General features: G+C 68.8%; 107 protein-coding genes and 10 pseudogenes (1 of these 117 running past the window's edge). 59 read left to right on the top strand and 58 right to left on the bottom strand.

Features of this window, described 5'->3' with window-relative positions:
- The 4 genes and pseudogenes from ACTWQA_RS33510 to ACTWQA_RS33495 all read left to right on the top strand — a co-directional run.
- A pseudogene (locus tag ACTWQA_RS33510) lies at window positions 1-454 on the top strand (hypothetical protein) (its annotated part extends 11 nt beyond the left edge of the window); the annotation flags it as partial.
- A 119-nt stretch (window positions 455-573) separates the two neighbouring features.
- On the top strand, window positions 574-1,299 hold the full coding sequence (locus ACTWQA_RS33505; protein ID WP_443162991.1) for an alpha/beta hydrolase: 726 nt from the start codon (window positions 574-576) through the stop codon (window positions 1,297-1,299).
- 989 nt (window positions 1,300-2,288) lie between these two features.
- Window positions 2,289-2,618 (top strand): STAS domain-containing protein, encoded by a 330-nt coding sequence (locus ACTWQA_RS33500; protein ID WP_443162990.1) that lies wholly within the window; start codon window positions 2,289-2,291, stop codon window positions 2,616-2,618.
- A 652-nt stretch (window positions 2,619-3,270) separates the two neighbouring features.
- Window positions 3,271-3,462, top strand: coding sequence for a hypothetical protein (locus ACTWQA_RS33495; RefSeq protein WP_443162989.1), 192 nt, complete (start codon window positions 3,271-3,273; stop codon window positions 3,460-3,462).
- 123 nt (window positions 3,463-3,585) lie between these two features.
- Here ACTWQA_RS33495 and ACTWQA_RS33490 read toward each other — a convergent pair whose 3' ends face one another.
- The 4 genes from ACTWQA_RS33490 to ACTWQA_RS33475 form a co-directional block, all read right to left on the bottom strand.
- Window positions 3,586-3,843 carry a hypothetical protein gene (locus ACTWQA_RS33490; RefSeq protein ID WP_443162988.1) on the bottom strand — a complete coding sequence of 86 codons (258 nt, stop codon included), beginning with the start codon at window positions 3,841-3,843 and terminating at the stop codon, window positions 3,586-3,588.
- Between the two features lie 122 nt (window positions 3,844-3,965).
- Window positions 3,966-5,276 (bottom strand): FAD-binding protein, encoded by a 1,311-nt coding sequence (locus ACTWQA_RS33485; protein ID WP_443162987.1) that lies wholly within the window; start codon window positions 5,274-5,276, stop codon window positions 3,966-3,968.
- A 38-nt stretch (window positions 5,277-5,314) separates the two neighbouring features.
- Window positions 5,315-5,719 carry a DUF4267 domain-containing protein gene (locus tag ACTWQA_RS33480; protein ID WP_443162986.1) on the bottom strand — a complete coding sequence of 135 codons (405 nt, stop codon included), beginning with the start codon at window positions 5,717-5,719 and terminating at the stop codon, window positions 5,315-5,317.
- Window positions 5,720-5,753: 34 nt separating this feature from the next.
- Window positions 5,754-6,392 (bottom strand): hemerythrin domain-containing protein, encoded by a 639-nt coding sequence (locus ACTWQA_RS33475; RefSeq protein WP_443162985.1) that lies wholly within the window; start codon window positions 6,390-6,392, stop codon window positions 5,754-5,756.
- Window positions 6,393-6,494: 102 nt separating this feature from the next.
- On the opposite strand from ACTWQA_RS33475, the gene ACTWQA_RS33470 reads away from it, so the two are divergent.
- Entirely contained in the window at window positions 6,495-9,722 is a 3,228-nt protein-coding gene (locus ACTWQA_RS33470; RefSeq protein ID WP_443162984.1) for a BTAD domain-containing putative transcriptional regulator, read from the top strand.
- Window positions 9,723-9,771: 49 nt separating this feature from the next.
- Here the strand turns inward: ACTWQA_RS33470 and ACTWQA_RS33465 are convergent, their stop codons facing one another.
- Entirely contained in the window at window positions 9,772-10,524 is a 753-nt protein-coding gene (locus ACTWQA_RS33465; RefSeq protein WP_443162983.1) for a TetR/AcrR family transcriptional regulator, read from the bottom strand.
- A 132-nt stretch (window positions 10,525-10,656) separates the two neighbouring features.
- Between ACTWQA_RS33465 and ACTWQA_RS33460 the strand changes: the two genes are divergently transcribed.
- Complete coding sequence (locus ACTWQA_RS33460; RefSeq protein ID WP_443162982.1) at window positions 10,657-11,415, top strand: SDR family NAD(P)-dependent oxidoreductase; 759 nt, start codon at window positions 10,657-10,659, stop codon at window positions 11,413-11,415.
- 1,035 nt (window positions 11,416-12,450) lie between these two features.
- The gene (locus tag ACTWQA_RS33455; RefSeq protein WP_443162981.1) at window positions 12,451-12,759 is read left to right on the top strand and encodes a hypothetical protein; all 309 of its coding nucleotides are present in this window, start codon (window positions 12,451-12,453) and stop codon (window positions 12,757-12,759) included.
- A gap of 30 nt (window positions 12,760-12,789) precedes the next feature.
- Here the strand turns inward: ACTWQA_RS33455 and ACTWQA_RS33450 are convergent, their stop codons facing one another.
- The 4 genes from ACTWQA_RS33450 to ACTWQA_RS33435 form a co-directional block, all read right to left on the bottom strand.
- On the bottom strand, window positions 12,790-13,767 hold the full coding sequence (locus ACTWQA_RS33450; protein ID WP_443162980.1) for a tyrosine-type recombinase/integrase: 978 nt from the start codon (window positions 13,765-13,767) through the stop codon (window positions 12,790-12,792).
- A 131-nt stretch (window positions 13,768-13,898) separates the two neighbouring features.
- A complete protein-coding gene (locus tag ACTWQA_RS33445) occupies window positions 13,899-14,993 on the bottom strand; it encodes a HAMP domain-containing sensor histidine kinase (protein WP_443162979.1) in 1,095 nt (364 codons plus the stop codon).
- Window positions 14,990-15,643 (bottom strand): response regulator transcription factor, encoded by a 654-nt coding sequence (locus tag ACTWQA_RS33440; RefSeq protein WP_443162978.1) that lies wholly within the window; start codon window positions 15,641-15,643, stop codon window positions 14,990-14,992. The genes ACTWQA_RS33445 and ACTWQA_RS33440 overlap by 4 nt, the downstream gene beginning before the upstream one ends.
- 68 nt (window positions 15,644-15,711) lie before the next feature.
- A complete protein-coding gene (locus ACTWQA_RS33435; RefSeq protein WP_443162977.1) occupies window positions 15,712-15,888 on the bottom strand; it encodes a hypothetical protein in 177 nt (58 codons plus the stop codon).
- Between ACTWQA_RS33435 and ACTWQA_RS33430 the strand changes: the two genes are divergently transcribed.
- The 4 genes and pseudogenes from ACTWQA_RS33430 to ACTWQA_RS33415 all read left to right on the top strand — a co-directional run.
- Window positions 15,881-17,071, top strand: a complete 1,191-nt coding sequence (locus ACTWQA_RS33430; protein WP_443162976.1) for a S41 family peptidase — start codon at window positions 15,881-15,883, stop codon at window positions 17,069-17,071. The genes ACTWQA_RS33435 and ACTWQA_RS33430 overlap by 8 nt on opposite strands.
- Before the next feature lie 183 nt (window positions 17,072-17,254).
- Complete coding sequence (locus ACTWQA_RS33425; RefSeq protein ID WP_443163004.1) at window positions 17,255-18,001, top strand: ABC transporter ATP-binding protein; 747 nt, start codon at window positions 17,255-17,257, stop codon at window positions 17,999-18,001.
- Window positions 18,002-18,006: 5 nt separating this feature from the next.
- Complete coding sequence (locus ACTWQA_RS33420; protein ID WP_443162975.1) at window positions 18,007-19,830, top strand: FtsX-like permease family protein; 1,824 nt, start codon at window positions 18,007-18,009, stop codon at window positions 19,828-19,830.
- 68 nt (window positions 19,831-19,898) lie between these two features.
- Window positions 19,899-20,156, top strand: a pseudogene (locus ACTWQA_RS33415) (M55 family metallopeptidase); the annotation flags it as partial.
- An 83-nt stretch (window positions 20,157-20,239) separates the two neighbouring features.
- Here the strand turns inward: ACTWQA_RS33415 and ACTWQA_RS33410 are convergent.
- On the bottom strand, window positions 20,240-21,880 hold the full coding sequence (locus ACTWQA_RS33410) for a Tn3 family transposase (RefSeq protein WP_443162974.1): 1,641 nt from the start codon (window positions 21,878-21,880) through the stop codon (window positions 20,240-20,242).
- A 77-nt stretch (window positions 21,881-21,957) separates the two neighbouring features.
- Between ACTWQA_RS33410 and ACTWQA_RS33405 the strand changes: the two are divergent.
- The 5 genes and pseudogenes from ACTWQA_RS33405 to ACTWQA_RS33385 form a co-directional block, all read left to right on the top strand.
- Window positions 21,958-22,898: pseudogene (locus ACTWQA_RS33405) on the top strand (IS3 family transposase); the annotation flags it as partial.
- A gap of 50 nt (window positions 22,899-22,948) precedes the next feature.
- On the top strand, window positions 22,949-24,349 hold the full coding sequence (locus ACTWQA_RS33400) for an IS30 family transposase (protein WP_443162973.1): 1,401 nt from the start codon (window positions 22,949-22,951) through the stop codon (window positions 24,347-24,349).
- 7 nt (window positions 24,350-24,356) lie between these two features.
- A pseudogene (locus ACTWQA_RS33395) lies at window positions 24,357-24,644 on the top strand (integrase core domain-containing protein); the annotation flags it as partial.
- Between the two features lie 35 nt (window positions 24,645-24,679).
- Window positions 24,680-26,041: pseudogene (locus tag ACTWQA_RS33390) on the top strand (transposase); the annotation flags it as partial.
- A gap of 264 nt (window positions 26,042-26,305) precedes the next feature.
- Window positions 26,306-27,169: an NAD(P)H-binding protein gene (locus ACTWQA_RS33385; protein ID WP_443162972.1), complete on the top strand. Its 864-nt coding sequence runs from the start codon at window positions 26,306-26,308 to the stop codon at window positions 27,167-27,169.
- A 107-nt stretch (window positions 27,170-27,276) separates the two neighbouring features.
- Here ACTWQA_RS33385 and ACTWQA_RS33380 read toward each other — a convergent pair whose 3' ends face one another.
- Window positions 27,277-27,825, bottom strand: coding sequence for a MarR family winged helix-turn-helix transcriptional regulator (locus ACTWQA_RS33380; protein ID WP_443162971.1), 549 nt, complete (start codon window positions 27,823-27,825; stop codon window positions 27,277-27,279).
- A gap of 147 nt (window positions 27,826-27,972) precedes the next feature.
- Between ACTWQA_RS33380 and ACTWQA_RS33375 the strand changes: the two genes are divergently transcribed.
- From ACTWQA_RS33375 to ACTWQA_RS33365, 3 genes and pseudogenes are all read left to right on the top strand, one after another.
- Window positions 27,973-29,466: a carotenoid oxygenase family protein gene (locus ACTWQA_RS33375; protein ID WP_443162970.1), complete on the top strand. Its 1,494-nt coding sequence runs from the start codon at window positions 27,973-27,975 to the stop codon at window positions 29,464-29,466.
- Window positions 29,467-29,483: 17 nt separating this feature from the next.
- Window positions 29,484-30,944, top strand: coding sequence for an aldehyde dehydrogenase family protein (locus tag ACTWQA_RS33370; protein ID WP_443162969.1), 1,461 nt, complete (start codon window positions 29,484-29,486; stop codon window positions 30,942-30,944).
- A gap of 440 nt (window positions 30,945-31,384) precedes the next feature.
- Window positions 31,385-31,543: pseudogene (locus tag ACTWQA_RS33365) on the top strand (IS5/IS1182 family transposase); the annotation flags it as partial.
- A gap of 139 nt (window positions 31,544-31,682) precedes the next feature.
- Here ACTWQA_RS33365 and ACTWQA_RS33360 read toward each other — a convergent pair.
- The 4 genes from ACTWQA_RS33360 to ACTWQA_RS33345 all read right to left on the bottom strand — a co-directional run bounded on the left by ACTWQA_RS33360 (window position 31,683) and on the right by ACTWQA_RS33345 (window position 36,580).
- On the bottom strand, window positions 31,683-32,939 hold the full coding sequence (locus tag ACTWQA_RS33360; protein ID WP_443162968.1) for an alpha-hydroxy acid oxidase: 1,257 nt from the start codon (window positions 32,937-32,939) through the stop codon (window positions 31,683-31,685).
- A 52-nt stretch (window positions 32,940-32,991) separates the two neighbouring features.
- Window positions 32,992-33,825 (bottom strand): SDR family NAD(P)-dependent oxidoreductase, encoded by an 834-nt coding sequence (locus ACTWQA_RS33355; protein ID WP_443162967.1) that lies wholly within the window; start codon window positions 33,823-33,825, stop codon window positions 32,992-32,994.
- A 46-nt stretch (window positions 33,826-33,871) separates the two neighbouring features.
- Complete coding sequence (locus ACTWQA_RS33350; protein ID WP_443162966.1) at window positions 33,872-35,065, bottom strand: cytochrome P450; 1,194 nt, start codon at window positions 35,063-35,065, stop codon at window positions 33,872-33,874.
- 267 nt (window positions 35,066-35,332) lie between these two features.
- Window positions 35,333-36,580, bottom strand: coding sequence for an MFS transporter (locus ACTWQA_RS33345; protein ID WP_443162965.1), 1,248 nt, complete (start codon window positions 36,578-36,580; stop codon window positions 35,333-35,335).
- A gap of 222 nt (window positions 36,581-36,802) precedes the next feature.
- Between ACTWQA_RS33345 and ACTWQA_RS33340 the strand changes: the two genes are divergently transcribed.
- The 7 genes from ACTWQA_RS33340 to ACTWQA_RS33310 all read left to right on the top strand — a co-directional run bounded on the left by ACTWQA_RS33340 (window position 36,803) and on the right by ACTWQA_RS33310 (window position 43,798).
- Window positions 36,803-37,459 carry a TetR/AcrR family transcriptional regulator gene (locus ACTWQA_RS33340; RefSeq protein WP_443162964.1) on the top strand — a complete coding sequence of 219 codons (657 nt, stop codon included), beginning with the start codon at window positions 36,803-36,805 and terminating at the stop codon, window positions 37,457-37,459.
- Window positions 37,460-37,573: 114 nt separating this feature from the next.
- Window positions 37,574-39,148, top strand: a complete 1,575-nt coding sequence (mhpA, locus tag ACTWQA_RS33335) for a bifunctional 3-(3-hydroxy-phenyl)propionate/3-hydroxycinnamic acid hydroxylase MhpA (RefSeq protein ID WP_443162963.1) — start codon at window positions 37,574-37,576, stop codon at window positions 39,146-39,148.
- Window positions 39,145-40,227, top strand: a complete 1,083-nt coding sequence (locus ACTWQA_RS33330; RefSeq protein WP_443162962.1) for an alpha/beta hydrolase family protein — start codon at window positions 39,145-39,147, stop codon at window positions 40,225-40,227. The genes mhpA and ACTWQA_RS33330 overlap by 4 nt, the downstream gene beginning before the upstream one ends.
- Before the next feature lie 220 nt (window positions 40,228-40,447).
- Entirely contained in the window at window positions 40,448-40,642 is a 195-nt protein-coding gene (locus ACTWQA_RS33325) for a ferredoxin (RefSeq protein WP_443162961.1), read from the top strand.
- The gene (locus tag ACTWQA_RS33320) at window positions 40,639-41,817 is read left to right on the top strand and encodes an NAD(P)/FAD-dependent oxidoreductase (protein WP_443162960.1); all 1,179 of its coding nucleotides are present in this window, start codon (window positions 40,639-40,641) and stop codon (window positions 41,815-41,817) included. The genes ACTWQA_RS33325 and ACTWQA_RS33320 overlap by 4 nt, the downstream gene beginning before the upstream one ends.
- Window positions 41,817-42,674, top strand: coding sequence for a dioxygenase family protein (locus ACTWQA_RS33315; protein ID WP_443163003.1), 858 nt, complete (start codon window positions 41,817-41,819; stop codon window positions 42,672-42,674). Before ACTWQA_RS33320 ends, ACTWQA_RS33315 begins: the two co-directional genes overlap by 1 nt.
- The gene (locus ACTWQA_RS33310) at window positions 42,671-43,798 is read left to right on the top strand and encodes a maleylacetate reductase (RefSeq protein WP_443162959.1); all 1,128 of its coding nucleotides are present in this window, start codon (window positions 42,671-42,673) and stop codon (window positions 43,796-43,798) included. Before ACTWQA_RS33315 ends, ACTWQA_RS33310 begins: the two co-directional genes overlap by 4 nt.
- 324 nt (window positions 43,799-44,122) lie before the next feature.
- Here ACTWQA_RS33310 and ACTWQA_RS33305 read toward each other — a convergent pair whose 3' ends face one another.
- The 4 genes from ACTWQA_RS33305 to ACTWQA_RS33290 form a co-directional block, all read right to left on the bottom strand.
- A complete protein-coding gene (locus ACTWQA_RS33305) occupies window positions 44,123-44,899 on the bottom strand; it encodes a hypothetical protein (RefSeq protein ID WP_443162958.1) in 777 nt (258 codons plus the stop codon).
- Window positions 44,892-46,193, bottom strand: coding sequence for an MFS transporter (locus ACTWQA_RS33300; RefSeq protein ID WP_443162957.1), 1,302 nt, complete (start codon window positions 46,191-46,193; stop codon window positions 44,892-44,894). The genes ACTWQA_RS33305 and ACTWQA_RS33300 overlap by 8 nt, the downstream gene beginning before the upstream one ends.
- Window positions 46,194-46,317: 124 nt before the next feature.
- Window positions 46,318-47,244 carry a PDR/VanB family oxidoreductase gene (locus ACTWQA_RS33295; protein WP_443162956.1) on the bottom strand — a complete coding sequence of 309 codons (927 nt, stop codon included), beginning with the start codon at window positions 47,242-47,244 and terminating at the stop codon, window positions 46,318-46,320.
- Between the two features lie 14 nt (window positions 47,245-47,258).
- Window positions 47,259-47,828, bottom strand: coding sequence for an MOSC domain-containing protein (locus tag ACTWQA_RS33290; protein ID WP_443163002.1), 570 nt, complete (start codon window positions 47,826-47,828; stop codon window positions 47,259-47,261).
- A 133-nt stretch (window positions 47,829-47,961) separates the two neighbouring features.
- Here ACTWQA_RS33290 and ACTWQA_RS33285 point away from each other — a divergent pair, with 133 nt between their 5' ends.
- Entirely contained in the window at window positions 47,962-48,540 is a 579-nt protein-coding gene (locus ACTWQA_RS33285; RefSeq protein WP_443162955.1) for a helix-turn-helix domain-containing protein, read from the top strand.
- Window positions 48,541-48,826: 286 nt separating this feature from the next.
- Here the strand turns inward: ACTWQA_RS33285 and ACTWQA_RS33280 are convergent, their stop codons facing one another.
- Window positions 48,827-49,156 (bottom strand): alpha/beta fold hydrolase, encoded by a 330-nt coding sequence (locus ACTWQA_RS33280; RefSeq protein ID WP_443162954.1) that lies wholly within the window; start codon window positions 49,154-49,156, stop codon window positions 48,827-48,829.
- A 224-nt stretch (window positions 49,157-49,380) separates the two neighbouring features.
- Entirely contained in the window at window positions 49,381-50,448 is a 1,068-nt protein-coding gene (locus ACTWQA_RS33275; RefSeq protein WP_443162953.1) for a GlxA family transcriptional regulator, read from the bottom strand.
- 693 nt (window positions 50,449-51,141) lie between these two features.
- Here ACTWQA_RS33275 and ACTWQA_RS33270 point away from each other — a divergent pair.
- The 8 genes from ACTWQA_RS33270 (at window position 51,142) to ACTWQA_RS33235 (ending at window position 55,881) form a co-directional block, all read left to right on the top strand.
- A complete protein-coding gene (locus tag ACTWQA_RS33270; RefSeq protein ID WP_443162952.1) occupies window positions 51,142-51,660 on the top strand; it encodes a DUF1097 domain-containing protein in 519 nt (172 codons plus the stop codon).
- The gene (gene nthB, locus ACTWQA_RS33265) at window positions 51,657-52,409 is read left to right on the top strand and encodes a nitrile hydratase subunit beta (RefSeq protein ID WP_443162951.1); all 753 of its coding nucleotides are present in this window, start codon (window positions 51,657-51,659) and stop codon (window positions 52,407-52,409) included. The genes ACTWQA_RS33270 and nthB overlap by 4 nt, the downstream gene beginning before the upstream one ends.
- Window positions 52,406-53,029, top strand: a complete 624-nt coding sequence (nthA, locus tag ACTWQA_RS33260) for a nitrile hydratase subunit alpha (RefSeq protein ID WP_443162950.1) — start codon at window positions 52,406-52,408, stop codon at window positions 53,027-53,029. Before nthB ends, nthA begins: the two co-directional genes overlap by 4 nt.
- A gap of 32 nt (window positions 53,030-53,061) precedes the next feature.
- Window positions 53,062-53,370, top strand: a complete 309-nt coding sequence (locus ACTWQA_RS33255; protein ID WP_443162949.1) for a nitrile hydratase accessory protein — start codon at window positions 53,062-53,064, stop codon at window positions 53,368-53,370.
- Window positions 53,371-53,524: 154 nt separating this feature from the next.
- The gene (locus ACTWQA_RS33250) at window positions 53,525-54,622 is read left to right on the top strand and encodes a HoxN/HupN/NixA family nickel/cobalt transporter (RefSeq protein WP_443162948.1); all 1,098 of its coding nucleotides are present in this window, start codon (window positions 53,525-53,527) and stop codon (window positions 54,620-54,622) included.
- A 58-nt stretch (window positions 54,623-54,680) separates the two neighbouring features.
- Window positions 54,681-54,812, top strand: coding sequence for a hypothetical protein (locus tag ACTWQA_RS33245; RefSeq protein WP_443162947.1), 132 nt, complete (start codon window positions 54,681-54,683; stop codon window positions 54,810-54,812).
- A 38-nt stretch (window positions 54,813-54,850) separates the two neighbouring features.
- On the top strand, window positions 54,851-55,018 hold the full coding sequence (locus ACTWQA_RS33240; protein WP_443162946.1) for a hypothetical protein: 168 nt from the start codon (window positions 54,851-54,853) through the stop codon (window positions 55,016-55,018).
- Window positions 55,019-55,290: 272 nt separating this feature from the next.
- A complete protein-coding gene (locus ACTWQA_RS33235) occupies window positions 55,291-55,881 on the top strand; it encodes a recombinase family protein (RefSeq protein ID WP_443162945.1) in 591 nt (196 codons plus the stop codon).
- A gap of 79 nt (window positions 55,882-55,960) precedes the next feature.
- Here the strand turns inward: ACTWQA_RS33235 and ACTWQA_RS33230 are convergent, their stop codons facing one another.
- The gene (locus tag ACTWQA_RS33230; RefSeq protein WP_443162944.1) at window positions 55,961-56,566 is read right to left on the bottom strand and encodes a MerR family DNA-binding transcriptional regulator; all 606 of its coding nucleotides are present in this window, start codon (window positions 56,564-56,566) and stop codon (window positions 55,961-55,963) included.
- Here ACTWQA_RS33230 and ACTWQA_RS33225 point away from each other — a divergent pair.
- Genes ACTWQA_RS33225 through ACTWQA_RS33215 form a run of 3 tightly spaced genes read left to right on the top strand, consistent with a single transcriptional unit; the run spans window position 56,538 to window position 58,630 of the window.
- Window positions 56,538-57,053, top strand: a complete 516-nt coding sequence (locus ACTWQA_RS33225) for an NADPH-dependent FMN reductase (protein ID WP_443162943.1) — start codon at window positions 56,538-56,540, stop codon at window positions 57,051-57,053. The genes ACTWQA_RS33230 and ACTWQA_RS33225 overlap by 29 nt on opposite strands.
- A gap of 12 nt (window positions 57,054-57,065) precedes the next feature.
- Entirely contained in the window at window positions 57,066-58,130 is a 1,065-nt protein-coding gene (locus ACTWQA_RS33220) for a DHA2 family efflux MFS transporter permease subunit (protein ID WP_443162942.1), read from the top strand.
- Window positions 58,124-58,630: a hypothetical protein gene (locus ACTWQA_RS33215; RefSeq protein ID WP_443162941.1), complete on the top strand. Its 507-nt coding sequence runs from the start codon at window positions 58,124-58,126 to the stop codon at window positions 58,628-58,630. Before ACTWQA_RS33220 ends, ACTWQA_RS33215 begins: the two co-directional genes overlap by 7 nt.
- A gap of 293 nt (window positions 58,631-58,923) precedes the next feature.
- Here ACTWQA_RS33215 and ACTWQA_RS33210 read toward each other — a convergent pair.
- The 3 genes and pseudogenes from ACTWQA_RS33210 to ACTWQA_RS33200 form a co-directional block, all read right to left on the bottom strand.
- Window positions 58,924-59,865: pseudogene (locus tag ACTWQA_RS33210) on the bottom strand (Tn3 family transposase); the annotation flags it as partial.
- 58 nt (window positions 59,866-59,923) lie between these two features.
- Window positions 59,924-60,550 (bottom strand): hypothetical protein, encoded by a 627-nt coding sequence (locus ACTWQA_RS33205; protein WP_443162940.1) that lies wholly within the window; start codon window positions 60,548-60,550, stop codon window positions 59,924-59,926.
- 102 nt (window positions 60,551-60,652) lie between these two features.
- Window positions 60,653-61,195, bottom strand: coding sequence for a hypothetical protein (locus ACTWQA_RS33200; protein ID WP_443162939.1), 543 nt, complete (start codon window positions 61,193-61,195; stop codon window positions 60,653-60,655).
- Between the two features lie 298 nt (window positions 61,196-61,493).
- Here ACTWQA_RS33200 and ACTWQA_RS33195 point away from each other — a divergent pair, with 298 nt between their 5' ends.
- Complete coding sequence (locus ACTWQA_RS33195) at window positions 61,494-61,730, top strand: cupin domain-containing protein (protein ID WP_443162938.1); 237 nt, start codon at window positions 61,494-61,496, stop codon at window positions 61,728-61,730.
- Window positions 61,731-61,935: 205 nt separating this feature from the next.
- Here ACTWQA_RS33195 and ACTWQA_RS33190 read toward each other — a convergent pair whose 3' ends face one another.
- The 4 genes from ACTWQA_RS33190 to ACTWQA_RS33175 all read right to left on the bottom strand — a co-directional run bounded on the left by ACTWQA_RS33190 (window position 61,936) and on the right by ACTWQA_RS33175 (window position 65,565).
- On the bottom strand, window positions 61,936-62,883 hold the full coding sequence (locus ACTWQA_RS33190) for an NADP-dependent oxidoreductase (protein WP_443162937.1): 948 nt from the start codon (window positions 62,881-62,883) through the stop codon (window positions 61,936-61,938).
- Entirely contained in the window at window positions 62,880-63,629 is a 750-nt protein-coding gene (locus tag ACTWQA_RS33185) for a RibD family protein (RefSeq protein ID WP_443162936.1), read from the bottom strand. The genes ACTWQA_RS33190 and ACTWQA_RS33185 overlap by 4 nt, the downstream gene beginning before the upstream one ends.
- A 22-nt stretch (window positions 63,630-63,651) precedes the next feature.
- On the bottom strand, window positions 63,652-64,290 hold the full coding sequence (locus ACTWQA_RS33180; RefSeq protein ID WP_443162935.1) for a GTP cyclohydrolase II: 639 nt from the start codon (window positions 64,288-64,290) through the stop codon (window positions 63,652-63,654).
- Between the two features lie 123 nt (window positions 64,291-64,413).
- Window positions 64,414-65,565: an ABC transporter substrate-binding protein gene (locus ACTWQA_RS33175; RefSeq protein ID WP_443162934.1), complete on the bottom strand. Its 1,152-nt coding sequence runs from the start codon at window positions 65,563-65,565 to the stop codon at window positions 64,414-64,416.
- A 653-nt stretch (window positions 65,566-66,218) separates the two neighbouring features.
- On the opposite strand from ACTWQA_RS33175, the gene ACTWQA_RS33170 reads away from it, so the two are divergent.
- On the top strand, window positions 66,219-66,725 hold the full coding sequence (locus ACTWQA_RS33170) for a MarR family winged helix-turn-helix transcriptional regulator (protein WP_443162933.1): 507 nt from the start codon (window positions 66,219-66,221) through the stop codon (window positions 66,723-66,725).
- A gap of 213 nt (window positions 66,726-66,938) precedes the next feature.
- Here ACTWQA_RS33170 and ACTWQA_RS33165 read toward each other — a convergent pair whose 3' ends face one another.
- Window positions 66,939-67,160, bottom strand: a complete 222-nt coding sequence (locus ACTWQA_RS33165) for a hypothetical protein (protein ID WP_443163006.1) — start codon at window positions 67,158-67,160, stop codon at window positions 66,939-66,941.
- Between ACTWQA_RS33165 and ACTWQA_RS33160 the strand changes: the two genes are divergently transcribed.
- The gene (locus ACTWQA_RS33160) at window positions 67,059-67,661 is read left to right on the top strand and encodes a HoxN/HupN/NixA family nickel/cobalt transporter (protein WP_443163001.1); all 603 of its coding nucleotides are present in this window, start codon (window positions 67,059-67,061) and stop codon (window positions 67,659-67,661) included. The genes ACTWQA_RS33165 and ACTWQA_RS33160 overlap by 102 nt on opposite strands.
- 131 nt (window positions 67,662-67,792) lie before the next feature.
- Entirely contained in the window at window positions 67,793-67,948 is a 156-nt protein-coding gene (locus ACTWQA_RS33155) for a hypothetical protein (RefSeq protein WP_443162932.1), read from the top strand.
- A gap of 29 nt (window positions 67,949-67,977) precedes the next feature.
- Here ACTWQA_RS33155 and ACTWQA_RS33150 read toward each other — a convergent pair whose 3' ends face one another.
- The gene (locus ACTWQA_RS33150; protein ID WP_443162931.1) at window positions 67,978-68,628 is read right to left on the bottom strand and encodes a TetR/AcrR family transcriptional regulator; all 651 of its coding nucleotides are present in this window, start codon (window positions 68,626-68,628) and stop codon (window positions 67,978-67,980) included.
- Between the two features lie 101 nt (window positions 68,629-68,729).
- Between ACTWQA_RS33150 and ACTWQA_RS33145 the strand changes: the two genes are divergently transcribed.
- From ACTWQA_RS33145 to ACTWQA_RS33135, 3 genes are read left to right on the top strand one after another with little or no spacing between them, the layout of a single operon-like run.
- Window positions 68,730-69,257: a 2Fe-2S iron-sulfur cluster-binding protein gene (locus tag ACTWQA_RS33145; RefSeq protein WP_443162930.1), complete on the top strand. Its 528-nt coding sequence runs from the start codon at window positions 68,730-68,732 to the stop codon at window positions 69,255-69,257.
- Window positions 69,254-70,249 (top strand): FAD binding domain-containing protein, encoded by a 996-nt coding sequence (locus ACTWQA_RS33140; protein ID WP_443162929.1) that lies wholly within the window; start codon window positions 69,254-69,256, stop codon window positions 70,247-70,249. Before ACTWQA_RS33145 ends, ACTWQA_RS33140 begins: the two co-directional genes overlap by 4 nt.
- Entirely contained in the window at window positions 70,246-72,510 is a 2,265-nt protein-coding gene (locus ACTWQA_RS33135) for a xanthine dehydrogenase family protein molybdopterin-binding subunit (RefSeq protein ID WP_443162928.1), read from the top strand. Before ACTWQA_RS33140 ends, ACTWQA_RS33135 begins: the two co-directional genes overlap by 4 nt.
- Here the strand turns inward: ACTWQA_RS33135 and ACTWQA_RS33130 are convergent.
- Window positions 72,474-73,079, bottom strand: a complete 606-nt coding sequence (locus tag ACTWQA_RS33130; RefSeq protein WP_443162927.1) for a hypothetical protein — start codon at window positions 73,077-73,079, stop codon at window positions 72,474-72,476. The genes ACTWQA_RS33135 and ACTWQA_RS33130 overlap by 37 nt on opposite strands.
- Before the next feature lie 220 nt (window positions 73,080-73,299).
- Window positions 73,300-73,893, bottom strand: coding sequence for a TetR/AcrR family transcriptional regulator (locus ACTWQA_RS33125; RefSeq protein ID WP_443162926.1), 594 nt, complete (start codon window positions 73,891-73,893; stop codon window positions 73,300-73,302).
- A 51-nt stretch (window positions 73,894-73,944) separates the two neighbouring features.
- Here ACTWQA_RS33125 and ACTWQA_RS33120 point away from each other — a divergent pair, with 51 nt between their 5' ends.
- From ACTWQA_RS33120 to ACTWQA_RS33110, 3 genes are read left to right on the top strand one after another with little or no spacing between them, the layout of a single operon-like run.
- Window positions 73,945-75,129 carry a family 1 glycosylhydrolase gene (locus ACTWQA_RS33120; RefSeq protein ID WP_443162925.1) on the top strand — a complete coding sequence of 395 codons (1,185 nt, stop codon included), beginning with the start codon at window positions 73,945-73,947 and terminating at the stop codon, window positions 75,127-75,129.
- Window positions 75,129-76,865, top strand: a complete 1,737-nt coding sequence (uidA, locus tag ACTWQA_RS33115; protein ID WP_443162924.1) for a beta-glucuronidase — start codon at window positions 75,129-75,131, stop codon at window positions 76,863-76,865. Before ACTWQA_RS33120 ends, uidA begins: the two co-directional genes overlap by 1 nt.
- The gene (locus ACTWQA_RS33110) at window positions 76,862-77,653 is read left to right on the top strand and encodes a sugar phosphate isomerase/epimerase family protein (RefSeq protein ID WP_443162923.1); all 792 of its coding nucleotides are present in this window, start codon (window positions 76,862-76,864) and stop codon (window positions 77,651-77,653) included. The genes uidA and ACTWQA_RS33110 overlap by 4 nt, the downstream gene beginning before the upstream one ends.
- Before the next feature lie 4 nt (window positions 77,654-77,657).
- Here ACTWQA_RS33110 and ACTWQA_RS33105 read toward each other — a convergent pair whose 3' ends face one another.
- Genes ACTWQA_RS33105 through ACTWQA_RS33095 form a run of 3 tightly spaced genes read right to left on the bottom strand, consistent with a single transcriptional unit; the run spans window position 77,658 to window position 82,194 of the window.
- Entirely contained in the window at window positions 77,658-78,419 is a 762-nt protein-coding gene (locus ACTWQA_RS33105) for an SDR family NAD(P)-dependent oxidoreductase (RefSeq protein ID WP_443162922.1), read from the bottom strand.
- Entirely contained in the window at window positions 78,416-80,932 is a 2,517-nt protein-coding gene (locus tag ACTWQA_RS33100; RefSeq protein WP_443162921.1) for a family 78 glycoside hydrolase catalytic domain, read from the bottom strand. The genes ACTWQA_RS33105 and ACTWQA_RS33100 overlap by 4 nt, the downstream gene beginning before the upstream one ends.
- Window positions 80,929-82,194, bottom strand: coding sequence for an MFS transporter (locus ACTWQA_RS33095; RefSeq protein ID WP_443162920.1), 1,266 nt, complete (start codon window positions 82,192-82,194; stop codon window positions 80,929-80,931). Before ACTWQA_RS33095 ends, ACTWQA_RS33100 begins: the two co-directional genes overlap by 4 nt.
- 121 nt (window positions 82,195-82,315) lie before the next feature.
- Between ACTWQA_RS33095 and ACTWQA_RS33090 the strand changes: the two genes are divergently transcribed.
- Window positions 82,316-83,305, top strand: coding sequence for a LacI family DNA-binding transcriptional regulator (locus ACTWQA_RS33090; protein ID WP_443162919.1), 990 nt, complete (start codon window positions 82,316-82,318; stop codon window positions 83,303-83,305).
- Here the strand turns inward: ACTWQA_RS33090 and ACTWQA_RS33085 are convergent.
- Entirely contained in the window at window positions 83,275-83,895 is a 621-nt protein-coding gene (locus tag ACTWQA_RS33085) for a TetR-like C-terminal domain-containing protein (RefSeq protein ID WP_443162918.1), read from the bottom strand. The genes ACTWQA_RS33090 and ACTWQA_RS33085 overlap by 31 nt on opposite strands.
- Between ACTWQA_RS33085 and ACTWQA_RS33080 the strand changes: the two are divergent.
- Window positions 83,864-84,188: pseudogene (locus tag ACTWQA_RS33080) on the top strand (cytochrome P450); the annotation flags it as partial. The gene ACTWQA_RS33085 and the pseudogene ACTWQA_RS33080 sit on opposite strands and share 32 nt — an antisense overlap.
- A gap of 142 nt (window positions 84,189-84,330) precedes the next feature.
- On the opposite strand, the gene ACTWQA_RS33075 reads toward ACTWQA_RS33080, so the two are convergent.
- The 4 genes from ACTWQA_RS33075 to ACTWQA_RS33060 all read right to left on the bottom strand — a co-directional run bounded on the left by ACTWQA_RS33075 (window position 84,331) and on the right by ACTWQA_RS33060 (window position 88,006).
- Entirely contained in the window at window positions 84,331-85,566 is a 1,236-nt protein-coding gene (locus ACTWQA_RS33075) for a trans-sulfuration enzyme family protein (RefSeq protein ID WP_443162917.1), read from the bottom strand.
- Window positions 85,567-85,718: 152 nt separating this feature from the next.
- Window positions 85,719-86,426 carry a B3/B4 domain-containing protein gene (locus ACTWQA_RS33070; RefSeq protein ID WP_443162916.1) on the bottom strand — a complete coding sequence of 236 codons (708 nt, stop codon included), beginning with the start codon at window positions 86,424-86,426 and terminating at the stop codon, window positions 85,719-85,721.
- A gap of 45 nt (window positions 86,427-86,471) precedes the next feature.
- Window positions 86,472-87,119, bottom strand: coding sequence for an FMN-binding negative transcriptional regulator (locus tag ACTWQA_RS33065; protein WP_443162915.1), 648 nt, complete (start codon window positions 87,117-87,119; stop codon window positions 86,472-86,474).
- A gap of 47 nt (window positions 87,120-87,166) precedes the next feature.
- A complete protein-coding gene (locus tag ACTWQA_RS33060) occupies window positions 87,167-88,006 on the bottom strand; it encodes an EamA family transporter (protein WP_443162914.1) in 840 nt (279 codons plus the stop codon).
- A gap of 112 nt (window positions 88,007-88,118) precedes the next feature.
- Between ACTWQA_RS33060 and ACTWQA_RS33055 the strand changes: the two genes are divergently transcribed.
- Window positions 88,119-88,658 (top strand): helix-turn-helix domain-containing protein, encoded by a 540-nt coding sequence (locus ACTWQA_RS33055; RefSeq protein ID WP_443162913.1) that lies wholly within the window; start codon window positions 88,119-88,121, stop codon window positions 88,656-88,658.
- Here ACTWQA_RS33055 and ACTWQA_RS33050 read toward each other — a convergent pair whose 3' ends face one another.
- Complete coding sequence (locus ACTWQA_RS33050) at window positions 88,659-89,051, bottom strand: family 1 glycosylhydrolase (RefSeq protein WP_443162912.1); 393 nt, start codon at window positions 89,049-89,051, stop codon at window positions 88,659-88,661. It abuts the gene before it with no gap.
- Between the two features lie 51 nt (window positions 89,052-89,102).
- Entirely contained in the window at window positions 89,103-89,339 is a 237-nt protein-coding gene (locus ACTWQA_RS33045) for a hypothetical protein (RefSeq protein WP_443162911.1), read from the bottom strand.
- A 142-nt stretch (window positions 89,340-89,481) separates the two neighbouring features.
- Here ACTWQA_RS33045 and ACTWQA_RS33040 point away from each other — a divergent pair, with 142 nt between their 5' ends.
- A complete protein-coding gene (locus tag ACTWQA_RS33040) occupies window positions 89,482-90,084 on the top strand; it encodes a transposase (protein ID WP_443162910.1) in 603 nt (200 codons plus the stop codon).
- Between the two features lie 138 nt (window positions 90,085-90,222).
- Here the strand turns inward: ACTWQA_RS33040 and ACTWQA_RS33035 are convergent, their stop codons facing one another.
- Complete coding sequence (locus ACTWQA_RS33035) at window positions 90,223-91,320, bottom strand: hypothetical protein (protein ID WP_443162909.1); 1,098 nt, start codon at window positions 91,318-91,320, stop codon at window positions 90,223-90,225.
- Window positions 91,321-91,470: 150 nt separating this feature from the next.
- Between ACTWQA_RS33035 and ACTWQA_RS33030 the strand changes: the two genes are divergently transcribed.
- Together ACTWQA_RS33030 and ACTWQA_RS33025 are read left to right on the top strand one after the other, a co-directional pair.
- Window positions 91,471-92,508 carry a tyrosine-type recombinase/integrase gene (locus tag ACTWQA_RS33030; RefSeq protein ID WP_443162908.1) on the top strand — a complete coding sequence of 346 codons (1,038 nt, stop codon included), beginning with the start codon at window positions 91,471-91,473 and terminating at the stop codon, window positions 92,506-92,508.
- 227 nt (window positions 92,509-92,735) lie between these two features.
- Window positions 92,736-93,086: a DUF6247 family protein gene (locus tag ACTWQA_RS33025; protein ID WP_443162907.1), complete on the top strand. Its 351-nt coding sequence runs from the start codon at window positions 92,736-92,738 to the stop codon at window positions 93,084-93,086.
- 234 nt (window positions 93,087-93,320) lie between these two features.
- Here the strand turns inward: ACTWQA_RS33025 and ACTWQA_RS33020 are convergent, their stop codons facing one another.
- The gene (locus tag ACTWQA_RS33020; RefSeq protein ID WP_443162906.1) at window positions 93,321-93,572 is read right to left on the bottom strand and encodes a hypothetical protein; all 252 of its coding nucleotides are present in this window, start codon (window positions 93,570-93,572) and stop codon (window positions 93,321-93,323) included.
- A gap of 1,378 nt (window positions 93,573-94,950) precedes the next feature.
- Here ACTWQA_RS33020 and ACTWQA_RS33015 point away from each other — a divergent pair.
- The gene (locus ACTWQA_RS33015) at window positions 94,951-96,150 is read left to right on the top strand and encodes a hypothetical protein (RefSeq protein ID WP_443162905.1); all 1,200 of its coding nucleotides are present in this window, start codon (window positions 94,951-94,953) and stop codon (window positions 96,148-96,150) included.
- A 781-nt stretch (window positions 96,151-96,931) separates the two neighbouring features.
- Here the strand turns inward: ACTWQA_RS33015 and ACTWQA_RS33010 are convergent.
- The 6 genes and pseudogenes from ACTWQA_RS33010 to ACTWQA_RS32985 form a co-directional block, all read right to left on the bottom strand.
- Window positions 96,932-97,624, bottom strand: a complete 693-nt coding sequence (locus ACTWQA_RS33010) for a type 1 glutamine amidotransferase domain-containing protein (RefSeq protein WP_443162904.1) — start codon at window positions 97,622-97,624, stop codon at window positions 96,932-96,934.
- A gap of 108 nt (window positions 97,625-97,732) precedes the next feature.
- A pseudogene (locus ACTWQA_RS33005) lies at window positions 97,733-99,007 on the bottom strand (transposase); the annotation flags it as partial.
- Window positions 99,008-99,019: 12 nt separating this feature from the next.
- Window positions 99,020-99,334 (bottom strand): annotated as a pseudogene (locus tag ACTWQA_RS33000) (DUF4158 domain-containing protein); the annotation flags it as partial.
- 188 nt (window positions 99,335-99,522) lie between these two features.
- Window positions 99,523-100,107, bottom strand: coding sequence for a DUF1697 domain-containing protein (locus ACTWQA_RS32995; protein WP_305923818.1), 585 nt, complete (start codon window positions 100,105-100,107; stop codon window positions 99,523-99,525).
- Between the two features lie 61 nt (window positions 100,108-100,168).
- Window positions 100,169-101,236: an epoxide hydrolase family protein gene (locus ACTWQA_RS32990; protein WP_443162903.1), complete on the bottom strand. Its 1,068-nt coding sequence runs from the start codon at window positions 101,234-101,236 to the stop codon at window positions 100,169-100,171.
- Complete coding sequence (locus ACTWQA_RS32985) at window positions 101,233-101,931, bottom strand: alpha/beta fold hydrolase (protein ID WP_443162902.1); 699 nt, start codon at window positions 101,929-101,931, stop codon at window positions 101,233-101,235. Before ACTWQA_RS32985 ends, ACTWQA_RS32990 begins: the two co-directional genes overlap by 4 nt.
- Before the next feature lie 86 nt (window positions 101,932-102,017).
- Here ACTWQA_RS32985 and ACTWQA_RS32980 point away from each other — a divergent pair, with 86 nt between their 5' ends.
- The 3 genes from ACTWQA_RS32980 (at window position 102,018) to ACTWQA_RS32970 (ending at window position 103,738) form a co-directional block, all read left to right on the top strand.
- Window positions 102,018-102,965 (top strand): helix-turn-helix transcriptional regulator, encoded by a 948-nt coding sequence (locus ACTWQA_RS32980; RefSeq protein ID WP_443162901.1) that lies wholly within the window; start codon window positions 102,018-102,020, stop codon window positions 102,963-102,965.
- Window positions 102,966-103,101: 136 nt separating this feature from the next.
- Window positions 103,102-103,212: a zinc-binding dehydrogenase gene (locus ACTWQA_RS32975; protein ID WP_443162900.1), complete on the top strand. Its 111-nt coding sequence runs from the start codon at window positions 103,102-103,104 to the stop codon at window positions 103,210-103,212.
- A gap of 142 nt (window positions 103,213-103,354) precedes the next feature.
- Entirely contained in the window at window positions 103,355-103,738 is a 384-nt protein-coding gene (locus tag ACTWQA_RS32970; RefSeq protein ID WP_443162899.1) for a DUF2809 domain-containing protein, read from the top strand.
- Between the two features lie 105 nt (window positions 103,739-103,843).
- On the opposite strand, the gene ACTWQA_RS32965 is transcribed toward ACTWQA_RS32970, so the two are convergent.
- The 6 genes from ACTWQA_RS32965 to ACTWQA_RS32940 all read right to left on the bottom strand — a co-directional run bounded on the left by ACTWQA_RS32965 (window position 103,844) and on the right by ACTWQA_RS32940 (window position 109,210).
- Window positions 103,844-104,269: a hypothetical protein gene (locus ACTWQA_RS32965; RefSeq protein WP_443162898.1), complete on the bottom strand. Its 426-nt coding sequence runs from the start codon at window positions 104,267-104,269 to the stop codon at window positions 103,844-103,846.
- Window positions 104,270-104,509: 240 nt separating this feature from the next.
- A complete protein-coding gene (locus ACTWQA_RS32960; RefSeq protein WP_443162897.1) occupies window positions 104,510-105,316 on the bottom strand; it encodes an SDR family NAD(P)-dependent oxidoreductase in 807 nt (268 codons plus the stop codon).
- On the bottom strand, window positions 105,316-106,659 hold the full coding sequence (locus tag ACTWQA_RS32955) for an FAD-binding oxidoreductase (protein ID WP_443162896.1): 1,344 nt from the start codon (window positions 106,657-106,659) through the stop codon (window positions 105,316-105,318). The genes ACTWQA_RS32960 and ACTWQA_RS32955 overlap by 1 nt, the downstream gene beginning before the upstream one ends.
- A 405-nt stretch (window positions 106,660-107,064) precedes the next feature.
- Window positions 107,065-107,412: a DUF6069 family protein gene (locus ACTWQA_RS32950; protein WP_443163000.1), complete on the bottom strand. Its 348-nt coding sequence runs from the start codon at window positions 107,410-107,412 to the stop codon at window positions 107,065-107,067.
- 38 nt (window positions 107,413-107,450) lie between these two features.
- Complete coding sequence (locus ACTWQA_RS32945; RefSeq protein ID WP_443162895.1) at window positions 107,451-108,269, bottom strand: ABC transporter permease; 819 nt, start codon at window positions 108,267-108,269, stop codon at window positions 107,451-107,453.
- Window positions 108,266-109,210, bottom strand: coding sequence for an ATP-binding cassette domain-containing protein (locus tag ACTWQA_RS32940; RefSeq protein WP_443162894.1), 945 nt, complete (start codon window positions 109,208-109,210; stop codon window positions 108,266-108,268). The genes ACTWQA_RS32945 and ACTWQA_RS32940 overlap by 4 nt, the downstream gene beginning before the upstream one ends.
- A gap of 87 nt (window positions 109,211-109,297) precedes the next feature.
- On the opposite strand from ACTWQA_RS32940, the gene ACTWQA_RS32935 reads away from it, so the two are divergent.
- The gene (locus ACTWQA_RS32935; protein ID WP_443162893.1) at window positions 109,298-110,116 is read left to right on the top strand and encodes a TetR/AcrR family transcriptional regulator; all 819 of its coding nucleotides are present in this window, start codon (window positions 109,298-109,300) and stop codon (window positions 110,114-110,116) included.
- Window positions 110,117-111,074: 958 nt separating this feature from the next.
- On the opposite strand, the gene ACTWQA_RS32930 is transcribed toward ACTWQA_RS32935, so the two are convergent.
- A complete protein-coding gene (locus ACTWQA_RS32930; RefSeq protein ID WP_443162892.1) occupies window positions 111,075-111,524 on the bottom strand; it encodes a VOC family protein in 450 nt (149 codons plus the stop codon).
- Window positions 111,525-111,845: the final 321 nt, after the last annotated feature.

Raw genomic sequence — 111,845 nt, 5'->3', positions numbered from 1 at the left:
GGACATGCACGTCGACGGATCAGCCATCACCATCTCGGCGGTCGCGGTCCGCGCAGGCGTCCACCGCTCGTTCATCCACCGCCACCCAGACCTGCACGCCGCCGTACTCCAGGCATCCGCCACAGCGCTCACGCAGCCATCCCCGGCGGCCACCACCATCAGCCACCGCTCAGTCCTGGCCGAGAACGCCAACCTCCACCAGCACAACCGCAGGCTCGCCCAGCACATCAGCGATCTCGAAGAGCGGCTGGCCGAACTCCTTGGCCAGCAGGCCTTCGACCGCAGCGGCCTGGGCGCCGCCACCAGCACCGCCGCCCTCCAAGACGAGCTGGAGACCCAGAAACAGGCCGTCCTGGATCTACGGCGACGGCTGGAAGAGCGAGAGGAGGAACTCGCCGCCGCCCGCGAAACCAACCGGCGGCTGATGAGCCAGCTCAACCGGACCGGCCCCTGAACAGCGGATGCTCCGACGCCCCGTTTCGGCTTCCGGCTCGCCTGAAGGAGCCACTGACCCGCAGGCGGTGCCCGAAAAGGGCTGTACTGCAACGGCGTTGCCGCCTTACGATCCCGATCATGGACTTCGACGTCGCGCCACTTCTGACGCCATATCCCTGTCCCGGCGGCGACCCGGCTCCCGGCGTCGTCGTTCTCCCCGGCGGGGGGTACACCCACCTCGCCGGGCACGAGGGCAAACCGGTCGCCGAGTGGCTCAACTCCCTCGGCTACGCCGCCTTCGTCCTCGAGTATCCGGTGGGCCCGGACGATATCCACCCGCTTCCGCTCAACACGGCCCGCGCCGCGCTGCGCCACCTGCGCGCCAATGCCGCGCACAACCGCATCGACCCCAGGCGCCTCGGCGTCCTCGGCTTCTCCGCGGGCGGACACCTCGCCGCGCACGTGGCCACGGCTCCGGAGACCTCCCCCGACGCGCGGCCGGACTTCGCGGTCCTGGTCTATCCCGCCTCGTCCTGGGGCTCGATCGAGCCTTTCGGGCCAGGCACGCCACCGCGTGACACGCTGCTCGGTCCTGAACCGACCCGCGCGCAGCGCGATGCCGTCTCCATTGAACTGATAGCCACCGAGGACACCCCGCCCGTGTTGGCCATCCATGCCGCGGACGACTTCGTCATTCCCGTCCGCCACTCCCTGCTCCTGACAGAAACGCTGGCTCGCCTCCGCGTGCCTGTCGAGTTGCATGTCCTGTCGCGCGGCGGCCACGGTTTCGGCCTGGGCGAGGACGACCCGGAGGTCCATCGATGGACGGCCTTGTGCGCAGACTGGCTCCGTCGCTACACCTGACAACTGGTCCCGTCGCCGGATGCCGTAGATTCCCGACAAGAACGCACGGGGCTCATGGCTGGCACCACGAGCGAACTCACCGACCCTCACGCTCGTCTGCGACACCCGTCGTGCACTACTTGGGACGCGATGACGGCCGCTGAGCTGCGAAGACGGAGCGCTCAAGATCATCACCCCGCCGGAATGCTCCAGCACACAGAACACGTACGCGTTGCGATCGGCCAGGCCGTCTTTGCGCGCGGGCTGGCCGAAGACCAGCCTCCGCCACACCCCGGTCACCCCCCGGCGTTGATCAACCGGACCGGCAGCAGGCCAATCCTGCATGGATCCTGCTCAACCTCAACATCGCGCGCTCTGCTGATCCGGATCCCGGTGAGCAGTTACTTGTTCCTGAGGCGGCAGAAGTAGACCAGGAGCGGTGGTGGGCAGTCCGAACGAGGCAGGATCCACGCCGGAGGCGGCTCGCAGATCTACCTCGCCGCCTTCGAACCGTGCGCCTTCGAAGGTGACTTCGCTGCCGTTGAATAGCGCTGTGCCGAAATAGGCCCGAGGTGTGGGCCTGTGCCGGGGACGACATCTGTGGGGGGAATGTCGTCCCCGCACGGCGGGGACTGTCCGCCTCTTCTGCCCGATTCCATGATCATCCCTGCGGGGGTTCCGCCCGGCGTGCCGGGGACGGGCTCTGCCCCGAACGCCGTTCCCGGCCGTGGCGACGCCTCGGGCCAGGTGGCCGAGGCCCCAGCGGGAGATGAGTAGCCGGTCCCGCCGGGGCGGCCCCCCGGTTGTGCCCCTCGGAAAGTCGCGGGGCCATCATGCGGGTGCCGCTGATCGATGTGGAGTACCCCGGGCGGGATCGCGGATGAAGCTTGCCCATTTTTGACCTCGGGGGCGGCTTCCTTTGGGCCCAGGCAGAGTGAACGTGTGGTGTCCTCGCAGGTCACGCCGTAGCGTGGGGAGAGGGTAAGGATTGTGTACCTGCCCGGGTGAGGATGATGACTCTGTTGACGCTGGTGACGCGGCAGCCCGATTGCATGATCGTGGCTCTGCAGGGGGAGCTGGACATATACTCGGCTCCCTGCCTGCGGGCCGCTATCAGCGAGGCGCTGGCAGAGGGGCAGCGCAACCTGCTGGTGGACGCGGCCGGATTGACCTTCTGCGACTCTGAGGGGCTGCAGGCACTGCTGAAGGCACAGGGCGAGGTCACCGGTGCGGGCGGCAGCATGGAACTGGCTCACGTGCACGGCAGGGTCCGTCACGTCCTGGAAATCTCGGGGCTGACCTGTGCGTTCACGATCAGGCCGGAACGCCGTTTCGAGTAGGAAAGGCCGCGCCGGGAACGGGATCCTCATTGCCGTCCCCGGCTACCGCTTTCCTCGGGCCACGTGCCCAGGACCCGCCGAGTGCTCCGGATCGTGCCGGGACGGCCTCCCAGTGGATGAGCGTCCCGAAGTAGGAGGCCGCAAGAGCCACCATGCGGGGCGGGATGGTCGATGTGGAGCATCCTGGGGCGCTTGCGGCAGACACTTGCCCACTTTTGACCGTGCAGGGCGGGGGCTGGGGTCACAGGCAAGGTTCACTACGCGTAGTCGGCGTGTTGCTGATAGGTAGGGGATGCCGCGTCGCCGACCAATCGAAGGTGCGGTGGCGTATCGGCCCGGGGCGTGCGGCGGTCGGCCGCCGACAGGAGGGGACTGGACTCCGCACGCTCCCCATGAGCGGGCTGGGACGGGAGGCTGGCGCGCGCTCCGGCCAGACGGAGGACGAGTTGTAGCCAGGCGTCGGTGATCGCCGACTGCCGGGACGATAGCTGAGGCGTCAGATCATCGTGGCGCACCTGTCCCATCGTGACCTGCGGTAAGCCGAGCAGGCGGCAGGCGCGCCGGTACGTCGGGCGGCCAAAGGGGTCCCGCAAATGCGGCGAAGGACTTCACGACCAAGAAGGCGCGCGTCATCGACGACGGTCGGCCGATCATGGTCGTGAACCTGCTGGCCATGGACGGCACCGACTCCACGAAGATCAAGTTCAATCTGCCGGGTGAGCAAAACCACCTCAAGCCGGGTCAGTCCGTGCGGGTGGAAGGGCTGTGCTACGGCATGGCCCGAGACGGCGAGGTGCGGTGGTGGAGCGCTGATGCGGTGATCCCGCTGAACGGGGGCCGGTGACGGCGCAGCACGTCTACGCTCCGGCCCGCTGGCCAGGCCGCGCACGCGGAGATCCGGCTACGCCGCGACCCGTCCACGTCGTTCTTCACGGTGATACTGCCGGTGCTGCTCCTCGTGCTGGTCTCACTGGTCTTCGGCGAGGCTCGGGTCGCCGCGATCGGGGCTACCCGAGAACCTGTTCGCGGACGTGGCACCGAAGGTGCCGGCGTCCTGGCGGGCGCAGGCTGCGGTCGAGTCGCCGTCGCATCTGCGGCGCCGTGCGCCCAGTTCGCAGGCGTCCGCGGTGACGTTGCTGGCCGCGCTGTTGGTGGAGTGGGAGCGGGAGGTCACCGATGCGCCGGCGGATCTGCTGATCGCCACGGTGCGCCGGATACCTCTCATTGTGCGAGTCCTTCCTGTGTGCGTGTGCCCTTCACCGTGCTCGCGGCGACATCTGTCACGCGGGTGTGGTGCGGCCCCGCCGCCCCGGCGGGCGGAGGGGCCGTGACCTGCTGGGAACCGATCTATCCGAGCACCGGGTAGTTCGCGCGGAACACGTTGTGGGGGTCACGGGCCCGCTTGATCTCCCGCAGCCGCGCGAGCGCGCTGCCGGAGAAGGACTTCGCCGCCGTCTCACCGGGGGACAGCAGGGTGTACGGCTTGCGGCCGCTGATGTAGGCCTCCAGGTCGGCCACGACCTCGGCCTGCTTGGCGCGCGTCGCATCGGCCGCGTGCGGCAGGCCGAGACCCAGCAGGCCGAGCAGGTACGGCTCAGCCACCGCGCCGCTCGCACCGGCCCCGCCGCCCGGCTCGGCGAGCGCCCCGCCCAGGTGCCTGATCTGCAGGTTGATGAGCGGTTCGACCGGCTTGGCCAGCAGGAGCTCCACCGCGTCCGCGTCCAGGCCGGTGAGCAGCTCCGCACGAGCGATGGATGGGGCCGGATCGGTGGGCTCGGCGGCGATGTCACCCAGGTCGGCAACCGGGACAACGCCGCGGCTGTCGAGGATCGCGCCCTCGATCTTGTCGAGGCGCGCCAGCAGGTCCTCCCCCTGAGCCGCCTCACCTAAGTAGGCCAGATCCAGCGTCACCATCGGCGACGCGCCGGGTGGCTGGAGCCGGTTGATCCAGACACTGAGTTCACGCGGCGCCTCGGCGGTGATCTCCAGGAACGCGTCGTACACCTCCCTGGTCCGGTGCTCCGGCCAGATCACGCGCCCGCCGTACAGGGCCGGCGCGGGATACAGCTCGAGTTCGAGGCCGGTCACCACCGCGAAGTCCCCGCCACCGCCGCGCAGCGCCCAGAACAGCTCGGGATCGGACTCGGCGGTCACCCGGCCCGGCTCGCCATCGGCGTCCACGATGTCGATAGCCCGCACGCTGTCGGAGGCCAGGCCGTACTTGCGGCTGAACCAGCCGACCCCACCGCCCAGGGTGTAGCCGGTCACGCTGACCCCCGGCGCGCTGCCGGACAGGCCGGTCAGACCCAGCGGACCGGCCGCCGCCAGCACCTGCCCCCACTTCACGCCCGCGCCCACCCGGACCACGCGCTCCTCCGCGCGTACCTCCACCTCGTTCAGCAGGCCGGTACGCAACAGGATCAGGCCTTCCACATCACCCGAGGCACCATGCCCGCTCGGCTGCGCGGTCACCGTCATACCCGCCCGCCGCGCGTAACGCACGAGCGCCGCCACGTCATCGGCATCCGCGGCCTCCGCCACGGCCGCCACCGGCTGCCTGACGGTCAGATTCCACGCGGTGGCCGCCTGTTCAAAGCCGTCGTCATCGGCCAGGAGCACGCGCCCCTTGAGGACACCGCGCAGATCGTTGATCGTCATTGTCGTCTCCCTTTTCGAGTTGTCAGAGAATGCGGACGTCAGGCGGGCTGCGCGGCGGTCGCCGGGGTGGTGCTGGTCTCGCGGAGGGTCAGCAACCCCGTGACCGCGATCAGCGCCGCGGTCAGGCCGTGGATGCCGAGCGCGGCGGCCGTGGATCCGTGGTGGGCCAGGACGTTGACCATGTCGCCGAACGGGGCGACGGCCACCATCAGCAGGACCCAGCCCAACGGGCGGCGGTAGCCCGTCACTAGCAGGATGCCCATGGCCAGGCCCATCGCGATCTCGCGGCTGCCCTTCACGATGGAGAAGCCGCTGCCGTCAGAGGGCCAGTTCGCCAGCCCCGGGAAGGTGGTCCCGAGGGGCAGGACGAAGGACAACCCGAGGTAGAGGGTGAACAGGACGACGACGGCGGCCAGGACGGTGTTGAGCTTCTTCAGCGACATGGTCGTTCTCCTTGTATGTACGGACGGGCAGAGTTCAGCCGCGGACACGGCGGATATGGCGGGCGTAACGGGGGCGGCCGATGACGTGCCAGATGACGCGGACCGGGGCGGGAAGGCCGCTGAGGACGATGGCGCGCTCGGCCGGGTTCGCGTCTTCCAGGACGGCGCCGAAGAGCGTGAGCAGGGTGAGCTTGGGAGTGTTGTTCACCAGGTGGTCGCCTAGGGAGGCCCACTCCTGTTGGGTGATGTGCTTGGCCGCGAGCGGGAGGAGGGTGGCCTCCTCGTCGTCGAGGTGTTCCAGCAGGACCGCGCGGTGCTCGCAGAGGGCGGCCGCCAGGGTGTCGCGTTCGTCGGCGCCCGCGGTGGCCTCCCAGGCGGGGACCGAGGCGTCCAGCCTGCTCAGGGTGGCCGCGACGCGTTCGTGCTGGGCCTGCATGCGCAGGACAATGTCGGCCTCCAGGTCCACCCGGGAAAGGAGCGGCGGCCACAGCAGCTCGTCCTCGCCCTCGTGATGGTTGTGCAGGCCCAGCCGGTAGACGCGGAAGTGGCCGGCGATCACCTTGGCGCGAGCGGTGTCACCCGGGGCGACGGCCGCCACGAGCTCCACCAGCAGCCGTGACTCACGGCGGAGCACGCGGTGGACGATCTCCATGTCCCGGGTGTTGACGCTCATCTGTTCCCGCCCCTTCATCGGTTGCGATGTGTTCAGGCTGCTCCTGGGTGTTTGGAGGGGATTTGGAGGGGACTTGGAACGTCCACGTAAGATATGCGGATCATGGTCTTCATCCGGGTGCTGGGCTCTTTCGTGGCCGAGGTCGGCGGCGAGCCCGTTCCCTTGGGCGGGCCGCGGCAGCGGGGCGTGCTGGCGTTGCTGGTGGCGGCGCGTGGGCAGGTCGTGCCGGTCGACCGGATGATCGAGGATCTGTGGCGCGGGGAGCCGCCCGCGCGGGCGCTGATGTCCCTGCAGGCGTACGTGTCCAACCTGCGCCGACTGCTGGAGCCCGGACGCCCGCCGCGCACGCCGGCCCGGCTGCTGGTGAGCGCGGCGCCGGGTTATGCGCTGCGGCTGCCACCGGAGGCGGTGGACGCGTGGCGGTTCGAGGGCCTGCTGGGCCAAGCGCGTACGGACACCGACCTACGCGCCGCGCAGGCTCGGCTCGCCGAGGCGCTGGGGCTGTGGCAGGGACCGGCGTTCGCCGAGGTCGCCGACGAGCCGTGGGCCGCCGCCGAGACGGCCCGGCTGAACGAGCTGCGCCTGGCTGCCACCGAGCTGCACGTCGCGGCGGGTCTGCGCATCGGCGACCCCGCCGCGGTGGTTCCCGAGGCCGAGCGGCTCACCCGCGACGAGCCCCTCCGCGAGGAAGGCTGGCGGCTGCACGCCCTGGCACTGTGGAGCAGCGGCCGCCAAGCCGACGCGCTGGCGACACTCCGCCGCGCCCGCGGCATCCTCGCCGAGGAGCTCGGGCTCGACCCTGGCCCGGACCTGACGGCGTTGGAGGAGGCGATCCTCACCCAGCGCACAGACGTCCTACGCGCGACCGTGCCCCCGCCCCCGCTGACCGCACCGCTGCCGCAGGTGGCCCCTCTCCCGGGGACGGCTCCGATCGTCGAGGCGCCGTTCGTGGGACGCGAGGCCCAGCTGTCGGCACTGGTCACGGCCGCCACCGGGGCCGCCACCGACGGAGCCCGTATCGCCCTTGTCACCGGGGAGGCCGGGCTCGGCAAGTCGACGCTGCTGGAACACCTCGGCAGGCGGCTCGAACGTGACGGATGGCTGGTCGCCGTCGGCCGCTGCCCCGAGGTCGACAGCGCGCCGCCCGCGTGGGCCTGGACTGAGGCGCTCAGAGCCGTCGCCGCGTCCAGGTCCCCGGGCGAGTTCGCCGACGACCTCGCGCCGCTGCTCACCGACACCGGGCCGGTGAACGCCGACGCCACCGCTGGACGGTTCCGCCTGCGCCAAGCCGTGTGGAAGTGGCTCGCGGCGGTCGCCACGGAACGCCCGGTCGCCGTCGTACTGGACGACCTGCACTGGGCGGACGCCACCACGCTGGAACTGCTCGGCGGCGTCCTCGGCATGCGGGCACCGATCCTGGCCGTCGCCTCGTACCGCGCGGACGAGAGCGGGCACCTCACCGAAACGCTGGCCTCCCTCGCGCGCGCCACGCCCCTCCGCCTAGCGCTGCCGGGGCTGAACGACGAGGCCGTCGCGGAGCTCGTACGGACCGAGTGCGAGGCCGACGAGGAGACCATCGCAGGGATCGCCGAGCGCACCGGCGGCAACCCGTTCTACGTGCGCGAAAGCGCCCGGCTGCTGAATGGCGAAGGCGCGCTGGTCGCCCTCTCCGAGGTCCCCGAAGGCGTACGGGACGTCCTGCGCCGACGGCTCGCGCGCCTGCCCGAGGGAGGCGTGTCCGTCCTCCGGCTGGCCGCGGTCGCAGGCCGGGAAAGCTCAGTGGACGTCCTCGTCAAGGCCGCCGACACCGACGAGGACGGCGTGATGGACGCGCTCGACGCGGGCGTCATCGCCGGGCTCCTCGACGAGCCCGGCCCAGGACTCATCCGCTTCGTCCACGCCCTCGTCAGGGACACGCTCATCGCCGACGTCAGCAGATTGCGTGCGACCCGGATGCACGCCCGGATCGCCGCCGCTCTTGAAGGCACCGACGACATCGCGGCGCTGGCCCACCACTACGCGCGCGCCGGCTCACCGAAGGCCGTCGGCTACTGCGTCCAGGCCGCCGAGCTTGCCGAGGCCCGCTACGCCCACGACGTGGCGGCCGACCTCCTCACCGATGCCGTCGCCAACTCGACCGGACCGGACGAACGCGTCGCATTGCTCGGCAGGCTGCTGCGCGCGCAGATCCGGGCGGGGGCCGTCGCAGCCGCGCGCGAGACGCGCCGTGAAGCCGTGGAGTACGCAGAGTCTCTGGGCCGCGACGACCTGATGATCGCCGCATTCACCGCGTGGACAGAGCCGACCGCCTGGCAGGCCCGTACGTACGGCACGGTGGACCGGCCCATCGTCGACCGCCTGAGCCGCCTGCTGAAGCGTGACCTGACCCCTTCGGTGCGGTCCCGGCTCCTGACGGCGTACGCGCACGAACTGGTCGGCGAGGACGACCCGACGGTTGTAGAGGCAGCGCAGGAGGCACTTGACCTCGCCACCGAACCCCGGTTGCGGGCCGCGGCACTCGAGATCCTGACCCGAGTCCACGGCGACGCCGAGCTCTGCCGGGAGCTCGTGGAGATCGGCACCGAGCACGACCTGCCGGTCTACCGCGTCACTGGGCTGCTCAACCATGCCAGCGGCGCCGCCGACGCCAACGACCCGGTGACCATGCACCAGGTGATCACCGAGGCCCTGGAACTCGCGCGCACCTACCGAATGCGCGAGGCGATCGCCGTCGCCGAGATCACGCTGGCGAGCCTGGCGCTCATCGAAGGCCGATTCGCCGACGCCGAACTCCTCTACATCAAGGCCGACGAGGGCATGCGGCGCATCGGATCGGTGCACGCCACGGGCTTTCTCCAACTCGCCCTGGCCACGATCTGGCTGAACGACGGCACGCTCGGTGCGCACCTGGACGACGTGCGCGCCCTCCACGCCGCGCTCGGCCCCATGGTCTCCGACCTGCTCACGCTCGCCCTCCACGCCAACGGCCTGGACGCCGAAGCCCGCGAGGTGCGCGCGTCACCCTGCCCGATCCGCCCCGACTTCTTCTTCACCTTCCTCACAACGTTGCGCGCGATGGCCATCGTCGCCTTGAACGACCGCGATGCCGCCGAGGAGATCTACGCGACGCTGCTTCCGCATCGCAACGGCCCCCCGGCGGGCGCCACGAGCCTGGCGCTTCGCCCGGTCGCCCACACCCTGGGTGAACTGGCCGTCTTCCTCGGCCGCACCGACGAGGCCGCCGCCCACTTCACCCAGGCCGCCACCATCGCCGACCACTGGAACGCACCCCACTGGGCCGCCGAGGCCCAGTTGCGAACGACCACCTAGCCTCTGCCCACGGCGCCGCACATCTGTGACACAGAACTTGCATTATCTGTCACACAGGCGGCCTTCGGGCCGTGTCCGCCCAGCTCGGCGCCTGCCGCCACGACGGCGACTCGGCTACATTGTGTGTCACATCGCCTGCCCGGGCCAGTGTTCCCGCGATGAGGGTGGCCAGCATCTCCTCCAGGGTGGCGGCGAAGTCCATGCGCAGGGCCGCGAGAGAGGGATCCGCCTCGTACGCGGCGAGCATGGCTGCGGAGGGCCGGGCGTGGGTCCACGCCGCGCCGATCACCATGATCGCCTGGGCACAGAACTGGTCGGCGTGACCGCCGAGTTCGGGCAGGTGACGGCGGGCCAGCGCGGCCAGGGCTGCGACATTGTCGAGGGCGGATCGCTTGTAGCGGGCGGCCACGTCGGCGGAGACGTTGTGCTCAAGGACGCCGGCTTGGGCACTGAGCAGGTCGCACAGCACCCGGTTCTGCGCCAGGGAACGGGTCAGGACGGCGGCGAACTCCTGTCCGCGCTGGAGCACCGCAGCGTCCGGGGCGATCGCGGCGTCCAGCTGCTCGGGGAGCTTGGCCGTCCACTGCCGCCAGTGGTGGTCCAGGAGTTCCAGCAGGACCGCCTCGCGTGACTCGAAGTACCGCAGCACGTTGGACTTCGCCAGGCCCACGCGTCGGCTCAGCTCGTTCAGGCTGACCGCGCTGACCGGCATCTCGTCGAGCATGGCCGCCGCGGTGTCGAGGATCGTCCGCTGCCGGATCTCGCGCTGTTCCTCGCTGCGCGCCCGCTGGAAAGTCGCCATGCGCCCATCTTACAGACTGCCGGTCTTTTGGCATCAGACCTTCGGTCTCTTAATGTTTGACAGATAAGAGACCGACGGTCTTCTATAGCGGTCGTCGGTTGCGCCACCAGCACGTGAAAGAGGTCCAACGTCATGAGCGTTTCCAGCGTCGCCCTGGTCACTGGAGCAACCACCGGCATCGGCAAGGAGACCAGCCTGGCCCTGGCTCGCGCAGGCCATGCGGTCGTCGTCTCCGGCCGCCGCAAGGAGGCGGGAGAAGCCGTCGCCCGTGAGATCCGCGGCAACGGCGGCGAAGCCGCCTTCATCGCCGCCGATGTCGACTCTGAAGAGTCCGTCACCGCGCTGATCGCAGCCGCCGTCGAACACTTCGGCCGGCTCGACATCGCGGTCAACAACGCCGGGGTCTCCCTCGACACCGGCCGCCTGGCCGACGAGCCCACCAGCCGCTTCCAGCAGATGCTCACCACAAACGTGCTCGGCGTCTTCTGGGGCATGAAGTACCAGATCCAGCAGATGATGGCCCAGGACAACCCCGGCGGCGCCATCATCAACCTGGCCTCGATCGCGGGACTGGGCGGCATGCGTTACGCGGCCAACTACTCCGCCACCAAGCACGCCGTGGTCGGCCTGACCAAGTCCGCCGCACTGGAGTACGCCACCGACAACATCCGCATCAACGGTGTCGCCCCCGCCGCGATCAAGACCGACATCCTCAGCACCGCCATCGAGGCGGGCACCTGGGACGAGGCCACCATCGCAGCCCTCCAGCCGGTCAACCGGATGGGCCGCCCCACCGAGGTCGCCGAAGCCATCACCTGGCTCGCCTCACCGGCGGCGTCCTTTGTCACCGGGACCATTCTCAACGTCGACGGCGGCTACAAGGCCCAGTAAGAGACCCGCTGCCACCATCGCCGCGAAGCAGTTCCTGGACCCGCACATGGAGGAACGCATCAGCTTCGATGGCAGCGGCGGCCTGCCAGTCGAGGACATACCGATTGGTCGATAGCGCAACAGGTACGACGCCCCACTCGCAGCCAGGGTGGTGCGTCGTACGCCGCCGAACCGCTACCCCCTGCGATTCCGACCGTCGCGAGATTCCGCCCAGAGACAGATTCAACGAGCCCATCACCGTTGGCCTGGTCGCCACCGGCGGGCCGTGCTGGGCGCCGGCTGGGGGCGCGGTGCGGCCGTGGGACTGGTCACTTAAATTGCAATGGCACTTGGTCAATGCCTTTCAGCGCCCAGGTCAAGGCACTATTCCACCACGGCCGAAGATCATCGAGGCTGATCACCTAGGCGCTTGTTCTTTCCCGCGCGGCCTTCCCACTGCAATCTTAATGACGTTTCGTAGTGAAATCGTGTGATTATCTGCAGGTCAAGGCGGAATGGTCACGTAAATTTCAGCGGGAACGGTCATCACCTTGCAATCGACTAGCTCACTGCCTATGGCTCCGGGGAGGGTGTGCGTCGGCCAGCACTGATCGGGAGCTCGCTGGAAAAATTCGCGATGGCTCGACTGGCTTTGAGCACACGTGGCCGCGGTCCCGCGGCCAGATCCGGTCAGTTTCGGGCGAACAGGGCTGGGGTCGTGGTCATATCCCAACGAGATTTCTCGATAAGCGCTGTGGCGCAGGTCAGCGGTGTGTTGGGGTTGTAGCGCGGACAAGCGGGTCTCGATTTAGGCATACCGGCAAGTAGTAACGCAGCATCCCCGGTACGGTGACGATTCGTGCCGCATGAGTATCTGTCTGACGAGCAGGTGGGCCGGTACGGCCGGTTCATGGCGGACCCGACGCCCGAAGAGCTGGAGCGGTTCTTCTTCCTGAACGGCCTCGCTGTAGTCGCGGGGAAATTTCCAACGGATTTGCCTGACCTGCGGCGATACGCGGGTCTGGACGGCAGTCACGAGGCGTCTACGGTGGGATCATGGGCGACGACGAGCCGAGGTTCGGCTACGGCCAAGGGCGGCGGCCGCTGTGGAGCGAGCGCGATCGCGATGCCGAGCGAATCCGGGACGCACTGCGTGCTGCCGGGCTGATGGAGTTCAGCGACGGCCGGGCCGGGTTCGTGGTGGAAGGCGGGGGCGCAGAGCGGCCCTTCCTGGTGGCTTTCGCCGGGCCCGCGAGCGGTGCCGGGGACCAGGTTGCCGCGTACGCGGCAGCGCTGAGGACGGCCGGAATGCGGGCCGAGCCCGACTCCGATGACGAGCAGACCCTGCGAGTGTGGCCGACCTGATGAGCGGTCGGCCGCCATGGTGTGGTGCGGTCAGCGGGGGCGGCGCCGCTGGATGGGGTCGGCTTCGGCAGTGATGCGGGCGGAGGTCTCCTCACCCAGACGCACGTAGCGGCCGAGGCTGGCCAGATGCTGGTGGCGGCTCTTGGCCTGCAGCTCGGGCGCGGTGCGGCCAGCTTGGGCGAGGTGCTGGAGCGCCGAATGACGCAGCTGATGCAAGGTCCACCCTTGGCGGTGCGGGTCGAGTTCGGCCGAGGCGGTCTTGAACAGGTATTCGGCGCGCGGGTAGGACAGGCGGCCCCGCCCGGTGATGGGACAGACGTCGCCGGATGCCGGCGCGCGGCGGCCGGAGGCGGGAGCGCGCCGGTCGGCCAGGAACACCGGCCCGGCGGTGCGGCCGATCAGCAGGCGGGGCAGCAGCCGGGCCGTCGGGGTGGCCCAGTGCACGTACTCGATGGCGCCGCCCTTGCTGGTGACGCGGGCGCGGCGGAACTCCAGGTCGAGGTCCTCGACGTTGAGGGTGAGGATCTCCTCGGCTCTGGCGGCCGTGTCGTACAGCATCCGCCACAGCAGGCGTTCGCGCAGAGCGTGCTTGGGGTCGGTGAACAGCTTGTCCAGGCGGGCGGCGGGGATGGCGCGATCGCCACGGCGCGCGGCCTTGCGGCGCTCCAGCCGCCGGGCGGGGTTGGTGGCCAGCAGGTCCTGGCGCTGGGCCCAGGTGGTGAAGGAGACCAGCGCGGACAGGTGGCGGTTCCAGGTTGCGGCGGCCGCGGTGCTCCACTGGTGCATCACCGCGGCGTACTGCTCGGGGGTGAGCGCGGCGACCGGGTGCTGCGGCCCGGCCACGGTGGTCAGCCGGGCGAGGGTCTGGGCGTAGCCGGCGCGGGTGGTGGCCGCCTGCAGGGACTCCAGGAAGCGCTCGACAGCGGCCTCGACCGGCGATCCGGTCGTCGGGCCGGTGGCGGGATCGGCCGGCGGGGTGGACGGGCCGGGGAAGGCCACGACGGACACGGCGTCCTCCTGGCAGACGATGTGACACATAATGTAGCCGAGTCGGCCGCGCGGCGGCGGACGGCGAGCTGGGCGGACGCGATCCGCTGAGGGCGAGTGTGACAGATAATGCAACTTCTGTGTCACATGTATCACTCCGCTGTTCCTCCTGCGGGGGATGCGTCCTCGGATCCCGCGAAAACTACGACGAGCTCCAGCCCGCCGGCCGGGTTGGAGCTCGCTCGCACGTCGGCCCCGTGGGCCTTCGCGATCGCTGCGACGATCGACAAACCGAGCCCGGCACCCTGTCCGGGGGTCGTGTGGAGCCGTCGGAAGGGCTTGAAGAGGTCGCCGAAACGTTCCGGGGGCACGTGCGGGCCGGTGTTACGGACCGTCAGCGCTCCGCGGGAGAGCGTTACCTCAACGGTTCCGCCGGGATGGTTGTAGCGGACCGCGTTGTCGAGGAGGTTGGTGACGAGCCGGTTCAGCAGGACAGGGTCCCCGTCGACGACGAACGGCTCTGCCTGCCCCGTCACACTGACGCCGTCGGCATCTCTTTCCGCCAGGGCGCGCCGTACCACCTGGTCCAGGGCCACCGGACTCCTGTTGTCCAGGCCGTGTTCTGCCTGGGCCAGGACCAGCAGGGCGTCGATGAGGTTCTCCGCGCGGCGGTTGTGGCGCAGGAGCGTGCCGCGGATCTCGCCGACATCCTCGGGAAGCCCGATCTCGATCGCCGCCCGTTGGACGGCCAGCGGAGTCCGCAGCTCGTGGGAGGCGTTCGCGATGAACCGCCGCTGCCCTTCGACGGAGCGTTCAAGCCGGTCGAGCATCGCGTCGAAGGTGTCGGCCAGTTCCTTCAGCTCGTCCTTCGGCCCGGCGAGCGCGATCCGTTCATGCAGGGTCGACAGGGACAGCCGCTGCGCGGTGGCGGTGATCCGGTGGATGGGCCGCAGGATCCGCCCAGCGAGCAACCACCCGACGGCCAACGAGACCAGTGTCAGGGCCCCGACCGTCAGCGCGGTCACCTGCCACTGGTAGCCGATCACGTTGTTCACCAGTTCGGGCAGCTGTGGTAGCCGATCGTTCGGCACGCCCCGCGGCGGCGCCGCCCCTCCGCCAGCCAGCCGGCCGATCCGCACGTCCAGCGCCCGGCGCAGCAGGAGGTTGACCGTGACCAGCAACACAACCGAGGTGAGCAGGAACAGCCCGGAGTAGATCAGGGTGAGCCGTACCCGGATCGTCGTCACAGCAGGTATCCCGCGCCCGGAACGGTCTGGATGCACGGTGGGTCGCCCAGCTTGGCCCGCAGACGGCTGATCAGGACCCGCACCACTGTGGTGAACGGATCGGCGTTCTCGTCCCAGGCCTCTTCAAGTAGCCGTTCGGAGCTCACGACCGCGCCGTCCGCCCTCATCAGCACCTCAAGGACGGCGAACTCCTTGAGTGACAGATGCAGGTGCCGCCCGTCCCGCGAAGCTTGCAGCCGGTGCCTGTCGAGCACGATCCCGTGCCGCATCAGCACCGGTGGCACCTGCGACTGGCTGCGCCGCCCCAACGCCTGCACTCGTGCGACCAGCTCGGTGTAGTCAAAAGGTTTGGGCAGGTAGTCGTCGGCCCCCATCCCGAGACCTGCGACTCGTTCCGGCACCGACGCCGCCGCCGTCAACATCAGGATCCGCGTACGGCTCCCGCGCGCCACCAGCTCACTGCACACGAGGTCGCCGTGAATCTCGGGCAGGTCCCGGTCCAGCACGAGAACGTCGTAGTCGTGCACCGCCAGCCGCTCCACCGCGGCGGCCCCGTCGTACACCACGTCGACGGCCATGGCATGGCGGCGCAACCCCACCGCCACGAGATCGGCCAGGTCGCGTTCGTCTTCGGCCACCAGAATCCGCATCCGACGTTCATACTCGAACCGGCGTTTCAATGGCGTTAACGGATCCGTTCACGACCGTGTAACCCGCTTCAGGCCACGCTGGCGGCCATGATCAGAGCCCTCTGCGCGGCCGTCCTGGTGGCGGCCTGCTCCATATCCGCGCCCGGGTCCACGCTCGAATCGTCCCCATCGGCCACCACAGACGGGGGCTGCACCACCAGCACGCCGCCACCGCCGCAATCGGCACCGCCGACATCAGTGAACACGCTCCGGCAGGCGTACTTCTGCGTACTGGACAACTATTACAGCGGCTCCGTCATGGATTCGAAGGAGCTGCTGAAGAGCGCCTTCGCCGCCTATACCCAGAACCTGATGGAGCGCGGCGCGGATCGGGCCGGCCTTCGGCTGCCCGCCCTGACCGGGAACCGCGACACCGACTGGCCCGCCTTCGCGAAAGTCCTCGGCGCCGGCGACCCCGCCGCCCTGCGCGCTGCGATCACCGGCATGGTCGCCGGACTGCACGACAACCACGCCCGCGCGGTCAGGCCGACCCCGTCGCAAGAGGGCGGGCCAACCGGAACGGGCATCGTGGGCATATCGGCCCGCCAGGGCCAGCAACTCGACCCGGCGGCCAGGCCGCCGTTGTTCATCACCAGCGTCCTGCCTGGCAGCCCCGCCGCCAAGGCCGACATCAGACTCGGCGACATCATCGTCAAGGCCAACGGCGTGCCGGCGTTCATCGGGAACACCGTGAACCAGAGCATCGTCGAAGCCTTCGCCACCAACCCGGTAAAGCTCACGCTCAAGCGCCCCACGACGGGACGGACCCGCACCGTCGAGCTCAAAGAGGGCCCCATCACGCGGCAGCCCCCGGCGGTGACGTCGAAGAAGCTCGCCGACGGCGTCACCTACATCCAACTGCCCGGATTCTACGAAGGCGCCGCCGACCAGGTCATCGCCAAGCTGCGGGACAAACCGAAGGCCGTGGTCCTCGATCTGCGCGGCAACGGCGGCGGGTCACCTCGCGAGGTCACCCGGCTGCTCGGCGCATTCGCACACGGCAAGGTCACCAGCTACTTCTGCCCACTCAAGGGCGAGTGCGTGCCCAACCGGACCGACGACAGCGTCCCGCTGCTTGGCTCGCGCCTGATCGTCCTCACCGACCGTGGGTGCGCCTCGGCCTGCGAGGACTTCAGCGCGGCAGTCAAAGACAACGGCCTAGGCACCCTCATCGGAACCCGCACCGCCGGAGCCGTCTCCGGCCCCAGCGAGGCATACCTCCTCGACGACGGCAGCGCCGTGCTCCTGCCCAAGGTCCGGCACCTCGGCCCCGCCCGCGAAATCATCGACACGATCGGCGTGCCGGTCGACCACTACGCCCCCATGACCGCGCTCGACCTGGCCACCGGGCGCGACCCGGGTGTGGCCAAGGCACTGGCGCTTGTTTGACGCGCTTGCCGCAGCGGCCGGCCGCCTCTCTCGCCGTCGTCGACACCCAGCGCCCCGCTATGGCCGAGCCGGACCCGCTCGACCGCAGAGCTGTCGGCGGAGGGCATCGTGCTCCCGTTTGAGGCGGGCCTGCGCCGGCTCAAGACCCGTAAGCAGAACTGGACCCATCCGAAGGAGTGGATCGTGAACAATGCCGTCGGCACGCCCGTACTGAGCGCCCGCGGGCTGCGGAAGGAGCATGGTAAAGGGGAGGGATTGGTGCGCGCCGTCGACGGCGTCGATCTCGACGTCTGCGCGGGAGAGACGGTGGCGATCATGGGGCCGAGCGGCTGCGGTAAGTCGACGCTGCTGCACCTGCTCGGCGGGCTGGACCGGCCCTCGGCCGGCGAGGTGTCGCTGAACGGCCGGCGCATCGACAACATCGGCGAGAAGGCGCTGGCCCGGATGCGGCGTACCGAGGTCAGCTACGTCTTCCAGTCCTTCCACCTGATGGAGGAGCTCACCGCCGTCGAGAACGTCGAGCTGGCGGCGCTGCTGGCCGGACGCTCGCCGCGGGTCGCCCGGCGGCGCGCGGAGGAGCTGCTGGATCAGCTCGGGCTCGCCGGCCGGGCGCGGTTCCTGCCCTCTGCGCTGTCGGGCGGCCAGCGGCAGCGGGTCGCGGTCGCCCGGGCGCTGATCAACGAGCCGCTGGTCGTCCTGGCTGACGAACCGACCGGAAACCTGGACAGCGCCGCCACCTTGGACGTCCTCCAGCTCTTCAAGGACCTGCACGAGTCCGGGCAGACGCTGGTCATCGTCACCCACGACGCGCGGATCGCGGCCACTGCGGACCGGAAGTTCTCGATGCGCGACGGCGCGTTCGTGGACGAGACCTGGCTGACCGGCGGCACCACCGGGCAGCTCGGCGCGCTCGTCCGGCTGGAGGATTGACCGCAATGGGCCGCATCCTTCTCGTGATCCGTCTCGCCCTGCGAGATCTCCGGCGTCGCCGTACCGAGGCCGCGCTTCTGCTGATCGCCATCCTGGCCGCCACCACGACGCTGACGCTCGGGCTCGTCCTGCGCGACGCGGCCGGCGACCCGTACCAGAGCACCCGGGCGGCGACCAAGGGACCCGACGTGGTCGCCAACGCCAACCTCGCCGGCCTCACTGAGCTCGGGAAACTGGCCACCGCCTCCGGCGTCACCGAGCACAGCGGACCGTACCCCGTCATCGCAGGAAAGCTCGAGGCGTCCGGCCGGACGTCGGATGTCCAGGCCATGGGGCGCGACGCCACCGTCGCGGCGGTCGATCAGCCCGAGGTGACGCAAGGCAAGTGGGTCAGCGACGGCGGCGTGGTGATCGAGGCCGCCTTCGCCGACTCACTCGATGTGGGCGTCGGTGACTCGGTCGCCCTGGGCGGCAGGTCGTTCAAGGTCGTCGGCGTCGCGGTCACCGCCGCCATGCCGCCCTATCCCGGAGCGTCCTGCATCGTCTCCACCGGCTGTATCAACGGCGCCATCCCCGACGACCGGAACCTGCCGGCGGGGTTGCTGCACAATCCCGGGCTGGTCTGGCTCACCCAGGCGGACGTGCGGAGCCTCGCCTCGGACCGAAGCTCCCTGTCCTACGTGATGAACCTGAAGCTGGCCGACCCGGACAAAGCGCAGGCATTCGTCGACCGGAGCGGCGGCGATCATGGGGGCGCCATGCCGATGCAGACCTGGGAGAGCATCCTCGCCGACGCCACCGACCTGGCCAAAGACTCCCAGATCCTGCTGCTCATCGGCGCCTGGCTGCTCGGCCTGCTCGCCGTGGCCAGTCTCTCGGTGCTGGTCGGCGGCCGGATGGCCGACCAGCACCGACGCGTCGGACTCCTCAAGGCAGTCGGCGGCACCCCGAGTTTGGTCGCTGCCGTGCTGCTCGCGGAGTATCTCCTTGTGGCCGTCGTCGCGGCCGCGGCGGGGCTGACGATCGGAGCGCTGACCGCTCCGTTGCTCACCGAGTCCAGTGCCGGCCTCGTCGGCAGCGCGGGGACGGCGTCGTTGACCTGGTCCACATGCGGTCTGGTGACCGCCGTGGCACTCGGCGTCGCCGTGGTGGCGACCGCTGTTCCGGCCGTGCGCGGCGCCCGCTCCAGCACCGTCAGCGCGCTGGCCGACGCGGCACGCCCACCTCGCCGCACCGGTTGGCTAATCACTCTCTCAGCGCGACTGCCCGTCCCGCTGCTGCTCGCTCTGCGCGTCGCCGCCCGCCGGCCGCGACGGGTGGTGCTGGGCGTGGTCAGCATCGCGGTCACTGTCAGCGGCATCTACGTCCTGCTGGTGCTCAACGCCTTCCTCGCCGACCAGCCAGGCACCGGCGCATACACCGAAGCTCAGGTGGCGGTCCTGCGGCACGTGCTCCTGGTCTGGACGGTCATCCTGCTCACCCTGGCGGCGGTCAACGCCATCGTCATCACCTGGGCGACGGTGCTCGACAACCGGCATGCGTCGGCGCTGGCACGCGCCCTCGGCGCCACCCCGCGGGAAGTGACCGTCGCCCTGGCGACCACGCAGGTGCTGCCCGCGCTCCTCGGTGCCGTCCTGGGTGTCTTCCCGGGAGGGTTCCTGCTGTTCGCCGCCATCAACACGATCACCGGCGGCGACAGCGACAAGGCCACGCTTCCCGCACCCTGGCAGATGATCGCCCTGGTGCTGGCGACCGTGCTCGTGGTGGCGGCGCTTACCTCCGTTCCCGCCCACCTTGGCGGCCGCCGTCCCGTGACCGCGACTCTCTAAGCTGACCACCACGGCAAGCCTGATGATGCCGTGTAGATCCGTTCCTTGAGCCGCTCACCTCGGCCGAAGCACACGATCTCCTGCGGCGCGGCACCGGTCAGGCGATGCGGCTCCACGCCACCATAGCGCCGGCCTCGGTGCCGGCCTCGGTGCCGCACCCGCTCCGCATCGAGGTCGACATGCATCAGCCGCGCGCGGCGGATCTGGCCGCGCTCCTGCGCAGCGTCACCCGGCGCGGGCGCACCGTCGCCTTCGACGCCGAGACCATGACGGCCGTCTACGGCATGCTCCACGTCATCGTCGCGCTCACCCAGAACGGGTCGTAAGCACCAAGGGGTGGCCCGCGCCCGGCGCGGAGCCACCCCTTACGATCAACCGCCTACGCCATCGCCTGCCAACAGCACCGGGGTCAGGGCGTCAGCCCCAGCTCACGCAGCTGCGCGGGCCGCAGCGGCCGCCAGCCGCCGCCGTCCAACTTGGCCAGCTCCGCCTCCACATCCACGGTGATCACGCCGAAGAAGTTGACGTTCTCGCTGTGCGCCGGGGAGATGTGGGCCAGCAGCTCGTTCGGCACGTCCCGGCCTGCCGCACGCAATTGCCGCACGGCCAGCGAATAGTACTCCGTCGTCCAGGTGATGACAGCGTTGGTCAAAACGGTCAGACACCACGCCTGGTCGGTCTGATCGGCCAGGGCCGGCTTGGTGACGGCGCCCTGCTGGGCGTAGTGCAGGTCCCGGCGCAGCGCGTGCAGGCTCTCGCCCTTGTTGAGCTGGCGGGCGATCTTCCTGCGGTAGGCCGGGTCCGACAGATACTTCGCCGCGTGCAGGGTGCGGCGCAGCATGCCCCACTCCTTCAGCGCCGCGGCCAGGGTGTTCTGCCGGGAGGCGGCCGACCACTTGCCCACCACCAGCGAGGCGGTGGCCTGGCCGTACTTCAGCGACCCGGCCATCCGCAGCAGGTCCGGCCAGCACTCGGTGATCAGGTCCTCATTCCAGCGGGTGCTCAGCAGCGGGCCGGCGTGCGGGTAGCGCTTGACCGTCTCGGTGGGGGTGTCGTCCCGGATCAGGGTGATCTTGCCCAGATCGCGGATGCGCGGGGACAGCAGCTTGCCCACCAGGTCGAACAGGGCAAAGTTGATCAGGGTGACGCCGTGGGTATCGGTCGCGTGCTCGAACAGGGGCAGATCGGTGGCGTTGCCCAGAAAGTCGTCCAGGACGAAGTGCGCCTCGCGCGCGTTCGGCACGATGATCTTGGTGCCGAAGGTGGAGTGCTGATCCGACACGTGCGTATAGGACGACAACACCTGGCCGCCGTGGATGGTCATGTCCCGGGCGGTCGTGCTCTTCCCGCGCACCGGGAAGCGCTGCCCGTCAGAGGAGGACATGGTGCCGCCGCCGAACACCTTCGACAGCTCCAGGCCATGGTGGTGGTTGACCAGGCAGGTGTTGGCTTCGCGCAGCGTCTCCTCCCGCACGTACCACTCCTGCGTCCAGCGCAGCACGTCGTAGCCGATGCCGCAGGCCTCCGACATCCTGGCCAGCCCTAGGTTCGTGGCATTGGCGATCAAGACGCTGAGGATGTTGCGCTTGGTCTCGGTCGACGTGCTGATCTTGCGGCCACCGGCGTGGGTGAAGCAGTCCAGAAACCCGGTGCGCACGTCCAGCTCGATCAGCAGCGAGGCGATCGGCGCGAACGGCAGCATCCCGGTCAGCTCGGCCTTCAGCTCCTTGACCTCGCTCGGCACGTCCTCGGCCGACAGCGGCGGGATGACCAGCTTGTCGTCCTCATCCAGCCGGACGGCGCCGGTGTCGTCCGGCAGCGCCTGGGCCAGCGTCTGCTCCAGCTGGGCCAGCGCGGCGTGCAGTTCCTCCTTGCCCTGCTCGATCGCCTCGGCCGCGTCGGCCGGCTTGCGGACCAGCTTGCAGAAGTCGGCACGCCGCGGCGCCCACTGCTCGGGCGTGTACAGGTAGGTGGCCGGGTCGGCGTAGCGGCGCGAGCCGGGCACGAAGATGTCGCCGGAGCGCAACCCGTCGCGCAGCGCCAGCACCACGCACAGCTGGGGCCTCCCCCTGAGATGTGGACACCTTGAGTGCCGGATCATGGAGATCCGGAGACAAGGAGTTCCTCGTGGCCATGAAGGCCTACCCGCCGGAGTTCAAGGCGGATGCCGTCGCGCTGGTGCTGTCGTCGCCTGAGCGGACGCTTTCGTCGATCGCCGATGATCTGGGCGTCAGCCGGGAAACGCTGCGGATCTGGGTTCGCGATGCGCGAGCTGCGGGCGCGGGATCGACAACGACTGCCAAGGCGGGGCCGGCGAAAGGGCCGGTGGGCCGGGCGGTAGTCTCCGACGACGTGCTTGAGGCCGAGAACAAGCAGCTCAAAGCCCGAATCCGGGAGTTGGAGCTGGAGCGGGACATTCTGCGTCGGGCGGCGAAATATTTCGCCGGGGAGACGAACTGGTGATGAGTCGCTTCCAGTTCGTTGCCGACCACCGTGACGCCTTCGGGGTGAAGCGACTGTGCCGTGTCCTTGAGGTCTCCCGGTCGGGGTTTTATCGATGGCAGGCCGCCGCCACGGCGCGGGCGGCGCGGGCCGCGGCCGACGCCGCGCTTGCCGAACAGATCCGCATGATCCACGCCGAGTGGGAGGGCAGCTACGGCAGTCCGCGGGTGACCGCCGAACTGCGTGATCAGGGCCGTCGGGTCAACCACAAGCGGGTCGCCCGGATCATGCGCATCTTTGGGATCGTCGGGGTACACCTGCGCAAGAAGGTTCGCACCACGGTCCCCGGCCCGTCCCATCAGGCGGTTGCCGACCTGCTGAAACGCGACTTCACCGCCGCTGCGCCGAACCAGCGCTACGTGGGCGACATCACCTATCTGCCCATCGGTGATGGCGAGTTCCTCTACTTGGCGACCGTGATGGACCTGCACTCACGGCGGCTGGCGGGCTGGTCGATCGCCGACCATATGCGCACGGACCTGGTGGCCGACGCGCTGCGCTCGGCGGCCCTGACCCGGGGCGGAGACCTGTCCGGGGCGATCTTCCATAGTGATCATGGAGTGCAGGGCGGATTCAACCGGTGCTCGCAACACTTCGTCGTTGGAGGTGTTGGTGAATGGGCCTGGGCAAGAAACAGCAGGCTGTCCGGTTGTACCGCGGTCAGATCCCATCGCCCGGGCGGCCGAGCGTCGCCTGGCGTGAGGACCGTGTCCGGTTCTGGCAAGCGATCGCTCGTGGGGTGAGCTCGGAGGACGCCGCGGTGGAGATCGGCGTGTCGCCGGCGGTGGGAGCGCGTTGGTTTCGCCAGGCTGGCGGGGTGGGACCATGCCTTGCCCCGACGGTGTCGGGCCGTTATCTGTCGTTCGCAGAGCGGGAAGAGATCGCGTTATGCCGTGCCCAGAAGGTCGGCGTGCGCGAGATCGCGCGGCGTCTGGGACGGTCGCCGTCGACGATCTCCCGCGAGATCCGGCGCAACGCCTCGACGCGGACGTATGACGTGGAATATCGAGCGACGGTCGCGCAATGGCACGCCGAGCGCCGAGCTCGCCGGCCGAAGACGGCCAAACTGGCGGCCAACCAGCAGCTGCGCGAGTATGTGCAGGAGCGGCTGGCGGGAGAGGTCCGCCACCCGGACGGCACGCCGGTGGCGGGGCCGCAGACGGCGCCCTGGAAGGGGCGGAACAAACCCCGGCGTCAGGACCGCCGCTGGACGACATCGTGGAGCCCCGAACAGATCTCCCACCGGCTGAAGGTCGATTTCCCCGAGGACGACACCATGCGGATCTCACACGAGGCGATCTACCAGGCCCTGTTCATCCAGGGGCGAGGCGCGCTCAAACGGGAGTTGGTCGCCTGCCTGCGCACCGGACGTGCCCTGCGGGTGCCGCGCGCACGCGCCCGGCAGAAGAGCGGCGGCCACGTGACCCCCGAGGTGCTGATCAGCGCCAGGCCCGCCGAGGCCGAGGACCGCGCGGTCCCGGGCCACTGGGAAGGTGACCTCATCATCGGCACCGGCCGGTCGGCGATCGGCACCCTCGTGGAGCGCACGACACGGTTCACCCTGCTGTTGCACCTGCCGCGGATGGAGGGCTTCGGCACCCAGGAACGGGTGAAGAACGGCCCGGCGTTGGCCGGCCGCGGCGCCGAGGCGGTGAGGGACGCGATCACCAAAGAGATCACCGGGCTACCCGAGCAGCTACTCCGCTCGCTGACCTGGGACCGTGGAACGGAGCTGGCCCAGCATGCTCAACTGCGCATCGACACTGGCTTGCTGGTCTATTTCGCCGATCCCCATAGCCCCTGGCAGCGTGGCACCAACGAGAACACCAACGGCCTGCTGCGCCAGTACTTTCCCAAGGGCACCGACCTGTCACGATGGAATGCCGAGGAGTTGGCAGCCGTAGCATTCGCGCTCAACACCAGACCCCGAAAAACTCTCGGGTGGAAGACTCCGGCAGAGGCCTTCAGCGAGCACCTAAGCTTGGTACTGAACAGCAGTGTTGCGACGACTCCTTGAACCCAAGCAGTACACCTCGGCCGACTTCGCCGCCGTCTGCGCGGAGTTTGGCGTGATCCAGTCACGGGGCGCGGTCGGGACGAGCGCCGACAACGCCGCTGCCGAGGCGCTGAACGCGTCCCTGAAGCGCGAGACGCTGCGCGGAGCAAGGCGCTGGTCCTCGGCCCGCGAGGCCCGCCTGGCCGTCTTCCGATGGATCACCCGATACAACACCCGAAGGAGGCATTCCCGCCTGAACTACCTCAGCCCGAACGAGTATGAGCGGCGCTCCGATAAGGTGCTACTCGCCGCATGACAGTTGGTGTCCACATCATGGGGTGAGCCCCCACCCTCCCGACCTTGGACTGGTTGGAGATCGCCGAGCGTAGGACCGGCGCTATCAAGCTCACTCCGATCGAGGCCGCGCCCGAGCCCGGCAATCTGCGTCGGATCAAGAACGAGGTGGCTCGCCGTTGGTCGGCTGTGCCGTTGATCGATATCCTCAAGGAAGCTGTCCTGCGCACCGGTTGCCTGACCAAGGCGACCTCGGTGATCGGTACGGGTCAGTTGGATCCAGAGGTGCTCGCCGAACGGCTGATGCTGGTCATCTACGCTTACGGCACCAACTGCGGCATCCGATCGGTGATTTCTGGTGCACACCACCACACCGAGGAGGACTTGCGCTACGTGCGGCGCCGCTACCTGGTCCCCGAGGTGGCACGCACGATCGCGATCGAAATCGCCAATGCCACCTTTGCCAGCCGTGACGCCGGGGTATGGGGGCAGGGCTCTACCGCAGTGGCTTCCGACTCCACGCATTTCCGGGCCTGGGATCAGAATCTGTTCACCGAGTGGCACTCTCGCTACGGAGGTCGGGGCGTGCTGGTGTACTGGCACGTTGAGCGTGGTTCGGTGGTTGTCCATTCCCAGACACTGAAAGCATCTGCTTCCGAGGTCGCCGCGATGGTGGAGGGCGCTATCCGGCATGGCACCACCATGAAGGTCGAAGGCAACTACGTCGACTCGCACGGGGAATCGGAAATCGGCTTCGCGGTGACCCGATTGCTGAACGTGGACCTGCTGCCGCGCATCAAGCGGATCAACCACGTCCAGCTCTACCAAGCCTCTCACGGCGACCTGGCGCTGTATTCGAATCTCGCACCGGCGATGACCCGGCCGATCCGCTGGAACCTGATTAAGGAGAACTACGACCAGGTCATCAAGTACGCCACGGCGATTCGCACGCGCACCGCCTCCACTGAGGCCATCTTGTCGCGGTTCACCCGCTCGGCCGGTCATCCCGCTTACCAGGCGTTGTTAGAGATCGGCCGTGCCGCGCGTACCACCTTCGTCGCTCGTTATCTGCGCGATCGCGACTTACAGCGGGAGATCGAGGAAGGGCTCAACGTGGTCGAGGCGTGGAACCGCGCCAACGCTGTGATCTGCTATGGCCGGGGCGGGGAGATCTCCACCAACCGGCGCGAAGAGGTGGAGATGACCGCGCTATGCCTGCGCATCCTGCAGGCGGCCCTGGTCTATGTCAACACCTTGATGCTGCAGGACGTGTTGGCCGACCCGAAATGGGCCGCCAAGCTCACTACGATCGACCGGCGTGGTCTGACCCCGCTGTTCTGGCTCCACGTGCGCCCCTATGGTGAGGTACGCCTCGACCTCAGTGCGCGGCTGGACATCGGCGCCCTCGGCGACGTATGACCGAGCAGCGCTTTCGGCTCCCTGGCGGGCGCTAGGGCCCCGAACCTGCCCGCGAGGAGACTCGGCACCTGCTGTCAATGGAGACGGTGGCCTCGACCGCGATGCGGTTCCTTCGCCGCGCTGGGCTTCGGGTGGTGGGGGACACGCGCCCAGGCGGTAAGGGGTGGCCACTGATGGAGAGTAACTTTCATTTGGATTGTACTAGCGAAAAGTTAGTACCCTGAATAGGGTTAGTTGCGTACCTACCAAGAAGGAGTTCCAGTCATGGGCATCATCGTCACCGGCGCCACCGGCCATCTCGGCCGTCTCGTCATCGAGGGGTTACTGGAGAAGGTTCCGGTCGATCAGGTCACGGCCGTCGTGCGGAGCAAGGGGAAGGCCGCTGACCTCGCGGCGCGGGGGGTGCGGATCGCGGTCGCCGACTACAACGTTCCCGAGACCTTCGACGGCCTGTTCTCCGCCGGCGACAAGGTGCTGCTGATCTCCAGCAACGAGATGGACAAGGACCGTGTCGCCCAGCACAAGGTCGTTGCGGACGCCGCCAAGGCGGCCGATGTGGCGCTTCTCGCCTACACCGGCACCGCCGCCACCCTCAAGTCCTCCATCGCCGACGACCACCGTGCCACCGAGCAGATCATCCGGGACTCCGGCGTGCCGTATGTGCTGCTGGGCAACTACTGGTACCACGAGAACGAGACACAGCAGCTCGCCCAGATCCTGGCGCACGGTGCCGTGGTGCGATCCGCAGGGGAGGGCCGGGTCGCCTCCGCCAGTCGCGCCGACTACGCCGCCGCTGCCGTCGCGGTACTGACCGGCGAGGGGCACGAGAACAAGACGTACGAGCTGGGCGGCGACGAGGCGTGGAGCTTCGCCGAGTTCGCGGCCGAGATCGGCAGGCAGACCGGCAGGGAGATCGTCTACAACCCCGTCTCCGTCGAGACTCTCAGCGGCATCCTCACCGATGCGGGGTTGCCCGGTCCCTTCGTCGCCTCCATCGTCGGTGTGGACGTGTCCATCGCGAAGGGCGAGTTGGCTGTCCTCACCGGCGATCTCTCGCGCCTCATCGGCCGTCCGACCGCACCGATCGCCGATTCCATCGCGGAGGCGCTCAAAGCGCTGGAAGGCTGAGGTTCCTGCCGGATCCGCGGAGTGGGGACCGGTACGGTGGCTGACGCGCCGTGTCCGGTTCCCGCCGCCCCACGGCCCCGCTTGACCGGCGCCCTCACGCTGGGGCGTCAGTGCGGCGGAACCAGCCGTGGCTGTGGTTCGGCGAGCGGCTGGGGCTGGTGCCGGGAGACCTTGGCGAGCAGGCGCGCGAGGGTGAGCTCCTCGTCGGGAGTCAGGTGCTCCAGCCAGCTCTTCTCACGATTCGTCGTCCACCAGTGCAGAAACTCGTCGATGACGGACTCGCCCCGCTCGGTGAGGGCGACGACGAGCATGCGTCCGTCGTCGGGCTGGGGCGTTCGGGTGAGGAGGCCAGCCCGTTCCAGGGTGTGCAGTGCCGACGTGACGCTCGCGGTGGAGACGCTCAGCAGGTCGGCGAGTCTGCGCGGGGACATCGGACCGCCGTACTTGAGCGTGGTCATCAGCCGGAAGCCGGCGAAGGTCAGCCCGGCCGGGCGGGCGAAGTTCGTTTCGACGTCGCGTTCGATCTTCTTGGCGACCCGGACCAGGTTGAAGCCCACCGACGCGGACGCCAGGTGGGGGTCGACGTCGGGCAGGTCAAAGCCAGAGGCGGCGGCCAGACGTTCGCCATGGCGCCGCGCGGCCGGATCTTGTGTCACGGACACCACCCTGCCTTCGTCACCAGCACCCTCACAAGAGCCTCACGATTCATCTTGTACCCTCCACTGTCTTGACATGTCGGATCCGCAAGCCTTCTATTGCATCTTAAGTCGCTAGACTTCTAGCTATCTATTGGAGGGTATTCCATGACAGCGCCGTCTACGTCCTCCCCGAGCCGCGCGGGCATGCGGTTTCCCGACCAGCTGATCTACTCGGGCTGGGAGACCCCCTCGCGCGTCGAGGCCGACCTGTTCGAGATCGAGGCCGACGGGGAGATCCCCCGCGACCTGCGCGGTCGCTACTATCAGATCGCTCCCGACCCCGCTTTCCCCAACCGCACGGGCAACGATATCGACTTCAATGGCGACGGCATGCTGCGCATGTTCACCTTCGCCGACGGTCACGTCGACTACCGCAGCCGCTACGTGCAGACCGAGAAGCTGAAGCTGGAACGCGCCGCCCGCCGTTCGCTGTTCGGCGCCTACCGCAACCCCTACACCGACCACTTCACCGTGGCGGGCAAGAGCCGGGGGGCGGCGAACACCAACGTCGTCTTCCACGCCGGGAAGCTCCTGGTCCTGAAGGAGGACGCCCGCGCCACCTGGGTCGACGCCGACTCCCTGGAGACCTATGGGGAATGGGACTTCGACGGGGCGGTCACCAGCCCGACCTTCACCGCCCACCCCCGTACCGACCCGGTCACCGGTGAGATGTTCGCCTTCGGGTACGAGGCGAAGGGCCTGACCAGCCGGGATATCGCGTACTACGTCATCGACGCGCACGGCAGGGTCCTGCACGAGGTGTGGTTCGAGGCCCCGTACACCAGTCTGATCCACGATTTCGTGGTCACGCAGGACTATGTGGTCTTCCCTGTCCAGCCCACCACCACCGACCTCGACCGGCTCAAGGCGGGTGGACCGCACTGGATGTGGGACCCGTCCAAGGACACCTACCTCGGAGTGATGCCCCGCTACGGTTCCGCCGACGAGATCCGCTGGTACCGGGGCCCGGCCCGGTATGCCTACCACTACTTCAACGCCTACAACGAAGGCACCACGATCCACATCGACGGCTGTGTCTCGGAGAGCCAGTCAGCCCCGTTCATGTATCCCGACCTGCTCGGCAACGTATATGACGTCACCAAGGGCGTGCCCAGGATCACCCGCTGGACGGCCGACTACGCGGCCGACGACGGCGACAGCTTTGAAGAGCGGGTGCTCCAGCCGGAGTTCGCCGAATTCCCGCTCATCGACGACCGGGCAGAAACGGGCCGGCACCGCATCGGGTTCACCGGGGCCCGTGTCCTCGGTGACGAGCACAAGGGCGGCAACGTCGTACAGGGTCTCAACTCGATACTCCGCTATGACTTCGACAAGCAGCAGGCCACCGGACAGTACGTCCTGCCCGCCCACTTCACCTTCCAGGAGCCGGTGTTCGTGCCCCGCAGCGACGACGCCCCCGAGGGCGACGGCTATCTCCTGGCCCTGGCCAACAACTGGACCACGATGTTGAACGACCTGCTCATCCTCGACAGCACCGATCTGGCCGCCGGTCCTCTCGCCACCCTCCATCTCCCCCTTCGCCTGCGCAGCGGCATCCACGGGGCCTGGATTCCCGAGCACCTCGTCCAGGCCGGCTGACTCCAGGAGGCACGAACATGAGCTGGTTGAACGAACCCGTCTGGCAGTCCCGGATCCGCATCGGCGGCTGGACATCGGGTACGGGCGGCGACTACGCCGTCACCGAACCCGCGACCGGCAAGGAACTCACCCGCCTCGGACAGGCCACCCCCGCCGATGTGGCGGTCGCGACCGCCCGGGCCGCCGAGGCGCAGAAGGAATGGGCGGCCCTGCCCTACGATCAGCGCGCAGCCGTCCTGCGCCGGGCCGGAGACCTGTGGCAGGAACGGGCGGCGGAGATCCAGGACTGGATCATCCGTGAATCCGGCTCCATCCGGGCCAAGGCCGCCCTGGAGACCGCCACTGCTGCTCAGGAGTGCTACGAGGCCGCGGCTATAGCCTCACACCCGGCCGGCGAGGTGCTGCGCAGCGCCCAGCCGCGCATCAGCCTGGCCCGCCGTGTCCCGGCCGGGATCGTGGGCGTGATCTCTCCCTTCAACTTCCCCCTCATCCTCTCGATCCGGTCGGTCGCCCCGGCGCTGGCCCTGGGCAACGCCGTCGTCCTCAAGCCGGACCCGAGGACGGCGGTGTGCGGCGGAGTGACACTGGCCCGCGTCTTCGAAGAGGCCGGGCTGCCCGAAGGGGTGCTGTCCGTGCTGCCGGGCGGCTCCGATGTCGGCGAGGCACTGGTGACGGACCCGCTGGTACGGGTGATCTCCTTCACGGGTTCCACCCGCGCCGGGCGCGTCGTCGGTCGGCTCGCCGGCGAGCACCTCAAGCGCGCCCACCTGGAACTCGGCGGCAACTCGGCGCTCATCGTCACCTCCGACGTCGACCTGGACAAAGCCGTCTCCGCCGGGGCCTTCGGGTCCTTCATGCACCAGGGCCAGATCTGCATGACCACCGGCCGCCACCTCGTCGACGCGGCCATCGCGGCCGACTACACCGCGGCCCTCGCCGAGCATGCCGATCGCCTCCCCGTCGGCGACCCCGCCATCGCCGAGGTCGCCCTCGGCCCGGTCATTGACGCACGGCAGCGGGACGGCATCCACCGCATGGTCACCGAGTCCATCAGCGCCGGTGCCCGGCTGGCCGTGGGCGGCACGTACGAGGAACTGTTCTACCGCCCCACCGTCCTCGCAGACACGCCGCCAGCCGCGCCCGCCTACGCCGACGAGGTCTTCGGACCGGTCGCCCCCGTCACCGCGTACGAGGACTTCGATCAGGCCGTCGCCCTCGCGAGCGCCACCCCCTACGGACTCAAGCTCGGCATCCTCACCGGCGACGGCCTGAGGGCCCTGGAACTCGCCGAGAAGTTCCCGGTCGGCGCCGTCCACATCAACGACCAGACCGTCTCCGACGAAGCCGTGGCACCCTTCGGCGGCCTGGGGGCCTCCGGAACCGGGGCCCGCTTCGGCGGCATCCAGGGCAACCTGGAGGCATTCACCGAAGTCCAGTGGGTCACCGCCCAAAGCGAGATCCCTGCCTACCCCTTCTGATTCCCGCCTGGCGTGCTGCCTCCGGACGGGTGTTCGACTTGCTTGGTCGGCCGAAGGATCCTGAAGGGAACCCGGGCGGCGCAGCCGTCCGGCAGTTAACCGGCGGAACGAGAAAACCGCCATCTTGCAGGAGGTGGCGGTCATCTTCGCGATGGCACTCCCCTGGGGGTTGAGGATCGCGTGGTCGAAGACGAGACGCCTGGCGTCGTCGCTGAGTACACCGCTCAGCATCGCCTGGACGCCGACTCGTCCGGGAGCGATCCGCAGGTTCTGCCGCCGCGTTCCTGGAGTGGTTCGCCGAGTTCTCTGCGAATGACTGTGCTCACTTCGCAGCCGGGGAGATAGTGACCGGCAGGACGGATGTTCGGCCGGTGACGTCAAGACGCTCCTGGTAGACGGTTGATCACCACAATCCACACCGTCGCCACCAGGAGCTTCCGGTGTTGTTCTATCGTGCTGCCGTCGATGTGTCGCGTCAGACCCTCAGCTACGTCGTCGGCCTGATCCGGCGACGCCGTAAGGCGATCGGCTTGCTGTGGCGGGTGCTCAACCCCGGTCAGCAGGCTCTGCTGGTGCTGGTCTACCGGCGCAAGGGCAAACCTACGCCGAACTCGGGGCACACCAGGGCCTTCACGAAACCCGGAACGGCTCAGAGTCCGTCGGATACAGCGACCAGCCGCAAACCTACGGCTCATGTCCCGCTGTGACGCCATCGACTGGGCCGCCGTTGGTGGTTGCTCAAGCGTGCCGGAGGTGTCGGGCGTCCCTCGGGACCAGCCGGACTAGTTGCGTGACGTGGCCGGGGGTCAACTCGTCGAGCGAGGCCACGCCGAGCAGTTGCATGGTGCGGACGATCTCGGTGCGCAGGATGTCGACGGCGCGGTCGACCCCCGCACGGCCGCCCGCCATGAGGCCGTAGAGGTAGGCGCGGCCGACGAGGGTGAAACGCGCTCCGAGGGCGACGGCGGCCACGATGTCGGCGCCGGTGGTGATCCCGGTGTCGATGAGGACCTCCGTGTGGTGGCCGAGGTCGGTGACGACGTCGGGCAGGAGGTGGAAGGGGACGGGGGCGCGATCCAGTTGGCGACCGCCGTGATTGGACAGGACGATACCGTCGGCGCCGAGGTCGACGGCCTGGCGGGCGGCCTCGATCGTCTGGACGCCTTTGACCACGAGTTTGCCGTGCCAGCGTTCGCGGACGTGGCGGACCTCGTCGGGACCGACCGTAGGGTCGAACATGGTGTCGACGAGCGCGGCGATCGTGCCTGGCCAGGGGTCGAGGGAGGCGAATGCGAGCGGCTCGGTGGTGAGGAGGTCGATCCACCACCTCAGTCGCGGGACCGCGTTCAGGACGGTCCGCGCGGTGAGGGTGGGGGGCATGGTCAGGCCGTTGCGGACGTCGCGCAGTCGCGCGCCCGTGACGGGGGTATCGACGGTGATCACCAGTGTGTCGAAGCCGGACGCGGCGGCGCGTTCGACGAGAGCGAGGGATCGGTCGCGGTCGGTCCACATGTACAGCTGGAACCACTTCCGGGCGTCCGGCGCCGCGGCCGCGACGTCCTCGATCGAGGTCGTGGCCATGGTGGAGAGGGTGAAGGGGATGCCGGCGGCCTGAGCCGCGGTCACGCCCGCGCGCTCCCCCTCGGTATGCATCATGCGGGTGAGCCCGCACGGGGCGATACCGAAGGGCAGTGCGCAGGTGCCGCCGAGGACCTCCCGGCTGGTGTCCACAACGGACACGTTCTTGAGCACGTCCGGGTGGAACTCGATGTCGGAGAAGGCTTGTCGTGCGCGGGCGAGGGAGACCTCGCCTTCGGCGGCGCCGTCGGTGTAGTCGAACACCGCCTTGGGCGTGACACGCTGCGCGATGCGTTGCAGGTCCGCGATCGTGGTGGCGGAGGCCAGTCGCCGCGTCCGCGGGTTCAGCTGCGGTTTCCGGAATCGCAGCAGCGGGGCCAGGTCACGGTATGCGGGCACACGACGGTGGGTCTTCACTGTCCTCTTTCCTCGCCAGGGCGCGGTGGCGGCCGGTTGGTTCAGTGCCGGGCTAAAGGTTCTCGGTCATGTCGCCTGACTCCATCCATGCCAACCGCCGGCGCATGGGCGTCAAGGCCATGTCGGGGTGGGTGAGCACGTAGAACCGGTTCTCCCGGATGGCCTTGACGACGTGCTCGGCGACTGCGGCGGGATCCAGGCCCTGTGTCTTGATCATGGTGGCCATGAAGTCGAGCACGCTCTTGCGCGTCGCATCGTTCGCTGAGGGAACGCCCGCGGGCAGGTTCCGTTCCGCGTCCGGTATCCGAGTCCGCACGAAGCCCGGCGCCAGCAACGACACTCCGATGTGTGCGCCTGCGGCCCGGAGTTCGAGGGCCAGGTTCTCGGACAGGCCGAGGACAGCGCATTTCGATGCCGTATATGGCGCCATCGTGGGCGTGCCGGTGTCGAAGGCGGCGACGGAGGCGGTGTTGACGATGTGGCCTTCTTCCTGCTGGCGCAGCAGCGGCAGGAAGACCTGGCAGCCGTGGATGACGCCGAAGAGGTTGACCTCGATCACCCAGCGCCAGCCTGCGAGCGGGATGTCCTGGAACGCTCCGCCGGTCTCCACTCCGGCGTTGTTGCACAGGACGTGCACCGCTCCGAAGGCGTCCATCGTCGCCGCGGCGAGGTTTTCCACCGCGGCCCTGTCGGCTACGTCGGTCACCACGCCGATCGCCTCGGCCCCTGTGGCGACGACCTCGCTCACCGCGTGGTCGAGCGGGCCCTTCTCGATGTCGGCGATGACGACTTTCATTCCTTCGGCCGCGAATTGGTTTACAAGGCCCCGGCCGATCCCGCTGGCTCCGCCGGTGACAACGGCGACGCGTTCGTTGAGTTGCCGCATGGTCTTCCCTTCTGTCGGTTCGGGTTGAGGAGGTCGGGTGGCGGGGCTACAGGATGATGTCCAGCCGGGCGGGTCTCCTGACCATGAACCGCGGGGCGGGGTGCCAGACGTAGTCCGGTGCGAGGCGCATCCCGGGGAAGCGCTCTGCCAGGGCCTCGACGAGCGACCGCGTCTCGAGGCGCGCCAGCGGGGCCCCGAGGCAGGTATGAATGCCATGACCGAACGCGACCGACGTCGCCTGTCCGGTCTCACGGTCGAGCGAGAACGTCGCCGCGTCGTCGCCCCATGCTTCATCGTCGAGGTTCGCCGACTGGAGACTGAGCGCGACCCGGCTTCCGCCTCTTACCGGGCAGCCGGAGAACTCCCTGTCGGCGGTGGCGGTGCGCAGCACGTACTGTAGGGGCGCGTCGTGGCGCAGCGACTCCTCGATCACGCCCGGTATGAGGCTGCGGTCGTCGAGGATGCGCTGCCATCGATCGGGCTCGACGAGCAGCTCGTACAGCAGGTTGGTGATGAGGCTTCCGGTCGTGTCCGTCCCGGCCAGAATCAGCTGGATGCAATGCATGACGACTTCGGCCGGCTGCAGGGGTTCCTCGTCAGGCTGCGGATGCACCAATCCGTCGAGCACACCCGTCCCGGTGGCAGAGGCGGTGGCCCGGCTGGCGACCAGTTCCGCGAGGTAGCCCGCCAGTGCCGCCATCTCCGGCATGTCGAACGAGACCTGCGGGAAGTTGTCGTTGATGACGTCGGACCATCCCTGGATCCGATCCCAGTCTTGTTCGGGTAGGCCCAGGAAGGCATAGACCGTGCGAGCGGGGATCGTGCGGCCGAGTGTCGACCACACCTCGAGCGGCTGCCCGGGACGCAGGTGCGCGAGAGCGTCGGACACGATCGCGCGAATGCGCGGCTCCTCCCGCCGGAGCCTGGAAGGGGCGAACCACTTCCGGAGCCGGGCACGCAGCGCGGTGTGAGCAGGGGGATCCAGGAGCGTGATGGGCGTGGCGGGCAGGTCCGCCGTCCGCGTACCTCCGTCGAGGACGAAGTTGTCCTTCGAGGAGTAGGTGGCTGGGTCCCGGAGCGCGTCCTTCACGTCGGCGTGCCGCGTGAGGACGAACACTCCCGGCCGTGGCTGGGATACCGGACAGCGCTCGCGTGCCTCGGCGAGCTGCCGGATGGAATCGCGTTCGATCAGCTTCAGGGGATCGTACGGGCTGTCGGCGGTAGCCGGGGTGGCGGTCATCGTTGGCTCCGTCCCTTAGGGTTTCGGCGGGAGGGTGAATCGTCCTCGCGCTGTGCGATGTCGTTCTGGTAGCGGCTTGCGCCGGAAATGTGAACGCACACCCCTATTTTGTGGGCCGGGATGGTCAAGGGTCATAGCGATCTGTACGCGATCCGCGCCGCGGCAGACTCCTGACCGATCGGTGAGGTCGGGGCGGTCCACCGTCGGTGAGCAGCGCGTTCGTCCAATACGATCCGACGAACGCGCCACTCGGAGGAAGCGGGTGTCCTACGCGCTTGCGGGATTCTTCGACGGCGCGGTCGCCGCGGGCGTGGCGAGCGGCTCGGCCACTCGACGCTGCCACAACAAGACGATCCCGCCCACGGCGACGGACAGAACGGCGAGCATGGCGAGGGCAGGCTGGAGACCTCCCGCCACGGCGCCGAGGCCGGCGATGACGAGCGATGAGAAGAACTCCCCGACGAACAGCGCCGACAGCCACCAGCCGTTGCCCCGGCCGCGCTGGGCGAAGGGCAACCGGTTGACGGCCCATACCAGCAGCGTCGGTAGCAGCAGCCCGGTGCTGAAACCGGTGATCACTGCACCGGTCGTCGCCACCGGCACCGAGCCGGCCGCGAAGACGATCCCCAGACCGACGGCGGTACCGCCGAACTCCAGCGGAACCAGCACTCTCGCCGGCAGGCCGGACAGCGCGGTGAACAGTCCGCAGCCGATGGCGTTGGCCAGCGCCATGATCGCGCTGATGCCGCCGACGGCCGCCGACGACGTCAAGCCGATCCCGTTCAGGACGAAGGGAAGCTCGACGATCAGCGCGTAGAACACGACGCCGCCGAACAGGGTGACAACGCAGGGCACGATCAGGTCACGGGACAGTGGCTCCAGGCGCGCTCCCGCGGCCTGCGCGGAGGAGCGGGCCGGCTCCCACAGCAGCTTGGCCATCGGAACGATGAGCAGCACCGGCGTCACGTACAGCCAGAAGGGCGCCCGCCAGCCGGAAACGCCGATCAGGCCGCCGAGGGCGATGAAGAGCGTCCCGGCGAGCCCCGCGACGAGCGTGTTCAGGCCGAGATACCTCGCCCGCTGTTTTCCGGACCAGTAGTCTCCGATCAGGGTCAGACAGCAGGTCTGGATCATTGCTTCCGAGGCCCCGAGGATTACCCGGCTGCCCACGATCGCGACCAGTGAGTCGAGGTAGAGCGGCGCGGTGCCCGCCAGAGTATAGGCGGCCATCCCGATCAGCAGGAGACGTTTGCGGTGGACCTTGTCGGCGAAGAATCCAGCGAACGGCGCCGTCAAGCCGATCATGAGCGCGGGAACGGTGAGCACGATCGGGACCAGGATGTCGCTGCCCGGGGTGCCGGAGAAGTGCTGTCCCATCTGCGGCATCACGGGGGCGATGATGGTCACGCCGAGGACCGGCATGCAGATCCCGGCCAGAAGGAGCACCAGCTGGGCGAGCCCTGCCTTGCGTTCGCCTCGTTCGGATGCCGCTCGGTCCTGCTGTGCGTCTGACATGTCGTTGTTTCTTGCCTTGGTCACAATGGACCACCTCGCTGTGTGGTGGCTGTGCCGGGAGTCTCGCGAGCGCGCCAACAGGCAGTGGGCTTGCTGGTGGCGAGGTGACCCAGCGGGGGGTGGTGAAGGCCTCAAGGCCTATGTAACGACCGGTCCGCGGAAAATGTGAACGGAGAATCTCATCTGGAATTCGGGATTGTCAAGGGCCGTTATACTTCAGCGGTGAGCAGTGATCCGGTATCCCCGCCGCCCGCCCTTCAGGCACGCAGCCGCGAGACCCAGGACCGGATCTTCGCTGCGGGGACACGGCTGTTGAAGGAGGGCGGGGCGGAGGAACTGACCGTGGCCGCGGTCGCGGCGGAAGCCGGAGTATCGGTGGGCAGCGTGTATCGCCGTTTCGGTGACAAGGAACGACTGCTGCTGTCCATCCAGGCTCGATTCGCCGAAGAACTGCGTGCCGAGTTCCGCGAGCGGGTGGCCGACACCGGCCTCACCGCGGCGACCCCGCCGTCCGAGGTGATCGCCTCCGCGGTAAGGGGGGTGGCCGAGACCTTCCGTCTCCATGCACCGCTGTTGCGCGAGTTCGTGCTGCTGGGTACCCGCAATCCCATGGTGTTCGAACAGGCCGCGGCGTCCAACATCGAGGGTGGCCGGACCTTCCGCGACACGGTGATGCTCACCGCGCCCGCTCTCCGGCACCACCCCGATGTCGAGGCGGCGATCGACTTCGCCCATCGCCTGGTTTACGCCACCTGCATGCACCGGGTCGTCCACGGCGAGTACCACGAGTCGGCGCGCCCCCTGCCCTGGCCCGAGCTGATCGAGCAGTTGCGCGGGGCCGTCACCGCCTATCTGCTGAGCCCGGCGGACGACGCATAGGCAGCGGGGCGGCGAGGACAGCGCGACCACTCTTGACAAGGGCCCCTCATAATGTGAACCTCACATCACATTATGACCGCCGTGCGGTCTCCTTGCGCACGAAGGGTGCTTGGCGTGGACGAAATCTTCGATGTCGCCGTCGTGGGTTATGGACCTACCGGCCTGGTCGCCGCCTCGATGCTCGGCCAAGCCGGACACCGGGTGGTGGTGTGCGAGCGGTGGCCGTCGTTGTACGGGCTGCCGCGGCTGACCCACATCGATGACGAAACCGCGCGGATGGTGCAGGCTGCCGGAGACGTCGACGAGGCCCTGCGCGACTCGACGCCGACCGAGTACCTGTGGGTCAACGGACGTGAGGAGGAACTGCTCCGAATGCCCGCGGCGCCGGTCGGGCCGATGGGGTTCCCGACGCACATCTCGATGTACCAGCCTGACGTCGAGGACTCGATCGACCGGCGCATCCGGACCCTGCCCAACGTGGAGATCCGGCAAGGCTGGTCGGTGGCCGCGCTCGCCCAGGACGCCACCGGCGTCGAGTTGACCCTGACGCCGTGGAAACCCACGGAGGGGGCTGATGCGGAGCAGCGGCGGCTGCGCGCCCGGTACGTGATCGCGGCGGACGGCAGCAAGAGCGCCATCCGGGAGATGCTGGGCATCGAACGCGACGACTTCGGCTTCAACGAGCGCTGGCTCAACTTCGACACCGAGTGGCTACGGCCCGTACCGGCGGAGTTCCGCACCACCAAGCAGTACTGCGATCCGGCCCGCGGTCACATGTACATGATCATCGGTGAGTACCGGCAGCGCTTCGAGTTCGCGCTGCTGGCCGGCGAGTCCCGGGAGGAGTTCGAGCGGCCGAAAACCGCGTGGCGGCTGCTGGCGCAGACACATGGGCTGGGGCCGGAGGACGTGCGGATCATCCGGCAGATCGTCTACACCTTCGAGTCCCGCGTGGCCCGCCGCTGGCGGGAACGGCGGGTCTTCCTCGCCGGGGACGCCGCGCACACCATGCCGCCCTACCTCGGGCAAGGGGCCTGCTCGGGCATCCGCGACTCGTTCAACCTCGGCTGGAAGCTCGATCTGGTGCTGCGCGGCCTGGCCGACGAGTCCCTTCTGGACACCTACGAGCTGGAGCGCCGGCCGCACGCCACCGCCATCACGCACATGGCGATGGGGCTCGGCGCGATCGCCAACACCCACGACCCGGACGCCGCCGCCCAGCGCGACGCGGCTTTCCGTGCCGGGCAAGCACCGCCGCCCCCGACCATCCCCGCGCTCGCCGACGGCGTGCTCCACCACCAGCCCGACGGCACCGTCACCCCGCCCACCGGTGGCCTGGTGCCGCAGGGTCGCGTGACCGCCGGCGAGCTGACCGGGCGGTTCGACGACGTGGTGGGGCGCGGATTCGTCCTGGTCTCCGCCATCGACGTCGCGGCGGTGCTGTCACCGGAGCATCGGGGTTTCCTCTCCGAGCTCGGCTGCCGCATGGTCAGGCTCGGCCACGACGTGATCGACGAGGACGGCGTGTACGGCAGGCACCTGCATGAGCTCGGCGCGGTCGCCTATCTCGCGCGCCCGGACTTCGTGCTGTTCGGCGCGGCTGCCGATGCCACCGAGCTCACCGCGTTGGTCGACGAACTGCGTGTCGGCATCGCCTGGCCGGCCGCTCGCTCGGCGGTGTCCGCATGACCACGTCACCGGAGGCACTGGACCAGACCGTCGCCGCGCAGCACCAGGCGATGCCCTACACACGGCTGGTCGACTACGGCATGAATCCCGCCGACGCCCATAGTCTGCTGGCCAAGACGGCCCAAGGCCGGTCCTGGACCGATCACGCCGGCGAACTGGCCGACCACCGTGCCCGCGCGGCCGAGACCGCGCTGGCCGCCGGGCACCGGCTCACCGCCGTCAAGTCCGCCCGATGGGCGGTCGGCGCCGCGCTGTTCGCGCAGATGGCCGAGAACGACGACACGCCGCTCAAACAGGAGCTCTACCGCCGCCTCGCAGCGCTGGCCGGCCGGGTCGCCGAGCTGAGCGAGCCACCGATGGAACGGGTCGAGGTGCCGTACCGGCACGGACACCTCGTCGGCTGGCTGCGCCTGCCACCGGCCGGGACGGCGGACGCGACCGTCGTCGTCTGGGGCGGGCTCAGCGGCTGGGGCGCGGCCTACCTGCGGGCCGCCGACGCCTTCGCCGCCCGGAGGGTGGCGTGTCTGCTGGCCGAGGGGCCCGGGCAGGGTGAGCCACGCCTGACCGATCGTCTCTACATCGACGAACACGTCGCCGACGGCTTCGCCCGCTTCCTCGATGTCGTCTCCGAAGACCCGCGGCTCGGCGACGCCGTCGGCGTGCAGGGCAACAGCTTCGGCGGGCTGTTCGCCGCCCACCTCGCCGCCCGCGATGGGCGGGTCGGCGCCTGCGTGGTCAACGGAGCACCCGCCACCACGCGCCTGCCGCCGTTCGGCACCGCCCGCGCCCAGTTCGCCGCCGCGTTCGGCACCGACAGCGAGGCCCGGCTGACCGGCGTCCTGGACGCGCTGCGGTTCGACCCGGTCCGCCACCGGATCGCCTGCCCGACCCTGGTCCTGCACGGCGGGCTCGACCCGCTCGTCTCCGACCCGTCGCTGCAGGAACCCTTCGCCCGGGCTGCCGGCCCTCGTGGGGAGCTACGCATTTGGCCGGACGGCGAGCACACGCTCTACAACCACGCCGCCGAACGCGACGCGATCGTCGCCGACTGGTTCGCCGACCACCTGATCACCCGATGACACAGCGTCGCCGGTGCCCGATGTGGACCGCTACGGCGATGCCGTGCTCGACGCTCCCAAGTGAGGCATATCGGATGTTGCGCGACACCGGCCGGTGGTACGGCCTGACGAGTCGCCCGGCCTGGGTGATCTCCCGCCACGCCGGCGTGCGGGTCGCGCTCGCCGAGCCGCGGCCTGCAAACCTGCCTGCTTCGTTGCACACCGACACTGGAGACATGAGATGACACGTATCGAAGTGGACCGCGACCGCTGCGAGGGTCACGGCCTGTGCGAGCAGACCGCGCCGGAGATCTATCAGCTCGATCACGAAGGTGAGCTGGATCTCTTGTTCGAGGACGTCCCCGCCCAGCTGCGGGGCAAGGCCGAGGCCGGGGCCCGCGTCTGTCCCGTCGCCGCCCTCCGCATCCAGTCATGACCGCCGGCCCGCTTCGCCGCGTCGTGGTGGCCGGCGGCTCGATCGCCGCGGTGACCGCCGCCGAGTCCCTCCGCGTCCAGGGCTTCGACGGCGAGATCACCCTGCTCTCCGAGGAGCCACACGCCCCGTACACCCGGGTGCCGCTGTCCAAGGGCGTTCTCTCCGGCCGCGAGACACCGGACTCCACAGCGCTCCCCGCACTCGGTGACGACATCACCGTGCGGCTTGACGCCCCGGTCGCCAGGCTTCACGCCGAGAAGCGTCGGGTCGTGCTCGCCGACGGCGAGGAGGTGCCCTACGACGGGCTGATCATCGCCACCGGGGCACGGGCTCGGCGGCTGGCAGCGTCTGGCCAGACCGGGGAATACGTAGTCCGCACCCTTGACGATGCGACCAGCCTTGCCGATCGCCTCCAGACCGCGACCTCCGTGCTCGTCGTGGGCGCCGGATACCTCGGGATGGAAGTCTCTTCCACCTGTGTCGACCGTGGACTCGGCGTGACCGTCGTCGACCGGGACCCGCCGCTGCGGCGGCTGCTCGGTGGCTGGCTGTCCCGTTTCGTCCTCGACGCCGCCAGGGAACGCGGAGTGAGGTTTGTCCTTGCACCAGGCGGCATCGACCTGCTGGGGCAGAGCGAGGTGTCCGGTGTGGACTGCGGAGATCGGCGGCTGTCCGCTGACGTCATCGTCTCCGCTGTCGGTGATACGGCGAACATCGAATGGCTGGCCGACAGCGGCCTTCCGCTCGCCGGCGGCCTCGTGGTCGATGCTCGATGCCAGGTGACGCCCTATATCGTCGCCGCCGGAGACGTTACCGTGACCAGGACACCGGATGGTGCGCTGCGGCGCAGCCCTCATTGGACCAGCGCCGTCCGGCAAGCCCAGACCGCGGCTGTCACGCTCCTGCAGGGCGAGGCGGCCACACCTCCGCGGCACGACCCCTACTACTGGACCGAACAGTTCGGGCTCGACATCAAGATCAGCGGAGACATCCCCGGGAACGAGGCACCCACGATCCTTGCCGGCGACCCGGCACGACGCTCCTTCCTGCTGCAGTGGTGCCGCGACGGGCGCCCTGTGGCTTCGGCTTCGGTGAACCACCGGATACCGATCGTCAAGCTCAAGAAACTCGGTGCCCACTACCGCGATGAGGATCACAAGGAGACAGCGGCGTGATGGATTTCTCCGTGGAATCGGCCACCGCGACGGTGGTGGAAAGTTTCCGTGACACCCGGGACCCGCGGTTGCGGGCGGTGCTGGAGAGCCTGACGCGGTATCTCCATGCGTTCGTGCGAGAGGTGCGGCCGTCGCTGGCGGAGTGGAATCAGGCGATCGAGTTCCTGACCGCGGTGGGCCAGACGTGTACGGACACCCGGCAGGAGTTCATCCTGTTGTCCGATGTGCTGGGAGTGTCGATGCTGGTGGAGACGGTGAACGCCCAGCAGACCGGGACCGCCGGCACGGTGCTGGGCCCGTTTCACATGACCGAATCGCCTCCCCGGGCGTTGGGCGACTCGATCGACCTCATCGGGGGCGCGCGTAGGTGTGTGGTGTCCGGCTGGGTCACCGGGGGTGCCGGCGAGCCGGTGGGCGGGGCGCAGGTCGATGTGTGGCAGTGCACCGAGGAGGGCTTCTACGATGTGCAGCAGCCCGACCTCCAGCCGCCGGGCAACGGACGCGGCCTGTTCACCACCGACGACGACGGCCGCTACTGGTTCCGCACGGTGGTTCCGAGTCACTACCCGATCCCGACCGATGGCCCGGTGGGACGGTTGCTCGAGGCGACTGAACGGCATCCCTACCGCCCGGCGCACATCCACTTCCTGGTCACCGCTCCGGGGTACGAGGAGCTGACTACGCATGCGTTCGTGGCCGGCAGCCCATACGTGGACTCCGACGCCGTTTTCGCGGTGAAACAGAGCCTGGTGGTCGACTTCACCGAATCCCACGACGAGAGCGCCGCGGCGGCTTTCGGGGTCGCCACGCCGTTCATCCACGCGCGGTTCGACATCGTCCTGCAGGAGCGCTTGTGACCTCCACCGAGACCTTCATCTACGAAGCCCTGCCGATGCGGGTGCGGTTCGGGCCGGGACAGCTCGCCGAGCTGCCCGAAGAGGTGGCCCGGCTGGGGTTGCGCCGGCTCCTCGTGCTGTCCACGCCGGAGCAGCATGAGCTGGCCGAGCGCGTCGCCGGCCTGCTCGGCCACCATGCGGCGGGGGTGTTCGCCGGGGCCCGGATGCACGTCCCGGCCACCACCTCGGCTGCGGCGTGCGAGCACGCCCGCCGTGTGGGTGCAGACGGGTGCGTCGCCGTGGGCGGCGGCTCCACCATCGGGCTGGGCAAGGCCATCGCGCTCGAGACCGGCCTGCCCGTCGTCGCCGTCCCCACAACGTATTCCGGCTCCGAGATGACCCCAATCTGGGGCATCACCGACAACAACCGCAAACGCACCGGACGCGACCCGGCGGTGCTGCCGCGCAGCGTGCTCTACGACCCCGAGCTCACCCTGGGACTGCCCCCGTCGCTGTCGGGGACGAGCGGCATCAACGCGATCGCCCACGCCGTGGAGGCGATCTACGCACCCGACGCGTCCCCGATCATCACGTTGCTCGCCCAGGAAGGCGTCCGCTGTCTCGCGGCGGCGCTGCCCGCCATCGCGGCCGACCCGGCCGACCGGGACGCCCGGTCCCTGGCGTTGCGCGGATCGTGGCTGTGCGGCGCCTGCCTGGGGGCGACGACGATGTCGCTGCACCACAAGCTCTGCCACGTCCTGGGGGGCACCTTCGACCTGCCACACGCGCCTACCCACGCCGTCGTGCTACCGCACGTCGCGGCCTTCAACCTGCCCGCGGCCCCGGCCGCGCACAACGCCCTCTGCCAAGCCCTGGGGACCGATGACCCCGCCCAGGCCCTCGCCGACCTGGGCACCGCAGTCGGCGCGCCCCGCACACTCGCCGACCTCGGACTCCGTGACACCGACTTGCCCCAGGTCATCGACCAAGTCCTCGCACAGCCTTACGCCAACCCCCGCACCCCCACCCGCGACGACCTCGAAACGCTCCTGCGAGCAGCCCTTGACGGCAGCGCACCGGCCAACCGGGATCGTGCCATCGTCCGCGCCGCCCCGATTGACGCGTACACGGACCTCCAGAGGTAGGTGGTGCTGATCTGCGAGACGGCACCACGGCCGGGACGGGTTCGAGTGGAGCCACTCAGATCCGCCTTGCGGCCGCAGAACAATGACCCGGCCCGTCCGACAAGAACCCTGGATCACACCGCTGCGATGATCGACGGACTGCGCGAGATCGCCGACACACATCGGGCCACGGTCCCCCAGTGGTGCTGGGGCGGTTCACCGCCTGCTACGGCGACACCGTCGTCGCTACACCGGGCGCCTCGAAGCCGCACGCCGCCGAGAAAGGCCGCTGGGGCAATGAAGATCGCGCTGCGCGACTCGCCAACCGAGCACCTCACCGACCTGTCAACCAGAGTCACCCGCCGATCTCCGGCTCCCGCCCAGGTATGGGATCGATCTGCGTGGGCGCGAGCGGGCCCTGGTCGAGCATGAGGGCCGGCCTATCGTTCCTCGGAAGAAGTCGATGAGGGCGTGGTAGTCGACCACCGGAACCGTGATCCGCTCGCGCAGCCCGTCGGCGATGGAGGCCATTTCTCCGCATTCGAGCACGACCGCGCCGATTCGGTGTGCCGCTGCGAACTCGGTGATGACGCCCTGGATCTGCTCGAGGACGGCTACGGCGTCGAACGGCGCCGCTCGGTCGATCACGGCGCGGCGGAACGGCCCCGGTCCCTGCAACCCGGCGACGAGAAGGCGGTCACGGTCCTTGAAGGCGACGCCAGGCAGATCGGCGGTCGACGCGAGTTGTGAGTCCGCGTAGATCACGAGGATCGCCCGGTCCGGTGCGATGGTCGCCAGAAGGGTCGGCACCGCCAGCAACGGTGAAGACACGACCACTGCTTCACTGGAGGCGGCGAACTCGCCCTGGTAACGCGACAGGTAACCGATGGTCAGTGCCACGACCGAAGGTGACTCCCTGCCAGCGGCGAGTGGGAGCCGGGCGAGCGTGCGGTGCAACAGGGGGTGCCGTGGATCGGCAAGGTCTGAAAACAGGTTCGCACTCTCGATCCCGGCGAGTTCGGCATCGTGGACGGAGGGGTCGGCGGCGGAGCCGGCCAGGAAGGGGGCGTCCTGCGGCGTGATGATGAGCACCTCGGCGGATGTGGGCTGGTCGTCAGGCATGCTGCCTCTCCCGGCGGCCGAGCAGGGTTGTCGCGATGACGCCAAGCGCCACGGTCACCAGGAGGTAGGCGCTCAAGGCGAACGGAGAGTCGAAGCTGCCCGCGATCGCAGCGGCGATGAAAGGCGCGGGCCCTCCCCCGATGATCCCGGCGAGGTTGAAGGCCAGGGAGCTGCCCGAGTAGCGTACCGGAGCAGGAAACAGCCCGGTGAGCAAGGGCGCTTCGCTGGCGAACATGGCCGCGTACGGCACAAGCGAAACCAGGATCACCGGGATCGCCATGGCAGGGTTGCCGCTCTTGATGGCCGCGAAGTAGACGACGCAGATGACGGCGGTGCCGGCGGCGCCGGCCAGGTAGACCCGGCGGGGACCGAAGCGGTCACCGAGCGAGCCCATGAGCGGCATGATCAAGGCCGAGAGCAGCGCCGCTGCCGCGACGAGTCCGAGCAGCAGGCCGCGGCCGAACCCGCCCATCGAGGTGCCGTAGGCGAAGACGAAGGTGATGAACACGAACACCGCGGCCATCTCGCCGACCTTCAGGAACAGACCGAGCACAATCTCTCGCGGATACGACCGCACGACGCTGAGGACAGGGGCGCGGCGGACCGCCCCCGCGTCCTTGGCCGCCGCGAAGTCCGCCGTCTCCGAGATACCGTTGCGCATCCAGAATCCGAGGATGACCAGCACGATGCTGGCCAGGAAGGGCAGTCGCCAGCCCCAGCTGACGAACGCCTCTCCGGCGAGGTTGCTGACCGCGAGCACCACCGTGTTGGCCAGGGCTACCCCGAGCATGGCTGAGGCCTGCGGGAACGCGGCGCGGAAACCACGTCCCTTCGGGTCACCGGATTCAGTGGCCATGAGGACGGCGCCACCCCACTCGCCTCCCATCCCGATACCTTGAAGGGTCCTCATGAGCACGAGGAGGACAGGGGCCCACAGTCCGATCGAGTGGTAACCCGGGATGAGCCCGACTCCGACCGTGCCGATCCCCATGAGCATCAACGTGCTGATGAGGGCGGACTTCCTCCCGATCCGATCGCCCAGGTGCCCGAAGATGACCGCGCCGATCGGGCGCGCGGCGAACCCGACGAAGAAGGTCGAGAAAGTGAGCAGCGTCCCGGCAAGACGGTCACTCGCGGGGAAGAACTGTGTGGGAAACACCAGCGCGGCGACCGTGCCGTACAGCATGAAGTCGTACCACTCGATGGTACTGCCCGCCGTGCTGGCGGCTACCACGCGTCTGATGCGCCGGGTGCTGTCCTGTGTCCTGCCTGTGGACGGGAGCGTGTCGGTCATGGGCCGGTCCAATCGCGATCGGAGGGGAAGACCAGGCAAGGCTTTGCCAATTGGCAAAGTACGGTCATTGCGTTGCCGGCCGATTGCCGCGTATTGCGGACGGGTAAAACGCTGCCGCCGCTGGTCAGGCCAGAAGGGAAATGGCCCCTTCCCCGCGCGAAACGCAAGCGACCATGGACCTGGCACGCTCGTCGTCGGTCAGACACAGGTCGCGGTGCTGGATGTCGCCGCCGACCACGTCAAGCACACAGGTACCGCAGGCACCACCCTCGCACGAATAGTCGACCGGCACTCCCTCCCGCACCATCGCCTGAACCAGAGACTCGTCCGCACCGACGTGAATTGCTCGCCGGGACAGCACAAGCCATGCGTCGAACGCGTCACCGAGCTTGTCGCCAGATGCGCTCGCCCGGGCGGTGAAGCTCTCGCAGCGCACTCGCTCCGGCTCCAGATGGGTGGTCGCCTGGGCCATCTCGGCCATAAGCCCCTCAGGACCGCAGTAATACAGCGTCGTGTCACCGGTGAGCTCAGCCGCCAGCTCACGCGGGTCGAGCCGGTCTCCAGCGGACGACTCGTGCACGACCACATCGGCGCCCGTCCCTTGCAGCACGTCGAGGTAGGCAGCGTGCTCGCGACGCCGTACGCAGTACCTGATCTCGCTGGACGCACCAGGCGGCAGCCCGCCCAGCAGGCCGAGGATCGCCGTAATACCGATACCTCCGGCGACGAACACGTGGTGCGACACCGTCGGATCGATGCGCATACCCGGTTGCGGGTACGAGACGAACAGCATGTCGCCGATCGCGAGATCGTCGTGGAACAGGACTGAGCCGCCGCGGCCGTGCTCGTCCCGGCGGATGGCGATCCGGTAGGCCGTTGAGTCGCCTTCCGGCCCGATGAGCGAGTAATCGCGTCGGGTCCCGTTCCGGTGCTGGATTTGGACATGATCGCCGGCCACGAACGGCGGGAACGCCTCACGGTGAACGGGAACAAGGGTGAGCTCGCGTACCCCCGGCGCCGGCCACGCGTCCGCCTGCAGCCGCGCGGCCATCAACAGACGCACACTCATTCGGCACCGCCGCCGATCTCGGCCGGCTCGGCCACGGGTATCTCGATCCCGGTGTCCTCTCCCGGCGGCAGCGGACGTATCAGATCTCCTGGACGTATCGTGCCGCCGCGCAAGATGCGGCAGTTGAGCCCTGACCGGCCGAGAAGCGGCTCGAACACGGGCTTGTCGATCAAGCGTTCAAGATAACGGCACGGCACATTCAGCCTGCCTCCGTAGACAACAGCCTCCCCGATCACGAAGCACCGCTCGACCAGAGAGTTGAGCGGGACGCCCTTGGTCACGATGTTGCGTCGCAACTCCACCCCGTCCACCGGTTCGCCAAGGGCGTGGGCGAGGCCGTCGATCACCTCCTGGGAGATCAGGGTGAGCTGACGGTCCGGGTGCCAAAGGTGTGAGTAGTGGCCGGTGCCGAGCGCATACCTGTCGCCCTCTATGCCCACCCCGGCCAGCAGACGCGCCGCCGACAACGCGTGCATCTCCACTCCGGCGCCCTCGGCTGCGTAAATCGCCCGGACCTCTCCGAGCCATGGCTGGCCGGCCACCTCGTCACGCCTCTCTGCGTCCATCACGATCGGTCCTCACATCCCTCGGCGCCGGTACCACTCCTGTACCGGCTGGATCGGACTAAAATGAGCTGAAACGATGCCTACTTTGCCAATAGGCAACGATATCATCCGAACGCAGGGCCGAAGGAGATCGATGTCGCAGGCGCACGCCGAGGACCTGGAGGGCCTCGCGGCCCGGATGATCGCGGAACACCGTCGCAGTCGCGGCCTCAGCCTGAGCAGCGTCGCGGAGGCGAGCGGGGTGTCCGCCGCCCACCTGTCGCGTATCGAGCGTGGGGAACGCGCTCCGTCACTCGGGGTGCTCCTGCAGCTGGCGAAGGCCTACGACCTCACGCTGGGCGAGCTCGTCGGGGAGCACCAGTCCGCCTTCCCCGCCGTGCGACACAGCTCACTTCGCACACATCCACTCACTGCGGGCGTCGGTTACCGGCCGCTGCTCACCCACGCAGGCCCCAGCAGCGTGCAAATCGTCCTGGTGGACATCGCCGCCGGGACGACGACACCTCCGTCATCCCACTCCGGCACCGAGTGGATCTTTATGATGGAGGGCGCTGTCGAACTCGGCATCGGCCCGCGACGTTGGACACTCGAGGCTGGCGACGCCATCGACTTCGACTCCGGCGAGGAGCACATGCTGAGCAGCGTCTCTGGAGCCGCACGACTGATGTTGGTGCTGGTCTCGCCGGTCACCGGCGCGTCACCGGGCCATTGATCCGCCTTTCCGAGACAGACCGCCGTCCCGCTCCCCTCTCTGCCGAGCGATGTCAAATGCGGCATTCATTCGCCGGGCTTTCGGTGGTGTTCGCGGTGGCAGCTCTGTCACCGCGAACACCGGTGATGATCGCGGCTGTTAACGTCCGCAGGCCGACGAAACAGCCACCGGATAGCAATGCGCTTCGTGGTGGTTGACGTTGGCCGACGTGGCCAGCACGGCCTTCGTTCGGTCGTCGAGAGTGGCTTCGGACAGCAACCCCTTCCGGTGTCGAGCCGGATCGCTCCTATCGGGCCGGGTCGGCGCGGAACAGCGGTGCGACGAGGTCGCCGGCGTTCTCAGGCATTTGGATGTAGGCGACGGCCGGGATGCCGGAGGCGGGCATGAAAGCCGTCAGGCGCACCGCGTGGGCCACGAGTTCGGGTGCCTGCTGGGCGGCTCGGGTCAGCACGGTGCCGCCCATGCTGTGGGCGACCACCGTGACCGGGCGGCCGCGGCCGAGCTGCTTGATCTGCGAGACCAGCAGGTCGGCCGCCTGGTCGAGGTTCACCTCCGCCACCGGGGGACGCCTCGGCGGCCAGTGCCTGCGGGTTGAACGAGCCTGCAACGTGATCATGACGGTCCACCTGCCGCCCAGCCCGACTTCCACAACCTGAACTGACCGTTGCTTAGGCCCCAAACCGCGCCCGCAGCGGCGACCACGGCGGCAAGGAAGGCGTGACGAGCACTGCCTCGCCCCCACATCGACCGTCGTCACTGGAACCCGCTGAGCGATCGGTCTCGACGCCGTCCCGGGAAGGATGCCGTCGCGGGAGTGGGCCGGGCGAGGACATCGCCGGATCAGCCATGCCGGCCGGACTCCGACTCCCGGGGGTCGATGCCGGTGGTGCGGAACCGGGTGCGGTAGCTGCCTGGCGAGACTCCGAGGTTGCGACGGAAGATCCGTCTCATCGTCTCCGGAGAACCGAAGCCGGCACGCCGTGCGACGGACTCCTGGCTTTCGTCGCCGGTCACCAGGAGAAGCTTGGCCGCCTCCAGCCGGGTCTGCTCCACGTAGCGGGCCGGTGTCATACCCACCTCGTCGCGGAACATCCGCGCCAGATGGCGTTCGCTCACCGCGGCGCGGGCGGCCATCGCGGCAGTCGAGTGGTCCGCGGCGGGTTCGAGGACCACAGCGTCCAGGACCTGGCGCAGGCCGCGCGTGGTGGGCGCGCCCGCCTTGGACCAGACGCTGAACTGGGCCTGTCCGCCCGGACGTTGCAGGAAGACGACCATCCACCGGGCGACCCTGCGGGCGACGTCGGTGCCGTAATCGTTCTCGACGATGGCCAGGGCCAGGTCGGTGCCCGCGCTGATCCCGGCGCCGGTGACGAAGGGGCCGTCCTGGACGAAGAGGGCGTCCGGATCCACCATGACGCGGGGGTACTCCAGGGCGAACCGCGCGCAGTGCGCCCAGTGGGTCGTCGCCCGGCGTCCGTCCAGCATCCCCAGGGCGGCCAGCACGAAAGCCCCCGTGCAGACGGAGGCGATCCGCGACGCTCGGGGCGCCAGTTCGCGGACCGCCGCCAGTGCCTCGGGGACCGTGTCCGGGGTCAGCTCCTCCGGTATGTCGTGCGTGCCCGGGGCGAAGGTGAAGTCGGCCGGCACACCTCCCGGCACCAGGAGGGTGTCAATGGAGTCGGGGGCGTCGGCCACTGGAATGTCCGCGCTCAGCCGGGTGAACGCGGTCGTCCCGACCGGCTGGCCCATGGGCGAGACCAGCAGCACCCGGTAGCGGGCCCCGAAGTCGTTGGCCCGGGCGAAGATCTCCAGCGGCGCCGCCACGTCCTGCAGCGTCACCTTGTCGTACAGCACAAAGACCATCGTCCGTTCGGTGCCGCTGTCCGCGGCCGCGATGCTCCGGTTCACGGTGCGTCCTCCTCCCGGGGCGTGCGGGGCTACCCGTCGTGTCCGAAATCGTGGATCGTGTGTCCGCTGCAGCCCTTGGCTCCTGTCCCCCCAGGAGGGGAACGTGGAGGCCGAGCGAATCGGCCAGGGAATCCGGGATCCGAGTTCCTGGAATGGATGGTACCGATCGCTTCGAGCTGTCAGTGAAAGCGTCGCGTTTCCGGCGACCCGATGGGAAGAAATATTAACCGCACGAAGACCTGATCGGTCCAGTGCTCATATCGACATTGCAGCCGCCCATGGCCTCACCGGCAGGCCTGGGCGGCTTTTCCTGCCTCTAGTTCACAGGACAGTGGAAGTCAATGCCGGAAATAGCTTGTTCAAGCATCTTTAACTCGCGTGAAACAAAATCGCTGGAACCTATTGGTGTCTTCCCACGTCAGAGCCGACACAATCGGCACCGAAGGCGTCTGCGACCAGGTTCCCCACCGGGGCCTACGCGGCGGCCGGAGCCGAGGAAGCGCCAAATCCACGTCCGAATCGAAGCGCTCGAAGTGCAGGATTCGGCACCGCCGATCGAGCCTTTAGCGAACCCCTTCCCGTCAGGGCACTCAATTCTCTTCCGCATCTCAGCGGATCAATTGTTGCCTGCCCGTGTTCGGGCACGAATTCCGCCGAGCCGTCAGAACTCGGCGTCAGAGGAGTCTTTTGGTCATGCGCCAACTAGATGCTTTGTCGATCAGCATCGGCGTACTCGGAGGAGTCGCCACGCTGATGACCGCAACCGTCCTGACCATTCCGGTCTGGGTCATCTTCATCGCCTGGGCCTCCTTCTTCATCCTCGGGGCCGGCACCGACGGCATGGTGAGGTCGATCGCCTCGAACCTGACCGGCATCGTCATCGCCTCGCTGACGCTGCTGGTCATCCACGCGCTGGGCGGTGGCACCGCCGTCGCCGCCGTCGCCGTGGGTGTGGGAAGCGCCGCCATGGTGCAGGCCTCGAAGATCCCCCTGCTCTCGAAGATCCCGGCCATCGTGTGGGGCTTCGCCTCCACGGTGGGGACGGTGGCCGCCACCGGCCACGGCATCACCACCGCATCCATCAGCAACCCGGCGCTCGTCGCGGCGTTGTCCATGGTCCTCGGCGCGGTGTTCGGCATCGCCTCTGAGTACTGGGGAGCCACGATGACCGCACGCCCCGCCGTCGAGCCGACCCCGGAAGGGCAGTCATGAAACTACAGCACCACCTGGGAGGCCTGGAAAACCTCGGCCCCGTCGACTGCGAACCCCGCGTCTTCGTCGAGGACTGGGAGCAGCGCATCTTCGGCATCCACGTGGCGATGATGGGTCTGAGCGCCCATCTCGGCGAGGCGGTACCCCAGTACCCGATCGAGGACGTGCCCACTGCCTTCTCCTCTGTCTGGACCTGGGCGGATCTGCGCAAGGGCGCCGAGGCGATGCACCCCTTCGCCTACTTCCAGTACCGCTACTACGAGAAGTGGCTCGGCGGCATCAGCGGGTTCTTCGTCTCCCAGGGCTACATCACTGCGGAGGAGCTGGAGTCGAAGGCCGCGGAGTACCTCCAGGATCTGGGACTGGCACTGCCTGAGGGCGGAGACGAACGCATCGACGACCAGGTCATCCGCTACCTGCGCGAGGGCGACTCCCCCCGCCAGGGTCCGGCTGGGTCCCCGGCCTTCGCCGTCGGCGACCGGGTGACCGTCAAGGACGTGCCGCCCGCCGAACACACCCGGCTGCCGGGCAATCTGCGCGGTCGCACCGGCACCGTGGAGCGCGTCTTCGAAGGCAACTACGGCTACTTCTGCTCCACCGGCCCGGACGGTATCGGAGAGCCGATGCCCGTCTACGCCGTCCGCTTCGAACCCACCGACATCTGGGGAGAGCTCGCCGAGCCCGGCGCAGTGCTCTACGGCGAGCTCTACCAGGCCTACCTCACCCCCGCCACGGAGGAACAGCAGTGACCGTACAGTTCGGCTACCCCCAAGACCGCGAAGCCCGCAACGCCGCCCGCGTCCGGGCGCTGGAGGCCCTGCTCATCGAAAAGGGCGTGATCACCGGCGCCACAGTCGACAAGGTGCTCGGCTACTTCGAGACCGACATGACACCGCTCAACGGAGCCAAGATCGTCGCCCGTGCCTGGACCGACCCGGAGTTCGCCGAACGGCTCGTCAAGGACACGCCGGCCGCCGTCGCGGAACTCGACCTGCCCGTCGGCATGGCCGGCGCCGAAGGCGAGCACCTGCAGGCCGTGGCCAACATCCCCGGAGTGCACAACCTGGTCATCTGCACCCTGTGCTCCTGCTTCCCCTGGCCCGTGCTCGGCCTCCCGCCGTACTGGTACAAGGACCCGACCTTCCGCGCCCGCGCGGCCCGGGAGCCCCGTGTGGTGCTCAAGGAGATCGGCCTGAACCTCGACCCGTCCGTCGAACTGCGGGTGTGGGACAGCAGCGGTCATTCTCGCTGGTTCGTCGTTCCGCAGCGGCCCGCCGGGACCGGCGGCATGACTGAAGAGGAACTCGCCGCCCTGGTCACCACCGAATCGATGATCGGCATCGCCGAGGTTCCTTCACCCGCCGCCTGAGCCGCACCCGGACACCAGAGAAAGGGAATCCCATGGAGGCCACCGCCACCACCGCGCCCCTGCACGAAACCTGCGTCACCGACATGAACGCGCCCACCTTCGACGCCGACTGGCAGCGCCGGGCGTTCGGCGTCGCCGTCGCCCTGTCGGAGTTCGGCCACTACCCCTGGGACGCATTCCAGCAGCGACTCATCGCCGCCATCGGCGTATGGGAGTCCGCCCCAGCGGCCGAGCAGGGCAGGTGGCAGTACTACGAGCACTGGCTCGCGGCGCTCGAACACGTACTGATCGAGCACGGTCTGGTCGGACAGGACGAGATGCGCGCCCTACTCGAGGCGTAACCCGTTCCCAGGCCCGGACCACCAGGACGCCCCGTTCCGGCCCGTCCGCCAGGGCCGCACCCGCGCGTGGCTCCCTCCCCACCAGCGGGTGCGGCCCTCCTCCCCTCTCGCTGCTGACGACGGCACCGCGCGGTGCCCCTGCCAAGGAATGTGTGTGACCACAACAACCATCACCGCCGGCCGATGGACCCGCGCCGAACGGCTGCGCATCACGGGCATCGTCGGCGTCATCGCCGCCCTGCACGTCATCGGATGGAGCCTGTACCTCTTCTACGCCAGCGGCCCGGCCGGGGCCGGGGCCTTCGCCGGAGCCGGAACCCTTGCCTACACACTCGGGATGCGGCACGCCTTCGACGCCGACCACATCGCCGCCATCGACGACACCACCAGACTGATGCTGCAACGCGGACGCAGACCCGTCGGCGTGGGCTTCTTCTTCGCCATGGGCCACTCCACCGTGGTCCTCGCCCTCGCCTTCGTCGTCGCGCTCGCCGCGGGCCACGCCGGCTCGGACATCGGCATCTTCCGCCATGTCGGCGGCCTGGTCTCGCAGATCGTGGCCGTGCTGTTCCTGCTGCTCGTCGCCGTACTCAACCTCATGGTGCTGACCGGCATCGTCGGCCTGTGGCGGCGTATGACGCAGGGCCGGCTGCACCAAGACGAGCTCGAGCGGCAACTGCTCAACCGAGGCCTGATGAACCGCCTCCTCGGCCGCCGCACCCGGGCGCTGATCCGCTCCTCATGGCACATGTACCCGGTCGGCATCCTGTTCGGCCTCGGCCTGGAGACCGCCAGTGAGATCACCCTGCTCGCCCTGTCCGCCAGCACCGCCGTCCACGAGTCTGGCTTGCCCACCCTCGCTGTCCTCTCCCTCCCGCTGCTCTTCGCCGCCGGAATGACTGCCTTCGACACCGCCGACAGCATGCTGATGACACGCCTGTACTCATGGGCGTACCGCAGCCCCGCCCGCAGGCTCTACTACAACATCGCCACGACCGGCATGACCGTGGCCGTCGCCGCGTTCATCGCCAGTGTCTACCTCGCGAGGCTCGTTGCCGACGCCACCGGAGCCGGGGGACTTCTCGCCGCCTACGCCTCCCTGGCCGACCATTTCGAACTGCTCGGCTACGTCGTCGTCGCCGTCTTCGCGGCCTCCTGGCTCTCCGCCGCCGCCATCTGGCGCTACCGCGGACTCGCCGAGAAGTACGGCGACCGGCAAGGTGCCGCCGGCGAAGCACCCCAGCGATCCTGAGGTCTGGTGCCGGTGAACCAGGGTGCCGGCTCGTAGTCCCCGGTTGCCAGGCGTATGGATGGGGGCAGACCAAGTACGGGAGAAAGGGACAGTCGTCCACTCCCACCTCGGTGTCCACGGCGCCTACACCTTCGCCATGCCCGACCTCGCGCCCGGCGGCATCCGCGACCTGGATGCCGCCGAGATCTGACCAGCGTGGCGGAACAGAGCGTGGGCAACGTGGAAGCCATGAACGAGACACCGGACTCGGCCGTGGCGACCTACGAGGACCTGCTGCGCCAGACCCGCCGGTTCCACCAAGAGCTGGAGCGGTACCACGGGATAACCCGGCGACAACTCCAGGAGGAGTGGAAGACCGTCCAAGCCGCGATCTACGTCGAGCTACACCACCTATGACGAGTCCGGCCAGGTGGCAGGACGGGCCGCGCTGGATGCCGCCCGCCAGATCCGGGCGCGGTGGATCCCAGACGCAGACGACCTTCTGTAGCCGGGTCCGGCGCGTTCATCTAACGACCGTTTGACGAACGCAACCAAGGACACGCGGCCGAACGGGGACCTCCGTGCGCCGTGTCTGGTTCGGATGTTCATTTTGCCGTTCATCTTCGGCCGTCCCCTGCTACCGTTCAGGTACCTCGCGCGTGACGTTTGATGAACGGAGGCGCTTCGCCATGGCGCTCATCGGACTGGTCCGGGTCAGCACCGACAAGCAGAAGACCCAGCGGCAGCACGACGCCCTCGATCCGATCTGCCTGAAGGTCATCGAGGAGAAGGCCAGCGGCAAGCTCGCCACCTATGATCGGCCCGACCTCCTCACCGCGCTGTCCTACATCCGCGAAGGCGACCTGCTGACCGTCCAGGAAGTCGACCGGCTTGGCCGCAACCTCCTGGAAGGACTGATCGTCCTCAACGACCTGTTCCAGCAGGGCATCGGCGTCAAGGTGCTGGAGGGCATCGCCGCCGGCGAGCACACCGAACGCTCCTTCATACTCGACCTGGCCCTTGCCCTGGCCGAGGACCGCCGCCGCGACATCGTCCGCAAGACCAGGAACGGCCTGGAGACCGCCCAAAAGCAAGGCAGGGTCGGAGGCCGCCGCCCTGTGGTCGACGACGACAAACGCGCCGCGATCCTCGACCGTCGCCGGCGCGGGGAATCCATCCGCACCATCGCCGCCGGGGTGAAGGTCTCCGTCGGCGTCGTCCACAAAACCCTCGCAGCCGGTGCCGAGGGCAACCCCACTGACCAGCCCCCAACTCCCTGAGGAGCACGCCGCTCATCGACCACTACCCGCGACACCGAACGAGGGCGGAGTCGCCCGGCCCAGGGTCAGGTCCGGGGGATCAGGTGTCGAGGTTCGCCCCGATATCGCAGAGCTTGTTACCGGTCTCGATCTCTGCGAGATAGGCCTTGAGCTGTGCCACGCGACCCTCCGCTTCGGCGATCAGCTGATCGGCGATCCGACCCCAGTCGTCAAGCTCGGGGTTGGCGGGAAGATCGGCGAACAGGTCGGCGATCTCCCGGACGGTCAGGCCGACGCCTTGGGCGAGTTTGGCGATCTGGATGCGGCAGGCCGCGGACTCATCAAAACGGCGCTGGTTGCCCGAGGTGCGCACCGCGATGATCACGCCGTACTTCTCGTAGAACCGAACGGCCGAGGGCGCCACGCCGCTCTCAGCGGCGACGTCGCCGACCGTGAACTCCCCGCCCGCAGGAACGGCCAGAGGGGGAGCGGGTCGCGGTGTGGTGAGCGTCATGGACTCCACGCTATGCCCGATCCGGTTTGACTTCAACATATGTTTAACCCTCAGGGTGATGGCTGTGACCACACAGACACAGCACCCAAGCAGCCCATCCACCACCTCGGCGCCGACGCGGATACGGATCGCGGTGATCTCCTCCAGCGTCCGCGACGGACGGATGAGCCCGACCATCACCGACTGGGTCATCGCCGCCCTCGACCAGACCGGCGGCGTCGAGGTCGACCTGATCGACCTGACCAAGATTTCGCTGCCTGACGACAGCCAGCTCTACCCCGGCGGCGGGCCGGAAACCGCAGTGGGCGAACGTATCGAGGCCGCCGAGGCGTTCGTCTTCATCACGCCTGAGTACAACCACTCCTACCCTGCCTCGCTGAAACGACTGATCGACTGGCACTACCGGGAGTGGAAGCTCAAACCCGCCACGATCGTCGCCTACGGCGTCCAGGGCGGGCACGCCGCAATCGAGCACCTGCGCGGAGTGCTGGCCGAGCTGAACATGATCACCACCCGCCGATGCATGGGCTTGCCTGCCCCGTGGGAGAACCTGGACGACGCCGGCCGTTACGCGCCCGCCGACAGCGTGACCAAGGCCCTGACCAGCGCCCTGGCAGAGCTGAGCTGGTGGTCCGATGTGCTCACCGACGCCCGTACCAACCGTCCCTTCCCCGCCTGAGAGAGACTCCGCATGGATACGCGCGCACGCAGCATCGGACTGGTCCTGGCCTTCGCCGGACTGCTGGTCATCATCGACACAACCGTGACCATCGTCGCCCTGCCGGCGATCGTCACCGACCTGGACACCACACTGCCCCGAGGCGCCTGGATGACCACCGGGTACATCCTCGGGCTGATCGCGGTCATCCCGCTGACCGGGTGGCTCGCCGGCCGGTTCGGAGATCGCCGCGTCTACCTCGCCGGCCTGACGGTGTTCGTCCTCGCCTCGGTCGCTGCTGGGTTCTCCCCGAACGTGGACACTATGATCGCCTTCAGGGTGCTCCAGGGTATGGGCGGCGGTGTGCTGAACCCCCTCGGGATAGCGATCGCGCTGCGCTCAGTGCCCAAGGACTACCGGGGGCGGATCATGAGCCTGGTCGGGCTGCCGATCCTCATCGGTCCGGCCCTCGGCGCACCCTTGACCGGTCTGCTGATCGATGCAGCCTCCTGGCGGTGGCTGTTCTGGATCAACCTACCCCTCGGCGTCCTCGCCCTCTTCCTGTGCCTGCGCCACTTCCCCGCCCCTCAGAGCAGCGAAGACCACGGACGCGTGGACTGGCCCGGCCTGGTCATGGTCACCATCGGATGCGTCGGGCTGGTGCTGGCCTGCACCTCCATCGGCGACTCGGGGCGCGTCACCCTGACAACGGGCGTCTCGGTGCTGGCCGGGCTCGCGCTACTGGGCGGGTTCGCCCGCCGCAGTCTGCGCATCACACACCCGCTCGTGCACGTACGGTTGTTGGCACGCCGCGAGATCGCCGCGGGGGCCGTGATCACGTTGTGCTTCGCGGGCGGCTACTTCGGAGCCAGTTCCATCCTCCCCGCCTTCGTCCAGGGAGTCCGCGGAGACCCAGTCTCAGTCGCCGGCATCCTCGCCGTTCCCGCCGGCCTGGCCGTCGGGCTCACCCTGCAGATCGCCACCCGTCTCATTGACCGCATCCATCCCCGCCGCGTCATCATGCTCGGCACCGGCACCGCCCTGACCGGCGCCATCACTCTGGCATCGCGCTCAGCCTCGACACCGGTTACATGGTGATCGGTGCGCTGAGCATTCTGGTCGGCGTTGGCTCCGGTGCCACCCTGATGCCCACCACGGTCGCGGCGACCCGCAGTCTCGACGGACCCGAACTGCCCCAGGCCTCCACCGTGCTTGCCTTGTTCTCCCAGCTTGGCACCGCCCTGGTCGCATCGACCATCACGCTGCTCATCACCGCCCGCGTCGACGGCCTCGACACCGACGGGCGTGGTGGTTTGGCCGCCATCGTCGCGCTCGAACCGGCCGAACGTGCACCGCTGGCCCACCAGCTCGCCAGCACCATCGGCCTGAGCTACGCCACCCCCGCCACACTCATCCTCGTCGCCTTCGTGGCCACCATCTGCGGCATGCGATCCTCGGCACCCGAACGCACGAGCCGCCAATTGATCCGGTGGAGCTTGTGGCTACCCTTCCCAGGCATCTTGCCCGCGTTGAACCCAGCGCTCTTCGAAGTGACCGGCATGTTGGAGTGCCGAAGGAGGTGCCTGGTGAGGGCGTAGGGACAGAGGCCGGGACTGATCCCAGATGAGTTGACAGTGGCCGGGACACAGCTTTCGGCGGAGCCGGCCTTTTCCATGGAGTGAAGGGAAACGCTGACGTACGACACGTTCGACCGAGTCTGAGTGAGATTCTCGAGAAGGAAATATCCGCAGGTGACGAACATGCCTGACAACCCCAGATCACGTGTCAGGCATGTTCGCCGGGAACGCACTTTCCTGACATGCCTGACGCCGTTGCGGCACCGTAGATAACCCCGCCCGGTCCAGGGCCGACGGCACCAACGGCTGGGTGATCAAGCGGCCAGCTCGACGTCGGTGAAGTCGACCTCTTTCAGCAGGGGGTCGAACGGATCCGGCCGATGACGTAGCTCGTCGGTGGCGTAGGCGCCGAAGCGGCTGATGTGGGCCCGCAGGTACGGGGCGATCTGGCCGAGCTGGTCGGCGGTGATGCTCCAGCCCTCGGCAACCAGCTGCCGCACGATATCGGAGATGTCCAGCGCGTTGTGGAAGACGACCATTGGCCAGCAGCGTGTTGAACTTGATCAGCTTCTCCTGCTCTTCGGGGTCATTGTCGGCCAGCACCCCGCCGAACCCGAGCCACTTGGAAAACCCGTTGTAAGACTCGACCTTGTTGGTCGCCGCGGTGACCCGCGCCCGCAGCGCCGGGTCGGCCAGATACCGCAGCGCGACTGTACGTATGCTACGGCCCACCTCACGGAAGGCCTTTAGATGCGGTTCTTGCGAGAGTTGGACCGCAGCCGCCGCATCAGCGTGGCCGAGGACAGGCGGCCCTCGCTGATGGAGATCGCCACCTGCATCAGGTCGATCCAGTGCTTGTCGATCAGCTTCCAGTCGATCACGTTGCGGCCGCTCTCGCCGAACAACTGGTCGATATGCGGATAGGCGATCTTCTCCGAGGCGCGGAAGAAGATCAGGTCCTTGAAGTTGCGGATGCGCGGCATCAGGTCGAACCCGAACAAGGTCGCCAGGGCGAAGACCGGGAAGTTCTGGCCCTGGGTGTCGGCGTGCACGGTGGAGGGCTGGATGTCGGAGGTGTTGGCCAGCAGCCCCTCGATCAGGTGCACCGCCTCCCACACCCCGCACGGAATGAACCGGGAGAACAGCGCCACGTAGGTGTCGGAGATGTAGTGGTAGGCGATGCCGCCGAATCCTGAAGCGCGTGGGTTCGTCGATTCCTGGCAGTGGACATGCGGGAACTCACACGCCGATGTGGTGTTGAGGGTACTTGGTGGTGCGGGTTCGGAGCTGGGTGGCTGGCGGCGGCGTTCTGGGTCAGCTGCCGGTGGGACGGCGCTTCTTGCCTTCCGGGGTGAAGGTGAAGCCGGTTTTGAAGTCGCCCGGGCCGTAGCGGACCGCCAGGAGGACGGCTTCGTCGTAGCGAGGAGGCCAGGTCGACTCGGCATCTGGATCAGCGCCGTTCCACAGATGAAAGAAGATCATCGGGATTTCTGTGGGTTCGGTGAGGTAGCCGAGGGTCTTGCCGTAGTAGGGGTTGTTGCCGCCCAGCAGCACGGAAGGGGGCCCGAAGGTGTTGATCACCTCGCTGAGCGAGCGGTCGCGTGTGGCCCAGGTGGGGATCTGGGTTCGCATCTGGTCGTACTCAGCACTTGTCAACGTTCGGTCAGCCTCCAGCCAGCCGCGGGCGCGGGCGAACTCCGAGTAGACAGCGGCCATCCCGGATTCGTATGGACCAGGGATCAAGTTCCGGAAAGCCCCGGACACGCCGGTCGAGGTCCAGGCTCCGCGCAGCTCCAGAGCTCGCTGTTCTTCGGCCCAGGCTTCGTCGCTGTGCTCGAGGTGGAGCAGGTGATCAAGGACGAGTCGAACGCTCACTTCTCCGCCATACATCCCTGGGCGGCGCAGTACCGAGTTCACCTGGAGGACGAGGTAGTCCCGCATTTCCGACGGGGAGCGCAACCCAGGAAGCTCTGCCACGAAGATCAGTCTCTCAACAGGCGAACCGGAAGGGCCAGATGGGGCAGGAATCGCCCAGCGGAATCACTACCGGGGCAGGCTCGATCGCTTCTCGGGGTGGGCGGCGTAGACGTACTTTATGGCGGTCCTGGCGCCGATGCCGAACACGCGCATGAGGTGGACGGGGTCGGCGGTGTGCTTGGCCTCGTCGAGGATGCGGTCCTGCCGGAGTTTGGAGGCGCTGAGCCCGTGGGGCTTGAAGACGTCGTTCATCACCATGCTGGAGATCGGCGGGCGGGTGTCCATGACGGCCGTCTGCCCGCTGAGGAGCAGGTGCGGGTTGGCGGTGCGGAGCCAGCGGCGGCGGCGTTCGCGGAGCCAGGCGATGGCGAGGCTGTGGGTGAACTCGTCGAAGTAGACGGTGTGGCGGGTCAGGGCCCGCCGGACGATCAGCATCCCGGCCTGCAGGTCGAGGTCGTCCAGGAGGAGGCGGGAGGTCTCGGTCTTGCCGAGGCCGTGGATGGCGACCAGGGCGAGGACGAGCTTGGCCATGGCACTGTCAGCGCGGTCGATCAGGCCGCGGAGCCGGTCGGTGGGGATCGGGACGGGCAGACGGACGACGGCAGCCATGGTGATCCCGCGGGTGGGGTCGCGGAAGATGAGCCGTTCCTGTTTGAGCGACTGGAACAGGCTGCGTAGTGCGCTGGCCAGGTCGAGCCCGGGTTGCCCAGGTCGTGGTTTGAGGACGTCGTGGATGTCGTCGCGGGGCGAAAGCCTACGACCTCACGCTGGGCGAACTCGTCGGGAGCACCAGTCCGCCTTTCCCGCCGTACGACACAGCTCACTTCGCACACATCCACTCACTGCGGGCGTCGGTTACCGGCCGCTGCTCACCCCCGTCGGCCCGAGCAGCGTGCAAATCGTCCTGGTGGACATCGCCGCCGGGACGACGACACCTCCGTCATCCCACTCCGGCACCGAGTGGATCTTTATGATGGAGGGCGCTGTCGAACTCGGCATCGGCCCGCGAGGTCGGACACTCGAGGTCGGCGACGCCATCGACTTCGACTCCGGCGAGGAGCACATGCTGAGCAGCGTCTTTGGTGCCGCGCGACTGATGTTGGTGATGGGCTCGCCGGTCACCGGCGCGTCACCGGGCCATTGATCCGCCTTTCCGAGACAGACCGTCATCCCGCTCCCCTCTCTGCCGAGCAGTGTCAAATGCGGCATTAAATCGCGGCTGTTAGGCGTTCGTTCGGTCGCCGAGAGCGGCTTCGGACAGCAATCCCTTGCGAGAGCCCTGTCTCCAGCGCGATGACCGCGGGCGCGTCCGAACTGGCCAGGGCGCCCGGTCGACGACTCGGAGAGGGTCAGGGCACGATGACGGTCTTGCCGCGGGCGTGGCCCGAGCGGGCGCGGGCGACGGCGGCGGGGGCGTCGGCCAGCGGGACCTCGGCCGTTATGGTGACGCGGAGCCGGCCGGCGTCGGCGAGAGCGGCGAGGGCCTCCAGCACGGCGGGAGTGGGGCTGTTGCCGAGATTGACGCCGCGGATGTCGCGGACGGCCAGGGCGTCGACGTCGGCAGCGTAGTTGGTGTTGATGAGAATGCCCCCGGGCACCAGGAGGCCCGCCAGAGCGTCGATGTCGCCACCGGGGGCGGTGACCAGGTCCAGGACGGCGTCGACCCCCTCGGGCCGGATGGAGCGGACCTGTCCGGAGACAGGCGCGGTGGTGAAGTCGATGATCTCGTCGGCGCCGAGGTCGCGAAGGTGGCCGGCCGTGTCCGCGGTCGCGGTTGCCAGGACGCGCGCGCCCTTGTGGGCGGCGAACTGGATGGCGGACTGCCCCACCCCGCCGGAGGCGCCATTGATCAGGATCACCCGTCCAGCGTCGAGGCGGGCGGCTTCGACGGCCTGGTAGGCGGTGACACTGGCGGTGGGCAGCGCGGCCGCGACGGCGAACGGCAGCCCGCCGGGGATGCGAGCCACCTTCCCGTCCTCGGCGGCCAGGGTGTATTCGGCGTATGAGCCGTGCCCGCGCGGGAGGTTCATGAACTGGCCGTAGATGGTGTCGCCGGGCCGGAACCGGGTCACGCCGGGGCCGACGCGCTCGACCACGCCGGCGCCGTCGGAGCCCATGACGAGGGGGAAGGCGTGCTCGACGGCGCCCTTCAGCGCGCCGCCGGCGACCTTCCAGTCGAAGGGGTTGACTCCGGCGGCACGCAGGCGGACCAGCAGCTGGCCAGGGCCGGGGTCGGGGATGGGCAGGTCGGCGAGCTCGGGCTCGGCTCCGAACTCGGTCACGACGACGGCCTTCATGGCTGTGCCTCTTTCCTTGCGGGAGTGGGGGCGGTGAGGTAGCGGGCGTAGATCAGGTCGCCGATCGCGCGGGTCTCGGTCAGGCGCAGGGGATGTTCGGGGCCGTTGAGGAAGCGCCCGGGGCCGACGAAGCGGGGCGCGCGCGGGTCGCCGATGAAGAAGGGGGCGGTGACGAGCTGGAGCTCGTCTGCCAGCCCTTGGGTGAGGAACTGGGTGTGCACGGTTCCGCCGCCCTCGACCAGCAGACGTTCGACGCCACGGGTGGCGAGGTCGGCCAGCACGGCGCGCAGGTCCAGCGGTGTCCCAGCGTCGATGACCGTGGCGCTGGTGCCCAGGCGTTCCCGGGCCCTGCCTGCGGCGTCGGCGTAGACCAGGCACTCACCGGCTCCGTCGAAGAACGCCATGGCCCGGTCGAGGTTTCCGGTGGCGCTGATGACCACACGGAGCGGGGTGGCGGGGCGCTGCGCACGGACTCGGGCGGCACGGCGTTCGGCGGAGCGCACCTTGAGCCGGGGATTGTCGGCGCGCAGCGTGCCGGCGCCCACCAGGATGGCGTCGGCCCAGGCCCGGAGGGCGTCGACGCGATCAAAATCCTCGGGGTTGGAAAGGATCAGCCGGCGGGCGGTGGCGTCGTCGAGGTAGCCGTCGAGTGACATCGCGCAGGACGCCACCACGTACGGCCGGCTCCGGCCGCTGTCCGGGAGCGCCGGGACGGTCTGGCCGAGGGTGAGGGTCGGCTCGTCCATGACACGGGCGGGGGTCCTGGGCTCAGCCGGCGAGGTCGGCGAGCTGGGGCAGGGCGATGGTGTGGTGGGTGTGGCCGGCCTTGGCGTGGAGGTAGCGGAGGTTGTCGGGGGTGGCGTGCACGCCGGTGGGGCGGGTGGCCCGGACGGTGACGCCGAGGCTGCGCAGCTGGTGGGCCTTGTCGGGGTTGTTGGTCAGCAGGTCGAGGGTGCCGATGCCGAGGGCGGCGAGCATCTGGGCGGCGGCGGTGTAGTCGCGGGCGTCCTCGGGCAGGCCGAGGGCGAGGTTAGCCTCGTAGGTGTCGAGCCCCTGATCCTGGAGGGCGTAGGCGTCGAGCTTGTTGTACAGGCCGATGCCGCGGCCTTCCTGGCGCAGGTAGAGCAGCACTCCTCCGGTGCCGGCGATGCGCTCGACCGCTTCGCGCAGCTGGGGGCCGCAGTCGCAGCGGGCGGAGCCGAAGACGTCCCCGGTCAGGCATTCGGAATGCAGCCGCACCAGCGGGGTCGCCGCCGCGCTGAGGTCGCCCAGGATCAGGGCGAGGTGCTCGGCGCCGTCGGCGAGGCCGCGGAAGGTGACCGCCTCGGCGGTGACGGCGTAGCCGTCGGCAAAGAGCAACGGCACCTGGACGCGGGTGCGCACGGTCGGGATTGGGATGTCACGCATGATGGCTCCTGGGGTGATGAATCTGGTGCGGTTCGAGAGCCGGCCGCGTGGTCCCGCCCGGCCGGCCCCGGCTGCCGCTGATTCGGCCTGGGACTGGCCGTGCGGGGTGGTGCAGGGCGGGGTTCAGCCCTGGGTGCCGTCCAGGTTGATCGGGTACAGGCCGAGCAGGCCGTCGGGGTCGGAGGGGTCGACGCCCTTGACGTCTCCGATGTAGAGGCCGACGCGGGCCTTGTAGCGGTCGAGGGCGGCACGGTCGTTCATGAACGTGCCGAGGCCGAGCGGGTTCATGTTCTTGTAGTCGAAGATGCCCTTGCGGTCGGCGGGAGCGGCGACGTCCGTGCGGGCGCTCCAGGTGCCGATGGAGTTCTGCTGGGCGTCCTTGGACAGCAGCCAGCTCAGGTACAGCTTGGCGGCGGCTTTGTGCGGCGCCTTCTTGAAGACGGCGGCGGTCTGCGGCCAGGCGACCCACGGGCTGTGCTCGGGGATGCTGGGGGTGGACAGGCCGGAGAAGCTGCCGGCGCTGGCGAAGTTCGCCACGTAGTCGCCGGTGCCGACGAGGTCGGCGGCGGCCTGGGTGCCTCGGACGAACTTCGGGTGCTGCGCCATCAGCTTCTTCAGGTAGTCGAAGCCGTACTTGTCGGTGAGCTGCTTGAAGTAGTAGAGGACGGCGTCGTCGTCGTTGGGGTAGGTGAAGACGAGCTTGTTCGTGAACTCGGGCTTGAGGAAGTCCTTGGCTTCGACGGGCGCGCCGTCGCCGAGCGTGTTGGCTGTGACGTTGGCGAAGCCGAAGAACATCACGCCGGTGTAGTAGCCGTCCTTGTCCTTGATCTGGTTGTAGACCTTGTCCCAGCCGACCGGCTTGTACTTCTCCAGCACCCCCTCCTTCTTCCAGCGTGGGAAGTCGTCGAGCGTCTGTAGGTGGGCCACGTCCACTACGACTTTGCCCTCGTCGATCTGGTTGTCGATCCGGGCGTCGTGGTACTTGCTGAGGTCCACGACCATGTTGACCTTCATCTTCGGGAACTTCTTGATGAAGGCGTCACGGAGGTAGTCCGCCTGATACGGCGTGTCTCCGCCGGCGTACACGGTCAGGGCCCCACCCTCGGCCAGGGCCTGCTTGTACAGCTCCTGCAGTTGCGCCTCCTCGCTCGTGTACGCGGCGCGCGTGCGGTCGGCACGGCCGGAGGGGGACTCGGCGAGGGCGGCGGTGGTACCACCGGCGGCCAGCACGCTGAGCGTGAGGGCTCCGATCGCGATCTTGCGGATGTGCTTCATGACAAGCTCCTCGGGACAAGCACTTAAAATTTTGAGTACTTTCGACACGGGTCAACCTAAGGCAAGGAACTTCAAATTTCAAGCGACGCCCTCACGTGTACCGAGCCGTCAGGCGCCAGCGCACGACCAGGGTTGCGACCGACGCGACGGCAGCAGGCGAGGCAACGGCGCACTGCTGCTCCATGCGGACCAGGGCGGCCAGTCAGGAGCCGCTCGTGCGTGGCATGCCGATCAGCAGGACGTCGGCCGGCATCATGTTCGGCACGCTCCCGGCCCCGGCCCGGTCATGCCGTAGGCTCTTCTTGGTCCGTCACGGCACCGGGGCGGGGGGCGTCAGGTCATCGACAGGAATGGCGCTGAAGGTGCGTTCTCCCACGCTGACCGGGGTGCGACCACCGAGAAAGCGCGGTCGACCGGCTCGGCCAGATCCTGGCCGCCGCCCCTGTCCACCCAGCGGCGTAGCGCGGGCTGTCATGCTGTGAGCACGACTCCGGCGGCAAGTGTGGGGCGCAGGCCAGCGTTCGGGTCCAGCCCAGTGCGTTGGGAGATGACGCCGGCGAGGTCACGCCTGTCGTCAACCCGGCACGCATCGACAGGATCCTGGCAATGCTTCAACCTCAAAGTGTTTGTTTCAAATTTCAAGGAGTGCTAGAGTGCCCCGTGTGGAGGGAACCCGCTGGCTGAACGCAGAGCAGCAGCGCGCCTGGCGCGCCTACTGCAACGCCAGCGCGCTCCTGGAGGACACCCTCGACCAGCAGCTGAGAAGCACAGCGGGCATCACCCACCTGTACTACGCGGTGATGGTCCACCTCTCCGAGGCCCCCGGGCGGCACCTGCGGATGACGGACCTCGCCGAACGGCTGAAGATCTCCCGCAGTCGGCTCACCTACGTGATCACCCAGTTGGAGCAGGAGTCCTGGGTGCGCCGCGAGGAGTGCGCCAGTGACAAACGCAGCCAGCTCGCCGTCCTGACGGACGAGGGCGTGACGGCCCTGGAACGGATCGCACCCGGCCATGTTGCGACCGTTCGCGCCGCGGTCTTCGACCGCCTCACCCCCGAGCAGACGCGCAACTTCGGTGAGATCTGCGAGACCATCCTCGCCGCCCTCACCGACTCCCACGGCCCCGCCTCCATCACAGAGCCGCCCTGGCGCCGCTGACGGGTCCGAGCCGTCTCCGAGCTCGGCGTACGGCTGGCCAACCTGGACGAAGCGCTCCTGGCCCTGGTGGGAGAGCGGAGATGAACCCTGTCCGAGTGACGCGGCACGGCCTGACCTTGGCCGGGCGGACCCTGTTGAAGATCAGGCACTCGCCGGACCAGTTGCGGGACGTGCTTCTCCCAGCCGCTGCGACGGCTGGGAGACGAAGGTCTCTCACCTCCGTTCGACTTCGCGCACGTCGTCGCGCTCGCGGCGGGCCACGCCGGCTCGGGCATCGGCACTTTCCGCCATGTCGGCGGCCTGGTCTCGCAGATCGTGGCCGTGTTGTTCCTGGTGCTCGTCGCCGTACTCAACCTCATGGTGCTGACCGGCATCGTCGGCCTGTGGCGGCGTATGACGCAGGGCCGGCTGCACCAAGACGAGCTCGAGCGGCAACTGCTCAACCGGGGCCTGATGAACCGGCTCCTCGGCCGCCGTACCCGGGCGCTGATCCGTTCCTCATGGCACATGTATCCGGTCGGCATCCTGTTCGGCCTCGGCCTGGAGACCGCCAGTGAGATCACCCTGCTCGCCCTGTCCGCCAGCACCGCCGTCCACGAGTCTGGCTTGCCCACCCTCGCTGTCCTCTCCCTCCCGCTGCTCTTCGCCGCCGGAATGACTGCCTTCGACACCGCCGACAGCGGCCGACCATTTCGAACTGCTCGGCTACGTCGTCGTCGCCGTCTTCGCGGCCTCCTGGCTCTCCGCCGCCATCTGGCGCTACCGCGGACTCGCCGAGAAGTACGGCGACCGGCAAGGTGCCGCCGGCGAAGCACCCCAGCGATCCTGAGGTCTGGTGCCGGTGAACCAGGGTGCCGGCTCGTAGTCCCCGGTTGCCAGGCGTATGGATGGCCATCCCCCAGTAGTGAGCTGTGCCACCGTAGCAAAGCCGAATGAGCGGCATCCGCTCGCCATCGGCGAGCTCACCCTCGACATCGCCGAATTGGCCGGGGTAGCGCACATGCGCCCTCTTCAGCTGCGATCAGTTCTGCTTGGCGTGCAGCGGCAGGCGCTGGGCCATGGAGGTCATGGTGGAGGAGAGAATCACGGGCACAGGGACCATCCTGCCGCTCGGTGTCCTGACCACCACGGTACGACGGCGGCTCGAACACCTGACCGCACCCATCGGCACCATCCAGGACGGCGTGCTTCCGTCCGACACCCCCTGGCTAAGCGTCCAGTAGTCCGCCCCCGTCAGTTCTGTGCCTTGGCATCAGCGCAGCGTCGGCAGGCCCGCGAGGAACGCGGTGAGGGCGCGCTTCAGCGTCAGCAGGAACGGCGGACGCGCGGCGGCGATCCGCGGCTCCTGCGCGTAGAGCTCGGCCAGCACCGGCGAGGGATGGGCCATCGGGTAGAGGAACGCGGCCAGTCCGGTGGCCACCCCGACCAGTTCCACGCCCTCGCCGTCGGTCAACCCGGTGGCCCGCGCGACCTCGTCTCCGAGATCGGCGCCTACGTCCAAGAGCGCCATCTTGAAGGCGCGGGCGGCCTCGAGGGACACGTTGTGTTCCAGGCTGGCCGAGACGTAGCCGAGCAGGTCGCACATGAGCGGCCGCGCTTCCAGCGTCTCGGCGAGGGCGTCGACCACGTCGCCCGGCCCGCCGGCGGCGCGTAGCCGCTCGGTGGCCGCGTCTCTCCAACCCTGCCACTCTTCGGCGGCGAGTTCGAGATAGATCTCCTCGCGCGTGCCGAAATAGCGCACCACATTGGACTTCGCCAGCCCCGCGGCCGCCGCCACGGCGCGCAGGCTGACCGTGCGCACGCCCGACTGGAGGGCGAGCTGGCGCGCGGCGGCGAGGATCGCCTCGCGTCGCTGTTGCTTGTGCTCCGGCCGCCTGGCCCGCAGAAATTCCGGCTCTCTCATTTTCCCAGACAGCATAACGGCACTCTTAACAGACCACTGTCCGCTTGTTAAGCGGACAGTGGTCTGTTAGCGTCACCGGGTACCCCATCGACGGAGGAACCATGCCCGCTGTACGGCTACAGGTGAACGGGACCACCCACGAACTCGACCTGGAACCGCAGGTCAGCCTGCTCGACGCGCTGCGCGAGCACCTCGGGCTGACAGGCACCAAGAAGGGCTGTGACCAGGGCGCGTGCGGAGCCTGCACGGTCCTGGCCGACGGCGTGCGCGTCAACGCCTGCCTGGCGCTCGCCGTCCAGTACGAGGGCCGCGAGATCACCACGATCGAGGGGGTCGCGAGCCCACTCCAGGCGGCATTCGTCACCCACGACGGTTTCCAATGCGGCTATTGCACCTCCGGCCAGATCTGCTCGGCGATCGGCATGCTGGCCGAGCACGGGGACGGCATGCCGAGCGCGGTGACCGAGCACCTCGCCGCCGACGGCGTGGCGTTGACCGACGCCGAGATCAGGGAGCGGATGAGCGGCAACCTGTGCCGCTGCGGCGCCTACAACGGCATCGTCGCCGCGATCCAGGAGGTCGCCCGGGCGGACGCCGCGGCCCGGGTTCCGGCGGAGGCGGCGCGATGAGGTCGTTCGCGTACGTGCGGCCGCCCGACGTGGCCGCCGCCGTCCAGGCTGTCGCGGCCGAGCCGGACGCGAAGTTCCTCGGTGGCGGCACCAACCTGGTCGACCTCATGCGCGAGGGGATCGAGCGGCCCGCAACCGTCGTCGACGTCACCGGACTGCCGCTGGAGGAGATCGAGGAACTGCCCGGCGGAGGCGTGCGCATCGGCGCGCTGGTCCGTAACAGCCGCCTAGCCGCGCACCGGCTGATTCGCACCCGCTACCCGATGCTGGCCCAGGCGCTTGTGTCGGGCGCGTCGGCGCAGCTCAGGAACATGGCGACGGTCGGGGGGAACCTGCTGCAGCGCACCCGCTGCCTGTACTTCTACGACGGCGCGGCCGCCTGCAACAAGCGCGAGCCGGGGGCCGGCTGCGCCGCGCGCGACGGGTTCAACAGGAGCGGCGCGATCCTCGGCGCGAGCCCGGCCTGCGTCGCCACTCACCCCTCGGACATGTGCGTCGCGCTCGCCGCGCTGGACGCCGTGGTCGAGGTGGAGAGTGTGCGCGGCGTCCGCCGTATCCCGCTGGCCGGCTTTCACCGGCTGCCCGGCGACACCCCGCACCTCGAGACCGAGCTGGCCGCCGACGAGCTGATCACCGCCGTCGAGCTGCCCGCCTTGCCCGTCGCCGCGAACTCGCGCTACCGCAAGGTGCGCGACCGCGCGTCGTACGCGTTCGCGCTGGTCTCGGTCGCCGCCGCGCTGGAGGTCCGGCACGGCGCGGTCACCGAGGCGCGGATCGCGCTGGGCGGGGTCGCCGCCAAGCCGTGGCGAGCCCCGAAGGCCGAGCAGGCCCTGCTCGGCGCACCCGCCACCGAGGAGTCCTTCCGGCACGCCGCCGACATCGAGCTCGCGCCCGCCAAAGGGCTCCCGGGAAACGCATTCAAGATCGAGCTCGCCCGGCGCACGATCACCGCGACTTTGCGCCAGGTGCTCACGGAAGGAGGCGCCGCATGACGGGGCGACGCGAGGCCGCGAACGAAGACCGAGCCAAGGGTGGGCTCATGACCCAGATGGACAGCCCGCCGAGACCGAAGACCGCGGCGGGGCCGGTGGTGGGCAAGCCGATCGACAGGGTGGACGGCCGGGCCAAGACGAGCGGGCAGGCACGGTTCGCGACCGAGTATCCGTACCCCGGCCTCGCGTACGCCGCGCTGGTGCACGCGACGATCGCGCGCGGCCGCGTCACCGGATTCGACGTGGCCGGGGCCGCCGCTGTGCCGGGCGTGCTGGCCGTCCTCACGCACGAAAACGCGCCCCGCATGAAGCCGCCGCCGCGGGCGACCCTGATGAACATGGGCATGATCCTCATCGGGACCTCCGTCAACTACCTCAACACCGACGAGGTGCACTGGAACGGCCAGCCCGTCGCGGTCGTCGTCGCCGAGACCCTGGAGGCGGCGCGTGAGGCGGCGGGACTGGTCAGGGTCACCTATCGGGAGTTCCCGGCCACTGTCGACTTCGCCGCCGAGGAGGAGCACGCCGTCCCGCTGAAGGGCAACCCGCTCATGCGCGGCACCGCGAAGAAGGGCGACGCCGAGACGGCGCTGGAGGCCGCCCCGGTGTCGGTGGACCTGCGCTTCACCACCCCTCCGCTCAACCACAACGCGATCGAGCCGCACGCCACCACCGCCGTGTGGGACGGCGACCGGCTGACCGTGCACGAAGGGACGCAGGGCAGCACCATGCTCCGTGCCCATCTCGCGGCCAGATTCGACGTGCCCGAGGCATCCGTGCGGGTGATCTCGCCGTACGTCGGCGGCGCGTTCGGCGGCAAGGGCCCGGTGTGGGCCGGCACGCTGCTCACCGTGCTGGCATCCCGCGCCACCGGACGGCCGGTGCGGATGATGCTCACCCGCGAGGGCGTCTACCGCACGGTCGGCGGGCGCTCACCGTCCATCCAGCGGGTGGCACTCGGCGCGGAAGCGGATGGCCGCCTGACCGCGATCATCCACACCGGCGTGACCAGCACCGGGCGGGTCGGCGGTCTGCCTGAATCGGTCACCGCGCCGTCCGGGCACCTGTACGCCGCGCCGAACATCCTCCTCCGGCACAGCCTCGTCGAGCTCGACCTGCTCCCCAACACCTTCATGCGCGCCCCCGGGGAGGCGCCGGGTACGTTCGCGCTGGAGGCGGCGGTGGACGAGCTCGCCTACGAGCTGGGCATGGACCCGATCGCGCTGCGGATGCGCAACGAGCCGGAGACCAACCCGATCGACGGCAAGCGCTTCTCCCACCGGCTGCTGCGCGAGGCCTACGCCTACGGCGCGCAGCGGTTCGGCTGGGCGGACCGCACGCCCGAGCCGGGCTCGATGCGGGACGGCCCGTGGCTGGTCGGCATGGGCGTGGCCACCGCGCACCACGGCTCGATGCGGTTCACCGCCAACGTCACGGTGCGGCTGTCGGCGGACGGGAGCGTGCTGGTGCGGTGCGGCCTGCAGGAGGTGGGCGTGGGTGCGGTGACCGTCCAGGCGCAGATCGCGGCCGACGCGCTCGGCGTGCCGTTCGAGGCGGTACGGGTGGAGTACGGCGACTCAACGCTGCCCGCCGGGTCCGGCGCAGGCGCCTCCGCGCAAACCGTCAGCGTCGCCGCGAGCCTGCTGACCGCCTGCGACAAACTTAAACGCAAGGTGCGCGCACTCGGCGGAAGCGGGTCGTACGCGGAGATCCTCACCCGGGCGGGAAAGGACCACGTGGAGGCGGCGGTCGGGTCCCAGACGCGGCTCGGCGCGCTGGCCGGGCAGGCGAGGTTCATCGCGAAGTTCCTGCGCGACCACCGGCGCTGGGTGAAGGCGGGGTGCGGGGCGCAGTTCTGCGAGGTGCGGGTCGACCCCGACACCGGCGAGATAAGGGTGTCGCGCTGGCTCGGCGTGTTCGACGTCGGAAGGGTGATCAACGCCAAGACGGCGGCCAGCCAGCTCCGCGGCGGCATCGTCATGGGCATCGGCATGGCACTCTCGGAGGAGACCCTGGTGGATCCGCGCACCGGGCGGATCATGAACCCGAGCCTGGCCGAGTACCACGTCCCCGTGCACGCCGACATCCCGCCGATCGACGTCCACTACCTGGACGAGCCCGACCCGACCATGCCGCTCGGGCTGCTCGGCCTCGGCGAGATCGGCGTCACCGGCGTGGCCGCCGCGATCGCCAACGCCGTCCACCACGCCACCGGCAAGCGCGTCTACGACCTGCCGATCACCCTGGACAAACTGCTCTGATCGCACCATGTCCTCATGAGGACGAGCGAACTGACGTCGCCGATATCGATCTGGAGTTCCACACCGGGGAGCTGCAACGCTCGCACGACTTCTCCGAAGTCGTGTTCACGGTCCTGACCGGCGTGGAACGCGACTACATCCGCAACCGGACCTCTGTAACTCACTGCTGATCTCGTTCGATCTTCTTCTCCGCCCGCACGCTGATCTCGCCGATCGAGGTCCGCAGAGACTTCGGCCGCTTCGACCGGCGCCGGCACCCGACCAACCCCTGGCTGGTCCGGGCACGCAATGCCGCCCAGGCCATCGGCGAGGCACGCGGCTGGACCCGCCGAGTGCTCAGCGATGTCGACCGCGGCTTGGTCATCCTGCTCAGCACCGCCGACGGTGACAAGATCCGCCACTCCGAGCTGTTCCCGGTGCTGCGCGCCTATGGATTCAGCGTCGAACGCACCGTCGAGGTCCTCGACCAGATCGGCCTGGTGAAAGACGACCGCATCCCAGCTTTCGAGTCCTGGCTGGAGCGCAGCCTCGCCGATCTGGCCCCCGCCATCCACGCCGAGGTCGAGCACTGGCTCCGAACCCTCCGGGAAGGTGGTCCCCGATCGCAGCCTCGCAGCCCTGAAACCGTGTGGGCCTACCTGCGTGCCGGATCAAGCGGTCGGGAAGCTCCAGGCACGCGGGCTCACCGTGGCGATGGTCGGCGACGGGGTCAACGACGCGCCCGCGCTGGCACCCGCCGACGTGGGCATCGCTCGGCGGCCTTCGCGACATCGTAGATCGTCGGCGGTTTCACCGATCTCCCAGCGCCGGGACGACGGATTTCAGGAAGGCGCGGATGGTCGCTTCGAGGCGGACCGAGTCGCGGTCGAAGAGCCACTGTGCCTGCAGGCCGTTGATGAGCGCGATGGTCATCGTTGCCAGCGTCTCGGGATCGATCGGCGTGTCCAGCCGGGCGAAGGTGTCGGCGTAGAAGCGGCGCAGGTTGCGGTAGCGCTCGGCGTAGTAGCCATGGGCGGGATGGTCGGGCGAGGTGGCCTCGCCCGACACGACAGCGTGCAGCTCCATGAGGCCCGGCTGCAGCTCGTTGTCGACGATGACGGCGATCATCCCGTTTAGGGTGTCGAGCGGGTCGGCCTCAGGCCCCAGCACCTTGGCCTCCTCCAGGAAGCGGGTGCCGCGTTCGTCACGTAGTTCAAGCACGCCGAGCAGCAGGTCTTCCTTCTTCGGGAAGTGGTGCAGCAGCCCGGTGTGGCTGATGCCCGCCCGCTTGGCGATGTCCTTCATGGTCGCCCCGTAAAAGCCCGTTTTGGCGAAGGCGTTCACGCAGGCCTCCAGGACGCGCCGCCGTACCTCTGCCGTCTTCGCGTACGGCCCGCGTGCCATTCAAGCCTCCAAATTAGTATCGTGCTTCGATTTTCATGCTAGCGTACGCTCATGACCCAGCTCCCCTCCTCTTTCCTGTGGGGTGCCGCAACCGCGCCCCACCAGGTGGAAGGCAACAACGTCAGCAGCGACTGGTGGGCTCTCGAACAGCAGGTGCCCGGCATGGAGCGCAGCGGCGACGCGGTCGACCACTACCATCGCTACGCCGAGGACATGCGCCTGCTGGCCGAGGCCGGCCTGAACTCCTACCGCTTCGGCATCGAGTGGGCCCGCGTCGAGCCCGTCCCCGGCGAGTTCTCCCGGGCCGAGCTCGCCCACTACCGCCGGATGATCGACACCGCCCTCGACTTGGGCCTCACCCCGGTGATCACGCTCCACCACTTCACGAACCCGCGCTGGTTCAGCTGGTTCAACGAGGACGCGCAGCAGAGGTTCGGGGCTTATGTGCGGCTAGCCGCGACCATCCTCGACGGGGTGGAGTGGATCTGCACGATGAACGAGCCCAATATGTTCGCCCTCATGCTCAGCATGAGCAAGATGGCGCAGAACAAGACGCCACAGGAGTGGATGAGCCCCACCGTCGAGGGCGCCGCCCGGCCGCTGCTGCCCGACCCCGACCCGGAGATCGGCGCCCGCTTGGTCGAGGCGCACCACGCCGCCCGCGAGATCCTGCGTGAGCACACCGGAGCCAAGGTCGGCTGGACCGTCGCCTGCCAGGCGCTCACCGCCAGGCCCGGCTGCGATGAGAAGCTGCGCGAGGTGCGCTACGTGCGTGAGGACCTCTACCTGCGGGGTTCCCGCGGCGACGACTTCATCGGCGTGCAGTCCTACTCCAGCCAGGAGGTCGACGAGGACGGCGTCGTGCCGCACCCGCTCGGCCCGGACAACACCCAGACAGGCAACGCCTACCGGCCCGACGCGCTCGGCATCGCCGTACGGCATGCGTGGGAGGAGACCGGGCACACGCCGATCCTGGTTACGGAGAACGGCATCGCCACGCCCGATGACGCCCGCCGGATCACCTACACCACCGGCGCTCTAGAGGGCCTGTTCGCCGCCATGGACGACGGCATCGACGTGCGCGGTTACCTGCACTGGACACTGCTCGATAACTTCGAGTGGGGACACTGGGAGCCCAAGTTCGGCCTCATCGCGGTTGACCGCGAGACGTTCGAGCGCACGCCCAAGCCCAGCCTGGCCTGGCTCGGCGAGGTCGCCAAGCGAGGCTTGCTCTGATGCTCAAGCCCCGCACCACCCCTTCGCGCGAGCTCGTCAGCCTCGACGGCCTGTGGCGCTTCGCCCTGGACGGCGGGCCCGGGCCGCTCGACACGACTTTGGAGGCGGCCGTCCCGGCCAGCTACAACGACCTGTTCACCGATCCGGCGATCCGCGACCACGTGGGCTGGGTGTGGTACCAACGCCAGGTGCGGGTGCCGCGCGGGTGGGCGGGCGAGCGGGTCTTCCTGCGCGTGGACGCCGCCACCCACGAGGGCCGCGTCTACGTGGATGACGTGCTGGTGTCCTCGCATGTCGGCGGCTACACCCCCTTTGAGGCGGATATCTCCGAATATGTACGCGCCGGAGAGGAGTTCCGGCTGTCGATCTCGGTCAACAACGAGCTGACCGATGTGACGATCCCGCCGGGCAGGATCACCGTCACCGCCGATGGGCGGCGCAAGCAGACCTACCTGCACGACTTCTACAACTACGCCGGCCTTCCCCGGTCGGTATGGCTCTACAGCACGCCGGCCGTACACATCACCGATGTCACGGTCACGACGGCTCTGGACGGAACCGTCACCTACGAGGTGGAGACCAGCGAGCCGGTGCCGGTCAGCGCCCGCGTGCTGGACGCCGCCGGAACGGAGGTGGCTTCGTCGAGCGACGGCGTGCTCCGGATCGACAACCCCACGCTGTGGCGGCCCGGCGCGGCCTACCTCTACGACCTGGAGGTGACCGCTGGAGACGACGTCTACGTGCAGCCCTTCGGCATCCGCACCGCCAAGGTGCGCGGCACCGAGTTCCTCATTAACGGCGAGCAGTTCTACTTCACCGGCTTCGGCAAGCACGAGGACACCCCCGTGCGCGGCAAGGGCCACGACGACGCCTACCTCGTCCACGACTTCCAGCTCATGGACTGGATCGGCGCCAACTCCTTCCGCACCTCCCACTACCCCTACGCCGAGGAGGTGCTGGAGTTCGCCGACCGGCACGGCATCGTCGTCATCGACGAGACCGCCGCCGTGGGGCTCAACCTCGCCATCCACTCCGGCCTCACGGGCGCGCCACCCCGGCCCACCTTCTCCCCCGAGACCTTCGGCGACGCCACCCGCGAGGCGCACGCCCAGGCCATCCGCGAGCTCGTCGCCCGCGACAAGAACCACCCCAGCGTGGTCATGTGGTGCATCGCCAACGAGCCCGCCTCCAACGAGGACGGGGCACGCGAGTACTTCGAGCCGCTGGTCGAGCTCACCCGCAAGCTCGACCCCACCCGCCCGGTCTGCTACGCCGCGGTCATCTTCGCCACCGCCGAGAACGACCGCATCGCCGACCTGTTCGACGTGCTGTGTATCAACCGCTACTACGGCTGGTACGTCACCACCGGTGACCTGGTCACCGCTGAGACCTACCTGGAGATGGACCTGCGGGGCTGGGTCAAGCGGTACGGCAAGCCGATCATGATGAGCGAGTACGGTGCCGACACCATGCCCGGCCTCCATTCGGTCTGGGACACCCCCTGGACTGAGGAATACCAGGCCGCCTACCTGGCGATGAACCACCGGGTGTTCGACCGCATCCCTGAATTCATCGGCGAGCACGTGTGGAATTTCGCCGACTTCCAGACGGCGCACGGCATCCACCGGGTGGACGGTAACAAGAAGGGCGTCTTCACTCGCGACCGCCGGCCCAAGACGGCCGCCCACGCCCTGCGCGAGCGCTGGACCGGACTGAACGGGCGCAAGCCGTCATGACTCTGAGCGTCCAGCTCTACAGCGTTCGCGACGCTCTCGCGGCCGACCGGCCGGGCGCCCTCAGGCGCCTGGCCGGTCTGGGCTATCGCTACGTCGAGCCGTTCGGCCTCGGCTGGTGGAAGTCGTCGATGGACGAGGTGACCGTCGCCGCCCGCGCCCTCCGCGCCGACCTCGACGCGGCAGGGCTCGGCGTAAGCTCGGTCCACGCCTGGGCCTGCGCGAACAGCCAGGCGACCGTGGTGGAGGCCTGCCGCATCCTCGGCACGGACACCGCGATCGTCGCCATCCCCTTCCTCGTCGAGGGCTTCCACGAGCTCGACGGCTTCGGGGAGGGCATCTTCGCCGACCGGGAGGTGGTGACCGCCTTCGCCCGGCGGCTCAACGAAGCCGGGCGCGAGCTGGCGCGGCATGGCATCCGGCTCGGGTACCACAACCACGCCTTCGAGTGGCGGCACGGGCTCTTCGAGGAGTTCTGGGAACTGCTCGACCCGGAGATCGTCGCCGAAGTCGACGTCTACTGGGCGAAGGCGGCCGGGCAGGATCCGGCTGGGGTGCTGACCGGGCTCGGCGAGCGGGCGGTAGCCGTCCATCTGAAGGACGGACCCGCCGTGCAGGACGCGCCGCAGACCACCATCGGCACGGGGGACGTCGACGTGTTCGCCGCGCTGCGGGCGGGCACGCACCTGCGCTGGCACATCACCGAGATCGACACCACCGAGGGCGACCCGTTCGAACTGCTGGACGCCAATGCCCGGACCCTCCTGGAGTCCGGGCTGACCAGCAGGTAGGTCCTCAGGCGGTGCTGCCGCCGTCGGCGAGCAGGGTGCTGCCGGTCATGAAAGCCGACAGGTCGCTGGCGCAGAACAGCACGACGCGGGCGATGTCGTCCGGGACGCCGATGCGGCCGATCGGACTGGTCGCCATCAGGTCGGTCGGCTTGACGCCGGGTCCCATCATCGCGAGGTTACCTTCGGTCGGGACGAAGCTGGGCGCGACGCCGAGCACCCGGATGCCCTTGGGAGCGAGTTCGAGGGCCAGCTCGCGGGTGAGGCCGCGGACGGCGTGCTTGGAGCCGACGTAAGCGGCCAGGCCGGGGGCGCTGCCCCGGAAACCGGCGGTAGAGATGATGTTCACGATCACCCCGCCGTCCATACGCCGGGCCGCCTCGCGGGCGCCGACGAAGGTGCCACGGGTGTTGACCGCGAAGACCTGCTCCCAGGTCTCGTCGGTCATGTCCAGCAGCGGCACGGCGGGGAAGATGCCGGCGTTGTTCACCCAGATGTCGAGCCCGCCCCACTCGGCCAGAGCCCGGTCGGCTGCGGCGGCCACCGATGCGCTGTCGGTGACGTCCATGCGCATGCCGATGCCGCCCAGTTCCTTGGCGGCGGTCACCGCCAGTTCCTCGTCAAGATCACCGATCAGTACGGCTGCGCCCGCCTCGGCCAGGCGGGCGGCGATGGCCCGCCCCAGGCCGCGGCCTCCACCGGTCACGACGGCCCGGCGGCCCTTCAGGGAGATCAACTCGGACAGGCTCTTGCTCGAGACGTCAATCACAGGGGTTTCCTTCCGGTGAAGCGGCCCGGACCGGCGTGGTGCACGCTGCCGTCCGGGAAGATGATCCGTGCCTCGGTGTTGCCGGGCACGTCGACGGTGATGTTCACCTCGCCCTCCTCGACACGCCACTCGACGGCGATCAGGCCTTGCGGGCTGTCAAAGGTGCCCCTCGCCCAGGTGATCTCTTGGTGAGGCACCGGTGCGACCTCGAAGGACTCCCAGGCGATGGAGCCGGGGGGCTGGCGTAGGCCGAGAGTGTGGGTGTGCAGGAAGCGGATGACCGCACCCTTGCTGTAGTGGTTGAGCGAGGCGTGGGCGGTGCCGTCCGCTCTGACGCCGTCCCATTCCTCCCAGATGGTGGTCGCGCCCCGGTCGAGCATGCCCAGCCAGGAGGGGGACGAGCGCTGGAAGAGTACGTCGTAGGCGACGTCTGCGTGGCCGTGGTCGGCCAGCACGGGGAGCAGGTCGGCGGTGGACAGGAAGCCGGTGCCGAGGTGGCCGCCTGCTTCCCCGATCAGGTCCACGAGGTGACGGGCCGCCTTCTCGCGGAGCTCTTCCGGCACGAGATCGAAGGCGAGGGCGCGGACATAGCTGGCCTGGGTGCCGGCTTTGGTGCGGCCTTCGGCGTCGAGGAACTCGGTTTGCCACGTCTGCCGTACAAGCTCGGATTTTTCGCGATAATCGGTTATTTTTCCGAGCACGTCAGCGATGGCGGCCAACGTCCGGAGTGAGCGGAAGAGATAGGCGGTGCCGACCTCGCCCTTGTCGGCGGCGTACCAGGCGATGGGGTCGTCGGCGAAGGGGTTGACCGGCTCGCACCATTCGCCCCAGTGGAAGGAGCCGTCCCAGAGGTACTCGTTGTTGTCGCGTGACGGGTGGCTTCCGGTGCGGGCGGCTTCGAGGGCCCAGTCGACCCACCGCCGCATGGCCTCCCAGTTCTCGGCGAGCACCTCGGTGTCGCCATAGGTCTGGTAGAGCACCCACGGGACCAGCACGACGGCGTCGCCCCAGCCCGCCGAGCCGGTGATCGCGTCGGCCATCACGTCGGGGTGGGTCTTGAGCCGGTTGGGGTCGGGCGAGGAGTTGACCACCCGCCCGTCGGGGAGCTGGTCGTCGCGGACCGAGCGCAGCCACTTGCGGCTGAAGCCGTCCACGTCGAACAGGAGCGCTGCCGTGGGGGCGAAGATCTGGTAGTCGCCCGTCCAGCCGAGCCGCTCGCGCGTGGGGCAGTCCGTCGGGATGTCCACGGCGTTGCCGCGGAAGCTCCAGCGGGCCGCCTCCCAGAGCCGGTTGAGGTCGTCGTCGCTGCAGGCGAAGGTGGCAGTGGACCGGAGGTCGGTGTGGACGACCTGCATCGTGATGCTCGTCGGGTCAACCGTTCGCGACAGGCGCGCGTAGCGGAAACCGTGGACGGTGTGGCGAGGCTCGAAGATGCCTTCGCCTGCGGAGACGACCTCGTCACGCTGGACGAAGGGGATCGGATCCTCGCCGTGCCGCCGGCTGTCCAGGTGGGAGGTGGTCAGGTTGCCGTCGGCGTCCAAGTGCTCGCCGTAGTCGATGACGGTACGGACGCCCGCCGGGCCGAGGTCGGTCAGGCTGATCCAGCCGGCGGCGTTCTGACCGAAGTCCACGGTGCACGAGCCGTTCGGGAGCGTTGTGACCCTTTCCACCGCCCGTTGCTCGACCCGGCGCACCGGAGGGGCCGGGGACCAGCTGATCGGGGGCGCGCTGACGGCATCCACCTGGACGGGGTGCGGCTGAGCGCTTTCCCGCGAGTAATCGGTCATCTGGCCGTCCATGAGGTCGGCGGCGACGATCGCACTGCCGCGGGAGGTCCAGGACTCGTCAGTGCCGTGCACCTCTTCAGTGCCGTCCTCATAGCGGACATGGAGCTGGAGGCGGGCCGCAGTCAGCGTCCCCCACACGTCACGCCTGCGCCAGGTCCCGTTGGAGCCTCGGTACCAGCCCGCCGACAGCAGTATCTCCAGGTCGTTGTCACCCGATCGCAGCAACTCCGTGACATCGGCAGCCTGGGCATACAACGTGTCGGAGTAGGTGGTGGAGCCGGGTGACAGCTCCGCCGTGCCCACCCGCTCGCCGTTGACGAAAGCTTCGTAGACGCCGAGAGCGGTGGAGTAGAGGCGGGCATCGGTGATGCCCTCGCGCAGCCGTACCGAGCCGGACAACGCCTGGGCGCCCTCCTGGGCGTGCGGCGAGATCCAGCGCGCCGCCCAGTCTTCGTCGAACAGGCCCGCCTCGAACTCGTGCCACTCCGACCACTCGGAGGAACCACGCACCCGCCACGCGACCCGCTGGCGGCTGCGCAGCGGCGACACGGGCCACTCGACGAACAGGTGGTCTTCCGACGTGGCAAAATGCTCGAATCCGTCGATGCGAAAGTGCAACTTATAAGGCCCCTGCCCGCCGGATTTCCAGGACAGGAACGGCCGCGAGGCGGCGACCGGGAACTGGTCGCCGCCGGCGGAGATACGCAGGTCGTAAGGACGGGTCATCGCACCGACTTCACTCGGGTGAACACCAGGAGTCCGCCGATCAGCGCGAGCAGCGCGCCGGCGAGGTAGAGGAGCGTGTAGTTCTTCTCGCCGCCGCTCGCCCCGATCGCGATGATGAAGGGCGCCAGGAGCGGCGCGATGGCGCTGGGCAGCTTGTGCGCGAAGGCCACCACCGCCATGTAGCGGCCCGCCTCCTCCTTGCTGGGCAGCACGGCCAGCACGATCGCGCCGTCCACTGCGCCGAAGAAGGCGATGGCGAGCTGCATCAGGAGCGAGCCGATCAGCAGCGTCGGGAAGGAGAAAGCGAACGCCTCGACGATGCCTCCCGCGACGAAGAACGATGCGCCGATGAGAGCGAAGAGCCGCCGCCTGCCCGTCTTGTCCGACAGCCAACCGCCGCCGACCGCGCCTAACGCTGCCGCGACGACGCCCAGGACACCGATGATCGCCACCGTGCCCGCCACCTCGCGCACCGGCAGGTCCAGTCGCTGGGCGTAGAAGAAGGTGGTGAAGGTGGTGTTGAAGTACAGGCCCATGAAGAAGATCAGGCGGCCCAGCCAGTTCCACCCGAAGTCTGGATATTTGCGCGGATCGAAGACGTAGCTGGACAGCAGGGTCTTCGCAGAGACCGGCGCGAGCGGCTCGGCGTGGCGCGAGTCGTCCTCCTTGCCCAGGAAGAGGAAGGCGCCCAACAGCAGCGCGCCGACGATGCCCGGCAGGACGAAGACGAGGAAGGTGTTGGCGGAGAACGGGGTGACGAGGCCGACGCCGAAGATCGGGGCGATCTGGCCGGTCATTCCGGTCAGGCCGGAGATCTTGCCACGCTGCTCCTCGGGGATGCGGTCGGCCTGCACGTTGAGGATGCCCTGCGAGGCGCTGGCCCAGCCCAGCATCGCCAGGATCCAGGCCGCGCCCACGAGCAGCAGGTTCGGCGCGACGGCGATGAAGATCAACGAGGCCATGCCCAGCAGCAGCCCGGCAGCCATGAACGGGCGGCGGCGGCCGAAGCGGCTGCGGGTGCGGTCGCTCCAGACGCCGAGCAACGGGCTGACCACCAGGTAGATGACCTGGGCGGTGCCCGTGATGTAGCCGAGCACCTCTTCGCGGCCGGGAGCGAGCTCGTCGATCCGTACGGCCAGCGAATAGGACAGCGGCACGACATAGGCCATGGCGATGCCGAAGTTGGCGGCCATCATCCAGAAGACGTAGCCGACCTTGGCCTTGGGCTTGGGCCGGAGGTCCAGCGAGGGGGGTGAATTCATGGGAAGCCTTCCATGGCAGCTCATCACTAAAGCGCGTTAGTAACTTAACGCTGCTTTCCGCACCGCCCGCAAGACATCTCCCAGTAACGACTGCGCAACATGACCGCTTACGATGTCCGATATGACCCGCCCTCCGAAGCGCGCCACCGTCGCCGACGTCGCCCGCGCCGCCGGTGTGTCCCCCTCGACCGTGAGCTTCGTGCTGAACGACACGCCGGGCCAGTCGATCCCCGAGGAGACCAGGCAGCGGGTCCTGGCTGCGGTCCGTCTGCTCGACTACCGCCCACGCGGCTCAGCCCGGTCGCTGGCCGCCGGGCGCAGCAACATCGTCCTGCTCTCCATCCCGCACCTGTCGATCGGCCCCGGCATCACTCGCTTCGTCGAGCAGTTCGCCACCGCGCTGGCCGACGCCGGCCTCACGCTGGTCACTCACCTGGCGGGCACTCCGGGGCCCTCGCTGCCCGACGTATGTGCCGCGATCGACGCCTCCGTGGTGGCTGGGCTCGACCCGTTCGACGAGGAGACCTCGTCGGCCCTGCGCCGGGCGGGAGCCGACCTCGTCTTCACCACCGAGGTGGAAGCACAGCCCACCATCCGCCGCACCGGCCGCCTCCAGGCTGAGCACCTCATCGCTCTCGGCCACCGCCGCCTCGGCTACGCCATGCCCGAGAACCGGCAGCTCCGCAAGATCGCCGGTGAGCGCCTGGGTGGCGTCGCCGACGCCTGCTCCGAGGCTGGGCTCGAACCACCTCTCGCGCTCGACACCAAGCTGGAGATCGCGGCCATGGCACGGGCAGCGCGTCGGTGGCGGCGCGAGTCGGTGACCGCCGTCTGCGCCTACAACGACGAGGTCGCGATCGCCCTCCTGGCGGGGATGCGCCACGCTCGGCTCGCCGCCCCTGCCGACCTGGCGGTCATGGGAGTCGACAACGTCCCCCTCTCCCTGTTCAGCGACCCACCCCTGAGCACGGTCGCCTTCGACCTGGAGAAGGTGGGCCGCCACCTCGCCGAGGCGGTCATGGGCAGCCTGTCAGGTCGCGCACCGCGCCTGTCACCTGCCTCGCTGGAGCCGGAGATCATTCACCGTGCCTCGACCTCGTTGACGCGGTAGAGGGCATTCGGCAGCGGCCAGGTCATCTCGGCCATCTCCGCCGGAGACCAGCCGCGCTGGAGCCAGTCGACCGTCACACCGATGAGCGCCCCTGCGGTGAAGGCTGCCGTGACATCGTGTAGTACGCCTGTGGGCCACTCGCCGACGTCGGCCTCGACCAGGTGGCCGTGGATGACCTCGGCGATGCGCCCGCGGATGTGGTCAACGACACACGCGCTGCCCTGCGATCCAAGAAGCGAACGGTAGAGCCCCGCATGCTCGGCGACGCTGGCGAAGAAAGGCCGACGACGGCTGGATCGACTGCCGCACGAGATCCGCTGAGCCGACGGCGGGCGCAGGCAGGGGAGCCGATCAGAGCGTCGATCATCCCAGTGCGGGCTTCCTCGGCCAGTTTGTGCACGTCTCGGTAGTGGTTGGAGAAGGCCGAGCGGCTCACCCCGCGCCCTCGGCGACGTCGGAGACGCTGATCCGGGATAGCTCCCGCTCGCCCACCAACTCGATGAGCGCGCGCCAGCGCCGACCTGGTGCGCCGCACCCGCCGGTGCCTTCTTTCGTGATGGCCAGTTCTCCAGCGAGATGGCGGCGATCATCCCCGACAGCGGCGAGGAACACCAGTATTGGCGGCGTCTGGTCGGCAAGTGGCTCACCGCCAAGCGCATGAACGCCCTGCGCCCCGTTATCGCCCGCATCGCCGACGACCTCATCGACGACACGGTCAAACGCGGCGCCCCCGCCGACCTCAAGGCCTCCCCGGGGCTTCCCGCTGCCGGTCTACGTCATCTGCGACATGCTCGGCGTGGCTGCCGCGCACCGCGACTGCTTCTCCTGCTGGTCCGACACCCTGCTCCACCTCACCCGCTACGACAAGGCCGAGATCGAGGCCGGCGGATATCCGGGCGTCCACCAGGGCCTGGCCGATGGCCCCGGGGTCGCGGTGGTGGAATGGCCGTTGCGCGTTGTACAGATGCATGATCATCCACGCGCCCGCGTCGGCAGACTCCGCGGTGGATAGTGGCCGCGTCCGGTCAGAACGGGAAGGTCGCATCGAGGGCGGCGCGGATGTCGGCGATGAGATCGTCCGCGTCTTCCAGGCCGACGGACAGCCGCAGGTGCCCGTACTTTCTGAAGGGTTCGGGGTAGTGCTCGCTGCCGCCGCGTCCGGTGGTGCCGACGTGGACGATCAGGGATTCGTCGTGGCCGAGGGACACGGCGGAGGTGATGATGCGCAGGCTGTTGACGAATCGGTTCTGGGCGTGCGGGTCGCCGTTCACGGCGAAGGCCATCATGGCGCCGTATCCGGCTCCGGCGAATTGGCGGCGGGCGAGCTGGTGCTGCGGGTGCGAGGTCAGGCCCGGGTAGGCGACGAACGCGACCCGCGGGTCGGCCTCCAGGAAGGCGGCGACCTTCTCGGCCGAGGCGAAGTGCTGACGCAGCCGCAGTGGCAGGGTGACGGACCCGCGCATGATCAGCCAGGCGTTGAACGGCGAGATGACTCCGCCGACCTCGACCATGGCGTCACCGCGGATCGGGCCGACGAGATCGCCGGCCCCGATGACGACCCCGCCCATGGCGTCGCCGTGGCCGTTGATGTATTTCGTCAGTGAATGCACGACGAGATCGGCGCCATCGCGCAGGGGGCGGTAGAGCGGCGGAGGGGTGAAGGTGGAATCGACCGACAGCAAGGCGCCGGCGGCATGTGCGATGTCGGCGAGCGCGGCGATGTCGGCGACCTTCGTCGTCGGGTTGGCGATGGTCTCCGTGTGGACGAGTTTGGTGTTCGGGCGGACGGCGCGGCGGACCGCGTCGAGGTCGCCGACGTCGACGAACGTCGCCTGAATGCCGTACTTCTGTGGAAGCAGTTCGCTGAAGAGCCGCCAGACGGCCTCGTACGTCACGTCCGAGACCACCACATGGTCACCCGACTTCAGATGGGTGAAGAACACGCCGTGCAGCGCGGCCACCCCCGTGGCGAAGACGACGGCGTCCTCGCCGCCCTCCAGCGCTGCGAGCTTTGTCTGGAGACGGACTTGGTTGGCGCCGGAGCTGCGGGTGTAGACCAGTCCTTCGGCCGAGGACCAGTCCATTGTCGACGGGTCGTCCGGCAGCAGGTACGAGTTGGCCATCACCAGCGGTGTCCGCACGGCACCGGTTCCCTCGTCGACAGTGTTGCCGGCGTGCACGGACTGTGTGGCGAACGCGAGAGTGGACGGGTCGTGTTTATCGGGTCGAGGAGTGTCCGGCGCGTGGGGTGCTGTGCTCATGATCGGTGGTTCCTTTCGTCGCCGATATCGCATCGAATGTCATAGGGCAAAAAATGGGGTGGGGAGGGGGCATGCATGGCGGACGTAGCGCGACCTTGTGGGCCACGGTGTCCGGCGCGCCGACCAGGGCGGGCACGGGTCGGGTGGGGACCTCAGGCGGTGGCCTGGGGTTGTGCGGGGCTGAGGTAGTGCACGGCGGTCTGGCCGGTGTGCGGGGTGAGCAGGACCTGCAGTTCCTTCGCTGCGGTCATGAGGAGGTGGCCGTCACGGGTGGCGTGCAGGGTTTCCAGGACGAAGGCGACGCGTGTGGAGTCCTCGGTGACGCGGGTGCGATGGGCGTCGCGGTGGTTCCAGTGGCGGGTCAGGACGCCGGTGGTGTCCGCGTAGACGATCTCGCCGGGCCTGGGGTTCTCGACGATGCCGGGTTCGCCGAGCGGGGTGAAGGACTCGGTGCCGTCCGCGTGGCGGATGACGACGTCGCCGGTGACCTGGTCCAGGTCGAAGGCGCCGGCGGGCAGCCCGTGCCGGACCGAGACAGCGTTGTAGGAGTCGACGGCCGGGTTGATGCGCGGCAGGGTTCCCTTCTTGGCGAGGCGGCGGCCGAGCGCGTCGACGCTAGGGCGGATGCGGCGGGGGTTGGTGCCGAAGGAGCGGTAGGCGGTGTGCCAGGCCTCGATGCGGCGGTCGGTCTCATCGGCGGGCTGCCAGATGCCGCCCGCGAGCTGTTGCTCCAGGTCCTCCAGGGCGGCGGCGGTGTGGGGCCAGGACTCGCGGCCGCGCAGGCCCGCAGCGGCAACCAGGGCGATCATGGTGTCGGGGAAGGCGGCTGCGACAGCAGGGCTGAGGCGGAAGACAGGCATAGGCGGAGTTTCGTTTCCTGCGAGCGGGCGGACGGGTGGTGAGAATCAGGGCTTCCAGGGGCCGATGCGGTCCAGCCGTCGGCGCTGCTGGCGCGCGGTGGGCATATCCAGACCCTGGCCGCGGACGGTGAGGTGATCGGCGACGGCCGAGCGGAGCTCGACGGGTTTGTGGTCGTCGTATTTGAACTTGGCCACCACGTCGGTGACCTCCAGACGCAGGCCGCGGATGCCGGGCAACATCCGGCCGTAAGGAGGCTGGTCGACGGCGACGGGGGCGTGGTCGCCGTCGGGCTGGAAGTAGGCGAGCTGGTGGCGCAGCAGCTCTGCCTTCGCCTCGGGGTCGTCGACGATGCCGGCGCGGCAGGTGAACTGGACGGCCGTGTAGTAGCTGGTGGGGACACCGTCGTGGGGCGGGGCGCCGGCCTTGGCGCGCCAGGGGCCGGGGATAAAGGCATAGTCGCCGATCACGGTGAAGACGACGTTCGGGTCGTGCTCGATCGCCTTCCAGACCGGGTTCGGCAGGGCGAGGTGGATGAGGAGGTGGGATCCGTCGCAGGTGAAGTGGGTGGGGACGACGATGGGCGGCTGGCCGGGCAGGCCGTTGACGCTCAGCTGTCCGAAGTCGTGACCTTCTGCGATCCAGGTGTGCCATTCGGCGTCCTCCAGGCTGGCATCCCAGGGCTGGATGAACATGCTTTTCTCCTTACGGTGTTCGGCGGTGTGGTGGACTGCCGGCCTGCTCAGGTCAAGGCGAGGAGGCTCACGGCGACGGCGGCGGCGCCCAGTCCGACGAGCTGGCCGCGGTGGATGCGTTCGGCGAGCACGCCGCGGGCGAGCAGGACCGTGCCAGCCGGGTAGAGGGCGACGATCACGGCGACCACGGCAAGGTCCCCGCTGCGGGCGGCGAACAGGAACAGCAGGTTCGCCACCGAGTCCAGCACACCTGCGGCCGCCGACATCGCGTACGCGGGCCGCTCGGAGCCCAGCTTGCGGTGCATCAGCCCCACCGCGGCCAGGGTGAGGGCCGAGGAGACCGCCCGGCCTATGATCAGCGGAGCCACCCCGCTGTCGGACGGCGCCTGGTGCAAGAAGATCAGCTGAAGGGCGATGGCGGTGCCCGCACCGAATGCCAGCAGCAACGCCACGCGTGAGGGGCGCGCCGAGCCCGCGCCGTGACCGGCACTGACCAGCACCACTGCCACCAGCGCGAGCGGCAGCCCCACCAATCCGGCCGCGGCCACGTGCTCGCCCTGCACCAGACCCACGCCGACGGGCAGGGCGGCGGACACCAGCGCGGTCACGGGCGACAGCACGTTCATCGGTCCGATCGCCAGGGTGCGATAGAGCAGGGCGAACGCGGCGGCCGAGGCGATCCCCGAGGCGGCACCCCAGCCGAGGGTCGCAGGGCTGAACGAGGCGCCGAGCAACGGCCACAGCAGCACCTCGACGGCGAGGCTGGCCGGGGCCGCGATCATCACGGTGCGCAGCACATGAGCTTTACGGGCGCCGAGGCCGCCGAGGAAATCGGCGCATCCGTAGGCGAGTGAGCTGCCAAGGGCCAGCAGCAGAGCGATCAACACATTTCCCTTCGTCCATCGGAACGACCAAAAGGTACAGTAGACTGACCGATGAGTGTTAATCAACCGACCGCACGGCGCACTAGAGTGGTCTAGTCGCAAGGATGGTGATCAGATGGCCGAGACGGCCGCAGCCCTGCGGACGGTCGCGCACAACGTCAGGGCAGCCCGTACCCGTGCGGGCCTGTCACTGGAGGAGCTAAGCCGGCGCGCCCAGGTCAGCAAGGGAGCTCTGGTCGCTTTGGAGAAGGCGCAGGGCAATCCCAACCTGGCCACCTTGGTCCGGCTGGCCGACACCCTCGGCATTTCGGTGTCCGCCCTGATGCAGGGACCGGCCGAAGGCCGCGTCCGCGTCGTGGCCGCCGACGCCGTGGCACCACTGTGGACCGGAGAACGGGGAAGCGAGGCCCGGCTCATGCTGACGACCTCAGGCCCGGCCCCAGTCGAGGTCTGGCGCTGGCGACTGGAACCGGACGAGGAGTACCTGAGTCAGCCCCACCAGGCCGGAGTCGTGGAAACCGTCAGCGTCATCTCCGGCCGGATGACCCTGGTCGTCGACGGCACCGAACACGCCGCGAAGCCGGACAGACCGCCACGTTCAACGGCGACGCCCCGCACACCTACCGCGGCTTGGGCACCGAAACCTGCAGCATGATCATGACGGTCCACCTGCCGCCCGGCCCCGTTGCCACAACCTGACTTGCGCAGCGCACAAAGACCGCAGCGGTGCCATCGCCACCTCAAGGCTGACACCCTCGCCAGCTGAGTTGGAAAAGCGCTGATCAGGTCCGCTGACCCCTGACGGGCCTGACTGTACGGGTGTGTCCAACCAGTGGCTCTGTCCTCTTCCGTCCCACTCGAAGTTGTCGAGCAGGCTCCAGCGCAGGTAGCCGCGGACGTCTATGCCGTCGTCCATCGCGTCGCGCAGATGCCGCAAGGCCTCGCCGGTGTAGGCGATCCGGCGCTGGTCATCGCTCGTTGCGAACCCGTTCTCGGTGACGAGGAGCGGGACGTCGCCGACGACCTCATGGGTGTGCCGCACAGCCATGTGAGGGCGTCCGGCCGGTAGGCCCAGCCCATGATGGTGTTGTCCGGATGCTCAGGGTGCGGAACGATACCGTTCTCGTCGACGGGCTGCTTCGCGTGCGGGCTCGAGGTACATGTCCTCCCAGATGTTCTGCTCCTCGGCGTGCTTGCTCTCACCGCCCGGGGCGGGGACCAGCGCCTGGTTGGCGACCGTCCACCCCACCTTGGCGGCGGTCGCCTCGCGTACGAGGGCGCGACGGCGCGGTGAGCGGCGATGAGGGCTCCCCAATCTCGGCGTCGAGCAGAGCACCGACGAACTGGTACTCCTTCCCTTCGGCGACCCGCCGCAGCTGGCTCGGCTCTCCCGCCGCGGCTTACTGCCCGCCGAGCACCTGGTCGATGGCGGCTACACCTCCCTGGTCCACCTGGAGGAAGGTGCCCGGGAACACCAGGTGACGGTCACCGGTCCGCTGCCGGGCAATCCCACCGCCAGCATCCGCAGGAACGAAGGCTTCGGCCGGGACGGCTTCCACATCGACTTCGACCGCCGCCAGGTGACATGCCCCGAGGGCCAGATCAGCGCGGGCTGGCATGGCCCCAACCCGACATCCTCGCCCACCGCGGCCCCACTGATCGTGGCACGGTTCACCAAGGGACAGTGCCAGCCCTGCCCGGCCCGCGCCCAGTGCACCACCTTTCGAGAAAGCTCCCGGAACGTGGGCTTCCCTCCGCGAGAACTCCGCGACCTGCAAGTCCGCGCCCGGGCCGAGCAGCAAACGCCCGTCTGGCAAGCCCGCTACGCGATTCGCTCCGGAGTGGAGAGCACCGTCAACGAGCTCGCTCACGGACACGGCATGCGACGCTGCCGGTACGGGGGACAGCCGAAGGCTCACTTACAGCACGTGCTTACGGCCATCGCCGTGAACATCGAGCGTCTCAGCGGCCTGTCATCAGCCGACGACGCACCCCCATCCCGGCCACCAACCGCGTTCCAGAACTTCCTCGACCAGCGCGGAATCTCTCGCCAGAAGTCCTGGCGGGCCGCCTGCGGCTGACCTCGAGGCCTCATCCCAAGATTCCCGACAGAGTCAAGCTATGGATGCTTTCGAGCGGGGAGGATGGCGGGCGACACCGAACTGCCAGCCCGGCTCCAACTTCCGCTCCGCCCACGGCTCCAGCCATGCCGGTAAGGCTTACTCGGCTGCCAGGGGAGCCGGGCCAGGAGTATTGGAATGAACGGCGGGATCCTGCTCCCGCAACAGAGCCCGGGCCACGGCCGCGGCAGTGGCGGCCTCTTCACGTTGCTGCTGGGCGACTTTCAACGCGGCCGCGAGATCGGCGAGCTCACCGCGCAGCCGTTCGGCCTCGCCGACGGCAGCAGCCCTGGCCTGATCGGCGGCTGCTCGCGCCCGGTCGGCGACAGCCGCCGCGGTGACCGCCTGCTCGCGCCCCTGCTGGGCGTCGGCCAGCGCCTGGCGGAGCCGCTCGACCTCCTGGGCGTGCGCCGCAGCGGCGCCCACGGCCCGGTCACGCTCCTGCTCGACCGCGCGCGCCCGGGTCTCCTGCGCCTGCACCCGGTGGTGTAGTTCGGCGAGCTCGCGCTGCCAGTCGGCGGCCTCCTCCTGCAACATGGTGATGCTGGCCGTCGCGGCGGTGTGCAGTTCGGTGAGCTGGGCGGCCTGCTGCTGGGCCGCGTCGCGGTCGCGTTCGGCCTGGCGCTGCCCGGCGTCGGCGTCGGCGGCGGCCTGCTCGGCCTGGGCGCGGGCGCTGTGGTGTTCACCGACTTGGCGCCAGGCCTCTTGTTCGCGTTCTTCGGCACGGTCGCGCGCCGCCTCGGCCTGCGCCAGGGCATGCTGGACAGCGGTGACCTGGGCGGCGGCGGTGTTGGCAGCGGTCACGGCGCGCTGTTCGGCGGCCGCGGCGGCGGCGCGGGCCTCTTCGGCGGCCTGTTCGGCGGCCTCGACCTGGGCAAGCGCGCCGGTGCTGAGCTCGGCGAGCTGCGCGCGCAGCGCGTCTTGGGCGGCTTGCCATTGCTCGCCAGCGGCCAGCAGCGGGACGAGCAGGTCCTGGGCGCGCAGCAAGGTGTTGGCGACGGGGGCGGCGTGGGAGGTGGTGCGGGCACGGTAGGCGGCGGCGCGACAGGCGTCGCTGCAGTATTTGGCGCGGCTGCTGCGGCCGGGCAGTGTGTTGGCGCAGCCGGGGCCGGCGCACCGCGGCTCCGGCTCGGTAGTGCTGCCGACGCCTGTCTCGGCCGGCACGTCGTCCGCTGGCGCTTGTGGATCATAGGTCATGCCGCCACACCTTATCGTTCGCAGCGTTTGAACGCAGTGATTCCGATCGTTCGCAAACGCATCTACGGTCACGTCTGGCCCGTGATAATCTGCGTTATCGCGGGTCAGCAGCGATCACGCGGACACTCCCGGAAAGGGAACAAAGCGGGCATGGGTGAGGGTGGGCGGCTGCCGGCAGCGGGGGAGCGGCCGCTGATTTCCGGGACTCCAGAAAATGCCGGCGCGCACACCGCCGCCGACCACGCGCTCAGCGCCGACACCCGGCGCCTCATCGCCGACGGCGTGCCCGCCAACACCCGCCGCGCCTACGCCCGCCAATGGGCCGCCTTCACCGCCTGGTGCACCACCCAGGGCCGCCTCGCGCTGCCCGCCACCGGCGCCACCCTGGCCGAATACACCGCCCAGCTGTGCGCCGCCGGACAGGCCCCGGCCAGCATCGAACAGGCCCTCGCCGCCGTGCGCACCATGCACCGCCTGTCCGGCCACACCCATCAGCCCGCCACCGAGGCCGCCCGGCTCGCCCTGCGCGCCTACAAGCGCCGGCGCGCCGAGGACGGCGGCCGCGGCCAGCGCGAGGCCCCGCCCATCACCATCAACGCGCTGCGCGCCATGGTCGGCGCCTGCGACCTGGCCACCCCGATCGGGCGGCGGGACCGGCTGGTGCGGGTGCTCGGGCTGGCGCTGATGGGCCGCCGCAGCGAGCTCGTCGCCCTCACCCGCGAGGACGTGCGCGAGGTCGCCGACGGCCTGGAGGTCACCATCCGCACCTCCAAGACCGACAAGGACTCGGCCGGCGAGACCATCGCCATCCCCCGCGGCAGCCACCCACTCACCGACCCGGTCGCCGCCTGGCGCGACTGGCTGCACGTGCTCGACCAGGCCGGACACACCACCGGACGGCTGCTACGCCGCATCAACCGGCACGGCACCGTCGGCCCCTCCCTCGGCGCCGACGCCGTCAACGTCATCGTCCGCGACCTCGCCGTCCGCGCCGACGTCCCGTACGCCCACGCCGTCACCGCGCACAGCCTGCGCGCCGGCGGCGCCACCGTCGCCTACGCCGCCGGCGTCCCCGTCGCCGTCATCGCCAAACACGGCCGCTGGGCCCCCGCCTCACCCGTCGTCCTGCGCTACATCCGGGCCGTGGACCGCTGGCGCGACAACGCCATGCGCAACGTCGGTCTCTGACCCGATCCGCCTCGTGCACGCCCGGCCCGCGCCCCGCCATGCTGTCCCGCATGTCCGCCACGCCAGCCGCAGGTCAACCGCCCGCAGCCATGCTCATCCTGCAACGCGCTCATCCTGTCTCCGCCCGACGAAGGCGTCCGCTTGACCAGGCCGCCCCCGAACGGGAAATCTCCCGACCGGGCGCTAACCTGCCTTCGCGCGAACCGATCGGCGAGGAGGCCAAAGCAGTGATCATCGCACCGGAGCCAAGGCCGGACAAGACACTGCCGGCGATCCGCGCGGCTCTGTCTCATCCGCGCGATCGGGAGGGCTTCGACGCCGGGCTCCCGGCGGTCGTTGAGCAGGCCCGAGCCGCCGGCGACTGGCGCGGAGTCGAGGAATTCACCCAGACCTGGTGGATCACCGCGTACGTCAGCCTGCAGGACCCCGAGGACCGGCAGCGGCTGTGGGACACGGTCGACGACATCCAACGCAAGATCGAGCGCGGCGAGGAGATCCCCGGCATCCCGCTGGAGGAGGTGCTCGCGAGGCGGGCCTCCCGCCGGGAGACGCCCACGCCGGACGGCGAACGCTCATGATCCCTCAGGCGCCTGAGCGCGCGACCGCCCTGGTGGCACGCGGACGGAACACGGCTCTGGACGTGCACCTGCAGGCGGAGCCGGGGCGCCACCGTACGAGAGCGCGACAGCGAGTGCCGCCATAGTCACCTGAGGTCTTGTGGGTGCATGGCCGTGACGCCCCCTCCCCTCGGGGCACGGCCATCGCCTGGACAAGCCCTCGCCTGTGGTCGCGGGCCGTTGATCACAGGCCGATCAGGCTCGTGCCTTGAACGCCAGGGAACGGATCGCAATCGCCAGCTCGCCGGGATCGGCAACGGGCCGGACGTCCTCCACAGCCGAGCCATCGCGGCGCACAATGCGTGTGGAGAACGCGCCATCACGCTCATCGAGGTAGATCGTGCCGCCGCGCTTGGTAGTGATCGCCTGCCCGGGTGTGTCCGGGAGCTGGAACATGCCGTACGGCCGGAGATACTCCTCGACCTGTCGCGTCAGTGTGCCCCGCATCCCGGCCTCCTACATTCGATCTTCAACTAAGCCACCGAATCGCCTCAGCCACATCATCGCCCGTGTAGATCACGCGCTCGTCCAGTCCCCACCAGGCGCCGTCTGCCACGTCAGGCCTGGCTGTCGTCCCAGCGGTAACGCTCCCGTAGCAGTTGCTGTTCATGGTCTGGAAGCCCGGACACGGCCAGGAAACGTTCTCACCGGGCCCTGGCAGTGCCGCCACGGAGCGCTGACCAGCAGCCGCCGGTGCTCGCCGAGCGGGTCCACCAGCGCGACCACGTCGCCGCACGGGACGGGACTCTGATCTGCGCCGAAAGGTTGCCGATGCTCAGTCACCAGGCCAGCGTAGCTGGACCGCTTCTGGCGAGCCGGAGGACAGCACCGCGGAGAGATGGGGCAGGTGGAGCGTCTCGGCAGAGATGCCGGCCCACCAGGGGGTGGTAACGCAAAGGCCCCGCCGGTAGGCGGGGCCCGCACCTACCCACCGAAGCAGGTAGGGGAATCGAAATGAACGCTACCAGCGCGCTGGAAAGGCTCGTCAAGCCACTTGGCGTTGCATGGCGATTACTTTCCGCACTGGTGAGGCGCTGCGCGCACAACACAGCGGTGCCCCAGGGCGCGTGCAAGCAGAGGCGCTCCCGGGGCTCACACGTCCACGCAACAGCAATCGTTCAGCCGGCACGACCACTCCGCACCAGTCCCGGCCGTCCTCCCAGCGATACGGTGGCAGATTCAACTGCAGCCGTGATGACCAACCACTGCAATCACGTGACGAAAGCGCTGGTCGGGGCATCGTTGGTCATCCCGATTTCAATGGAATTGGTCACGTCTATTGCACTGGCCAGCAGCCCTGGAGACGGGCAGAAGGTCCATCAGACGACAGTTCAGGCCCCGTCCACGTCGCGCATGGCGAGATTCAGCTGACCGACGGTTCGCGGCCGCGCTTAGGGGTCAGCGTCACGGCCAGCTCAGGCAGACGCGAGATCGCAGACGCGAAGATCATGCAGGGCAGAAACAACCACTGTGAGTTACTTTGTCACGATCTGAGCGGTGCAATCATGCGACCAATGCGCTGAAACCCTGTGACGAACGCCCAAGAAATTTAAGTGGCGGGTCCCACGCTATGCAGATTCTTACTGACATCCCGCTGCAGATTCGCACATGTGACCAATGCGCTGAAACCCTGTGACGAACGCCCAAGAAATTTAAGTGGCGGGTCCCAGACATCCCGCTGCGGATTCGCACACAGGCGAAGGCCGCTCGGACTAACTTGCGGGAATCCTGCCTTCTCGCAAGTTGTCTTGCGTCAGGAGGGACGCAACAAGCCACATTTTTCAATTTGTATTTTCTAGAAAATCAAAAATGGTAGGCTCCTGTTGTGACTGCGGAGACCAGTGTGGTGACGCCGTGCAAGCATTGCGGGGCGCCGATCGAGCAACGACGGGGCCGGGGTCGGCCCAAGGCGTACTGTCCCGAAAAGGATTGTCAGGCGGCCGCCAAGCGGGAGCGGGAGCTCCGGCGCGCCACGCCAGGTCTGGAGGGCGCGCTGGCCAGGGCCGAGCAGCTGTATGACCGCATGGAGAGCGGGCTGGCGTCGGCCATCGAACCTCTGGCGCGCGCCCTTGCCGACGAGCTGAGCCCCGCGGGGGTGGAGGCCAAGCTCAGTGCCGTGCAGGCGGAGGCGCACACACGGGTGGCGATCGCGCGTACCGAGCGGGAGCAGGCGTTCGAGCAGGTACGGCTGGCACGCGAGGCCGCCGAGCACGCCCGCAGGCAGACGACCGAGATGCGGGCCAAGCTCGAGGAGGCGGAAAACGAGCGGGAGACGGCGCTCCACGACGCCGAGCGGGCGCGCGAGCAGGCGCTGGCGGCATTGCGGGAGGCCGCCAGCACCGAACGGCAAGCCCTGCAGACGGCCGAGGAGGCGCAGCGGCGCGCGGATGCGGCCGAGCAGCGTGCCAAGGAGGCGGCACACCAGGTTGAGCTGACCGAACGGGCCAGGGATCAGGCCGTGCAGGAGCTGGCCGAACGGGTGGAGCTGGCTGACCGGGAGGCTGCGGAGGCGCGGGCGCAGGTCATGCAGGCGCAGGAGGAGGCCGGCCGGGCACGGGCGGAGACGGATCGCGCCCGGGCAGACACGGCGACGGCCGTGCGGGCCCATGAGCAGGCCGAACGGGACGTGATCGCGGCCCGAGCCCGGGAGGAGGCGGCGGCGCAGGAGCGGGAACGCGCCGTGGAACGGGCGGTCGCGGCCGAGCGGGCCGCGGCGGAGGCCGGGCGCGATCGGGCGGTGGCACTGCAGGAGGCCGAGAGGGCGGCGGCCGAGGCCGCGCGGTTGACGAGACGGGCGGCTGAGGTCGAGGCGGAGGCCGCGACCGCGCTGAGCCGGGAACGAAAGCTCATGACGCGGGAGAGGAACCGCGCCGATGCCGCGGTCAAGGAGCGTGATCAGGCGCGGGCGGAGCTGCGGCTGGAGCGGGTACGGCTCGAGGACCTGCGGGCCGAACTGGAGGCGGCCCGAGCCGAGGCGGCTCAGCTGCGGGAACGGGCGGTCGCCGCAGAGTTGCGTGCGGGTTGACCCTCCAACCGGGCCCCGGACTCGGGTAATACCGTTAAGAACTCTGCGATCAACCGGCAGGCATGCCGGGCACGCCGATATCCTGCGCGAGGGCCTCGACGGCCGGACCGGGTTGCGCGCCGAACACGAGAAGCAGATCGACGAGGAAGCCCGTGCAGCTTACTGCGCGAAGATCGAGCAGGCCGCCAGGTCGGCCGCACCAATCAAGGCTTAGTTAGACATATCAGGCAGCCTTACATCAGCTCCCCTACCGGCGCTTGCGATTTCCGAGCACCCCGGCCACCTGATATGCCCGCGTCACCCGATGTCGGCGTTCAGTCCACGCCTTCGTCGTCCTCGTCCAGCTCGGGCGCAGGGCGCCGGCGGCCGGGGTCGAGGCGGTGAAGCTGTAGCCGCGACGATGTCAGCGACTACTTCAAGACCGAACTTGAACTCGGCCACTGCCTGCGCACCCCCGCCGAAGGGCCCTGCGAGTGCGACCTCTACCTGCGCTGCTCGAAGTTCTTCACCACCAGCGAGTACGCGCCCCGGCTCCGAGACCGGCTCCGAGTCGAACAGCGACTGATCCAAGACGCCATCGAACGCGGCTGGCCCCGCGAGGCCGAACGGCACACCGCCATCTCCGGCCGCATCTGCGAACTGCTCACCGAACGGATGAACCCATCCAGAACGACGACTCCGAGGGGCACTGACCAAGCACGGCTCGACGCCGCGGCACCGCAGCCCAGCTCCGACCACCAGACTCGACCACATCTTGGCTCTGGGTCGGTGCAACCTGGCCCTATGCGCACCGCGAGGCGAGCGCGGTTAGGAAGGCGCGCGAAGCTTCGTCGGCCGACCGCATGTTCTGCCCGGTGATCAGAGAGCCGTGGACCACGACGTGCGAGGTGAATTCGGCCGCCTCCTCGAACTCGGCGCCCAGTTTCATGAGTCGTTCCTGCAGCAAGAACGGCACGAGAGCGTCGCGTTCGAGTGCGGCCTCCTCCTGGTTCGTCAGTGCCGTCACCTTCCGACCCTCGACAAGTGGTCGGCCGCTCACCGGATCGACCCCGCACAATGCGGCAACACCGTGGCACACCGCGGCGACGGGCTTGCCCGCGTTCAGCGCCGCGGCGATGAGGCCGCCGATCACGGGATCATCGGGGAAGTCCCACATCCCGCCATGGCCACCTGCGAAAAAGAGGCCGTCGTAGTCAGTCGTTGCCGCGTTCCGCAGGGGCAGCGACGCACGCAGTAGCGCTCGCGCGTCGACATCTTCGTTCAACCTCCGCAAAGCCACCGTCTCGACGCCCTCGCCGAAGCTCAAAGGATCGACCGGCGGGTCGCCACCAAGTGGTGATGCGACGGCGACCTCGACACCAGCCTCCTTCAGTGCGTAGTACGGCGACGCGAACGTCTGCAACCCCACGCCCGTTGCCTGCCCTGTCGAGCCCAGTTGCCCGTAAGACGTCAAGATGACGAGAACTTGTGACACCTGATGATCTCCTTTCCGCGCTGCAAAGAACACGATTACCGTCGAGCGCTGCATGAGAGCGGCTCAGTCTTCGGCTTGTTGATAACGAATCTGCAACCTGTCCAGATAAAGGTTCAGGGTGCGGTGCTTGAGCGGGGAGAGCCGGGTGATGTCCTCCTCGCGGATCTCGTGGCCCTCGGCCTGGAGCTGGGTGACGGCGGCGTCGATGTAACGGGTCGTCCAGAGCACGATGGCGTTGAGGACCAGGCCGAGCGAGGCGAGCCGGTCCTGCATGCCGTCCCGGTACGCCTGGTGGATGGTGCCGCGCTTGCCGTGGCACACGTCCCGGGCCAACTTGTGGCGGGATTCCTGGACGGTGAGCTGCCGGTTCATCTGCCTCCGGTGGGTGCCGTCGACCGGGTCGACCATGCGCAGCAGGTGCCCGGTCTTGGCGATCCGCCCGTACTCCGCGAACGCCGCACCCAGCGGAGTCGGGCGCCCCTCGCGTCCGAACATGCACAGCAGGTCGTAGGCACGGACCTGGTGGTGACGAGGGAACCGGCGACCTTCAGCATGTCCGGCCAGTGCGTGATCACCTTGTTCAGGTTCACGCGGTTGCGCGCCAGGTCCTCCACCGCGCCGTACGTGCCCGTCTCGACGCCGGGCATCGTGGCCCGCCAGAACCGCTGGTCGTCCAGGTCGCGGAACCGCTGAAGCTGTAGCCGAGGATCTTGAACAGGCCGAACACCATGTCGGAGTACGAGGCGTTGTCCGTGGCCACCATCTCCGGCTTCACCCCGCCGTCCAGGTTCAGCAGCGCATCCAGGATATGCAGGGAGTCGCACGGGGTGCCCGGCACCACCATCTGCCGGATGCCCGCGACCTGGTCATTGACCGCGTTGAGCCAGGTGATGCCCCGCTTGAAGCCGAAGTACTTCGGCGACGGCGCCGCGTTCACGGTCCGCACGGGGACGACAAACCGCAGCCCATCGACTGAGGCAAGCGGCCCTCGCCCCAGAACTTCACGACGGGCACGGCGGCCTGGGCCTCGATCAGCCGCGCGTTCGCCGCGGCGATGGTGTCGGCGCGCAGGTAGTACTGGTCGACGTGCACGAGCCGGGCCCGTGTGAGCGCCTCGTAGCCGGGATTCACCGCCGGGGCCAGGCCGATGTTGCACGCCTCGGACACCAGCAGCGCGACCGTGGGCAGGTCCTTCATCCGGGTGGTGCCGGCGCCGAGGTGGACGAAGTCGTCGAGGAAGCTGGTCCAGGCGTTCACCTCGAACAGCAGGTCCGGCAGGTCGATCTTCGGGAGCATCCGCTCGACCCGGCGGCGCAGCCAGGTCAGGGACTTCGGCTCGCCGAGCGCGCCGAGCTTGTCGACGTTCAGCTTCACCCGCCCGTCGTCCTGGACCTCCCACGCGTGGTCGTACAGCGTCGGACGCCGCTCGGTGTACCGCTTGACCACCGACGGGTCCTTGATGCCAAGCTGCGCGGCCAGGCGCTCGACCACCGGCCACGGCACCGCGAGCGGGTTCTCCAGGAACAGGCCGACGTACCGCACCGTGCACATCTGGAGCGCGAAGCCGAGCTGGTGGTGCTTCGTGCGCCGCAGGGCGATCAGGTCCCGGTCCACGTCGTCCAGGAAGAAGAACCGCTCCAGCTCGGGCCTTGTCGGCTCCTCGGCGAACGTCCCGTACGCCTCGGCCTGCTCATCACTCAGAAATTCCACCGGCACGAGCCGGACCGTAGCCAGCACCGGAGCAGGCCCGGAGGCGTTTCACCGAACCCCGGCGGCGAAGTGGATCACTGTGCTAGCCGACCATGATCGTTCTCACCGATAACCAGTATCGAGGCCGGTGTACTTCCGAGATGACGTCAATCTCGGAAGTTGAGCTGTGGTGATGTGCAGCCGGGCGATCACCGTCGCTCGCCATAGCTGTGGGCCGGCGCCGTCACCTGCTCAGTGGAACGCTTGACCAGGCGCTTGACCGTCCTTGCGGTGCGGGTGGTGGCGGGGACTTTGAGCCTCGCCTCCACCTCGGCGGTGGGACTGCCGACCCGGGTTGCGATCTTTTTGATGACGCTCAACGCCACGCCATCGCCGATCTCGATGATGTCGACATCGCCTCGGTCATTCGTCCAGGGCAGCGGGGCGCCGAACTCCTGAACGCTGTCGAAGAAGGTGAAGGTCTCGCGATAGATGTGTTCGTTGTCGGTGCCGGCGAAGGGGTCGCACTCAAGGATCGTCGCGAGCTGGTCGACAGGACGCACGAACGCGGCGTCGTCGTAGCCGCTGACCGTCAGCAGTCGCGGTGCCGCCCGGTTCACCACTTCGCGGGGCGAGGTGTCGCTGGACTCGATCAGGACCGTCCCGTTCGTCTGGAACGACCGTGCCGACGACGCCCCCGCGGCGCGCAGCGCGTCTTCGAGCATCGCCCGGGTGGGGCTGTTCGGGTGGCCCAGGTTCATGTTCCGGTAGAAGACGACGAACGCGGTCGGCATGCGCTGTGTTCCAATCTTGTGAAGACCACCGATGTCGCGGCAGGCGCGCCTGCGGGTGACGTCATCGGCGGAGGGTGAAGAACGTGCGGAGGTCGCCGGCGAGGAGTTGGGGTTCCTCTTGCGCGGCATGGTGCCCGCCTTTGTCGTAGGTGTTCCAGTGCACGATGGCGCTGTGGTCGCGTTCGGCGAGCGAGCGGATGGAGGGGAAGAAGTCGTCGGCAAAGCAGGCCAGGCCCAGCGGGATCGATGACGGCTCGGCAGGCGGCCTGTTGCCGTGATAACCGATCAGGGCTGAGCTGCCGGCGGTGTCGGTCAGCCAGTAGATGGCGGCGTGGGTGAGGATGTAGTCGTCGCTCACCGCGTCGCCGAACAGCTGCAGGTTCCAGGCCAGCTGGCCGGCCGGGGAGTCGGCGAGCGCGTGCGCCAGGGTCTGCGGCTGGGTGGACTGGAGGCTGAGGTAGGCGCTCCGGTCGGCCATGAAGCGTTCCAGGGCGGCCAGCTTCGCCCGGTCGTCCGGTCCCAGCAGGGCGCGCTCCGCCGGATCGGCGGAGGGCAGGGAGAAGATCTGGGTGACGTGCACCCCGACGACGCGGTGCGGATCCAGGCGTCCGAGCTCGATGGAGATCAGAGAACCGACGTCGTTGCCGTGCGCGCCGTAGCGCTCGTAACCGAGCCGGCGCATCAACTCCGCCCACGCCGCGGCGACGCGGCGGCGGTTCCAGCCCGGCTCACGCGGTACGCCGGAGAATCCGAAGCCGGGCACTGAGGGGATGACGAGGTGGAAGGCGTCGCTCAGCCGGTCGATCAGCGGAAGGAACTCTACGACCGACATGGGCCAGCCGTGGGTGAGGATGAGCGGCAGGGCGTCCGGACGGGGCGAGCGGATGTGCAGGAAGTGCACGTCGAGCCCGTCGATTTCGGTCAGGAACTGCGGATGGGCGTTGATCCGCCGCTCCCAGGCGCGCCAGTCGTAGCCGTCGCGCCAGTACTCGACCAGGTGCTGGACGCGGTCGGCGGGCACACCGAGCCCATGGCCGGACAGCGGGCGGGTGAAGCGGGTCGCGGCCAGCCGGGCGACCAGGTCGTCCAGGCTCTCCTGCGGGATCTCCACCCGGTACGGCCGCATCATGACCGGGCCGCCTCATCCAGCACCCGGGCCAGCAGCTCCGGTTCGCTGATCATCGGCCAGTGCCCGGCGTCCAGTGTGATCACCTCCAGGCCCGGCATGCGCGGCGGGCCGCCCGGGTCGCCCGCGCAGGCGATGTAGGTACGGGGCAGCCCCTGCGCCGCGCGCAGGTCGGCAGGCGCCGGGTCCTGGTAGGTGCCGATGGGCTGGCCGGCGCCGCGTGCCCGCAGCCAGGCCCGGTTTTCGGAGGTGAGCCCGTGCTCGCCGAAGTTGGCGTCGATGACCTCGTCGCTCATCACCGGGATCCGCCCGTCCCGGACGGTTTCCATGATCGCTTCGACGATAGGCGCGGGAGTGCTGTCGAACAGGCTTTTGCCCGGCTCGGGCAGGAGCGCGGCCAGGTAGACCACCCGGGCGATCCGCCCGGGAATCGTGGTGGCGGCGATCGTGGCCGGGGCTCCGCCGTAGGAGTGCGCCACGAGCACCACCTCGCGCAGCCCGGCGTACTCGATCGCGGCCGTGATGTCCCGGGCATGCGTGGTGAGCGTCGTGTCCGCCGAGCCCAGATGCGCGCGGTCGCCGAACCCGGTGAGCGTCAGCGGATGCACCTGGTGGCCGTACGCGGTCAACAGCGGCGTGACGCGCTCCCAGGCCCAGGCACCGAGGAACGAACCGCCGACAAGAACGATGGTCGACACCGGGTCGACTCCTTTCGATCGATCTCTTACCGGCGCAAGGCTAGGGAGGATTGTGGACGCTTTCTGCCCTGATTAGGATGGCGGCCGTGTCCCGTCCCGCGACCCGCGTTTTGGCACTGCTGGAGATTCTGCAAGAGCGCGGCCTGGTGCCCGCCGACGAACTGGCCCGGCGCCTGGACGTCGACGCCCGCGCCGTCCGCCGCTACATCACCGCCCTGCGCGACATGGACATCCCCGTCGAGTCCGTCCGCGGACGCTACGGCGGCTACCGGCTGGCCCGCGGCGTACGCCTGCCGCCCCTGATGCTCGCCGATGACGAAGCGGTCGCCGTGGCGGTCGCGCTGGCCACCGGCAAGCAGCACGAACAGGTGGGAGAGCCCGGCCCGGCCGACCGGGCGCTGGTCAAACTCAACCGCGTCCTGCCCGCGCCGCTGCGCCGGCGCGTCACCGCGTTGATCGCCGCCACCTCGGCGACGGCAGGCCCGCTGACCCCCGAACCGCACCTGGCGCTGACGCTGGCCGCGGCCGTCCACGCGCGGCACACCGTCCGGATCGAGCACACCCGCGGCGCACGCGAGGTGGACCCGTACGGGCTCGTCGTGCACTCACGCCGCTGGTACCTGGTCGGGCACGACCATCTCCGCGCCGCCCTCCGCATGTACCGCCTGGACAGGATCAGCGGCGCCGCCGAAGTGCCCGGCACATTCACCCCGCCCGACGGTTTCGACCCCGTCACCCACGTCCTGCGCACGTTGACGCTCGGCGCCTGGACCCACCGCACCGAGGTATGGCTCGACACCGACCTGGCGACAGCCCGCGACCATCTGTCGGCCACCTTCGGCGACCTGCACGCCTGCCCCGGCGGCGGCGTGCTCCTGGTCAGCGGCGCAGAGAACCTGCCCGCCATGGCGCGCATCCTCACCGGCCTGCCCTGGCCCTTCACCGTCCGCAATCCGCCCGCGCTGGTCACGGCGCTCGCCGAGCACGTCACCGCGCTCACCCTGGCCGTCTCCCGCTCCCATCCCGCACCGTAGCCGTCGGCGCCTCCCATCCCCGCTGCGCGGCGGCGTCATCGTCGCCGGCGCTCTCGCCCCCGAAATAGCGATCTTCCTGCTGGGGCGCGTTGGTTCCAGTAGGCGCAATGTCCAGGCATCAGCCTGACGTCTGCATGTGGCGGCGAGTCAGCGCGTCGAGGAACTGACGCTGGATCAGGCGGCCGAGGCGCACCGGCGCATCGAGTCCGGCACAACCACGGGCAAGCTCGTGCTCAAGGTCCCCTGATCAGCAGAACCATCCAGGCGGCTTGCTGCTCAGGGCGGCCACCATGCCGCAATTGGCATGCCGCCATAAGGGACGAGCTCTATGATCAGGTTCGTCCTGATCATAGAGATTCGGAGAAGATGTCACTCACATGCGCCGTACCATGGCTCTTCTGGGTGGCGTCGCCCTCGCCGTCGGCGCGTTCGCCCTCTTCTACCGGGGCCCGGGACAACCGTTCATCCGCGGCTACGTGAGCGACGTCGGCGCCACCATGCTGGTCTACGCGTTCTTGGGGCTGCTGTGGCGCACCACCGCCGCACGCCGCACCCTGGCCACGGCCGCGGTCGCCGCCGCCGTCGAGTTCTACCAAATAGTCGGCATGACCCCGCCGGGCATCGGCGGTGTCCTGGTCGGCGCGTTCCCCGACCCATGGGACCTGGTCGCCTATGCCATCGGTGTGGTCGCGGCCCTGGCCTGGGAACGCCGATGGGTCCGACCCGGTGATCAGACCGGCTGGCTCTCGGACTCCACCCCACCGGCACGCTGACGTACGGATGCCCCACAGCGGCGAGGTCATCGGGTTCGTCCTGCGCGGCGGCCAGCCGTTGCAAAGCAGGACGAGGTCCGGCCCATATAAGCCCAAAACCCACATTCACCAGGTGTTGCCACTGGCGAGGAGCCTGATGGGCGGCGCGCGGCGGACACGGGTTGATGTACCGGATAAGGGACGGTTATCCGGTATATGGCCGTCGCCAAGGTATCGGCGACCTGCGGATTCCACCGGAACGGTCGCCGCGCGACTCGGGTGCGTCATCCGGTACATCAGCAGCCCAGCAAGATCGAATGTGAGCGAGCAATTCCAGGTGCGTGGCGAATCGCCTGCTGGCGTCGGCGGCGACGTCGACCGGGTCGCGCGGGGGAGAGGGCGGATCACCCGCTGATGCGGGACCGCGGTCTTGATCGTGCGGGCGAAGTCCAGTGCCTTGGTGAACTCCGGCCGGACCTTGATGCGGGTGCTGATCGTCTCGGCGAAGACTGGATCGCACCCGGCCTCTTCCAGGGCGTCGAGCGTACTCATTTCTGAGAGATGGCAAGCGCCGGTGTCACGAGTCACCATGTGCTCGGAGCCGTCGTCCAGGAGTCCGGCGGCCCCTCCTTTGAGGCCGGGCTCACCACCGCCTTCGTCACTGCAGGCGCTATCACCCTGGCGAGTGCCTTCTTCACTGGACTGTGGCTGCCGAGGTCCAGGCCCGCGGAAGCCGCCGGGCGCGGTTCGTGGCCCGCCGCGGAGCGCATGCGGGCCACGGACGTCGCCGCGTCAGTGAGCCTCCGCTGACAGATCCTCCCATTTGGCCCAGCTCTTGAGCCGGTCGGCGTAGGCCAGCTGGGTCATCCGTAGGCCCTCGGTGCCGAAGAACACCCGCAGTGGTGGATCGTTGGAGTCGGCGAGCTTGAGCAGCGCTCGGCCCGCGGCGGCCGGGTCTCCGACGTCGAGGGTTTTGGCGAACGCGACGAAGCTCTCGCGGACACCGTCGTAGAGCGGGTCGGCCGCTGAGTTGACGGCGCCGGCGGCCCCGTCGGTGGCGTAGAAGCTGGGCTCGACCACCGTCACCTTGATGCCGAAGCCCGCGACCTCCTGGGCCAGGGAGTCGCTCAGGCCCTCCAGCGCGAATTTGGAGGCGTGGTACCCGCCGCCGAGCGGCAACGAGACCTGGCCGCCTGTGGAGGAGATCTGGATGATGTGCCCGCCACCCTGCTCGCGCATGATCGGCAGCGCCGCTTGGACGACCCACAGCGGGCCGAACAGGTTGGTCTCCAGCTGGTCGCGCAGATCCTTGTCACTCAGCTCCTCCACCGCTCCGAACAGGCCGTAACCCGCGTTGTTCACGATGACGTCGAGGCGGCCGAAGTGCTGCCTGGTCTGCCGTACGGCATCGAAGACGGCGGCTTTGTCGGTTACGTCGAGCTTGTGGGCAAGCACAGCGGCGCCGTATGCGGTCAGCGCGTCGAGGCTCGCGACGTCGCGTGCGGTCGCGGCGACCTTGTCGCCGCGCGCCAGGGCGGCCTCGGCGAAGCTGCGGCCAAGGCCGCGGGACGAGCCGGTGATGAACCAGACCTTGCTCATCAGTGGGAACCCTTCACGTTGTGGTTGGCGGCGAACAGGTTGGCGGGGTCGTACTCGCTCTTGACCGCCGCGAGCCGCTGGTAGGTGGCGGGCGGGTAGACCGCGGCGACGTCCTCGTCGGTGGCGGTGGCCAGGAAGTTGGCGTAGGCGCCGATGACGTGCGGGGCGAGCTTGCCCCAGACCGCGTCGAACGCGGGCTGGCCGGCGGCGATGACAGGCTCAGGGCCGATGGTCGTGGTGATGACCATCAGCTCCGCCTGGCGGTGGGCGTAGGCGGTGGCGTCGTCGGGGACGCGGGAGACGGCGCCGCCGACGCTGCGGATGGCGATGACCGGCGAGTCCTGCGCCGTCGCGATCTCGGTCAGGGTCCGCAGGGCGCCGGGTACCGACGCGTGGCCGACGAAGGCGCTGCGGGTGATGAGCTGGATGCCGGGCGGCGGGGTCGCGCCGTCTACAAGCACGTCGCCGTAGGGCATGAGCGTGACATCGTCAGAGAGCACCGTGCCCAGCGCGCGGATCGGGTCGATGGCCTGGGCCGCGAGCTCGGGGTCGTCGCCGTCGAAGGCGACCTGGATCTCCACCGGTGCCTGCGGCCCGCCCGCGAACGGGTTGGCCAGGGTGACGATGGAGGTGAGCTCCTCCGGCGCGGTACGCAGGTAGTCCGCCCAGCCCTGCAGCACCGCGGCCGTCTCGGAGGCCGGGAAGGTGATCTTGCCGAAGATGACGTCGGTGGTCGGGTGGGCGGCGAACTCGAAGGCGGTCACGACACCGAAGTTGCCGCCACCGCCGCGCAGCGCCCAGAACAGCTCCGGGTACTCGGTCGCGCTGGCGCGCACGAGCTGCCCGCGGGCCGTGACCACATCCGCCGCGACCAGGTTGTCCAGCGCCAGGCCGTACTTCCTGACCTTCCAGCCGATGCCGCCGCTCAACGTCAGCCCGCCGACACCGACGCTCCTGGTGTCACCGGAGGAGATCGCCAGCCCGTGCGGAGCCAGCGCGGCCACGACCTGACCCCAAGTGGCGCCGCCTCCGATCCGCACCAGGTGCCGGTCCTTGTCGATGACCTCCACGCTCGACAGCCCGCTGAGATCGATCACCACACCGCCGTCATTGGTGCCGAAGCCGGCGAAGGCGTGGCCGCCGCCACGCACCGACAGCACAAGTCGCGCGTCGGCGGCGAATCGGACAGCGGCTTGCACGTCGGCGGCGCTCTTGGGACGCAGCACGTAGGCCGGGTTGCCGGAGGCCAGTATCGAGCGACTGGCCGCGGCGTAGTCGGCCGCGCCCGGTTCGATGATGTCGCCGCGGAAGTCACGTCGAAGGGTTTCAGGTGCTGAGTTCATGACATGTTCCTTTGCATTAGCTGAGCTGGTCGGACATGAGATCCCGGTGGCCCACTCCTTGTGACACGTGCAGTCACGTGAGGTGCGCCACATGCCGGCTGCCTCAGAGGGGGCTTGTAGTTGGGCAGGCGGGGTGAGGGCGGTATGGCCCTGGCCAGCTCGTCGGCCAGGACGTAGGCACATACCAGTGACAGGCTCGACCCCTGGCCCGACATGAACGACGTCGCGTAAGCGGCATCGCCGACGAGGGCGACGTGGCCGGTAGACCAGACGGGCATGCGGATCTGGCTGACGACGTCATACACGTCCGCGTGATGGTCAAGCTCCGGTGGCTCACCCGAGATATTGCGATCAGTGGTGGCGGCGGAGACGTTCGCCGTGCAGAGCTCGAACTCCTTCGAAGGATCAGGCGGACAGGCGGCGGGCGATGGCCGGCACCACGATCGCGGCGGCGACCACGTGCGCCAGCATCAACAGCACCCTCGTGGCTGCGGACGCGTCCACGAGCACATCCGGTACCAGCGACAACACGGTGAGCACAACCGTGGTACGGACGAATACCGTGCGCGGACGGCGAACCGTGCGAGCCAGCACCAACCCCACCACGGAGAAGACAACGGTCAGCACGGCGAACCCGAACACCGGGATCGACATGCCGCCGACAACCAGGCTGATCCCGGCGAACTCACCCACCGCGGCAACGGCCGCGGTCGCCGCGCCGGCTCCATTTGATGCCTTTCGGAGGAGAGCTATTCGGAGGAGAACACGCGGTTTGCAGATGCCTGGAGCGTTCAGCGTCCTCTGCGCATGTAGGCGCGCAGCGACAACGGGACGAAGATCACTAGCAGCGCGGCCGACCAGAGCAGGACGGCGGTCACCGGATGTGCGAGTGGCCAGGCCACGTTTCCGGACGTGGCGCCCGGGTTGCCGAACAGCTCCCGTGAGGCGGCGGTGAGCGCGCTCACCGGGTTCCAGTCGGCCAGGAACCGCAGCCATCCCGGCATGCCGCCGGTCGGGACGAACGCGTTCGACAGCATCGTGAACGGCAGGCCCAGCGGCACCATCGCGTCGGCGACCTGGTCGTTCTTCACCGCCAGGCCCACATAGACGCCCACCCAGCTCAGCGCGTACCGCAGCACGATCATCAGCAGGAACGCCTGGGCGGTGGGGATCAGGCCGCGGTGCGGCTGCCAGCCCACCAGCAGGCCCGCGCCCACCATGATGGCCAGCATGAGCAGGCCGGTCAGCAGGTCGGCGCCGGTCTGCCCGAACGGCACCGCCAAGCGCGCCATCGGCATGGAGCGGAACCGGTCCATCACACCGCGGGAGGCGTCGGTGGCCACCCGCGTCATGACCCCCAACCACGCGGAGAAGGTCACCATCGCGAACAGGCCGGGCATGAGGTACTCGCGGTAGTCGCCGCCGCCCGGCACCTGGATCGCGCTGCCGAAGACGTAGCCGAACAGCACGACCATGATGACCGGGAAGATCAGCGCGGCGATGATCTGCCCGGGTTCTTGCCGTAGCCGGCCCAGCTCGCGGCCGACCAGGGTCAGTCCGTCGGCGAAGGTCCAGCGCAGGCGGCCGAGTGGTGAGGTGAGGGCGGTCATCGGACGGGCTCCTTGCGGTCGGTGAGGCGCAGGAACACCTCGTCGAGGCTGGGGCGGCGCAGGCTCACGTCGGCGGCGGCGACTCCGGCGTGGTCGAGCTCGCGCACGATGTCGGCGAGGCGGAGGCCGGTGGCGGGCAGGGCGACGCTGAGCCGGTCGGCGGCGGTCGTCGTGGGTTCGGTGCCGGCCAGGGTGTTCAGGACGGTCGCCGCCGCAGGCAGTGCGGCGGGGTCTTCGAGGGTGATGTCGAGGTGGTCGCCGATCGTGGCCTTCAGCTCGTCGGGCGTGCCCGTGGCGATCACCTGCCCGTGGTCGACGACGGCGATGTCGTCGGCCAGCTGGTCGGCTTCGTCCAGGTACTGGGTGGTGAGCAGCACCGTGGTGCCGTCGGCCACCAGCTCGCGGATGCTGTCCCAGATCTCGCCGCGGCTGCGCGGGTCCAGGCCGGTGGTGGGCTCGTCCAAGAAGAGCACGTCGGGGCGCAGGATGAGGCAGGTGATCAGGTCGAGCCGGCGGCGCATGCCGCCGGAGTAGCCGGTGACCGGGCGGTCGGCGGCCTCCACCAGGCCGAAGCGTTCCAGCAACTCGTCGGCCCGCTGGTGCGCCTGGCGGCGGGACAGGTGGTAGAGGCGCCCGAACATGCGCAGGTTGCCGCGACCGGTGAGCTTCTCGTCCACGGCGGCGTACTGGCCCGCGAGCCCGATCCGCTCGCGCACCTTGCCGGCCTCGCGGACGACGTCGTGTCCGGCGATGCGGGCCTGCCCGGCATCAGGGTCGGACAAGGTCGCCAGGATGCGCACCGCGGTCGTCTTCCCCGCGCCGTTGGGCCCCAGCACCCCGCAGACCGTTCCTTTCGGGACGCTCAGGTCCAGGCCACGTAGTGCATGGGTGCCGCCGAAGGACTTGTGCAGCCCTTCGGCGACCACGATCGGATCCGCCATGTTCCCTCCATTGGGTACGTTGTACGCGCTCGTGGCGGCCAGACTAAGCGGATGGGTACTATGTACGCAACCGGGAGGGGTGAAACGGTGACCGACGCCGAGTACGTGAACATCTGGATGCGCCCCGAGCGCCCGGCCTATGGGCGGAAACCGGCCTACAGCCGTGCGCAGATCACCGAGGCGGCGATCCGGATCGCCGACGCCGAGGGGCTGGAGGCCGCCACCATGCGGCGGATCGCCGCCGAGATCGGCGCCGGCGCGATGTCCCTCTACCGGTACGTCCCGAGCCGCGACGACCTGGTCGAGCTCATCGCCGACCGCCTGATGGGTGAGATCGACGTCGAGGGCATGCCCTCGGGCGACTGGCGCGCGGATCTGACGCGCTACGCCGACGGGCTGCGGGCGATGTGGCTGAGGCACCCGTGGATCGCCACCGTGCAGCGCTCACTCCCCAGCTTCGGCCCCAACCAGCTGCTCGTGATCGAACGGGTGATGGGTGCCCTCGACACCCACGTCTCCATCGACGAGAACCTCGGCCTCATGGCCATGCTGAACGGCTATATCGAGGGCGCCGTCCGCGAGGAAATCGGCTGGACCCAGGAGGTCCGCCGCAGCGGGCTCAGCGAGTCGGAGTGGATGGTGCGGAGCGGCCCGCGCGTCGAGCAGCTGCTGGAGAGCGGCGACTACCCGATCTTCAGCAAGATCGTGGTGCAGGCGCGCCGGCTGCATCTGAGCCGCGAGGACCAGTTCCGGTCCGGCCTCCAGCGCGTCCTCGACTGCATCGCCGCGGCCCTCCCATCAACGGCCGAGTCTCCGATGTCGGCGCACCGAGAGGGGCGGGAAGAACAGGATGGGCCAGTGCAGGCTCGTAGGCGACCCTCCGAGAGGTCAGCAAGAGCGAAATAGACGCACCAGCCATGCCTACATGCCCACCAAAAAGGCGCAGCGGCGGCCCGTACGTGGTCACGGATGGAGTCCAGGGCTTGCCGATGCCGGGGGTAGCGGGGAACTTGTGAGGTGTCTGGCATGCACGCCGAGCGCGCGGCGGACGGTCCATGACGCCATCACCAACTACACGCAGTACCTGGGCGCAGAGCGGATCGCCGCGATCGTCTACCAGGGGGCCGACCCCGCCGGCGATCCGCCCTGGCGCGAGTTAGTCGTTGGCCGGACGGCTAGGGCCGACGAACCCGAGATCCACCATCACTGCACTCCCGCGCTCTCGAAGGCGAAGACCTGCAGCATCAACATCACAGTCGATCAGCTCTCCGTTGCGACTGACACGCCGACGCGCTGGAGGACGGTGCGGCCGCTCGCTCCTAACGCAAGGGCCACTCGCCGATCGTGTGGATGGCGGATCCAAGGCGGGTGGGGGATGTCGCTTCTCAAGGTGCGAATGAGACTCTTCACCCCGGGTGGTAGAGGAACCTCACCAACTGCTGGCTGTACATCAAGAGCTGCGTGGCGATGCTTTACCGTCAGCCTTGGGCAGGAAAACATTCCGCCTCCGCTGCCGTGATGCCGAGCGTCCGGACGGTACCAGCAGACGGCCTTGCATCGAGGTCAGCGACGGAGAGATGGGGTGAACTCCCGTGACGGAGCCTCGTCCGCACAACGATCGGCATCGTTGGCACAAACGGACACGTACCGTCCTTGCGGTCGTGCGGTTCGTCGGCTGGCTAGCCCCGTTTTCCGCACGTGCCGCTTCGTCCGTGGTACCGCGTCCTCACCCCGTCCTTCTCGCCGCCCAAGCTTCCTTTTCAAAAGGACCTTAAGCCTCCCTCTCTTCCAGAAGGGCCTAAGCCGAAGTGCGGTGGGGGATGCGGAGACGCGGGATAGCCGTGATGACGTGCGAAAAACGACGCTAGACCACGTCGAACTCGTTCCCCTCGGGATCCACCATCGCCACCGCATAGTGATCAACCCCGGGCTGCGACAGCACCCGCACCACGGACGCCCCCGCCTGGACAAGCCGCTCCACCTCGGCATCCACCCGCGCTTTCCGGGTCTCCAGCGGTACGTCCTCCCGCTTGCCGCCCACCTTCACATCCAGGTGGAACCGGTTCTTGACCACCTTGTCCTCAGGCACCTGCTGAAACCAGATCCTCGGCCCGTACCCCTCAGGATCGACGATGCTGTCGCTGCCGTCCCCCTCGCCCAGCTCGTCCTCCGGCACTTTGAGACTGCGCCAGTAATCCCGCCACGTGTCGAATCCACTCGGCGGCGGCTCCACCGTGTACCGCAGCGCGCCCGCCCAGAACCGGGCCATCCGCTCGGGTGCCGCACAGTCAATGACCAGTTGATAAGAAACCACGGCAGCCATCCTGCCGGACCCATCTGACAATTGTTGGCTCACGGTCCGGACGGGTCACGGCCCGGGGGTATCACTCTAAGTGTGGAAACGATCACTCTGGGTAGATGATCGAAAGTAAAGATCAACCACACAACATTCGGGGGAATGTGATCATGTCTACCACACAGGGAACCGCCGCTCTGGCCACCACACGTGGATCGGCTCAGGAGGGCAACCGTCGGCTCGGAGTGGCCGCCGCCTCTCATCATGGCGGGGAAAACCCCCCGTCCGAAGCGGCGGAGGTTCCGCTGCGGGAGTTGCTCGGCGATGAGGTACTGGACC

The organism is Nonomuraea sp. 10N515B, from assembly GCF_052245915.1.
GTDB lineage: Bacteria > Actinomycetota > Actinomycetes > Streptosporangiales > Streptosporangiaceae > Nonomuraea.
This window is presented reverse-complemented; position numbering and strand designations above follow the sequence as displayed.

Coding starts and splice junctions, on each gene's coding strand:
- ACTWQA_RS33505 (WP_443162991.1), top strand. CDS start 574: ATGGACTTCGACGTCGCGCCACTTCTGACGCCATATCCCTGTCCCGGC.
- ACTWQA_RS33500 (WP_443162990.1), top strand. CDS start 2,289: ATGATGACTCTGTTGACGCTGGTGACGCGGCAGCCCGATTGCATGATC.
- ACTWQA_RS33495 (WP_443162989.1), top strand. CDS start 3,271: ATGGTCGTGAACCTGCTGGCCATGGACGGCACCGACTCCACGAAGATC.
- ACTWQA_RS33490 (WP_443162988.1), bottom strand. CDS start 3,843: ATGAGAGGTATCCGGCGCACCGTGGCGATCAGCAGATCCGCCGGCGCA.
- ACTWQA_RS33485 (WP_443162987.1), bottom strand. CDS start 5,276: ATGACGATCAACGATCTGCGCGGTGTCCTCAAGGGGCGCGTGCTCCTG.
- ACTWQA_RS33480 (WP_443162986.1), bottom strand. CDS start 5,719: ATGTCGCTGAAGAAGCTCAACACCGTCCTGGCCGCCGTCGTCGTCCTG.
- ACTWQA_RS33475 (WP_443162985.1), bottom strand. CDS start 6,392: ATGAGCGTCAACACCCGGGACATGGAGATCGTCCACCGCGTGCTCCGC.
- ACTWQA_RS33470 (WP_443162984.1), top strand. CDS start 6,495: ATGGTCTTCATCCGGGTGCTGGGCTCTTTCGTGGCCGAGGTCGGCGGC.
- ACTWQA_RS33465 (WP_443162983.1), bottom strand. CDS start 10,524: ATGGCGACTTTCCAGCGGGCGCGCAGCGAGGAACAGCGCGAGATCCGG.
- ACTWQA_RS33460 (WP_443162982.1), top strand. CDS start 10,657: ATGAGCGTTTCCAGCGTCGCCCTGGTCACTGGAGCAACCACCGGCATC.
- ACTWQA_RS33455 (WP_443162981.1), top strand. CDS start 12,451: ATGGGCGACGACGAGCCGAGGTTCGGCTACGGCCAAGGGCGGCGGCCG.
- ACTWQA_RS33440 (WP_443162978.1), bottom strand. CDS start 15,643: ATGCGGATTCTGGTGGCCGAAGACGAACGCGACCTGGCCGATCTCGTG.
- ACTWQA_RS33420 (WP_443162975.1), top strand. CDS start 18,007: ATGGGCCGCATCCTTCTCGTGATCCGTCTCGCCCTGCGAGATCTCCGG.
- ACTWQA_RS33400 (WP_443162973.1), top strand. CDS start 22,949: ATGGGCCTGGGCAAGAAACAGCAGGCTGTCCGGTTGTACCGCGGTCAG.
- ACTWQA_RS33385 (WP_443162972.1), top strand. CDS start 26,306: ATGGGCATCATCGTCACCGGCGCCACCGGCCATCTCGGCCGTCTCGTC.
- ACTWQA_RS33375 (WP_443162970.1), top strand. CDS start 27,973: ATGACAGCGCCGTCTACGTCCTCCCCGAGCCGCGCGGGCATGCGGTTT.
- ACTWQA_RS33370 (WP_443162969.1), top strand. CDS start 29,484: ATGAGCTGGTTGAACGAACCCGTCTGGCAGTCCCGGATCCGCATCGGC.
- ACTWQA_RS33355 (WP_443162967.1), bottom strand. CDS start 33,825: ATGCGGCAACTCAACGAACGCGTCGCCGTTGTCACCGGCGGAGCCAGC.
- ACTWQA_RS33350 (WP_443162966.1), bottom strand. CDS start 35,065: ATGACCGCCACCCCGGCTACCGCCGACAGCCCGTACGATCCCCTGAAG.
- ACTWQA_RS33345 (WP_443162965.1), bottom strand. CDS start 36,580: ATGTCAGACGCACAGCAGGACCGAGCGGCATCCGAACGAGGCGAACGC.
- ACTWQA_RS33330 (WP_443162962.1), top strand. CDS start 39,145: ATGACCACGTCACCGGAGGCACTGGACCAGACCGTCGCCGCGCAGCAC.
- ACTWQA_RS33325 (WP_443162961.1), top strand. CDS start 40,448: ATGACACGTATCGAAGTGGACCGCGACCGCTGCGAGGGTCACGGCCTG.
- ACTWQA_RS33320 (WP_443162960.1), top strand. CDS start 40,639: ATGACCGCCGGCCCGCTTCGCCGCGTCGTGGTGGCCGGCGGCTCGATC.
- ACTWQA_RS33315 (WP_443163003.1), top strand. CDS start 41,817: ATGGATTTCTCCGTGGAATCGGCCACCGCGACGGTGGTGGAAAGTTTC.
- ACTWQA_RS33305 (WP_443162958.1), bottom strand. CDS start 44,899: ATGCCTGACGACCAGCCCACATCCGCCGAGGTGCTCATCATCACGCCG.
- ACTWQA_RS33300 (WP_443162957.1), bottom strand. CDS start 46,193: ATGACCGACACGCTCCCGTCCACAGGCAGGACACAGGACAGCACCCGG.
- ACTWQA_RS33295 (WP_443162956.1), bottom strand. CDS start 47,244: ATGGCCGCGCGGCTGCAGGCGGACGCGTGGCCGGCGCCGGGGGTACGC.
- ACTWQA_RS33290 (WP_443163002.1), bottom strand. CDS start 47,828: ATGGACGCAGAGAGGCGTGACGAGGTGGCCGGCCAGCCATGGCTCGGA.
- ACTWQA_RS33285 (WP_443162955.1), top strand. CDS start 47,962: ATGTCGCAGGCGCACGCCGAGGACCTGGAGGGCCTCGCGGCCCGGATG.
- ACTWQA_RS33280 (WP_443162954.1), bottom strand. CDS start 49,156: ATGATCACGTTGCAGGCTCGTTCAACCCGCAGGCACTGGCCGCCGAGG.
- ACTWQA_RS33270 (WP_443162952.1), top strand. CDS start 51,142: ATGCGCCAACTAGATGCTTTGTCGATCAGCATCGGCGTACTCGGAGGA.
- nthB (WP_443162951.1), top strand. CDS start 51,657: ATGAAACTACAGCACCACCTGGGAGGCCTGGAAAACCTCGGCCCCGTC.
- ACTWQA_RS33255 (WP_443162949.1), top strand. CDS start 53,062: ATGGAGGCCACCGCCACCACCGCGCCCCTGCACGAAACCTGCGTCACC.
- ACTWQA_RS33245 (WP_443162947.1), top strand. CDS start 54,681: ATGGGGGCAGACCAAGTACGGGAGAAAGGGACAGTCGTCCACTCCCAC.
- ACTWQA_RS33240 (WP_443162946.1), top strand. CDS start 54,851: ATGAACGAGACACCGGACTCGGCCGTGGCGACCTACGAGGACCTGCTG.
- ACTWQA_RS33235 (WP_443162945.1), top strand. CDS start 55,291: ATGGCGCTCATCGGACTGGTCCGGGTCAGCACCGACAAGCAGAAGACC.
- ACTWQA_RS33225 (WP_443162943.1), top strand. CDS start 56,538: ATGAGCCCGACCATCACCGACTGGGTCATCGCCGCCCTCGACCAGACC.
- ACTWQA_RS33230 (WP_443162944.1), bottom strand. CDS start 56,566: ATGACCCAGTCGGTGATGGTCGGGCTCATCCGTCCGTCGCGGACGCTG.
- ACTWQA_RS33220 (WP_443162942.1), top strand. CDS start 57,066: ATGGATACGCGCGCACGCAGCATCGGACTGGTCCTGGCCTTCGCCGGA.
- ACTWQA_RS33215 (WP_443162941.1), top strand. CDS start 58,124: ATGGTGATCGGTGCGCTGAGCATTCTGGTCGGCGTTGGCTCCGGTGCC.
- ACTWQA_RS33205 (WP_443162940.1), bottom strand. CDS start 60,550: ATGCGGGACTACCTCGTCCTCCAGGTGAACTCGGTACTGCGCCGCCCA.
- ACTWQA_RS33200 (WP_443162939.1), bottom strand. CDS start 61,195: ATGGCTGCCGTCGTCCGTCTGCCCGTCCCGATCCCCACCGACCGGCTC.
- ACTWQA_RS33190 (WP_443162937.1), bottom strand. CDS start 62,883: ATGAAGGCCGTCGTCGTGACCGAGTTCGGAGCCGAGCCCGAGCTCGCC.
- ACTWQA_RS33185 (WP_443162936.1), bottom strand. CDS start 63,629: ATGGACGAGCCGACCCTCACCCTCGGCCAGACCGTCCCGGCGCTCCCG.
- ACTWQA_RS33180 (WP_443162935.1), bottom strand. CDS start 64,290: ATGCGTGACATCCCAATCCCGACCGTGCGCACCCGCGTCCAGGTGCCG.
- ACTWQA_RS33175 (WP_443162934.1), bottom strand. CDS start 65,565: ATGAAGCACATCCGCAAGATCGCGATCGGAGCCCTCACGCTCAGCGTG.
- ACTWQA_RS33155 (WP_443162932.1), top strand. CDS start 67,793: ATGGTGGAGGAGAGAATCACGGGCACAGGGACCATCCTGCCGCTCGGT.
- ACTWQA_RS33150 (WP_443162931.1), bottom strand. CDS start 68,628: ATGAGAGAGCCGGAATTTCTGCGGGCCAGGCGGCCGGAGCACAAGCAA.
- ACTWQA_RS33145 (WP_443162930.1), top strand. CDS start 68,730: ATGCCCGCTGTACGGCTACAGGTGAACGGGACCACCCACGAACTCGAC.
- ACTWQA_RS33140 (WP_443162929.1), top strand. CDS start 69,254: ATGAGGTCGTTCGCGTACGTGCGGCCGCCCGACGTGGCCGCCGCCGTC.
- ACTWQA_RS33135 (WP_443162928.1), top strand. CDS start 70,246: ATGACGGGGCGACGCGAGGCCGCGAACGAAGACCGAGCCAAGGGTGGG.
- ACTWQA_RS33125 (WP_443162926.1), bottom strand. CDS start 73,893: ATGGCACGCGGGCCGTACGCGAAGACGGCAGAGGTACGGCGGCGCGTC.
- ACTWQA_RS33120 (WP_443162925.1), top strand. CDS start 73,945: ATGACCCAGCTCCCCTCCTCTTTCCTGTGGGGTGCCGCAACCGCGCCC.
- uidA (WP_443162924.1), top strand. CDS start 75,129: ATGCTCAAGCCCCGCACCACCCCTTCGCGCGAGCTCGTCAGCCTCGAC.
- ACTWQA_RS33110 (WP_443162923.1), top strand. CDS start 76,862: ATGACTCTGAGCGTCCAGCTCTACAGCGTTCGCGACGCTCTCGCGGCC.
- ACTWQA_RS33100 (WP_443162921.1), bottom strand. CDS start 80,932: ATGACCCGTCCTTACGACCTGCGTATCTCCGCCGGCGGCGACCAGTTC.
- ACTWQA_RS33095 (WP_443162920.1), bottom strand. CDS start 82,194: ATGAATTCACCCCCCTCGCTGGACCTCCGGCCCAAGCCCAAGGCCAAG.
- ACTWQA_RS33090 (WP_443162919.1), top strand. CDS start 82,316: ATGACCCGCCCTCCGAAGCGCGCCACCGTCGCCGACGTCGCCCGCGCC.
- ACTWQA_RS33085 (WP_443162918.1), bottom strand. CDS start 83,895: ATGATCGCCGCCATCTCGCTGGAGAACTGGCCATCACGAAAGAAGGCA.
- ACTWQA_RS33075 (WP_443162917.1), bottom strand. CDS start 85,566: ATGAGCACAGCACCCCACGCGCCGGACACTCCTCGACCCGATAAACAC.
- ACTWQA_RS33070 (WP_443162916.1), bottom strand. CDS start 86,426: ATGCCTGTCTTCCGCCTCAGCCCTGCTGTCGCAGCCGCCTTCCCCGAC.
- ACTWQA_RS33065 (WP_443162915.1), bottom strand. CDS start 87,119: ATGTTCATCCAGCCCTGGGATGCCAGCCTGGAGGACGCCGAATGGCAC.
- ACTWQA_RS33055 (WP_443162913.1), top strand. CDS start 88,119: ATGGCCGAGACGGCCGCAGCCCTGCGGACGGTCGCGCACAACGTCAGG.
- ACTWQA_RS33050 (WP_443162912.1), bottom strand. CDS start 89,051: ATGGCTGTGCGGCACACCCATGAGGTCGTCGGCGACGTCCCGCTCCTC.
- ACTWQA_RS33035 (WP_443162909.1), bottom strand. CDS start 91,320: ATGACCTATGATCCACAAGCGCCAGCGGACGACGTGCCGGCCGAGACA.
- ACTWQA_RS33030 (WP_443162908.1), top strand. CDS start 91,471: ATGGGTGAGGGTGGGCGGCTGCCGGCAGCGGGGGAGCGGCCGCTGATT.
- ACTWQA_RS33020 (WP_443162906.1), bottom strand. CDS start 93,572: ATGCGGGGCACACTGACGCGACAGGTCGAGGAGTATCTCCGGCCGTAC.
- ACTWQA_RS32995 (WP_305923818.1), bottom strand. CDS start 100,107: ATGCCGACCGCGTTCGTCGTCTTCTACCGGAACATGAACCTGGGCCAC.
- ACTWQA_RS32990 (WP_443162903.1), bottom strand. CDS start 101,236: ATGATGCGGCCGTACCGGGTGGAGATCCCGCAGGAGAGCCTGGACGAC.
- ACTWQA_RS32970 (WP_443162899.1), top strand. CDS start 103,355: ATGGCTCTTCTGGGTGGCGTCGCCCTCGCCGTCGGCGCGTTCGCCCTC.
- ACTWQA_RS32965 (WP_443162898.1), bottom strand. CDS start 104,269: ATGAGTACGCTCGACGCCCTGGAAGAGGCCGGGTGCGATCCAGTCTTC.
- ACTWQA_RS32960 (WP_443162897.1), bottom strand. CDS start 105,316: ATGAGCAAGGTCTGGTTCATCACCGGCTCGTCCCGCGGCCTTGGCCGC.
- ACTWQA_RS32955 (WP_443162896.1), bottom strand. CDS start 106,659: ATGAACTCAGCACCTGAAACCCTTCGACGTGACTTCCGCGGCGACATC.
- ACTWQA_RS32945 (WP_443162895.1), bottom strand. CDS start 108,269: ATGACCGCCCTCACCTCACCACTCGGCCGCCTGCGCTGGACCTTCGCC.
- ACTWQA_RS32940 (WP_443162894.1), bottom strand. CDS start 109,210: ATGGCGGATCCGATCGTGGTCGCCGAAGGGCTGCACAAGTCCTTCGGC.